The sequence below is a fragment of the Saccharopolyspora erythraea NRRL 2338 genome, assembly GCF_000062885.1.
GTDB classification, from domain to species: Bacteria; Actinomycetota; Actinomycetes; order Mycobacteriales; family Pseudonocardiaceae; genus Saccharopolyspora_D; species Saccharopolyspora_D erythraea.
Genome location: NC_009142.1, coordinates 2,061,691 through 2,174,416, shown reverse-complemented (window position 1 = coordinate 2,174,416; position 112,726 = coordinate 2,061,691). Strand labels below are relative to the sequence as shown.

The window sequence follows — 112,726 nt, the reverse complement described above, 5'->3', positions numbered from 1 at the left end:
TCCGGGTCCATCGGGTACAGCGGCCAGCCCTTCCGGTCGCGCAGGCGCACCGGGCACAGCCAGACCGGGCTGATCCCGGTTTCGGCGTGGAAGAACTCCAGGAACTCCGCCAGCCGCCCGACCGGGATCTCCACGTCCTGGATCACCGGCTCGTTGCCGCCACCGCCGCGCAGCCTGGAAAGCCGGTCGGTGAGGCCGAACCTGCGGTCCCACGACACGATCCGGCGGTAGACGTCGGAACGGCGGTAGCGCCGCGGCCAGAACCGCCGCACCAGCGGGTGCTGGACGCCGAAGGCGCGCGAGCACCAGAACCAGTCGGTGTCCCAGCGCCACAGGTAGTCGCGGATGGACAGGTGGTCGGTCTGCCGCGTGCGCAGCGAGCGGTAGTAGACCTGCTGGCCGGTGTAGTCGCTGGTGGGCGGGGCGTCCGACCGGTACTCCCCCAGCGTCAGGTACTGCTCGTCGGCGGAGAACACGGTGCCGTCGAGGAAGTCGACCGGGTGGCCGTCGTGGGCGCGGTCGCGGCAGATGCTCGCGATGGCCTCGGCGCACTCGCCGGCCGAACCGAAGCGCAGGTGGCGCAACCGCACGTAGGACTGCACCGGCTCCAGCTCGATCTCCAGGCGCAGCGCGTAGCCCAGCGTGCCGTAGGAGTTGGGGAACCCGCGGAACAGCTCGGCGTGCTCGTTGTCCGGGCGGGCGACCACGACCCGGCCGTCGCCGGTGAGGATCTCCATCTCCCGCACCGACTCGTGCGGCAGGCCGTTGCGGAAGGAGGTCGACTCGATGCCCAGCCCCGCGATGGCGCCGCCCAGCGTGATCGTCTTCAGCTGCGGCACGACCAGCGGGATGTGCCCGGAAGGCAGGTGCGCGTCGACGATGCTCTCGTAGGTGGCCATGCCCTGGACCTGGGCGGTGCGGGTCGACGGGTCCACGGCCAGCACCCGGTTGAGGCGGCCGACGTCGAGCCCTGGTCCGGCGGCGGGGTCGCGGAACCGGAACAGGTTCGAGGTCGCCTTGGCCAGGCGCACCGGTTCGCCCGCGGGCAGTCTCGCGTAGTTCTCGGCCAGCGCGGCGACCTCGTCGGTGTGACTTGCCGGAATGACCGTTCCCCGCTCGGTTCCCATGAGTCGACCTTATGACCGCTGATGTCGGTGGGCATCCCACGCGCGGATGCCGCTGTCCAGCCGCTCGGGTGATCAAGCAGCCGAATACGCGTACGAAGGACATTGACGCGCGGTCGGCGGCGAAGCGGCTGAACGCCCTCGGCCGAGCGAACCCGCAGGCAGGAGAGCTGACAGGCCGTCCGGAGCCATCGGGAGTACGGTCTGCCGCACATCGTTCGCAACAGCCGGGCGGCGGCGAGCGATCTGGATCACACTAACGGGGTTGCCATGGCTGAGCGGCGAATCCGCACCGTCGGCGACTACACGGCGCGCACGGCGGGCCCCGCCGACGCCGACGGGGCCCGGATCTCACCGCCGGGAGCCTCGGCGACGAACAGCTCCTGCCCCGGGGCGGCGAAGTAGGCGCCGTCCATGTCGATCACGCCGGCGTGCCAGCGCGGGATGCAGCCGGTGCCCAGCACGCGGTAGAACGTGTCGAGCATGACCGAGGCGCGGTCAGCGCGCCGGCGGCCAGCCTGCGGCGGTCAGCGGGCGCGGCGCAGCGCCCAGGCGCGCAGACCGCGGAAGCCCTGGACCTTCGTCGGGCCGACCGAGACCAGGTGGTAGTCCGGGTGGTCGCGCAGCGAGCCCGACACCTCCCGGTCGACCAGCACCGACGCGGGCCGGGCGACCGAGGTGAGCCTGCTGGCGATGTTGACCGTCGAGCCGTAGACGTCGCCGAAGCGGGCGAGCACCACACCCTTGGCCAGCCCGATGCGCAGCGGTGGCAGCCGCGTCGACTCGGCGATCTGCTCGTTGAGGCTGAGCGCGACCTCGGCGGCGTCGGCGGCGGTGTCGGTGACGAACAGGACCTCGTCGCCCACGGTCTTGATGATGCGGCCGCGGTTCTCGGCGACCACACCGGTGGCCAGCTCCTCGAAGTCGTCGATCAGGCTGGCCAGCTCCAGCTCGGTGAAGTCCCGGATCAGCCGGGTGTAGCCGACGATGTCGGCGAAGCCGATGACCAGGGTCCGCTCGTCCTCACCGGTGTCCCGGCCGCCGAGCTCGCGCATCGCGGTGGCGGTGAGGTGCCGCCGCCACACGTAGCCCTGCAACTGCTCCATCACCGGCATGATCGCCCCGGCGAACTGCGCGGTCGTGGCCAGGTCGCCGGAGAAGTCGTCACCGAGGACCGTCCGGAAGATGCCGACCTGCCACTCCGCCAGCCGCGACATCGCCTGCCCCAGCGAGCGCGCGACCGCCGTCTCCGCCTCGGGCGTCAGGACCTGGGCCGAGACGAGCTGCACCAGCCTGCGCAGCGCGGCCACGTCGGCGTCGGTGAACACCACGGCGTCGTCGTCGACGTGGGCGAAGCCCATGGCCTGCCAGAGCCGCTCGGCGCGCCGCAGCTCGACGCCCGCCTCCCGCGCCACGTCGGCCTTGGTGTGGCGCGCGGGGCCGCCGAGCAGGACCGTCTCCAGCTCGGGGCGCCCGGCCACCGCCTCATCGCGAGGTTCGGACAACGAGCACATCGCAGTCGGCGCGGCGCGACACCTCGGAGGGCACCGAGCCCAGGATCCGGCCCTTCACCGTGTTCAGCCCCCGGCTGCCCACCACCAGCAGGTCGGCCGAGTGCTTCTCGGCGGCCTCGACCAGCGACGCCACCGGCGCGCCGAGCACCGAGACGGTCTCGACCTCGGCGGCGCCCGCGGCACGGGCGCGGTCGGTGGCCTCCCGCAGGGTGTCCTCGGCGGGCGCGGAGCCGATCACCTGGAACGCCTCCTCGCCGAGCTCCTGCTTGGCCTGCTCGACATCGCGCTCGCTGTTCGGGTAGTACGCGCAGACGATCACCAGCGTGGCGGAGGAGTCCCGCGCGACCTCGGCGGCGCGGGCCACCGCCCGCAGCGACGGCCGCGAGCCATCCGTTCCGACGACGACCTTGCGGTAACTGGGCATCCGATCTCTCACTTCCGGCAGCGGGCTGCGTTGCACGCGGACGTGAACACTAACGATCCAGACCGCTCGCCGTCACGCATGGCGCACAGATGGTGCCCGGTGTGCTGCGGGCGGCACCACAATCCATCCTGGATAGTGCGATCGAACAACCAAATGCACGATATGTCGTCCGAAACGACAACCTGGCCGGACGGCGCCCCGGCGTAGGTTTCGCCGCAACGTGCTGCAGGCCACGTCCGGGTTACCAGCGCGGAAAGCGCTCCGGGCAGGTCGGTGACGAACACGGCTTCGCAGGTCACGCGAGCACACGTACGCTTTTCGCACCAAATGCAGGAAACAGGGAGCAACCCGTGGCAACCAACCTCCACCCCGGACGGGGGATATTCCGCCGCAAGCCTGTCGCGGACATCTCCGAGGACGGCGAGACCGGCCTGCAGCGTTCGCTGGGGCTCTGGCAGCTCACCGCGATCGGGATCGGCGGCATCATCGGGGCCGGGATCTTCTCCCTGGCCGGCGCGGTGGCCAACGAGAAGGCCGGACCGGGCGTGCTGCTGTCGTTCCTCATCGCGGGCATCGCCAGCGCCGCGGCGGCGTTCTCCTACGCCGAGTTCGCGGGCATGATCCCCAAGGCGGGCTCGGCCTACACCTACGGCTACGTCGTGCTGGGCGAGGTGGTCGGCTGGCTGATCGGCTGGGACCTGCTGCTGGAGTACACCGCGATCGTGGCGGTGGTCGCGATCGGCATCTCCGGCTACTTCAACGACCTGCTCGGGTTCCTCCACATCGACCTCCCGCTGTGGATGTCCGGGGCACCCGGCACCGAGGCCGAAGCCGGCGCACCCCCAGGCAGCTACAAGATCAACCTGTTCGCGGCGCTGCTGTGCCTGTTCATCGCTTTCATGCTCAACCAGGGCATGAAGAGCGCGGCGCGCTTCGAGACGCTGCTGGTCTACCTCAAGGTGGCCGTCGTCCTGCTGGTCATCGTGGTGGGCGCGTTCCACATCAACGCGGGCAACTACCAGCCGTTCCTGCCATACGGCATCGGCGGCGCGTTCACCGGCGCCGCGACGGTCTTCTTCGCGGTGTTCGGCTACGACGCGATGAGCACGGCGGCCGAGGAGTCCAAGGACGCCCAGAAGCACATGCCCAAGGCGATCATGTACTCGCTGGCCATCTCGATGGTGCTCTACGTGCTGGCCTGCCTGGTGCTCACCGGCATGATCCCCTACACCCAGATCAGCTCCGAGAGCGCGTTCTCCAGCGCCTTCGCCGACGTGGGCCTGCCAGCGGTGGGCGCGGTGATCGCCATCGGCGCGATCCTGGGCATCCTGACCGTGCTGTTCACCTTCATGCTCGGCGTCACCCGGGTCGGCTTCGCCATGAGCCGCGACGGGCTGCTACCGCGCTGGTTCGCCAAGACCCACCCCACGCGCAAGGTGCCGTCCCGGTTCACCTGGCTGATCGGCATCGCCTCGGCGCTCATCGCCGGTCTGCTGCCGATCGGCGAGGCCGCCGAGCTGACCAACATCGGCATCCTGCTGGCGTTCGTCATCGTGTGCGCCGCGGTGGTCGTGCTGCGCTACCGCCGTCCCGACCTGCCGCGCGGGTTCAAGTGCCCGGGCATGCCGATCGTGCCGATCATCGGCATCATCTTCTCGATCTGGCTGGTCACCTTCCTGGCACCGGAGACGTGGCTGCGCTTCGGGGCGTGGTTCGCCATCGGCCTGGTGATCTACTTCGCCTACGGCTACCGCAACTCGAAGCTGAACCCGGCCCGCAAGGGCGCTCAGATCGATCAAGGCGAATAACGTCGATCTCATCGTGCACTGCGTCACAGCGCGGTGAGGTGCGGGCGACCTAGAGTGCGCGGTGCCGCCGATGACCATCGGCGGCACCGCAGCCGCTCTGCGGAGCGTCCTCACTGCCGAGGGGTGCCTGTGACGCGCGTTCGCGAACTGAGCCCGTACGTCGAGTTGCACCGGGACCAGTGGCGGGAGTTGCGCAACTCCATGCCGCTTCCCCTGTCGGAGACCGAGCTCGACGCGCTGCGCGGCCTCGGCGAGCAGGTCGACCTCGCCGAGGTCGCCGACGTGTACCTGCCGCTGTCGCGGCTGATCAACCTCCAGGTCGCCACGCGGCAGCGGCTGCACGAGACCACCACGACGTTCCTGGGCGAGCAGTCGCGCCGCTCCAAGACCCCGTTCGTCATCGGGATCGCGGGCAGCGTCGCGGTCGGCAAGTCCACCACCGCCAGGATCCTGCGCACCCTGCTCGCGCGCTGGCCCGACCACCCCAGGGTCGACCTGGTCACCACCGACGGCTTCCTCCACCCGCGCGCCGAGCTGGTGCGGCGCGGGATCATGCACCGCAAGGGCTTCCCGGAGAGCTACGACCGACGCGCCCTGCTGCGGTTCGTCACCGAGGTGAAGTCCGGCGCGCCCGAGGTGAGCGCCCCGGTCTACTCCCACGTCGCCTACGACATCGTGCCCGGCGAGGAGAACGTCGTGCGCAGCCCCGACATCCTGATCGTGGAGGGGCTCAACGTCCTGCAGCCCGGCCCGAGCCTGGCGGTGTCGGACCTGTTCGACTTCTCCATCTACGTCGACGCCCACACCGAGCACATCGAGCAGTGGTACGTCGAGCGGTTCCTGGCGCTGCGCCACACCGCCTTCGCCGACCCGGGCTCGCACTTCCACCACTTCGCCGGCCTCTCCGACGAGGACGCGCGGGCCGAGGCCCGCCACCTCTGGCGCACCATCAACGAGCCGAACCTGGTGGACAACATCCTGCCGACGCGGCCGCGGGCGACGCTGGTGCTGCGCAAGGACATCGACCACTCCATCAACCGGGTGCGGCTGCGCAAGCTCTAGCCGGGCACCGCTCACTCGCCGACGATGGTGGCGCCCGGGATGCGCAGGGTGCCGCCGGAGAGGTCGGTGTTGCGGGCGACGACGTCGGTGAAGGTGATCTCCGGCAGCCGCAGGAAGCCCAGGTCGAGGTTCGGCGCCGGCAGCGACTCCGGCGACAGGGTGACCGGCACGAGCGGGAGCCCCGCGACGGCGAGGGTGCCCGAGAGCTGGAGGGTGTAGAGCTCGACCGGTCCCTCGGTCACCGTCGAGGTGCCGCCGGGTCTGCCCGCGGCCTTCTGCACCTTGCCGTTGCCGAGCAGACCGCGCTGGACCAGGTCGGTGATCTCCAGGCCGTCCACGGTGAAGTGCAGCGTCCGCATCGGTCTGCCCTGCACGTCCCGGTCGGCCGGACCGCGGTAGCGCACGCCGCTCAGCTTGAGCCTGGTGCCGGTCATGGTCCAGATCCGGCCCGGTCCGGGTGCGGTGCCCGTCGGCTGCGCCGACGGCAGGCCCGGCTTCGCCGCCGGCGCGGGGGCAGGCGGCGCCGTGGCGGAGCCGCTCGGCGGCGCGGACGCCGTGGTCGAAGGCGGCGGGGTCGAGGCCGATGGGGTTGGTGTTCCCGACGGACGCGGCGTCACCGAAGGACTCGGCGTAGTCGAAGGGCTGGGTGTCGCCGAAGGGCTGGACGTAGTCGACGGGCTCGGTGCGGTCGACGGGCTCGGTGCGGTCGTCGACGGGGGTGCCGTCGAGGACGACGGTGCGGCCGAGGACGACGGAGTCTCCGAGGGGCTGGCCGACTTCGAGGGCCGGCTCGTCGGCGCCGGTGTCGACGTGGTTCCCGGGCTCTGGCACGGGACGAGCACCTGCACCAGCGGGCACAGCACCCCGCCCTGCGCGGAGGCGGCGGGCGCGGCGAGACCGCCCAGCACCACCGCCAGCGACGCGGCCGCCGCGAGGTGAACGCGCGGCAAGTCCCTCACGCACCCGTCCGGTCGGTTGAGCCGGCCGGACGGGACGACCGGGACCGCACCGCCGCAACTCCGGAGGCGACGATCCCGGTCGGCTCCGCGGACGCCGTATCGCCGACCTGGTCATCGCCGCCCCGGCGGCGAGCGCCGGGCGACCACGCCAGCGCGAGCGCCGCGCCGGTGATCCCGAGCAGCGTGCCCAGCAGGAACGACCCGAGGTTCGAGGTCACGATCGCCACCAGCGACAGCAGCAGCGCGACGACCCCGGCGCCGACCCGCAGCTCCGGCCGGGCCCAGAACGAGATACCGCAGCTCACCAGCACGACCCCGATCACCAGCGACGAGATGCCGCCCATCGTGTTGAGCGAGATCATCGCGTCGCCGAACCGCAGGGACGCGTACGGCGGGAACAGCACGACCAGGCCGGACGCGGTGGTGAACAGCCCCGCCCAGAACGGCCGTCCCCGCCGGAACTTCCGGAAGCGCCCGGTGTCGCGGGAGTCGCGGGAGCGCCCCGTATCGCGGAAGCGCCCGGTGCCACGGGCACGACCGATGTCGCGGAAGCGCCCGGGTTCGCGGGCGCGCCCGGCGTCGCGGGAGCGCCCGGGTTCGCGGGAATCGCGGGAGTCCGGGATGCCCTTGCGTGCGGTCCTCGCGTCGCTGCCATGCACCACTGGGGTCACCACCCGTTCGTTCGAGGAGTCGGGGTCAGGAAGGCGATCGGGTCAGAAGCACTCGTCGTGGCCCGCGCTCGCGGCGATGCGGACCTGGTTGAGCTTGAGAGTGGAGGCCGTCGTGGACCACGCCACCTGGCGCAGCCGGTCGATCTGCGCCCCGTCGGCCTGGATGCCGAAAGCACCGGACGGCCCCTGCGCGCCACCGGGCCCCTTGTCGAAGGTCGCGGCGTCCCGTCCGATCTCGACGTTGCTCAGCGTCATGTCGCCGCTGACCTGCTCGACGCCGAGCACCATGTTGTCGGCCGACATGCCCGCCTGGCCGGGCGCGGCGATCTTCACCGTGACGTCGCCGACCACGGGCAGCGCGGGCACGACGAACGACTGGCAGAAGTTGTCGATCCGGGCCTTGCGGAAGCCGTTGACCAGCACCGGGTGCGCGCCCGACGAACCATGGTCGACCGACCCGTACTGCACCACTCCCTCGCTGACGAGCTTGTCCCCGGAGGCCTTGTAGCTCATGCCCGACACCGAGAACGACGCCGCGAGCGCACCCCGGGTCAGGCCCGTGAACATCAGTCCGACGCCCGCGAGCCCGACCACGAAGACGAGCGCGAAGACCTTCCATCGCGTGCGTCCGACCACCGTGCTCATCGCCATTGATCCACCTCCGCCACCACCACCGCCGAGGGCCCGGCCGGATCGTCCGGCCCGTCGGAGGGAGGGCCGGACGCCCCGGCCGACCCTGCCCGGCGGCAGGACCGGCTTCGTCGCCGTACACCGGCGGCCCGGTGATTCAGCACCCGCGGCCCCGGCTGTTCGTTTCCTACTCCCGAGTACAGGAGCGGGGTGACGAGACTGGCGCATCGGCGCTGGGGGTTGTACCCGTGCAAATACCTGGTTCGATACGCATACCGACCGTCCGGTCAACCTGCTGTGCCCGGACAGTCACGCGACGTCGGCGCAAGCCGGACGTTGCGGACAGCCCGCCCGCGACCGGGTGCCCGACCGCGGGGAAGCACGGACGGCCGGAGCCGACCGCCGGACCGCAGAGCAGCGCGGAAGGCCGGACCGGGGTGAGGGCCGACGTCTGATCACGCGGTCTACACCTCGTGATGCCCCGTACTAGTCTGTTCGCGTGGCACGGACCACCACCGAACGGCGCAGTGCGGGCAACCTGCCCGCGGGAACGACCAGCTTCGTCGGACGGCGGCACGAGCTCACCGAGGTCAAACGACTGCTGTCGGTCTACCGGCTGGTCACGCTGACCGGTCCGGGCGGGGTGGGCAAGACCCGGCTGTCGATGCGGGTCGCCGCGGACGTGCGCCGGGCCTTCCACGACCAGGCGTGGTTCGTCGACCTGGGCGAGCTGCGCGAGCCGAACCTGGTGCCGCAGACCGTCGCCGAGCAGCTGGAGATCCACGAGCAGTCCTCCCGGCCGGTGCAGGACGCCGTCGTCGAGCGGCTGGGCGCGGGCCCGACGCTGCTGGTGCTCGACAGCTGCGAGCACCTGGTCGACGCGTGCGCCGCGCTGGTCAACACGCTCATCCAGGTGTGCCCCGAGCTGCGGGTGGTGGCCACCAGCAGGCAGTCGCTGGGCCTGGTCGGCGAGTGCACCTACACCGTGCCGCCGTTCGAGGTGCCCGATCCCGAGCACGCCGGCTCGCCGAACGCGGTCGCGCACTTCGACTCGGTGCGGCTGTTCGTCGCCCGCGCGGCGGCGGTGCTGCCCAGCTTCGAGGTCGACCAGAGCAACTACCAGGCGCTGGCCCGCATCTGCCACGACCTCGACGGGATACCGCTGGCGATCGAGCTGACCGCGGTGCGCCTGCGCTCGTTGTCTCTGGAGCAGATCGCCGACCGGCTGACCGAGCAGCACCGGCTGCTCGGCGAGGCCACCCGCGGCCTGCCGCCCCGGCAGCGGACGCTGCGCGCGCTGATCGACTGGAGCTACGAGCTGTGCTCGGCGCCCGAACGGCTGGTGTGGGCGCGGGCATCGGTGTTCTCCGGCAGCTTCGACCTCGACGCGGTCGAGCACGTCGCCAGCGGCGACGGGGTGGCCGAGGCCGACGTGCTGGGACTGGTGGACGCGCTGGTGGACAAGTCGATCTTCCTGCGCGACTCCGGGCAGGCCGTCGCGCGCTACCGGATGCTGGACACCACCCGCGCCTACGGCGTCGAGAAGCTGGCCGCCGGGGGCGGGCACGAGGCGGCGCGGCGCCGCCACCGCGACTACTTCGCCGGGCTGACGCGGCGCTTCGCAGCCGAGTGGCTGGGCCCCGACGAGCCCGCCTGGATCAACCGGCTGTGGCTGGAGCACCCGAACCTGCGGGTGGCCTTCGACTACTGCGCCCGCCAGGAGGGCGAGGCCGAGGCCGGGCTGCGGATGGTGGTCCAGCTCGCCGACTTCCTGTCCCTGCGCGGCTACCACACCGAGACCCGGATGTGGCTGGACCGGCTGCTGGCCTCGGCGACCGAACCGTCCCACGAGCGCCTTTCCAGCCTGATGCTCGACGCCTGGTTCGCCTTGCAGCAGGGCGACGCGGGCACCGCCCGCTCGTCGCTGGGCGAGTCGGAGGACCTGGCCGCCCGGATCGGCAGCTCGGAGGAGCTGGCCTACCTGGCGCACCTGCGCGGGATGGAGGCGCTGGTCGAGGCCGATGTGGACCGCGCGGACCCGCTGTTCGGCGAGGCCTACGAGCGCTTCCGGACGGCGGGGTCGCTGCGCGGGGAGATGCTCACGCTGTTCCTGTACGGGCTGACCGTCGGCCACCGCGGCCAGGCGGAGAAGGGCCGGATGCTGCTGGACGCCTGCATCGACAAGTCCGTGCGGCTCGGTGACACCTTCTGGCGTTCGCACGCGCTGTGGGCGCACGCCTACGTCGACGTCGCCGCGGGCGAGCCGGAGCGGGCGGAGCGCTCGTGCAAGGAGTCGCTGCGGCTCGGCAGGCTGCTGGCCGACCGGACCGCGATGGCGTTCTCGCTGGAGACCCTGGCGTGGGTGGAGGCGACTCTGGGGCGGCACGGCCGCGCCGCCACTCTCTTCGGCCTCGCGGCGTCGGTGTGGGAGTCGCTGGGCGGCTCGCCGGAGTTCTACTCCAGCTTCGCCCACGCCCACCACGCGCACGTGGCCGGCGTGCGCGAGGCCCTGGGAGACAGCGCCTACGAGCAGGCGTTCGAGCAGGGGCACCGGTTGTCCGCCGCGCAGGCCGTGGACTTCGCGCTGGAGACCGAGCGGCCGCGGGACGCCCGGCAGCCCACCGGGGAGCAGCCGCTGCTGACCAGGCGGGAGTTCCAGATCGCCGAGCTGGTCGCCGAGGGTTTGACGAACCGGGACATCGCGGCGCGGCTGGTGATCTCCACGCGGACCGCGGAGGGGCACGTGGAGAACATCCTGACCAAGCTCGGCTTCAGCTCCCGCACTCAGATCGCCGCTTGGGTCACCGCCCGCCAGGAGTCCGCCCAGCGCTGACCGTCGAGCGCCGGGCTTGCGCGTCCGCACCGTGCCCGTCTGCACATCGATTGCTGACCAGAAAAGCACAATTTTTGCAGGTCGATCATCACCGCGCTTGCGATGTGATATACAACACATGCAGTCGTGCTGGAATTCCTGAACGGGCGAAGAGCCGTAATTCCAGCCAGCTGCATTTCCAAGGAAACCAGAACCGAAAGAGAAGAAACGCGATCCACGAAAAGAAGAAGCAAAACCGGGAACCGCATCCCGCATTTGGAAGGAACCGCGATGCCCCTCTCCGCATCATCCCCTATTGTCGTAGCTCCCCAGCAGGCCGAGGACGCCTGCTGGGAGCCGGCGGAACTGACCAATCCCGATCGCCGCAGGACAACAGACGCTCTGAACGTTGCCGAGACCGACGAGAGCCACCTCATCCGAGGCTACGACTGACCCGGCCACGGATTTGCCCGGGAATGCCGTGCGACGCCCTCGGAAGGCAGAGCTGAACATGGCGACAGCGATGGCCACCCGGGTTACGACACCATCTGCGGCCGGCACCTCATCGAATCACTGCCCGCGGTGCACCGAACGGCTTGTATTGCATCTGATGCGACATCGGGCCAGCGTGCGAGTCGGTTCGCCCGAACATGTTCAGAAGCGGCTTTGACCTCAGCTGACAACCGGCTTTCCTCGTGGGTCCCGCACCGCCCCCATGCCGGAGGAGAGCAACTCCTCCTGGCGCCGAAGACGTGGCACACCCGCGTCAACGGCGACCGGTTCCCGTGCGCCGCGCCAGCAGCAGTTGCAGGTGCGCGCTCAGCCGCTCGGCCGGGTCGCCCAGGTCGATGCCGCTGATCTCACCGGCCCGCCGGACCCGGTAGCGCAACGTGTTGGGGTGCACGTGCATGCGCTCGCTGGCGGCCCGCACGTCACCGAACTCCTCCAGGTAGGCCAGCAGCGACCGCGCCAGCTCGGTGCCGTGCTCGGCGTCGTGTTCGGCGAGCACGGCCAGCCGCGCGTCCCGGAACCGCTCGTTGCCCTGCAGCAGCGTGAGGACCTCGCTGAGCACGACCTTCGCGCGCACGTCGGAGATGGTGGCGATCGAGGTCCGCAGGTCGTGGGACAGCGCGTCGAGCACCCGGTCGGCCTCGGTGCGCGACTCGGCGACCTCGTCCAGGGTCGGCACCGCCGAGCCGACGCCCGCCTGCACCCGCGCCCGCAGGTGCTGTCGCGAAGCCGCGGCGATCTCGCGGGTGAGGCTCAGCGCCGCGGAGGCCGCCGAGCGCTCCGGCAGGTCCGGCAGCAGCACGTACACCCGCGAGCCGATGGTGGTGACCAGGGCGCTGCGGCGGTAGGCCGAGGCGTGCACGGAGATCAGGCTGGTCATCTCGGAGCGCTGGAGCTCCAGGTCGGACCGATCCTGGCCCGCGGCGTCGGCGGGCCGCAGGGTGAAGACCACGACCACGGCCGGCTTGTCCGCGTCGGCGCCGATGTTGTCGGCGACCGAGCGGGCGTCGACCCGGCCGTCGAGCAGCCCGGCGAGCAGGTTCTCGCGGAAGCGCGGCCCGGCGGTGGCCTCGGTGCGCTGGCGGATGAGCTGCAGCGCCGCCACGCGGGCCGCGCCCAGCAGCGCCTTCTCCGAGCGCTCCGACAGCGACCGCTCGCCCTCCTGCACCCAGATGGTGCCCAGCGGCTGGTTGCCCGCGTGGATGCCGACCGCCATCCGCTGCCGGATGCCCAGCTCGGGGCGCTCGTCGATGCGCACGACCTCCTCGCCCGCGCGCAGCCGCTGGTAGACGCCCCACTCGCGCAGCATCGCCAGGTACGGCTCCGGGCCCTGCCTGCCGAGGATGGACAGCCTGCGCAGCTCGTCGACCTCGTCGTCGGAGCGGGAGTAGGCCAGCACGCGGTTGGCGGTGTCCTCGATGCTGACGATCCCGTCGGTCATCGCCGCGACGGTCTGCGCCAGCGAGAACAGGTCGCCCAGCGCCTCCCCCACGTCGGCGTCGGTGGTCAGCCGGGCGTTGTCCACCGCCGATCGGGCGAAGGACTCAAGCTGCTCCCACCGCACCTCCGGGCGCACGCCCAGCAGGGCCACCCCGCCGTCGATCGCGGTGTCGCGCAGCGCGCGGGCGTCGCTCTCGGCGTGGACCTTCACCGCGACCGCGGCGGCACCGTCGCGGGCGGCGGCCCGGACCAGGCGCATCGCCGCGCGCCCGCGGGCGCCGATGACCAGGACGAGGTCCCCGCGGCGGGTGCCGGAGTCCTCCTCCGGGTCGACAATGACGACATCGCGGACGTCGACGTCGAAGCCGCTCGGCGCCGCGAGGACGTCGACCAGCGGCTCGCCCACCGCGATGAGGAGCTGACGCAACGGCACGCCTGCCGAGTCGACGCCGATTTCCCGCACTTCCCGTTCCTTTGTTCAACCGAACAACCCGATCGGGTCAACGATAGCCGATCGGACAACTCCGCAAGCCCGCCGAACTCCTAATCTCCGAGGTAACAGAACTCTGGGGCACTCTGCGCCGGCGCAGTGCTCCCCGAATGCACGCAGCGACTTCTCGCAAGGAGGCGAAATGGCCATGGATGCCATCACTTCGGTCCCGGTCCCGTCCAACGAGCCGGTCAAGACCTACGCTCCGGGCTCGCCGGAACGGGAGTCGCTGCAAAAGCGCATCGCCGAGCTGGAGTCCGAGCGCATCGAGCTGACCTCGACCATCGGCGGCCAGCAGCGGATGGCCGGCGGTGAGCGCTTCGACGTGGTGCAGCCGCACAAACACGCCCACGTGCTGGGCACCTGCGCCCAGGCCACCCACACCGATGTCGCCGACGCGGTGGCCGCGGCCAAGGGCGCGGCCGCCGAGTGGGCCGCGACCCCGTTCGACGAGCGCGCCGCGGTCATCCTGCGCGCCGCCGACCTGCTCGCGGGCCCGTGGCGCGACACCATCAACGGCGCCACCATCCTGGGCCAGTCCAAGTCGGTGCAGCAGGCCGAGATCGACGCCGCCTGCGAGCTGATCGACTTCCTGCGGTTCAACGTCCACTACGCCCGCCAGATCATGGCCGAGCAGCCCAACTCGGTGCCCGGCGAGTGGAACCGGATGGAATACCGCCCCCTGGACGGGTTCGTCACCGCCATCACCCCGTTCAACTTCACCGCCATCGCAGGCAACCTGCCCACCGCCCCGGCGCTGATGGGCAACACCGTGGTGTGGAAGCCCACCCCGTCCCAGCAGTTCGCCGCGCACTTCACCATGCGCCTGTTCGAGGCCGCCGGCATGCCGCCGGGTGTGATCAACATGGTCACCGGTGACGGCCAGGCCGTCAGCGACATCGCCCTGCCCGACCCGGACATGGCCGGGCTGCACTTCACCGGCTCCACCGCCACCTTCAAAAAGCTCTGGCGCACCATCGCCGACAACCTCGACACCTACCGCAGCTACCCCCGCATCGTCGGGGAGACCGGCGGCAAGGACTTCATCGTCGTGCACCCCTCGGCCGACCCGGCCCCGCTGGCCACCGCGTTCGTGCGCGGCGCGTTCGAGTACCAGGGCCAGAAGTGCTCGGCGGCCTCCCGCGCCTACGTGCCCCGCTCCATCTGGGAGGGCGGCCTGCGCGAACAGCTGGCCGAGCTGACCCGCACCATCAGCTACGGCGACGTCACCGACTTCTCCCACTTCGGCGGAGCGGTCATCGACGCCCGCGCGTTCGCCAAGCACAAGGCCGCGCTCGACCGCGCCGCCAGCACCCCCTCCATCGAGGTCCTGGCCGGCGGCGGCTACGACGACTCCGTGGGCTACTTCGTCGAGCCCACCGTGCTGGTCGGCACCGACCCCACCGACGAGGTCTTCACCACCGAGTACTTCGGCCCCATCATCGCCGTGCACGTCTATGAGGACGCCAAGTACTCCGAAATCCTCGACGTCGTCGACACCTCCAGCCCCTACGCCCTGACCGGCGCGGTGTTCGCCACCGACCGCAGCGCGATCGACGAAGCCCACCGCACGCTGCGCCACGCCGCGGGCAACTTCTACGTCAACGACAAGCCCACCGGCTCCATCGTCTCCCGCCAGCCCTTCGGCGGCAGCCGCGCCTCCGGCACCAACGACAAGGCCGGCTCCCTGTTCAACATCCAGCGCTGGACCAGCCCCCGCGCCATCAAGGAAACCTTCAACGCCCCGACGCAGCACACCTATCCGCACATGGGGTGAAAGGCGCCCGACGGCGCTTTTCACGGCGCGCCAGCGCCGCCTGCGCGCAGCGCGGGCCCGTTCTGGACACCAGGTCGGCGCCCGCACGGGCCTCTTCGGAGGCCCTCGGCCCCGCCCCACAACGCGGGTCCGCGCTGAACGCCCACTTCCGACACGCTTCGCCGGCGTGCATCCGCGCTCCGCGCGGATGGCGCTGGCGCGCCACTCGAAGCGCCATCGGGCGCTTCCAGCCTGAACAGCCGAAGGAGAGCACGATGCTCCGGACTCCTCTGCTGGCCGCGGCCCGCTCCACCGGTGTGCGAAAGCTCGTCGAGGCCAACCCGCTGACCAGCTCGGTCGTGGATCGCTTCGTCGCGGGCACCGCGCCCGAGGACGCGGTGCGGGCCACCCGGTCGCTGAGCGACCAGGGCATGCACGTCACCCTCGACCACCTCGGTGAGGACACCCTGGACGCCGGCCAGGCCACCGCCACCGTGCGCGCCTACCAGCGGGTGCTCGCCGAGCTCGCCGAGGCGGGGCTGACCGGGCGGGCCGAGGTGTCGGTGAAGCTCTCGGCGGTCGGGCAGTTCCTGCCCAAGGACGGCGAGAAGATCGCGCTGGAGAACGCCCGGCTGATCTGCGAGGCCGCGGCCGCGGCGGGCACCACGGTCACCCTGGACATGGAGGACCACACCACCACCGACTCGACGCTGGGCATCCTGGCCGACCTGCGGGTGGACTTCCCCTGGGTCGGCGCGGTGCTGCAGTCGTACCTGCACCGCACCGAGGGCGACTGCCGCGACCTGGCCACCGCCGGGTCCCGGGTCCGGCTGTGCAAGGGCGCCTACGCCGAGCCTGCCTCGGTGGCCTTCCAGGGCAAGCAGGAGGTGGACCGCTCCTACGTGCGCTGCCTGAAGGTCCTGATGAACGGTGCCGGTTACCCGATGGTGGCCACCCACGACCCGCGCATGATCGCCATCGCGGGCGACCTGGCGGCCAGGGCCCGGCGCGCCCCCGGCAGCTTCGAGTACCAGATGCTCTACGGCATCCGCACCGAGGAGCAGCGCCGGATCGCCGCCGAGGGCGACCGGCTGCGGGTCTACGTCGCCTACGGCGACGAGTGGTACGGCTACTTCATGCGCCGTCTCGCCGAGCGCCCGGCCAACCTGGTCTTCTTCCTGCGCTCGCTGCTCAGCAACCGCTGACCCCGGTGCCCGGCCCCCGTTCGAAGCGGCCCCCCGAACGCTTCGACCGGGGGCCGTTCCACATCCGAGGAGGGGCGGACGACCACGTCGTCCGCCCCTCCCGCGCAGGCCCCCGGGTCAGTGGATCGCGATGATCCCGATGCCGAGCCCGCTGGCGATGACCACCGCGCAGACCACCAGCGCCCACTTGATGGCGAAGCGGTGGTGGTCGCCGAGGTCGACCTTGGCCAGTCCGATGAGGACGTACATCGCCGGCACCAGCGGGCTGAGCATGTGGATCGGCTGGCCGAGCAGCGAGGCCCGGGCGATCTCCATGGCGCCGATGCCGTGCTGGGCACCCGCCTCGGCCAGGATCGGCATCACGCCGAAGTAGAAGGCGTCGTTGCTCATGAAGAAGGTGAGCGGGACGCTGAGCACCGCGACGATGACGCTGAAGAACGGGAACAGCGCGTCCGGCATGGCCACCAGCAGGTACTGCGCCATCTGCTCGATCATCCCGGTGCCCGAGAGCACGCCGGTGAACACCGCCGCGGCGAACACCATCGCGACGACGGCCACCACGCTGTCGGCGTGCGAGGCGATGCGGGCGCGCTGCTGCTCCAGCCGCGGGTAGTTGACGATCAGCGCGAGGCCGGTGCCGATCATGAACAGCACCGCGATCGGCAGCACCCCGATGATGAGCGCGGTCAGCAGCACCACCGTCAGCCCGGCGTTGAACCAGATCAGCTTCGGGCGCAGGGACTCGCGGTCGGGGGCCAGGACGTCGAAGTCCGCCGAACCGCCGCGGGTGGTCTCGTCCGAACCGCCGCGGATGTCGTCGCCGCCACCGGTGACGGACGGGCCGCCCGCGCCGGCCAGCACCGGGGCACCGGTGCGGGTGCGGAGGCGGGCCCGCTCGCGCAGGCCGAGCGCGTAGGCGATCGCGAACACGGTGACCAGTCCGGCGGCCAGCGCCGGGATCATCGGCACGAACAGCTCCTGGGGGTCCAGCCGCAGCGCGCTGGCCGCGCGCGCCGCCGGGCCGCCCCACGGCACGACGTTGAGGACCGCGTTGGTCATGCACGCCAGGCCGGTCATCAGCACCGGGCTCACCCCGAGCTTGCGGTAGATCGGCAGCAGCGCGGAGACGGTGATCATGAACGTCGTCGTGCCGTCGCCGTCCAGCGACACCAGGGCCACCAGCGCGACCGTGCCCATGATGAGCCGCAGGGGGTCGTTTCGGGTCAGCCGGACCACGCCGCGCGCGATCGGGTCGAACAGGCCCGCGTCGATCATGATGCCGAAGTAGATGATCGCGAACAGCAGCATCGCCGCCGTGGGCGCCACGTCGGTGATGCCCTCGGTGATCATGTCGCCGAGGTCGGGGGCGAAGCCGCCCAGCACCGCGAAGACCGCGGGCACCACGATGAGCGACACCATCGGTGAGAGCCGTTTGCTCATCACCAGGTAGAGGAAAACGGTCACCATGCACAAGCCGAGCAGCGCGATCAACGCCTTCCTCCCTCCTTCGAGGACCGAGCGGTCCTCGTGACGACTACCGAGTGGCCCCGGTTACATCGGTGTTTCGTTTCGCGGAACCGTAGGTGACCCGGTTCACCTCGGGGAATGTTGTTCGCGTTGTTCTTCTATCCCGCGTTCGACGCGTTCTGCGCGTTTTGCTCGACGGGTATGGTCGAGGCATGTCACGCCGCCCGATGCGGTTCGCGCGGCAGGCGTTGCTCCTCCAGATCGGGTTAATCACCCTGGTCACCGCAATCGGGTTCCTGCTCGTGGCGTCGCTGCTCGACCGCAACCTCACCGACCAGTACGGCGAGCGCGCACTGGGCGTCGCCCGCGCGGTCGCCGCCGACACCGGCCTGGCCGACGCGGTCGCGGGCGGGTCGCAGCAGGCCGTGCGCGACGAGGCCGAGCGCGCCCGCGCGGCCACCGGTGCGCTGTTCGTCGTGGTGACCGACCGCGGCGGGGTCCGGCTGTCGCACCCGAACCCCGACGAGATCGGCGAGCACGTGAGCACCGACCCGAGCTGGGTGCTGGCCGGGCACGAGGTGGTCAACGTCCAGCGCGGCACCCTCGGGCTCTCGGCCCGGGGCAAGGTGCCGCTGCGCACCGCCGACGGCACCGTCGTCGGGCAGGTCAGCGTCGGGTTCGACGCCCAGCACATCGAGACCGCGCTGCTGCGGCTCATCGCCACCTCGGCGGCGTTCGCGGGCGGGGCGCTGCTGGTCGGGGTGGCCGGGGCGGCGTGGCTGACCCGCGTGCTCAAGCGGCGCACCCTCGGGCTGGAACCGCACGAGCTGGCGGAGCTGGTGCGCCAGCGCGAGGCGGTGCTCTACGGCATCGGGGAGGGCGTGCTGGCCGTGGACGCCGCCGGCCGGGTGTCGGTGTGCAACCGGGAGGCCGAGCGGCTGCTGGACACCCGGATCGAGACCGGTTCCCGGGCGGCCGACCTGGACATCCCGCCTCGGCTGCGCGAGGTGCTGCTGGCCGGGCGGCCGGTGAGCAACCTGATCACCGTCTCCGGCGACCGGGTGCTGGTGGCCGGGCACCGGCCGGTCCGCCGCGACGGCACGGACCTGGGAGGGGTGCTCAGCCTGCGCGACCGCACCGACCTGGAAGCGCTCAGCCAGGAGCTGGAGTCGGTGCGCGGCATGACCGACACGCTGCGCGCGCAGCGCCACGAGTTCACCAACCGGCTGCACACGCTGTCCGGGCTGCTCCAGACCGAGCGCCACCAGGAGGCCGTCGAGTACGTGCAGGCGCTGTCGACCGGTTCGGTCGCCGGGCTCGGCCCGGCCGCCGACGCGGTGCGCGACCCGTACCTGGTGGCGTTCCTGTCGGCGAAGAAGGCCGGGGCGCTGGAGCGGGGCGTGGAGCTGGAGCTGGGCGAGACGAGCTGGGTGCCCTCGGCGGTCGCCGCGCCGGTGGAGGTGGTGACCGTGGTCGGCAACCTGGTGGACAACGCCATCGACGCCGCCCGCACCGGCTCGCGACGGCCCGCCCGGGTGGAGGTCGACCTGCTGGCCGACGGCACCACGCTGCACGTGTCCGTCGTGGACAACGGGGACGGCGTGTCCGAGGCGCTGCGGGAGCGGATCTTCACCGAGGGCGTGTCGTCGAAGGGCGGCGGCAACCAGGGGCTCGGGTTGGCGCTGTGCCGCCAGGCGGCTCGCAGCCTCGGTGGTGACGTGCGGCTCGCGGAGCCCGACGGTGCGGGCGGGGCGGTGTTCGTCGCCGTGCTGCCGGGTGTGCTGGAATCCGCGACCGGTCCGGTCGACGAGCGGGAGGCGGAGCTGTGATCAGGGTGGCCGTGGTGGACGACGACTTCCGGGTGGCCCAGGTGCACGCCGAGTTCACCGAGCGGGTGCCGGACTTCAAGGTGGTCGGCGTCGCCCACAGCGCCGAGCAGGCCCGCGAGCTGGTCGACACGCGGAACCCGGACCTCGTGCTGCTCGACAACTACCTCCCCGACCGGTCGGGCATCGCACTGCTGGCCGAGCTCGACGTCGACGCCATCATGCTCACCGCAGCCACAGACCCGGCATCGGTGCGCGCGGCCCTGGCGGCCGGCGCGCTGAACTACCTGGTGAAGCCGTTCACCGCCGAGCAGCTCGGGAGCAGGCTCACCGCCTACGCCCGTTACCGGGGCCGCCTGCCGGTGACCGGCGGCGCGGTCGACCAGGACGAGATCGACCGCGCGATGCGGCTGCTGCACGAGGGCGACCGGCCCGCCGCGCCGAAGGGCCAGTCGCCGCTGACCTCCCAGCTCGTGCTGGATGCGTTGCAGCGCGGGGAAAGCGCGCGTTCGGCTGCCGAGATCGCCGAGGAGCTGGGCATCGCGCGGGCGACCGCGCAGCGCTACCTCGCCGCCCTGGCGCAGGACGGCAAGGCGCGCATGACCTTGCGCTACGGGGCCAGCGGCCGCCCCGAGCACCAGTACGAACCGCTGTCCTCGCCGCGTTAGCCGGGCCGCCGCCGCGGGGCGGTGTTGACCGCGAACCGTCTTGCGTTGTCTACTTCGAACGGCCGGAGGCACCTCCGGCCACGACCGCCCGCCGCCCGGTCGACGTTCGTGAGTGGGTGCGGTGTGCCTGCCTCAACGCCGGTTCGCCCGCTCACGTCCAGCAGATTCCGACGCCTCAAGAGGAGAGCGACGTGAGAAGACGACGTGGAGTCCGGCGGGTTCGCCGGGCGAGCGGGTTCGCGGGCATGTCCCTGGCCTTGCTGATGGCCCTGTGCGCGGCCCCGGCCGGTGCCAGACCGGAGGTCGCGGCCGCACCGTGGACCGGCGGTTTCGCCGATTTCCCAGTCAGTTCGTGGAAGCAGCACTGGGGAGTGGTCGGCGAGGCCGGCTTCGGCTACGGATGAAGGCCCGGGGAGAAGAACTGGACGTGTTCTACGGCAAGGGATCCTCCCCGCCGTCGTGCGACAACTGCCCCAGCGAGGGCGGTGGCCAGTTCTACACCGACTTCCGCTCCATCGGGCGCGACGACCTCGCCGACGCCCGGACCCTGCACCTGAGCTACCGGGTCAGGTTCCCGTCGGACTGGGACTTCGGCGCCAAGGGCGGGAAGCTGCCCGGCCTCTACGGCGGCCCGCCAGGGCACTCCAGCGGCGGCGAGCACGGCGACGCCTGGTCGACCCGGTACATGTGGCGCGTCCGCGGCGGTGAATCCCAGGCCACCGTCTACGTCTACGACCCGTCGCAGGGCGGCGGCTACGGCGAGGACGTCGGCCTGGGCGCGTGGTCGTGGCAGGCCGACGGCGGCTGGCACACCGTCGAGCAGGCGGTCGACCGCGACAGCGGCACGATCACCGTCTTCTACGACGACCGGGAAGTGATGCGGGAGCAGGGAATCCACCAGATATCGGGGATTCCGTTCTCCGGCATCTTCTTCTCGACGTTCTTCGGCGGCCACGACACCTCGTGGGGCCCGGGCCGGGACGTGCACGCCCAGTTCCGCGACTTCCGGGTGAGCGAGGACGAACTCCACTGAGCCCGGGGACGCCAGGGCCGGTGCGGTGCCGCGCACCGGTCCTTCCTCGTGGGTGAGGGCCCGCTCCCGCCGCCGTTGTAGCGAGCGGACCCCCGTCCGCGGGGCGGCGGCCCGATGCCGCCACCGGTCCCGCCTGGACAGTCCTCAACAGGACGGTCACCTGCGCGACGGGAGGTTCACGCCGGTTCCGCCGCGTGGGCTCGGCTGACCGCCGCGCGCAGGTCGGACCACCTCGCGGGACCCGCAAGACCCAGGTGGTAGAGGTGCAGCTCAGACGCACCCGCGCTGCCCAGTCCGCGCACGTGGTCGCTCATGTCCACCGGCTGGGCGGCCACCGCCGTGACGTAGGCGCCGACGTCCACTTCGGACGGAAATTCCGTCCGAGCCGCGGCCACGGCGTTGACCGACTTCTCACCCGGCTTCCAGCACTGCAACACCACGGAGTCGACCTCGCTCGCGGCCTCGGGCGTCAGCCCCGGCAGTGCGCCGGTCGCCCACGGGTCGGCCGAACCGTGCAGGACGACCCGGCGGCCCGGACCGACCTCGGCCAGAACCGAGCGCCGGCCGGCCAGACCCTCCGCCGTGAGCCGGGCGGCGTAGTCGCGGACGTCCTCGTGCGCCGGGCACAGCGCCCACGGGTACCGCTCGTCGAAGCAGTTGCGCACCGCGAGGTCCGGAAACCGCGTGCCCAGCAGGGAGTTGTGCGTGAGCACGAGCCAGGCGGCCACCTCGACGCCCCCGGCGCGCAGGGCCGCGACGGCCTCCCCCGCGCTGTCCTCGGAGCCGGTCCAGTCCGGCGCGGCGGGACGCAGCCGGCCCCACACCTCGCCGCGCACCGGCCGGTACAGCGCGGCGTGCCTGGCCACCACCGCCGATCGCCGGGCCGACCACGGCGTGGCCGCCCGCGCGCCGTGGTAGGAGACCGCGACCGCGACCTCGTCCACGCCGAGACCGGCCACGCGCTCGGCGAACCCGTCCTCGACGTCCCACGGATAGCAGTAGCCGGTCACCCGCATCGTCATCCGGTCTCCCGCACCAGTGCCAGGCCGTCGGCGACGACCCGCTCCAGCCTGCCGAGCTGGTCGGCGGTCGGCTCGCCCAGCGGCGGCCGGACGCCGCCGACCTTCTGCCCGCGCAGCCGCGCACCCGCCTTGACCAGCGACACCGCGAACCCGGGAGTCTCGTCGCGCAACGCCACCAGCGGCAGGTGGAAACCCGCGAGCAGCCGGTCCACCACTTCGTCCTCTCCCGCGGCGAGCGCGCGGTGGAAGCGGCCCGCGATCTCGGGGCGAAGCAGTGCACGGCCGAGGAGTAGCGGGCGACCCCGATCACGCGGTAGGCCCGCGCGGAGACCTCGGCGGTCGGAAGTCCGTTGAAGAACAGGAACTCCTCGCCGCCGCGGGCGCGGACGGCGGTGACGATCCGGCTCATCAGCTCGACGTCGCCGAAGCCGTCCTTGACGCCGACCACCGAGGGGATCTCCAGTAGCGCGGTCGCGGGGGCCGCGGTGAGGATCCCTGAGGCCCGGTGGTGAACGATCACCGGCACGTCGCTGCCGCGCACCGCGAACCGCACGTGGTCGACCAGTCCGGCCGGTGTCCCGGACACCAGGTACGGCGGGAAGAGGAGCACGCCGTCGGCGCCGCCCGCCTCGGCCAGTGCCACCCCTGCCACGGCGTGCTTCGGGCCACCGCCCGCGCCCACCCACACCGGAACCCGCCCGTCGGCGACCTCGCGGGCGCGGCGCAGCACCGCTCGCACCTCCTCCGGCGCGAGAGCGCTGAACTCGCCGGTGCCGCACGCCACGAACAGCGCACCGGCACCGGCGGCCAGATGGCCCTCGACGTGCTCGGCGAACGCGTCGAGGTCCACCTCTCCCAGGTCGTCGGTGAACGAGGTCAGCGGGACGGCGAGCAGGCCGTCCAGCGCCATCGTGCGATCCCTGGACGCGGCCGGCCGGGTCACGCGGTCACCGCCCGCTCGGGCTGCGTGGCCGCCGTCGTGCCGTACCGCATCCCGGCGACCGACGCGATGAGCTGCTCGATGCCGGCGGCCGATGTCACCGACGACGACGCCTACCGGGCCGGGGAACTGCTCGCCGGCACCACCGCCGAGCTCGGCCGGCGTCTGCGCCGGGCCGGGATCCGCTGACCGCTCTCCCCCGTTCGCTTTCCTTTTGCTCGAGAGGAATTCCATGATCGACCAGCGAATCCTGATCACCGGCGCGTCGGGCATCGTCGGCAGGCTGATGCGGCCGCGCCTGCGCCGCGACGGACGCGTCCTGCGGCTGCTCGACATCACCGCCCCCGCACCGGCGGAGCCGGGCGAACCGGTCGAGACCATCACCGGCTCGGTGACCGACCCGGACGTGATGGCGCGAGCTTGCGAGGGGTCGACGCGGTCATCCACCTCGGCGGGCACAGCAGGGAGACGTCCTGGCGGGAGACGCTGGAGGTCAACGTGGACGGCACCCAGTGCGTTCGTCGAACCACGGGAAAGCCGTGGGCATCAGTCGAGTGGCTTCATCCGCCATCGCCTGCTTTTTCCAGCACCCGTCGCTGGACCGCGTGCGCGAGAGCGAAGGTCTTTCCGGACCCGGTTGTGGCTCGGTGCTCCATCGCCGGAGCACGCCGCTTGCCGTCGACAGCCTGCAGAGCCTGCTGGTAGGAGCAGCCGTGCTGGGCCTGCCAAGCCTTGGCGGCACGTTTGCGGGTTGTTCGGTCACGGGCCCATGGCCACCAGGCGTCGGCCCCTCCCATCCGTCACGACTGCGACGAGGGCCGTGTCCGGCCGCATCCGCGAGTGCAGCGGTCGTCTCGTCACGAGCGGGACAGGTACCGGACCTCCTTGAAGGGCCAGTCCGACGCGAGCCAGTCGGCCACGGCCGTGTGCAGCGGACCGTCGAGTTCCGTGCGGTCCGCCCGAACCCAGGAGCGCACCTCGGCGACTTCCGCGTCCGTGCGCGACGGGTAGATGTAGACGCAGCCGACCACCTCGTCCCCGTTGCCGAGCACGGTGTAGGTGAAGCCCCTGCGCGCTTGGAAGTCGCGGGCGTGGCGCTCCAGGTCCAGCAGGTTCGCCAGGCGTGTCATGCCGTCCGCGGGCGGCCAGCCGCGTTCGGCGAATCCCGGTGTGGCGCGGATGTGCTCGATGCTCGACATCCAGGCACGGTGGTCGGCTTCGTTGTGCTGCGGGCCGAGGGGTTCCAGCCGGAAACCGTCGCCGGACAGGGATTCGGGCACGGTGAACTCGTCCGGGACGAAGGAGCGCGTGGTCATTCGGCAAGATTATCGGGACCACGGGCACGTTTTCGCCTACCCGGCAACGAGTCCGGTCGGCTCTCACCCCGTCACGACGGCGACGACGGTGGTGCCCGGGGCGAACTCGCCGCGCTCGGCCAGCGCGAAGACGCCGAAGAGCATCTTGGCCACGTAGACGAAGTCCAGCTCGATGGCGTGGCGGCGGTGGAAGTCCCGGATGAACTCGTCGAGTTCCGCGGTCCTCCTCGCGAAACCGCCGAAGTGGAAGTCCAGGGCGAGCGCCCAGTTGCCGGTGACCTCGCCGAGGCCGTCGCGCTGCAAGCGGGCAACCTCGTCGTGCAGGAAGACGGCTCCTCTGAGGGCGGGGAACCCGATGGCGCGCCTGCCGGGTGCGAGGCCGCCGGCGATCCCGGCCAGCGTGCCCCCGGTTCCGCAGGCGCAGCAGACGACGTCGAAGCCGGTCTGGATCTCCGCCGGGACCTCGGCGCAGCCCCGCACGGCGAGCGCGTTGCTGCCGCCCTCCGGCAGGAGGTAGAACCGTCCGAACCGATCGCGCAGCGCCGCTTCGACCTCAGGTGTGTGCTTGTCCCGGTACGTCGCGCGGTCGAGGTAAGTCAGCGTCATGCCGCAGGAGCGCGCGAAGGCCAGCGAGTCGTTGAGCGGGCGGTGCTCCTCCCCGCGGATCACGCCGATGGTCCGGAACCCGAAGTGCCGCCCGGCCGCGGCCACCGCGCGGATGTGGTTCGAGTACGCCCCGCCGAAGGTCAGCAGGGTGTCGTGGCCTGTGCGCCGTGCTTCCCGCAGGTTGTACTTGAGCTTGCGCCACTTGTTGCCCGGCAGTTCGGGATGGATCAGGTCCTCGCGCTTGAGGACGAGCCGCACGCCGCGGTCGGCCAACCGCTCGTCGGCCACCTCGGTCTCCGGCGACGGGAGGAGCAGCCGGAGCCCGGGTTCCGCAGACGTCACGGCGGTGATTGTTCCGCACGCGCACACCGCCCTGATGTCGAACCGGCGCCTTACCGGCCGTCCTTGTCCGAGTCGGCGGAGAACACGATGACGCCGAGGTACCCGTCGCCCTCCTCGGTGACCTTCAGCAGCATGCTCTCCTCGAAGATGTCGTCGTTGTCGTTGAACGTGTCCCGGCCGGTGTGCGCCGCGTACGGCTGCCCGGCGAACACCCGCGCGTTCAGCGCCTCGTCGAACATCACCTGGGTCGTCAGCACCCGGGAGTTGCTGACGTGCACCATCGCGTGGATGTGCACCGTGCGCCCGCGGTACCAGCCCGGCCAGATCGTGGTGAACTCGACGATGCCGTCGGCGTTGGTGACCTGCGCGCCGCGCAGGTAGCGCTTGTCGTCGGTGGGCACCAGGTCGGCCATGTCACCGCCGCCCGCTCCGGGCGGCATGGCGCCGCTGGGCGGTGCGCTGCCCTCCGGCGGCGGACCGCCCGGTTGCCCACCGCCGCCCGGTTGCCCACCGCCGGTCGACTGCGCTTCGGCGCCTGAGTAGAGGCCCGCCGCGTCGCAGTGCCAGATCTCGACGACGGCGTTGCTCAACGGCCGGCAGGTTTCGCTGTCCTGCACCTTGATCGCCAGCCGCAGCCGGCTGCCCCGACGGTCCTCGCGGATGTCACTGCGAATCTTGTCGGCGTCGAAGTAGTACGGCCCCTGGGTGGTGTCCGCGGTCAGGGTGCAGGTGTTCGCCCCCTCGAACAGACCGGCCATGTCCGAGCTCGTGGTCGCCTGCGGGGTGACGGACTCGCCGGTGGACGTGGTGACGGTCGTACTGCCACCACCGCCGCACGCCGCCAGCAGCGTTCCCAGCCCCACCGAACCGATCCCGGCGAAGACCGTCCTGCGGCTGACCCGCTGCCCCTCGTGGTCGTGTCCCATCTGCGTCCTTTCCTCGTGCGACGTCCGGGAAAGACGCTAGGACCGCGAGTTCGGGAAACGCTGGGAGTCGTGTGTGAAGTCGCCGGGAACCGGGCTCAGACCGCGTCGTCGCCGGGTCGTCTGCGTTCCAGGATCACGGTGTCGCGCCACACGCCGTGGTGCCGCGCGATCCGCTCCCGGACGCCGACCGTGCGGAATCCCGCCGCGCGGTGCAGCGCGAGACTGGCCACGTTCTCCGGGAAGATCGCGGTCTGCAGCGTCCACAACCCGTCGGCGTCCGCGGCCTCGATCTGCTTGCGCAGCAGGGCGTTGCCCACACCCCGGCCGCGAGCGTCGGCACCCACGTAGACGGAGGTCTCCACGACGCCGGAGTAGCACGGCCGCGAGGACACCGCCGTCGCCGCGCCCCAGCCGGCGATCCGTCCGCCCGCCTCGGCGACCCAGCGGTGCCCGGGCAGCCACTTGGCCTCCAGCGTCCCGTGGTCGGGGACCTCGGTCTCGAAGGTTGCGTTGCCGGTCTCGATGCCCTCGGCGTAGATCCGCCGCACGCCGGGCCAGTCGGAGGGGCGCAACGCCCGGACCACGACGTCGTCGTCCACCCGAGGCGACCAGCCGCGAGGCTTCTCGGGCACCAGGGCAGCCCAGAGGACGTGCGGGTCCTTCACGGCGGCGCACGCGGCGTCCAGCAGCACGAACCCGCCTTCGGCGAGGCCGCGCAGGTGCTCGGAGCAGGTGGACTCGCTGATGCCCAACTCCTGGGCCAGCTCGCCGACTGCGACGGGGCTGCCCGCGACGGCCACGCGGTGCAGCAGGCGGACCCGGGTGGGGTCGGCCAGGCACGCGAACCGCTCCGCACAGGCGGCGGCGGTGTCCTCGCCCAGCGGTGCGGGATCGGAAGTTCTCGGCATGGCGGCAGTATCGGCGCCTTCCGCACTCCGGTCACGAACCCCGATGAAACGAGCGTGTTAATCATCGACCACCGTCGACCCGTGCTCGGCAAGCTCCGCCCAGACCGGCGCGCTCGTCCGCCGAGTTCGTCCTGTCGTCTTCTTGCGGCAACCTCTGCCCGCCGGGCCCACGCTGTAGGATCCCGGTCGTCGTGCCGGGGCACGACGCAGTCGCGGTGTGCGGGTCCAGGTAGAGGTGAAGCGGTGCAGACCGGCAGGGTGGTGCGGTTCGACGAGGTCCGCGGCTACGGGTTCGTGGCTCCCGACCAGGGCGGTGAGGACGTGTTCGTCCACGCCAACGACATCCGCGCCGACAAGCACCTCTTCCGGCCCGGCCTCCGGGTCGCCTTCGAGGTGGAGGACGGCGAGCGCGGGCTGAAGGCCTCCGACGTCCACATCGTCGAGCAGCCCGGTGCTGCCGACGCGCCCCAGCCCCCGCGCGCTGAGCACGACGACGACGCCCTGTGCGACGTGCTGTCGGCCGCGCGCTTCCGCACCGAGCTGACCGAGGCGCTCATCGAGGCGGCCCCCACCCTGACCGGCGCCCAGATCACGCAGGTCCGGGAACGCGTGATCGAGCTCGGCCGCGCCCACAACTGGATCGAGGCGTGAAGCACGCGCGCCGCGCTGCCATCGACGCGACGAGGAACCTCTACGGTCCGCGCGGGTGCTGGCCGAACGGATCGGCGGGTGGCTGTCCTCCCCCTCGGCCGTGGCGGTCGCGGCCAACCACACCGAGAGCCGGCTGCGGTTCGCGTTCGACTCCCGGGACGTGATCGCCGGCCCATTCACGGTCCGGTCGTGATGGCCACGCGCGGGGCCGCGTGGCCGCGCGCGTCGGCGATGGCGCGCTCGTAGTCGGCGAGCGGGTAGCTCACCGGCACCAGCCCCGCGAAGGGCCGCCGGCCGGCGACCCGGTCCAGGAACGCGACCGCCTCGGCGAGGTCGCCGACGCCGTAGTTGTGGCTGCCGACCAACGTGGACAGGTTGCGCACGAAGCCGCTCGGTTCGAAGTGGACCTCGGGAGACGGCGACACCGAACCCACCAGGGCGATGCGTCCGTCGATGCCGACGAGCCCGAAGGCCGACCGCACCGCCGAGGCGTTGCCGGAGACCTCGAACACCACGTCCGCACCACCGCCCGCCGACACGTCGTCGAGCACCTCGGCAAGCTCGGCCGGGGCGCACACCGCGTCCGCGCCGAACTCCCGCGCCGCCTCCCGGCGCGCCTCGTCGAGGTCGCAGGCGACGACCGCGACCGCGCCGCGGTCCCTGGCATACGCCACCGCGGTCAGACCGAGCATCCCGCAGCCGAGCACGACCACGACGTCCCCCGCCGCCAGCCGGGCCCGCCGGGCCGCGCACACGACGGTGGCGGTGGCGCAGTTCGCGGGCGTGGCCACCTCGTCGGGCATCGCCTCGGGCACCCGCACGATCCCGGTGCCCGCCAGCAGGTGGCAGTGCGTGGCGAAACCGCCGTTGAGCGCCCACCGGTCGGTCACGGCCTCATGGCCGTACTTGCGGACCGCGACGCACTTCTGCGGCACGCCCCCGCGGCAGCGCGCGCACGTCCCGCAGGCCGTGCCGATCGTCCACGTCACCCGGTCGCCGGGCGCCAGCACCTCACCGGCGTGCGAACGGACCTCCCCGCCGGTCTCGACCACGGTCCCGACCACCTCGTGTCCGAGGACCGTCGGCACGGGCGTGCTCCGGTGGCCCGCGATCGTGTGCAGGTCGCTCCCGCAGATGGTCGCCATCCGCACCCGCACGAGGACCTCACCGCCGGACAGCCGCGGCAGGGGCCGGCTGGATAGGGCGAACCCCTCGTCGGCCCCATGCCACAGCAGGCCCGTAGCGGTGCCGGACGCGTCGTTCGCGGCGGTGCCTCCACGACGAACCGTCGCCTGCCCGTCGGGAGTGCGTTGGGAGCGCAGCGTGGCCAGCGACGTACGCACGGCCTCCACCGCCGCAGCGCCGGTCGAGGCGTGCGGTGAGAGCCGTACGTGGTCGCCGCGCACGGTGGCGGTCACACCGCCCGCGGCCAGCGCGGCACCGACCTGTTCGGACGGCACGCCCGGCACCGCGAACGCCAGGATGCCGCCCCGGCGGGCGGTGGCCGAGACGACTTCGGCGCCGCTGGAGCGCACCGCCTCCTCCAGCTCCGCGAGGCGTTCGGCGATCCTGGCTTCGATGGCACCCACCCCGGCGTCCTCGACGAGTTCGAGCGCGGCGGCGAACGCACCCGCGGTCACCGGGCTGAGGTTGCTGATGGACCAGTTCGCGGCCGTGCCGGCCGCCGGGTGGATCCGGTCGTCGAAGATGCCCGGGGCACGGGCGCCCGTCCAGCCGGAGAGCACCGGCTCCAGCCGTTCCAGCGCCCGGTCCGAAAGCGCCGCGAACCCGGTTCCCCACCCGGCTCGCAGCCATTTCTGCCCACCCGCGACCAGCACGTCAGCGGCCTCCCACGGCTCCCGCACCGCACCGAAGCCCTGGATGCCGTCGACCACGAGCAGCCGGTCGCCGACGACGTCGCGCAGCGCCGCGAGGTCCGCCCGGTGACCGGTGCGGAAGTCCACCGCGCTCACCGACACGACGGTGGTGTCCGGGGTCAGCGCCGCGGCAACCGCCTCGGGGGTGACCAGGCCATCCGGAGGCCGCATCCACCGCACCCGGATCCGGCCGGCCTGCTCGGCGCGCGCCCACGGATAGGTGTTGGCCGGGAACTCCGCCTCCGGGACGAGCACCTCACCGCGCGCGTCGAACGCCGCCTGGAACAGGCCCAGACTGGTGTTCGGGAGCAGGACGACGTTGTCGAGGCCGGCGCCGCTGAGGCGTGCCACCGCCGCTTTCGCCCGCCCCTCGCCCCGCATCAGACCGTCCACAGTGGCCATATCAGCGCGGGCGGACCTGGCCAGTAGCTCCGCGGTGGTGTCCACCACGGCCTTCGAGGGAGGACCGAACCGCGCGAAGTCGAGGTAGCCCGGCGACTCGTCGAACTGGTCGAGGTAGGCCGCGACACCGCGGCACGACGCGCCCGCGTCGCGCGGATCGCTCTGGCGCAGACGCTCGCCGGTGTACGTCACGCGCCGATCCTCGCAGCGCCGGGTGAACTCCAGGTGGACGCTCCCCCGTCCGGAACGAGTGGTCCACGGGCGCGGCAAGCGGTCCCGCGGACCGGACCGCGCCGACTGCGCCTCCGACTCCCGAGTCCGCTCGAACTGCCTCCGCCGGACGCGCGTGGTTACGCTCGGGGAGGACGCATCCGGACGTGGGGAGGTTGATCGGTGACCAGCATCGCGACCCGCGCGCTCAACGACGGCCGGAAGATCCCGGTCATGGGGCTCGGGACCTACCCGATGGACGACGCCGAGGCCGAACGGGGCGTGAGCGGCGCGCTCGAGATCGGGTACCGCCTGATCGACACCGCCGCCAACTACGGCAACGAGACCGGCACCGGGCGCGGCGTGACCGGCAGCGGCGTGCCCCGGGAGGAGGTCGTCGTCACGACCAAGCTGCCGGGCCGCCACCACGGCCACGACGAGACCCTCGCCTCCTTCGAGGAGTCGCGGCGCCGGCTGGGCCTGGACCACGTGGACCTCTACCTCATCCACTGGCCGCTGCCCCGCGTCGACAAGTACGTGGACTCGTGGAAGGCCATGATCGAGCTGCGCGAGAAGGGCGTGGTCGGCTCGATCGGCGTCTCCAACTTCACGCCCGAGCACGTCGAGCGCCTGGAGCGGGAGACGGGCGTGCTGCCCGCGATCAACCAGGTCGAGCTGCACCCTGCCTTCCCGCAGGACGAGCTGCGCGCCTACCACGCGGACAAGGGCATCGTCACCGAGAGCTGGAGCCCGCTGGGCCGCGGCGCCCTGCTCGACGACCCCGCCATCACCGAGATCGCCCGCGCGCACGACGTCACGCCCGCGCAGGTGGTGCTGCGCTGGCACCTCCAGCTCGGCGCCCTGCCCATCGCGAAGTCGGCGGACCCGCGTCGCCGGCGGCTGAACCTGGACGTCTTCGGCTTCGAGCTCGGCGAGGACGAGATGACCGCTGTCGCCGACCGCCCGCACCGGCGCATCGGAGGCGACCCGGACAGCCACGAGGAGTTCTGACCCGCCCGCTGCCGAACGCGGCCTCTGGATCATCGAAACCGGTCACATGCCAGACGATGGCCGCGGGCCAGAACGAGAGCCGCAGGCCTTGAGGGCCGCAGGGCAGGACGACGGCGGGGCAGACCGGCCGCAGGGCAGACGACGAACAGGCGCCGAATATCACTGGTGCGCGATACTGGGATTGAACCAGTGACCTCTACCGTGTCAAGGTAGCGCTCTCCCACTGAGCTAATCGCGCGAGGCGGAGGCGGGAATCGAACCCGCGTACAGGGCTTTGCAGGCCCTTGCCTAAGCCACTCGGCCACTCCGCCGTGTCTCGGATCCAATCCGAAACGGGCTGGACCTGACTCATCCAGAGCGGACGACGGGACTCGAACCCGCGACCCTCACCTTGGCAAGGTGATGCGCTACCAGCTGCGCTACGTCCGCCTGCCTGCGGCTTGCCGACTTCGATCTCCGAGCCCGGCTGGGCTCTTGATCTCCGGCCGTCCGCCGCGTTGCACGAGAAACTTTAGACCACGCCGCCAACGGCGATCGAACCGGGGTCCCGCTACCCGGTTCCGAGCAGCGTTCGGCCTGGCCAGACCCGGTGCGGGCCGGTCAGGACAGGTCGTGCGGCAACAGGCGGGTGAGCGCGTCGTCGACGTTGACCCACAGGTTCTCGTTGCCGGGGACCACCACGTCGTAGGTGCGGTCCAGGAAGTCGGCCAGCTCCTGCGCCGAAGCCTCGAACACGGCGTGCCCGGAGGGGGAGCTCAGCTCGATCACCACGACCTCGGGGTCGTCGACCGCGGGGCGGATGGTCACATCGCCCACGCCCGCGTGCGCGATGAGGCCGTCGGCCAGCAGATCGCGCGCGAAGACCCATTCGACCCACCCCGCGCGGCCGGTGCGGAACGCGGCCACCACGGCGTAGGGGTCACGAGTGTCGTAGCGCAGCTCGACCTGCACCGGCACGGCCGGCGTCTGCGGGGCCAGCAGATCGAACACCGCCGTTGAACGGAGTGTCACGTGATCGTTACGCATTGTCCTCGCCTTCCTACTACCTTCCGGTCCGCTTATCGACCGAGCAACACAGTTGTGACGCCTTCCTGGGCCCGATGGCTCGCAACTCGCGGATAGATCACCCGTACGGGGCAGGCCCCAATTCGCTGGGCAACCAAGGCAATGCGCAGCGTGTTCACCCGCTCTTTTCCGACCGGACCCGGCAACGGGTCCGCCGCCCCCGGCAAGCCCTGCCGATCCCCTAGCGCCGAATGGGCCGTCCGCACCTCCGGCGGACGCCGACCGGAGCCCGCGCCCCGTCGCCACCCGGCGATCGGCCACTGGCAGTTCCCACACGCCACCGCCTGCGCGGTCGCGCCCGGGTCGAACCCATCGCGTTCGTCGGACAACGCCGCCCGGCGAGATCGAATTCCCGCTCGCCGACCCTGTTCCGGCGACCCTTCCAGGATAAGCGATGAACCGCCCGTCCCCCCTGTTCCGCGGGCGTCCGCTGAGACGCTCGCCACGCACGTTCCCCGAGTCGGACCAACCGCTCCGCCCGGCCGCCTCCACCGCCACGCGTGACCGCCGAAGCGCCGTCGAGACAGGCGTCACAGTGTGACCAGGATCGAAGCCGGCCGACAGGGCCGAACGACTCCGGGCGCCGGCGAAAACGCATGATTCACGTCACAACCCGTCGCGCTGCCGCCCGCGGCGCACCGGCGGATGTGTCCGCGACCTCCGGACCGGAGCCGTATTCTGGCCGACAGCGGGCGCCGCAGAGGCTCAGCCGTCACGACGCCGAACCGCCGCCCGGTACGTGTCCAGCAAACCAGGCAACCGGCAGGTGGGTCCCCTGAGCAACAGAGCCGAGTCGCGGCCGCGTTCCGCGGAGGCGACCGACGAGAAGCGATCACCGTGGCGAGCCCGTGTGCACGCCTTGCGGGAGCGGCTGCACCACCGCCGCGAGTCGATCCGGGAACGGCCCACGCTCAACGCGACCTACCGGATCACCCTCGGGGCCTTCGGCGCCGTCGTGCTCCTGGCGGGCATCGCGATGATCCCCTACCCCGGTCCCGGCTGGCTGGTGGTGTTCGCGGGACTGGGCATCCTGGCCACCGAGTTCCACTGGGCGCACCGGGTCAACCTCTTCGCCAAGCGCCACTACCACCGCTGGGCGGACTGGCTGTCGCGCCAGCACCTGGCGACCAAGCTCGTGGTCATGGGCGCCACCGGACTCATCGTGCTGGCCACCCTGTGGCTGCTCGGCCTGTTCGGCACCGTCGGCGGGTGGTTCGACCTGCACTGGCCTTGGTTGCGCTCCCCCCTGTTCGGCGGCTGAAAACGATCGTGTATTGTTCTTCTCGTCGCCGGGAACGGCGGCGGAAGACGGGCGATTAGCTCAGCGGGAGAGCGCTTCGTTCACACCGAAGAGGTCACTGGTTCGATCCCAGTATCGCCCACAGGCAAAGGGCCTGGTCGTGACTCCGAATGGAGATCGCGACCAGGCCCTTTTTCGTTGTTCCGCGAACGTTGCCGAAGGCCGTCGCGCTCCCTCCCGCCTTCAGGCTCTTGCGCGACGGAAAGGCGGGGGGAGATGTGAGCCGGCCGGGGAATCACCTACCGCGTTGGCGGGCAAGCTCCGGTGGAGCCTCACCGACCCTGACCCTGTCGCCATGCCCCGCACTGCGCGCACGCGGCCGATCCGGAAGCAAGGGTCGGCCGCGGAGGCGCAGAGCCCCGCTGGAGCCTCGGACGCGCGACCTCGCCCGCGACAACACGACTGCCGACATCCCGCGGAGGCTCCTCGCCCAGGCCTCGGCCCGGCGGAGCGGCTGCCGCGGTGGAAGTCCGGACTGGACTTCGCAGCGTCCATCCGGTAAGGACGGCCCCGGCCGGAGGCGGGCTCATCCACATCGGAGCCACATCGGACCCCGGCCCGGCAAGAGCCCGGCATGATCTATTCGGTCACCGGGAGATAACTCCCCGATAAACCCTCAATTCGCGACCGCCGCGACTCCCCGGCATCCGTCGGCCAACCATGGCATACACTGCGCGTGACATTGAAGTCGGACTTTGAGTGCAAGATCACCCCTACGGCGGGTATCACCTCCCAGGTTAGCCCATTAGAGTGACCGGTTGTAGTTGCCGATTAAACCGGACGCACCCCCCGGTTCAGCACCACAGATCGGAGCCGCCATGCGCGCTGCCGGTGTCCCGCTTGGCGAATACATAGCACACCAGGTCAAAAACCTCTGCGACGTGCTCGAGATCGACGAAAACGGTCCGCTCGAAACCATCGACATGCTACTCGGACCAGCCTACTTCAGGCCCATTTCGGAACCGCCGTTATGGCCGAGCGACGTCGCCGACGACGAAACGCCGGTCGAATTGTCGTTCACCCTCGACGACGATGCCGGTCCGCGAATGCGAATTCTCGGTGAACCGCTCGCGACCAACCCCGGCCCCACCAGCAACCTGCACGCCGCCCTGCAACTGCTGGGCGCGCTGAGCGAGCGCTACGCGCCCTCGCTCAACCGTTTCGACGCCGTATCCGACCTGTTTCTCCCCGGCGAACCGCAGGGCAAGTTCTCCCTGTGGTTCTCCTTCATCTTCGCGCCCGACTCGCGGGAGCCGACGCTGAAGATCTACTTCAACCCGAACGCGCGGGGGGCGTCCCAGGCGCACCGGCTGGTCGCCGAGGCACTGGAGCGGCTCGGGTTCCCCGGAGCGTTCGACTGCGTCTCCGAATACGGCCTCACCCGCGGAAACCTGGACCGGCTCCCGTTCTTCTCGCTCGACCTCGAACCCGGCCCGCGAGCCAGGGTGAAGGTCTACATCATGCACGACGACGCCCAGGCGCTGGACGCGCAACGGGCCGCCGAAGCCGTCGAGGGAATCGACTCCGAGCACATCCGGCGATTCTGCGAATCGCTTGCCGGTGACGTTTCCACTTTCTCGAACCGGCCGCTCACCACTGCGTACGACTTCGTCGAAGGCGACGGCGCACGCCCCAGCTTCCACACCCTGCACCTGCCGATCCGGGACTACGTGGCAAACGATTCGATCGCCCGCCAGCGACTTCTGCAACTCCTGCGGGACCGCGGGGAGGACTCGACGCTCGCGGCTCGCGCGATCGAATCCGTTTCCACCCGGCCCCTGGACGCCGGACCGGGACTGATCTCCTACATCTCCCTGCGCTCGGGACCTCAGCAAAGCGGCACCACGATCTATTTGTCATCGGAAGCCTACAGCTACAAACCGGCACTGGCCGAATTCGCCCGCTGACACCCGGAGCGTTTCGAACCACTACCAGGAGAAGCTCAATGCGAGAACTCAGGCCTTACGTTTCGGCGGTCGTGCGCCCCATTCCGATCACCACCAGGGAAGAACGCGAGCGAGAACTGTCCCGCGCCGGGTACAACCCGTTCAACATCCAGGCCGACAAGGTCTCGATCGACTTCATGTCGGATTCCGGTACGGGCGCGCTTTCGATCGACCAGCAGGCCTGGGCGCAACGTGCCGACGAGAGGTACGCGGGCGCGGAGTCATTCTACCGTTTCCGGGATTCGGTGGCCGACCTGGTGCCCTACCCGCACATCCTGCCGGTCCACCAGGGACGCGCCGGTGAACGAATACTCTTCGGTGCACTGCTCAAGTCCGGCCAGATCAGCGTCAGCAACACGCATTTCGACACCACTCGGGCCAATGTGGAGCTGCTCGGCTGCCAGGCGCTGGACCTGCCGTGCCCGCAAGCCGCCGACCTGGACAGCGATGACCCGTTCAAGGGCGACATCGACCTGGAGGCGCTCGAGCGGCTGCTGACCGGCTACGCCGGCGGCCGGGTCGGCCAGATCCTGATGACCATCACCAACAACGGCGGCGGCGGTCAGCCGGTGTCGATGGCCAACCTGCGCGCGGTCAGCGAGCTCGCCCGCCGCCACGGCGTGCCGTTCATGCTCGACGCGGCGCGGTTCGCCGAGAACGCGTGGCTGGTGACCCGCCGGGAGGAGGGGTACGAGAACTGGACCCCGCGCGAGGTCGCCCGCGCAGCCTTCGAGCTCGCCGACGGGTGCGTGGCGAGCCTGAAGAAGGACGGGCTCTCCCACGTCGGCGGCTTCATCGGGTTGCACGACACCGAGCTGGCGACCCGCTGCGAGGCCCACGTCATCGCCGGGGAGGGCTTCCGGACCTACGGCGGGATGACCGGGCACACCATGGAAACCCTCGCCCAGGGCCTGCGGGAGGTGGTGGAGCCCAGCTACCTGGCCGACCGCGAGCGCGAGGCGGCCTTCCTCGCCGAGCAGGCCCACAGCGCGGGGGTCGACACCGTGCGGCCGTCCGGTCTGCACGCGATCTACCTCAACGCGGGCCGGCTGCTGCCGCACCTGCGGCCGGGCGACTTCCCGGGCCACGCGCTGGGCTGCCAGCTCTACCTGGAAGGCGGCATCCGGGCCGTCGAGCTCGGCTCGCTCTACCTCGGCGGGCTCGACGACGACCACGCCCTGGTCTCGCCCGCGCCCTACGAGCTGGTCCGGCTGGCCATCCCGCGCCGGGTCTACGACCACAGCCACCTGGAGTACGTCGGCGACGTGCTGGCATCGATCGCCAAGGAGCCGGAGCGGGTCCCGGGCTACCGGATCACCCACGCACCGGAGCTCCTGCGCCACTTCCACCTGCGCCTGGAGCCGGCCGCGCGCCGCTGACGGCCGCGCACGACGAGGAGCGGGTGGTGGTCACCGGTGACCCCGGTGACCACCACCCGCTCCTGTGCGTCTCGCTACTGGGCGGCCGGTACCTCGCTGTCGACCGGCTCGCCGTCACCGGCGCCGGCCTCGCCCTCGGCCTCGTCGAGCCGCCGGATCGAGTACTCGATCAGCTCGACCAGCGCGTTCTTGGCCGCCTCCCGGTTGCGGGCGTCGGAGACCACCACCGGCACCTCGTCGTCGATGTCGAGGGCGTGGCGGACCTCCTCGGCCCCGTAGGGGATCGACCCGTCGAACTGGTTCACCGTGACGATGAACGGGATCCCGCGGTTCTCGAAGAAGTCGATCGCCGGGAAGCTGGCCTCGATGCGCCGGGTGTCCACGATCACCACCGCGCCGATCGCGCCGCGGGCGAGCTCGTTCCACATGAACCAGAACCGGTCCTGCCCGGGCGTGCCGAACAGGTAGAGCACGAGCTGCGGGTTGATCGTGATGCGGCCGAAGTCGAGCGCGACGGTGGTGGTGCTCTTCTGCTCGATGCCCGCCAGGTCGTCGACCCCGGCGCTGGCCTCGGTGAGCACCTCCTCGGTCCGCAGCGGCACGATCTCGCTCACCGATCCGACCATCGTCGTCTTGCCCGCACCGAACCCGCCGGCGATGACGATCTTCACCGCTGTCGGTGCGGTGAGCGTCTCGGACATCGAATCCCCCTTGGGCGCTTGGTCAGAGCCTGCGGACACCATCGAGCACCGCCTGGAGTAGTTTTCGGTTCGGCATCTCGGCGGTCCTGGACGACGCCGAGCCCGCGATGAGGTCGCCGCGCTCGATGAGGTCGCCCACCAGCACCTTCCCCACCACGAGGGGTACGTCGAGGAAGGAGGCCACTTCGGCGATCGACAGCGGCCGCTTGCAGAACTCGAGGATGTCCAGGTGTTCCACCGACAGGCCGGAGCGGTCGGAGCTGCCGCGCCGGGCGGTCACGACCTGCGTGACCATGTCCAGTTCGGGGCTTGTCGGACGGGTCCGCCCCCGCGTCATCGCATAGGGCCGGACCAGCGGACCCGCCGCCTCGTCCAGCCACACGTCGTCCTCGCGAGCCATCATCGTCGGGCCTCAGCCCTGCTTGAGGTCGACCGGCTCGCCACCGCGAGGCGCGGAGCTGAGGTAGTTGCCCACGCGTACCACGAGCAGGTTCATCTCGTAGGCGATCATGCCCACGTCGGCCTCCTCCTCGCCGAGCACCGCCAGGCAGGCGCCGCTACCGGCGGCGGTGACGAACAGGAACGCGTGGTCCATCTCGACGATGGTCTGGCGGACCTTGCCGCCCTTGAAGTGCCTGCCGGTCTCCTTGGCCAGGCTCTGGAAGGCCGAGGCCATCGCGGAGAGGTGCTCGGAGTCCTCGACCGACAGTTCAGCGGACTTGGCCAGCAGCAGTCCGTCGGAGGAGAGCACGACGGCGTACTGCGCCCCGACGACCCGCTGGACCAGGTCGTCCAACAGCCAGTTCAACTCGGCGTCTGAGCCGACCTTCTCGCTCATGCACACACTGCCCCTTCGGTCACTGGAGGGAATCACGGTCGGAACCGTCGTCGCTTCGACGTGCCTTGCGGGTACCGCGCTGGAAGGCTGTCATGTTGCCTCGGGTCCGCTCAGGCGAATGGTCGACCTGGTACTCGCGCTCCTCCTGCTGCTCCAGTGGTTCGTCTCGCAGCTGGGGAACGAGGTTCTGCTGCCGTCGCCGTCTGGGCAACGGCGGCCTGCCGTCCGGGTCCACGGAGGGGAACTCCGGCTTGTCGTTCTGGGTTTCGGCGGGCACCGAAGGTTTGCGCCCGTTCCTGACCACCGGCTCGACCTCCCTGCGGGGTGCCGGAAGATCGCGCTCGGTCGCGGGGGTGCTGTCCTCCCGGTTGCGGGGAACCATGGGCGACAGCTGGTTGGCCGCGGCCACTCGCATCGTCTCCGGCGGATCCTCGTGCCCCTTCTCGGACACCACGATTTCGGAGGGCAGCAGCACGAAGGCCACGATCCCACCCTCGGCGGACTCTCGGAGATCCACTTCGATGCCGCGCCGTGCGGCGAGCCTGGCGACCACGAACAGGCCGAGCCGGGAGTCACCGCGCAGGGTGATGTCCTCGAACCTCGGCGGGTTCACCAGTAGTTCGTTGGCGTCGTCCCTGGCGGCGGGACGCATGCCCAGGCCCTGGTCCTCGATCTGCACGAGCACGCCGCGCGGGGTGTCGCTGCTGTGCACCTGGACCTGGGACCGCGGGGACGAGAACGCGGTGGCGTTCTCCATCAGCTCCGCGCACAGGTGGATGACGTCGCCGACGGCGGTGCCGTGCACGGCGACCTCGGGCACCTGGTTGACCCGAACCCGGTGGTACTGCTCGGTCTCGGCGACCGCGGCGCGCAGGACGTCGACCAGGCGGACCGGCTTGCGCCACTGCCGTCCCGGCTGCTCGCCGGCGAGGATGATCAGGTTCTCGGCGTTGCGGCGGGCCCGGGTGGCGAGGTGGTCGAGCTGGAACAGGGTGTCCAGCCGCTCGGGGTTCTCCTCCTCGCGCTCCATCTTGTCCAGCACCTTGAGCTGGCGGTGCACCAAGCCCTGGTTGCGGTGGGCGATGCCGAGGAAGACCTTGTTGACGCCCTCGCGGGCCTGGCTCTCCTTGACCGCCGCCGAGACCGCGGTGAACTGCGCGGTGTTGAAGGCGTCGGCCACCTGCCCGATCTCGTCGCCGCCGTAGTCCAGGGCGGGCAGCTCGGACTCGATGTCGACCTTCTCGCCCCGCTCCAGGCGGGTCATGATGTCGGGCAGCCGTTCCTGGGCCAGGGTCAGGGAGTCGGTGCGCAGGTTCGCCAGCCGGGTGACCAGCGCGCGGTCGACCAGCCTGCGGGAGTTGCGGATCGCCAGCACGATTCCCAGCACCACTGCGAGCAGTGCGACCGCGCTTCCGATGATGACCTCGAAGTAGCGCGCGTTGCCGTTGGCCAGCACCAGCTCGACCGCCTGGGTCGAGTGCGAGGTGACGATCTTGACCAGCTCGTCGGCGACCTGGTTGCTGGCGTCGAGCCACTGCTGCTCGCTGACGCCGAGCTCGCCGTCCTGCCGCGGGGAGGAGATGAGCCGGTTCTCGAGCTGCTGCAGGTTGCGCCACGCGTCGCTGTTGAGCAGCTGCTCGTACTCGGCCTTGGCCTGCGGCTGCAGGTTCGGCGCGTTGGTGATCAGCTTGGAGCGGTAGGACCCGACCAGGCTGACGAACGTCGTGTGCTGCTCGGGGGTGAACCGCCCGGCGGCGACCGCGTTGCCGCCCAGGGAGGCGACCCTGGACATCTGGTCGGCGGCCCGGAACAGGTCGGTGGCCGTCAGCGCGCCCTGGATCGACTCGCCGTCGGGCACCAGCCGCGACTGGGTCTCGAACAGGTTGCCGCCGGCGTCGAGCACGCTGTTGTAGTAGTCGAAGATCTCTTCGGGGCTCGCGGTGTGCCCGTCGATGCGACCGCGCTCCTGCGGGAGCTGGTCGAGCAGTGACACGAGCTTGTCGGCGCCCTGCACGATGTTCTCCGGCGCACCGGAGAGCAGGCCCTGCATCTTGGACTTCATCTGGTCGACGGCGCGGTCGGTCTCGGCCCGCTGCGCGGGCAGCGTCGCCGTGGCGGCCGGGCTGTGGCCCAGGCTGAGCATCGTCAGCTGGCGCTCCTTCTGCAGCGCCACCAGGCTGTTGACCGCGGGGATCGAGGCTTCCTTCACGCCGAGACCGACCGTGCGCAGGTAGAAGCCCTCGAAGATGGTGTAGGAGGAGAAGACCGCCCACATGACCAGCAGCACCACGCTGGGCAGGATGACCACCCTGGTCAGGCGTGACCGGATGGTCCTGTAGTCACTACTCTCGGAACTGCTTGTTCGACTCACAGCGCTCCAGAACTATTGAACCGCCCGAGGGCATGCCGACCGGGATTGACTCGCGGTGGGCGAGGACGACCGCGTATCACATCGGGAAGGGTCCGTGGGCGATCCCGGTGCGGAGCGAGTGAGCTGCCGGGTCGCCGACGCCTCGGACGAGGGATGCCCGTCGGCGTGGCCATTGAGTCGCACCTTCGTTTCGCAGCCGGACCACTACCAGTTCCCGCCTCAACGCCGCTGTTGCGGCACCACCCAGCAGGATGATTCGGACCTTAGCACAATGTGATCATGGTGCCCTTCGGAGGATCTTATCCGATCACCTGAAGGCTTTTCGGGTGAGCCCCTTGGTCCGAACTACCTATTTCGGGTGCGTCGTCTGACCGCGGGTAGCCCGCGGCGCGAACGGGGAACCGTCGCTCACCCGACGTCGTAGCGCGGCCGTTCGCCCATCAGGCGGGAGAGATCCGCGCCGGCGGTCAGCTCGCGGGGTCCGGTTCCCCTGGTGAACAGGCGGGCGCCCGCGGCACCGCCGAGCTCGGCGCGCTCGCCGCGCACCCGCACCCACGCGCCCTCGCGCACGCCGAGGACCGGGACGTCGTTCTCCTCCAGGAACTCCGCGATGCGTTCCTCGCGCGTCTCCCCCATGTGCGTGCCCGCCGGGTCCGGGTCCATGTAGTGCGGGTTGATCTGGAAGGGCACCAGCCCGAGCGCGTCGAACGACGGCGGCTGCACGATCGGCATGTCGTTGCTGGTCCGCAACGTCGGGCAGGCCATGTTGGTCCCGGCGCTGGAGCCCATGTAGCGGGTTCCAGCGCCGACTGCCTCGCGCAGCGCCGTCACCAGGTCGTGCGCGTAGAGGGCCGAGAGCAGGCGGAAGGTGTTGCCACCGCCGACGAACACGGCGTCGGACTCGCGCACCGCCGCGACGGGGTCGCCGGCCCGGTGCAGGCCCTCCACCCGGACGCCGAGCGGGCGGAGCGCATCCCGGACCACATCGGTGTAGGCGTCGTGCTCCCGCTTGGCGTAGGGCACGAAGACCAGCCGGTCGCGGCCGTCCAGCCACCGCGCCACCGCATCCAGCGCGTAGCCGAGGAAGGTGCTGGTGTGCGTCGTCGAGCTGGAGAGCAGCAGCAGTTCCACGTCCTCGCCCTTCCGCGAGAGTCCGGCGGTCGGTTCCAAGCTATCCCCGCTCCCGCGCCACGCGCCCGCGGCGGCACTGGAACCGGCCGGTCGCGGCGGCGAGGATGGCGGCCATGACGGCGACCAACGACGTGACCATCATCGGCGGCGGCATCGTCGGGCTGGCGACCGCGTACGCGCTCGCGCGGGACGGGCGCGACCGGCGGATCGCGGTGATCGACAAGGAACCGGCCTGGGGCGCGCACCAGACCGGCCACAACTCCGGCGTGATCCACAGTGGACTGTACTACCCGCCTGGCAGCGGCAAGGCCCGCCTGGCCAGAGCGGGCGGCGAGGCGATGTACGCCTTCTGCGCCGAGCACGGGATTCCCGTCGAGCGGACCGGGAAGGTGGTCGTGGCGACCTCGGCCGACGAGCTGCCGCGGCTGGCCGAGCTGGCCAGGCGGGGCAGCGCCAACGGCGTGCGGGTCACCGAGCTCGACCCCGCCGCCCTGCGTGAACGGGAACCGCGCGTGCGCGGCATCCGGGCCCTTCTGGTGCCCGACGCCGGGATCACCGACTTCGGGGCGGTCGCCCGGCGGTTGGCCGGGCTGCTCACCGAGAGCGGGGTCGAGCTGCACCGCGGCACCGAGCTCGTCGGGGTCCGCACCGACGGGGCGGAACTGGTGCTGGCGACCACGACCGGTGAGATCCGCAGCCGGCGCGCGGTCAACTGCGCCGGCCTGCACAGCGACGTCGTCGCCGAGCTCGCCGGGGCCGAGCCGCCCGCGCGCGTCCTGCCGTTCCGAGGCGAGTACTTCGAGACCACCGGTGCCGCCCGCGACCTGGTGCGCGCGCTGGTCTACCCGGTGCCCGACCCGGCCTTCCCGTTCCTCGGCGTGCACCTCACGCGGATGGTCGACGGCAGCCTGCACGTCGGCCCCAACGCGGTGCCCGCGCTCTCGCGCGAGGGCTACGACTGGCGCTCGTGGTCCGGGCCTCACCTGCGCAGGCTGGCGACCGATCCGGGACTGCGGGCGCTGGCCAGGAAGTACTGGCGGACCGGCGCGGGTGAGATCGCGCGGTCGGCGTTCAAGCCGCTGTTCGTGCGCGCGGCCCAGCGGCTGCTGCCCGACCTGCAGGGCAGCGACCTGCGCCGGGCCGAGGCGGGCGTGCGCGCGCAGGCCGTGCGGCCCGACGGCACCCTCGTCGACGACTTCCTGGTGGTCGAGGACCGGCACTGGGTGCACGTGCTCAACGCCCCGTCCCCCGCGGCCACCGCGTCGCTGCTGATCGGGTCCGACATCGCCGAGCGCACGCGGCGGTCGCTGGACGCGGCGTAGGTTCCGTCCGGAGCCAGAGAGCGCCTGGGTTCCGCCACCGGAACCGCCACGCGAGCTGAGTTCGAAGACAGCTTCTCAGGCCGGCCGGTCGATTTCCTCCGCCTGCTCCCACAGCACCTCGGTGTAGTGCTGCAACGCCCTTCCCAGGGCGAAGCTGCTCGCGGGGGTGACCATCGCGTAGGTGTCGTCGGGGACCTCCGGGACCACGGCGACCCGGCCGGTCGGCGAGTGCAGCACCTCGATCTCCGACGGCGCGCGCAGCAGCGTGCCGTCGGACCGGCACAGCGCGATCCCGATCCGCGCGGTCACCTGGTCGGACTGGCGCAGCAGCGCTCCCACCGCCCTGGCGTCGTCCGGCGGGACCTCGCGCAGGCGGAGCTCGTAGGCCAGCCAGTCGACCTGGTCGTCACCGCGCCCGGCGGCTTCGGCACGCGCCTCGGCCAGGATCCGGCTCGGCAGCGTGACCTCGCTGCCCTCGGCCGCCTGCGCCTCCGGCAGCGCGCCCGTCAGCGCAGGCCACGGCGCGTCGGGGCGGACCTGGTCGGCCGCCACCTCCTCGCCGCGCACCACGATCCGCACGGCGGTGCCGCGCTCGACGGCCACCAGCACGCGCGTCTCGTCCGCGCCGGGGTCGATGATCCGCAGGAACCCGTACACCGAACCGCCCGCCAGCGCGGTCAGCACGTCCTGCCAGCGGGCCTCGAGCCGGTAGGGCATGCTCGGCGGTCCGGAGCCCGGCCTGCCGGTCAGGAACGCGACGGCCTCCGAGGCACCGGCGCGCGTGACGCCCGAGCCGGCGAGGGCCTGGAACTCCCGGAAAGTGCAGCGCATCCCGACTCCGACGACTGGTTTCGAGCACGTGGAGGATAGTCGGCCGATCACCGCGGCGTCCGCGCCCGCGCCGGCGGACCACTCCAACGGCCGCTCCGGCCGGCCGCTTCCGGCCGCGGGAGTGGTCGCGATCAGGCCCTCTTCGGCATTTGAAGCAGCGTCAGCCGCTTGGACCACCCCCGCGCACCACGCCGGGCGAGTCCCGAGCGCCGCTCAGGCCCTCGGCCGCTCCTCCCCGGGTGTGCGCGTCCGCCGGACGACGCCGTGCAGCGCGCTGCTGACGATCGTGATGATCAACGCGCCCCAGAACGCCGGCCAGAAGCCGTCGACGTGGAACGGCAGGCCGAGCTCGCCCGCCAGGTAGCTGGTCAGCCAGAGCAGCAACGCGTTGACCACGAGTCCGAACAGGCCCAGCGTCAGCACGTAGAGCAGGCAGCCCAGCGTCTTGGCGATCGGCTTGAGCACCACGTTGACCAGCCCGAACACGACCGCCACCGCGAGCACCGTGAGGATCTGCGCCGGGGTGTCCCGCCCGCCGAGCGTGATCCCGGGCAGCAGCGTGGTCAGCCACACCGCGACCATGGTGATCAGGATGTGCACCAGAACGGCCACGTCGCGACCTTCCTGACTAGACGGCGGTTGACGCTTCCGACGCTACTTGTTCCGGGGATCTTGCGCCGGTCCTCACCGGTACCCGGTGCGCGGTGCGCGCCGAAGGAGCTTTGAAGCGCCGTCAGCCGCTCGGGATCTCAGGTGAAGATCTCCGCCGACGCCGCGTGCAGCGCCTCTCCGGAGACCCCGCCCGCCCGCTCGCACGCCTCGGCGAAGCGGAAGACCATGCCTTCGCGCAGTCCCCATGGGCAGATCTCGAGCTGCTCGATCCCGATCGCGTCGAGGATGACCTCGGCGACGACGGCACCGGCGAGGATGCGTCGCGCGCGGGTGCGCGACACGCCGGGCAGCTTGGCGCGTTCGGCCTGGCTCAGCGAGGCCAGCTTCGGGATCCAGCTCTCCAGGCTCGCCCGCGCCAGCCGGTCGGGGTGGCGCACGGCGCGGGCTCCGGAGCTCTCGGTCAGCACCGCGAGCTGGCGCAGCACCTTCGACAGCGCCACCGGGTGCCCGAGCTCGGTGCCCGCCAGGTGGCGCAGCGACCGCCGCACGGCGCCGCGGATCGCCGACACCAGCTCCTCGACCTGCTCCGGGCCCGGCGGGTCGTCGGGCAGGTACTGGCGGGTCAGGCGCGCCGCGCCGAACGGCAGCGAAACCACGTCGTCGGGGTAGGGACCGTCCCCGGTGGCGACGTCGCTGGTGCCGCCGCCGATGTCGACGGTGGTCATCGTCGCGCCCGCACGACCGTGCCAGCGCCACGCGGCGTGGTAGGTCAGGGCGGCCTCGTCGCGCGGGGTGAGCACGCCGATCCGCACGCCCGCCACGTCTCCGAGGCGCTTCCTCAGCTCGACGCCGTTGACCGCGTCGCGCACCGCGGAAGTGCCGTAGGCGACCAGCACGTCCGGCACCTCGGCCCGCGCTGCCCGGACGCACTCACGAACGGCGCACTCGGCCTGCTCGAAGCCGCGGGCGGTGACCACCCCATCAGGTGCGGTGTTCTCGGCGAGCCGGGTCCGCGCCTTGTGGCTCCAGGACGCGCGCGGAAGCCGGCTCCTGTCGAGGTCGACCACCTCCAGGTGCGCGGCGGCCGATCCGACGTCCAGCAGTCCCAGCCTCATCCGATACCCGTTCCCGATGCGGCACCTGGGCAAACGCGACGCACCGCGTTCGTGCGCGCACAGCAGGTGACGGGCCGGGAGCAAGGCATCGATAGGTACATGTGTCCCATTATTCCGGATCGGTTCTCCCGGACTCCCGGACACGTGTCCGCGTTCACCCCGGGCTTCACACCGAAGAGGGGCGCGACGGAGGCGCGCGGGGACTCCCGGAACCCGTCTACCCGGCGGTAACCTCTGGGCACCTCGGCGGCGGAGCCGGAACGCGTCGCCGCGGGCCGCAACGGAGAGGACCACCATGCGCATCGGTATGCCGCTCAACTACAGCGGTGGGTTCAGGGAGACCGTCGACGAGCTCGCCGGCTACGAGAAGGCCGGGCTGGACATCGTCTACGTCCCTGAGGCGTACTCCTTCGACGCGGTGAGCCAGATGGGCTTCATCGCCGCCCGCACCGAGCGGCTGGAGATCGCCTCCGGGATCCTGCAGATCTACACCCGCACACCCACCCTGACGGCGATGACCGCCGCCGGGATGGACTACGTCTCCGGGGGCCGCTTCACCCTCGGCATCGGCGCGTCCGGGCCGCAGGTCATCGAGGGCTTCCACGGCGTGCCCTACCACGCGCCGCTGGGGCGCACCCGCGAGATCGTCGACATCTGCCGCCAGGTGTGGCGGCGGGAGAAGGTGGTGCACGAGGGCAAGCACTTCCAGATCCCGCTGCCCGAGGGCCAGGGCACCGGCCTGGGCAAGCCGCTGAAGCTGATCAACCACCCGGTGCGGGAGCGGATCCCGATCATGATCGCCGCGATCGGCCCGAAGAACGTCGCGATGGTCGCCGAGATCGCCGAGGCGTGGGAGCCGATCTTCTACGTGCCGGAGAAGGCGGGCGAGGTCTGGGGCGACTCGCTGTCGGCGGGCAAGGCCAAGCGCGACGCGTCCCTGCCCGATCTCGACGTCGTGGCGCAGGCGCCCCTGGCCATCGGCGAGGGCCTGGACGACTACCTCGACGGCATGCGCCCGATGCTCGCGCTCTACATCGGGGGCATGGGCGCCAAGGGCCGCAACTTCTACAACGACCTGGCCCGGCGCTACGGCTACGAGGCCGAGGCCGAGGAGATCCAGGACCTCTACCTGGCGGGCAAGAAGGACGAGGCCGCCGCGGCGGTGCCGAAGGAGCTGCTGGTCAAGACCTCGCTGATCGGCCCTGAGGGCCACGTCAAGGAGCGGCTGGCCGCACTGCGGGAGTCCGGCGTGACGACCCTCAACGTCACCCCGCTGGCCGGCACCGCGCAGGGCCGCACCAACCTCATCGAACGCGTCCGCCGGCTCGCCGACGAGCTCTGACCCACCGCGTCCCAGCCCCTGTCCGGCGCGCGGCGGCCCGCCGTCGGGGCACTCCCTACCGAAGGAGAGCATTGATGACAGCCGCACAGGCAGCGGTGCTGCGGGAGATCGGCGGCGAGCTGCGGGTGGAGGACGTCGAGCTGCCCGCACCCGGACCCGGCCGGGTCCGGGTGAAGCTGGCCGCGACGGGGGTGTGCCACTCCGACCTGTCGCTGGCGACCGGCGTGCTGGCGCACCCGGCGCCGGTGGTGCTGGGCCACGAGGGCGCGGGCCGGGTGGTCGAGGTCGGCGAGGGCGTCGAGGGGCTGCGCCCCGGCGACCCGGTGGTGCTCAACTGGACTCCGCCGTGCCGGGAATGCTGGTTCTGCACGCACGACCAGCCTTACCTCTGCCCGCGCGCGAGCGACGCGATGGGCCAGCCCTACGGCGCGCTCGCCGACACCACCCCGGTGTACCCGGGCCTGGGCACCGCGGCCTTCGCCACCGAGACGCTGGTCGGCGCCAACGCCTGCATCCCGCTGCCGGAGGACGTGCCGCTGGAGCAGGCGGCGCTGCTCGGGTGCGCGGTGCTGACGGGCGCCGGAGCGGTGTTCAACGCCGCGCGCGTGCGTCCCGGTGAGAGCGTGGTCGTCTTCGGGCTCGGCGGCATCGGGCTGTGCGCGGTGCAGGCCGCGCGGATCGCCGGGGCAGGGCCGGTCATCGCGGTCGACCCGGCGGTGGAGAAGTTCGACCTTGCCCGGCGGCTCGGCGCCACCCACGCGCTGGAGCCGTCGGCCGACCTGAGCAAGCGGATCCGCAAGCTCACCGAGGGCCGCGGCGCCGACCACGCCTTCGAGTGCGTGGGCCGGGCCGAGACCATCCGGGGCGCTTGGTCGGCGACCCGGCGCGGCGGGCAGGCCACGATCGTCGGGCTGGGCGCGGTCTCCGACGAGGTGACCTTCAACGCGCTGGAGATCGGCCACTTCGCCCGCACGCTGCGGGGCTGCATGTACGGCAGCACCGACCCGCGGGTCGACGTCCCGGTGCTGCTCCAGCACTACCGGGACGGGACGCTGGACCTGGACTCGCTGGTGTCGCAGCGGATCGCGCTGGACGACATCGGTGAGTCCTTCGCGCAGATGAAGGCCGGGCACGGCGCCCGGAGCGTGATCGTGTTCGAGTGACCGGCGTACGAGGACGGGGCGGTGCGGAGTGATCCGCACCGCCCCCGTTCTCGTACCGGCTGAGCGCTACGCCTGCGCGACCTGGGCAGCCGCCGGGTCGGCCGCCGCGGTGGGCCGCGTCTCGCGCAGCCCCCACGCCGACAGCAGGGTCACCAGCGCCATGGCGAACAGGAACGCCGCCACCGACGCCGAGGTCCCCGTCGCGGCCAGCAGCGCGGTCATGATGAACGGCGTGCCGCCGCTGACGAGGATCGCGGCGAGCTGGTAGGCCAGCGACGCGCCCGAGTAGCGGACGCGCGGCTCGAACAGCTCGCTGAGGTAGGCCGCCAGCGGGCCGTAGGTCAGGCTCGACCCGACGCTGCCCACGGTCGTGGCGACGGCGACGCCGAGCAAGGTCGCGGTGTCGACCAGCCAGAAGAACGGGAAAGCCCAGACCAGCAGCAGCGCCGCGCCTGCGAAGATCAGCGGCCGCCTGCCCCACCGGTCCGACAGCGCGCCGCTGAGGAAGATCGTCGCGACGCCGACCGCGGAGGATCCCAGCGCCAGCAGCAGCAACGCGTTTCGGTCCATGCCCAGCTCGGTGGTCGCGTAGGCCAGCAGGCCCGAGATGCTGATGTAGAACACCGCGTTGGTGGCGAACAGCAGCCCCGCACCCAGGAGCACGGTCCGCTTGTGGGAGCGCAGGACCTCCATCAGCGGCGCCTGCTCGACCCGCGCGGCCTCCTGCTGCTTGCGCTGCTTGAGCTCCTGGAACACCGGGGTGTCCTCGACCTTGAGCTGGATGAACAGCACCACCGGCGCAAGCGCCGCGCTGGCCAGGAACGGGATCCGCCAGCCCCACGACAGGAACGCCTCGTGCGGGAGGGTCGCGCCGACCAGCAGGAACGCCGCGTTGCCGAGGATCACGCCGAGCGGGACGCCCATCTGGCCGAAGGTGCCCGCCCGGCCGCGGCGCGAGCCCGCGGAGTTCTCGGTGAGCAGCAGGATGATGCCGCCCCACTGCCCGCCGACGGCGATGCCCTGCAGGAACCGCAGCGTCACCAGCAGCACGGGCGCGAGCACGCCGATGGTGGCCGCGCCGGGCAGGACGCCGATCAGGAAGGTCGCCCCGCCCATCATGACCAGGCACGTCACGACCGCGGGCTTGCGGCCGATGCGGTCGCCGAGGTGGCCGAAGACCAGCCCGCCCAGCGGCCGGGACACGAAGCCCGCCCAGAAGGTGGCGAAGGAGAGCAGGATGCCGATCAGCGGCGTCGAGTCGGGGAAGAACAGCGGCCCGAAGACCAGTGCGGCGGCGGTGGCGTAGATGAAGAAGTCGTACCACTCGATGGACGACGCGATCAGCGCGGCGATCATCAGCTTGCGGGAGGCGCGGTCACGGGTGCCCGCCTGCTCGCTCGAGGTCATCGGCTGTCTCCTCGGTTCGGCAACAGATCCAGACCGACTGGTTGGTATGACGACTGTGAGCTACGTCTCTCCGGCCGTCAAGGACGCTTTCTCTGAGCGGTAGCGGGGCGCGCGGCGCCGACGCCGCGCGTCGGCCGGTCGGCGCGCGAGCCGACCGACCGGACGGATGCTGGTCAGCCCGCGTTGAGGACGCGGACCGGCGCTCCCTCCAGGAACGCGCCGATGGACTCCACCGTGTCGGCGTAGAAGGCCCGGTAGGTCCCCTCGGTCACGTACCCGAGATGCGGGGTCAGGACCGTGCGCGGCACACCGCGCCACGGGTCGTCGGCGGGCAGCGGCTCGCGCTCGAAGACGTCGATGCCCGCGCCGGCGATGCGCCCCGCGTGCAGCGCCTCCCGCAGCGCCGCCTCGTCGACGATGGGCCCGCGCGAGGTGTTGATCAGATAGGCCGTCGGCCGCATCAGCGCCAGCTCGGCGGCGCCGACCAGCCCGCGCGTCCGGCGGCTGAGCACCGTGTGGATGCTCAGGACGTCGGAGGAGGCGAACAGCTCCTCCTTGTCCACCCGCCGGGCACCGGCGGCCTCGGCCGCCTCGTCGGTGAGGTTCTGGCTCCAGGCGATCACCGGCATCCCGAACGCCCGCCCGATCGCCGCCACCTGCGTTCCCAGCCTGCCCAGCCCGAGCAGGCCCAGCGTCCGCCCGCCGATCTCGACCCCGACGGTGCGCTGCCAGCCGCCCTCGCGCAGCGTCCGGTCCTCCAGCGGGATGTTGCGGGTGACCGCGAAGATCAGGCCCCAGGTCAGCTCCGCGGTGGGCTGCCACGACCGGTCCGCCGAACCGCTGCCGCCGGTACCGGAGACGGTGACCCCGAGCTCGGAAGCCGCGGCCAGGTCGATCGACGCGTTGCGCATCCCGGTGGTGACCAGCAGCTTCAGGTTCGGCAGCGCTTCGAGGACCTCCCGCGGGAAGGGCGTGCGCTCCCGCATCGCGGCGATCACCTCGAACGGCTGGAGCCGTCGCACGAGCTCGTCGCGGTCGGCGACGTGGTCGTGGAAGAACTCCACCGACGCGGGCAACGAGTCCCAGTCGGCGTAGTCGCGCGCCACCCGCTGGTAGTCGTCAAGCACGGCCACCCGAACTGCCATCGCTCCTCCTCACCTGGACTTCGCGGCAAGGCGATCCTATGCGGCGCGAACGATCGCGCGGTGGGCCGCCGACAGCCGGCCGGCCGCCGCTGATCTCGGCCTCTCGGGGGACGCCGCCGGGCACCGCCCGTCAGGGACACTGTCGTGGTGACTGGATCGACGCTGCTGCACCTCATGCCGTTGAGCGCGTTCCGCGCCGACCCGACCGAGCCGATCACGGCCCCCAGCCTGGCGGACGAGGGGTTCGTGCACTGCTCGCCGGACGTGCCGACCACGCTCGCGGTCGCCAACGCGCTCTACCGCGCGTGCGACGAGCCGATGGTCGCCGTCGAGCTGGACCCGTCGCGGTTGTCGGCGCCGGTGCGGTGGGAGGCCGCCGACCCCGCGCCGCCCCCGGGCGTCTCGTCCGACGTGCTTTTCCCGCACGTCTACGGGCCCATCGAGCGGGCTGCGGTCATCGGCCTGCGGTACGCGCGCCGCGACGTCGCCGGAACCTACCTGTCGCTGGAGACCCGCAGCCGCACCGCCGAGGAGTTCGACCTGCTCCCCCACCCGGAGGGCGGCTGGTTCCGGCGCACCTGGGCCAGCGGCGTCGAGGTCTCCCGGTCCGCCGAGGTCCGGCCCACGGCCACCTCGATCTACTTCCTGCTGGCTCCCGGGCGCACCTCGGAGTGGCACACCGTGGCCTCCGACGAGCTGTGGTTCTGGCACCGCGGCGGACCGCTGACGCTGTCGCTCGGCGGTACCGGTGAGCGGCCGGGCGAGGAGCCCGGGACCGTCGTGCTGGGCGGAGGCGCGGGGCAGGTGCCCCAGGCGGTGGTGCCCGGCGGGACCTGGCAGCGCGCGACGGCCTCGGCGACGGCGGAGACGCTGGTCAGCTGCGTCGTCTCGCCCGGGTTCGACTTCGCCGACTTCCGGACCCTCTGACCTGCGCGGACCCGACCCCGGGCGAGGCCGTGACGCCGGCATCGCCCGGTCGGGAGGCCCGCCGCCTCCGGGCGGTCGCGACGTGGCGGTTCGGGCGAGCCGGCGTGCGCACCACCGGACCCGGTCCCGACGCGCCGAGCCCGGCCGAAACGGTGCTGGCGAACAGCGCCACCAGGACCAGCAGTCCGGAGAACGCGGGCACGCCCAGCCGGGCGATGCGGGGCCTGGCCGGCTCGGCCCGCCGATGCCGGGGCGCCGCCCCGCGGGCCGGTGCGGCGGCCGGGACACGCTCGGCGGTCGGGACAGGTCTGGCGCTCGGGACAGGCCCGGCAGGCGAGGCAGGTCTGGCGCTCGGGGCGGTTGCCCTGGCCTGATCCGGTACGGCCGCCGCGGGGCCGGCCGGGACCTCGCCGGCTCGATCCGGTGCGGAGGCCCCGGCGAGCACGGCGGCGGAGACCGCGGGCACGCGCGGTCTCCTGCCGACGAGTTTCCGCTCCACCCAGCACATGCCCAGCAGCGATCCCATGATCACCGCTGTCCCCGTCGTCGCCGCGACCCCGAACACGGCCAGCGTGTTGACCACCGGCACCACCCCCCGCGCTTGAGCAGCCCGCCGTGATCCGCGCGTTCCCCTGAGCGCGAGCCGTCGACGCACGATTCGCGGCTCCTGACGCGGGCTTCGTTGTCCCAACCGTAGGACCGGCGCGGAAGAACCGCTGGCAGAGGATTCGACACGCCCCCGAACAGGTGATGAACGACCCACGTCGCCGACACGTGCGAAAACCCCTCGCGCCGAATCCGCCCAACCCGCCTTGATCGGGCAAACCGCGCGCATCGCGGGCTACCATCGGGGCCGGGATTTCCGCGCCGCACCGGCGGCCTTTGCTTCGTTGGTGTGACGTGGCCCGCTCCCGGACAACCCGCCGGCCCCGCTCAGGCGTCTTCGGAGTAACCCGGGTTGTCCTGGGCGAATCGGGGCTCGCCGGGCACGCGCGGCGTGCGCGCCGCGTCGGCGGTCCCGCCGACCACGTCGGGGACCGGGCACGACGAAGCGGTCAGGAGGTGTCGATGACGTGAAGGGCTACGGCGTGCACCTGCTCTTCCACCTGCTGGCCGTCGTCTCGGGCGGCGCGGCGGGAGTCGCGGCGGGCCTGTGGTGGTTCGCGGCGAACGCGGTCGCGATGTGGATCGCCACCGCCGCGCTGGTGGTGGGCATCATCGTGCTGATCCTCGAGGGGCTCTACATATCCGGCGTGCAGAACCAGGGCAGACCGCCACGGCCGGCACGCCGCCCGCGCCGGACCGACCCACCCACCTACGGGCGCCCGCCTGCCCACCCCTCCGTCGCGGCGCACGAGCCCTCGTACCCCCGGCAGCACCACTACCCGGGCTCCCACCCGCGGGTCCTCCCAGACCCGTTGCCGGAGAACGAGCCGCCACCGGCACCGGAGCCCGACGAGGGGCGCTACCGCGGCGGGTCCCGGGCCGACTTCGATCCGGCCCAGCCGCCCTCCGTCGGTGGCGACACGAGAGTGCAGCCCTCGCCGCAGGACGTCGACCAGGAGACCCGCAAGTCGGCGGCCGAGGCCCTCAAGGAGTGGAGCGCCAACCACCGCTCGTGAGTCCCGCCGCCGGCGCATCCGGGTCCTGGCCTGCCGCCAGTGGCGAGGCGCGGCCTTTTCACGGACGCGGTGGTCTACCGGAGGGGCAAGCTGGTCGGCCCGCACCGCACGGGATACGCGCATCTGCTCCAGCAGGGCGAACATCGGCGCCGGTCCTGGCTCCGCGGCGCCCGGCGTGCTCGAATCGACCTCTCCCCTTCTCGCGGATCGCGGCCACCGACAACCGTGCTCGGAGAGGACGGCTGCCATGTCCAGTTCCCCTTTCCCGGCGAGGTTCTCGCGGCGCGTCCTGCACCGCGCCGCTGTCGCGGCGGTCGCGGTGCTCTCGCTGCACGGCCCGGCGGCGGGGGCCGCGACCGGCCCGGCGCGGCGGCGGACCCCGCTGTCGCGCGACTGGCTGTTCGGACCGTCCGGCGAGGGCGGCGCACCGGACGGCGCGCTGTCCTCAGTGGACCTCCCGCACACCGCTGCCGAACTCTCCTGGCGGCAGTGGGACCCGGCGTCGTGGGAGCGCCGGTGGCTGTACCGCAAGCACTTCGAGTCGACGACCGAGCCGGGACTGCGGCACTACCTGCGCTTCGCGGGCGCGCTGACCGCCGCGCGGCCGGTGCTCAACGGCCACGTCCTGCCCGAGCACGCCGGTGGCTACCTCCCGTTCCAGTACGAGGTCGGCGACCTGCTGCGCAGGCACAACACGCTCGACGTGGTGGTCGACGGCTCCTTCCGGCCCGACGTGCCGCCGAACCACGGCCTGGACCGCCCGAGCAGCGCCGTGGACTTCTGGCAGCCCGCCGGCCTCTACCGCGAGGTCGAGCTGGTCAGCGTGCCGGTGGTGCACATCGCCGACGTGTTCGCCAGGCCCTACGACGTGCTCGCGGGTCCCGGACTCCGGGTGCGCTGCGAGCTCGACCTCGGGCGGGCCGCCACCGGTCTGCGCGTGGACGCCGAGCTCCGGCGCGACGGCACGGCGATCGGCTCGGCCACCACCCGGCTCCCTCCCCTTCCGGCGGGGAGGCACGAGGTGGCGCTGGACATGCCGGGCCTGACCGGGGTCGAGCTCTGGTCCGTCGACGCTCCCGCGCTCCACGACGTGGTGGTCACGCTTTGCGAGCAGGAACGGCCGGTCCACGACCACTCGGTGCGCACGGGTTTCCGGGAGGCCCGTTTCGAGCGGTCGGGCTTCTACCTCAACGGGGAGCGGCTGCAGCTGTTCGGTCTCAACCGGCACCAGTTCCACCCGTTCGCCGGCGGCGCGATGCCCGCGCGGGTGCAGCGCAGGGATGCCGAGATCCTGCGCGACGAGCTGAACTGCAACATGGTCCGCTGCTCGCACTACCCGCAGCACGAGGAGTTCCTGGACGCCTGCGACGAGCTCGGGCTGCTGGTGTGGGACGAGCCGCCGGGCTGGCAGTACCTGGGCGGCCCGGACTGGCTGGAGCGCGCCTACCGCGACGTGCACGACATGATCGTGCGCGACCGCAACCACCCGTCGGTGGTGCTGTGGGGCGTCCGGCTCAACGAGACGCCGGGCAACGCCGAGTTCTACACCCGCACGCAACTGCTCGCGAGGTCGCTCGACGACTCCCGGCAGACCACGGGCGCGATGCACGGAGCCGACCACGGCACGAGCGACTTCCAGCACGACGTGTTCGGCTACAACGACTATTCGGCGAGCACGGCCCGCGACGGCACGCTCCGCCCCGAGCTGGCGCCGCCGCGCGACGACCTGCCGTACCTGGTGAGCGAGGCGATCGGCACGCTGTCCGGACCTTCCAGGTTCTACCGCCGCACCGACCCGCAGGACGTGCAGCAGGGCCAGGCTCTCGCGCACGCGCGGGTGCACGACCGCGGCCGGTCCGACCAGCGCTACGCCGGAGTGCTGGCGTGGGCGGGCATCGACTACCCGTCCGGCAACGGCAACGTCTTCCTGGGCGTGAAGTGGCCCGGCGTGGTCGACCTGTTCCGGATTCCCAAGCCGGGGGCGGCGATGTACCGCGCGCAGGTCGATCCGAGGCGGCGCCCGGTGATCGAGCCGTCGTTCTACTGGGACCTGGGACCGCCGAGCCCGGTGACGGAACTCGGCGCGCGGGCGGCGATCTGGTCGAACCTCGAACGGCTCGAGCTGTACCTGGACGGGGCCCACCACGCGACGCTGGCACCCGCGCGCGAGGAGTTCCCGCACCTGCCGCATCCGCCGTTCTTCGCCGACCTGTCCACCGCGGGTGACGCTGTCGAGCTGCGGGTGGACGGCGCGCTCGGCGGTCGCGTCGTGCTCAGCCGCAGGTTCTCCGCCGACCGCAGCCGCGACCGGCTCTCGCTGCGGCTCGACGGCGAAGCCCTGCGCAGCGGCGGCATCGACGCGACCCGCGCAGAACTGCGGGCCGTCGACGAACACGGCGCTCCCCGCGCGTACGTTTCCGGCGCCGTGACCCTGGAACTCGACGGCCCGGCGGTGCTGGTCGGCAGCAACCCGTTTCCCCTGGCGGACACGGGCGGCGCGGGGGCGGTGTGGCTGCGCAGCACCGACGGCACCGGCACCGTGCGGCTGCGGGCCCGCCACCCCACCCTTGGCGCGGCCGAAGCGACGCTGGTGGTGGGGACGGGCGCTGGTTGAGCGAGGGCTCTACGGCCTCATCACCGGATGGTCGCGAAAGCCCGCACGGGGAAGGTCGCGAGCCCGCGCACGGCCGGAGGTACCGCGGTGAACCGGGCTCCTGTCGCGGGGAGGGCGCCCAGGCCGGTGAGATGCTCGACAACCGGCACGTCGGCGCCCAGCAGGACGGTGTGCGCGGGCCGGTCGCCGGTGCGGGTGTCGTCGATGTTGACCGAGTCGATGCCCACGAGCGCGACGCCGCGATCGACCAGGTACCGAGCGCCGGCTTCGGTGAGATGCGGATGCTCCGGAGCGCCGTAGCGGTCGGTGCCCCAGTACCGGTCCCAGCCGGTCCGGAGCAGCACGGCGCACCCGCCGACATCGACACCCTCGAACGCGTCGGCACCGATGGCGCTGTCACCGCCGTCGACGACGGCGGCGGGCAGCATCGCGCAGCGTTCCAGCGGCAGCCGGCACAGGTCGTCTCCCTCGCGGAAGCGGTGAGCGGGGGTGTCGAGGTAGGTACCGGTGTTGGAGACCATGCTGATCCGCCCGATGGTGAACTCCGTGCCCGCCGAGTAGTGCGAACGCGAGTCGTCGAAGCTCAGGTGGCTGGAGATCTCCGGCCCCGGCAAACCCGGGTAGGTGGCCATCCCCGGTTCGATGACATGACTGAGATCGACCAGACGCATCGGCTCATCATCGCAGCCGGTGCGGGCTGTCGCCCGTGTGCGGAGACAGAGCCGCCCGCCGCGGCGGTGCGCGGCGGGCGGTCACGGCAGGGATCGACCTCGGAGCCCGGTCAGAAGTTCGTGCCCGCAGGTACCCGGAGCGTGACGTTGATCCGGTTGAACAGGTTTGTCACGCCGATCCAGAGGACCAGGGCGGCCAGTTCCTCCTCGTCGTAGTGCTCGGCGGCCGCGTCCCAGATCTCGTCGGGCACCGCGCCGGGGTGGTCGGCGAGGCGGGTGGCCGACTCGGCCAGCGCCAGCGCGGCCCGCTCGGCGTCGGTGAAGTAGGGCGACTCCCGCCAGACCGCCGTCGTGGCCAGGCGCTCGTCGGTCTCCCCCGACTTCTTCGCGGTGCGCACGCCGAAGTCGACGCACGCCGCGCAGCCGTTGATCTGGCTCGCGCGCAGGTGGACCAGCTCCAGCGTCCGCTCCGGGACCCCGCCCTGGTGCGCCGCCTTGATGAGGGCCTGGATGGCCTCCATGACCCCCGGGAGCAGCGTCGCGGGGTTGTTCATCCGTGCCTGCATGGTCTCTCCTCGTTCCGGTGGAATCCGTCCTTCACCTCCATGACGAACCGCCGGGAGAGGACGTGACAGCGACGGCCGAAGTGCGTGTCAGGCCTTGGTCGTGGCGTCGTCGCCCGGCGCCTGCTGAGCCGGGATGCTCTCGGTCGCGACGACCGGCGTTCCCGCGCCGCGCTCCGCATCGCCGGCCATGGCGGGGACGCGCTCACCGGACTGCTCACCGGACTGCTCACCGGACTCGTCCTCGGACTGCAGCTCCTTGGAAGACGCCTCCGGCGTGGAGAGGACCTGCCGCGCCTGGTTCTGGTCCAGCGCGTTGTCCCACTTGGACACGATGAAGGTCGCGACGCAGTTGCCGAGCAGGTTGGTCACCACCCGCATCGTGTCCATGATCCGGTCGGCGCCGAGCATCAGGGCGACCGCGGCCACCGGGATCACGCCGACCGCGGAGGCGGTGGCCGACAGCGCGATGAAGGCCGATCCGGGCACGCCCGCCATCCCCTTGGAGGTCAGGATGAGCACGAGGACGACGGTGACCTGCTGCCCGATCGTTAGGTCGACGCCCACGGCCTGCGCCATGAACAGCGTCGCCAGCGACAGGTAGATGGACGCGCCGTCGAGGTTGAACGAGTAGCCGGTGGGCACGACCAGGCCGACGGCCTCCTTGCGGCACCCGGCCCGCTCCAGCTTCTCCATCATGCGCGGCATCACGCACTCGCTGGACGCGGTACCGACGGCCAGCGCGAACTCCTCGCGCGTGTAGCGCAGGAACCGCACGAGGCTCAGCCCGGTGAGCACCCGCATGAGGATGCCGAGCAGGACGATGAACAGCAGCGCGGACCCGTAGCACGCGCCGATCAGCTTGGCGTAGGTCGACAGGGACGAGAGCCCGTACTGGCCGATCAGGTAGGCCATCGAACCGAACACCGCGATCGGCGCCAGCCGCATGACGTAGCCGATGACCTTGAAGATGATCTCGCCGGCCTGCTCGATGAAGTTGAAGACCTGGGGCGCGCGGTCGATGCCGACGTGCAGCAGGCCCGACGCGAACAGCACCGCGAACAGCAGGACCTGCAGCAGCTCGTTCTCCGCGAAGGCGCCCACCGCGCTGTCGGGGATCATGTGCAGCACGAACTCGGCGGGGCCGGGCATCTGCCCGCCCTGGGTCTTTTCCTCCACGCCCGAGGTGTCGAGCGTGCTGGGGTCGACGTTGAGCCCCGCGCCCGGCTGGAACACGTTGCCCGCGACGAGACCGAGCGCGAGCGCGGCGGTGGTGACGATCTCGAAGTAGATCAGCGCCTTGAGGCCGATCCGGCCGACGGAACGCATGTCGCCGGCCTTGGCGATGCCGACGACGACCACGCAGAAGATGAGCGGGGCGATCACCATCTTGATGAGGCGGATGAACCCGTCTCCGACCGGTTTCAGGGCTTCGCCGAAGTCGGGCCAGAAGTGCCCGGCGATGATGCCGATGACCGCGGCGATCAGGACCTGGACGAACAGCGAGGAGAGGACGTTCTTCAGCCGTCTTTTGCTCGGGGGAGCGCTAACTTGGGACACGAGTAGCTTCTTTCGCGATGCGGAAGTACACTTTCGTTATGTGGGACCTGAGTGTGAGTCGGGGCACCCATCCCGTCAAGCAAGTGCTCGCGAGCGGAATTCGCGAATGGTCTCGCAATTGTTTCCGACCAGGAAACTCAACAAATTGTTGAGAACAAAACTGGAACGGATCCATCTTCTCCGGCCCGATCGCGGAATCGCGAATCGGGCCACCGGGGCGCGTCGCGCGGCGACGGCTCGCCGGAGGACTCTACTCCAATCGGCAGCACACCAAATGGGTCGCGAACCGACGGACTGACATCGCAAGCCGGCGGGACTGGCGACGAGAGACGGTGCACCAGGCGGTTCACGACGCGGCGGACTGGCGACGAGGAGCCGCCTCCGCGCAGCCTGAACACGCCGGGCTTGACGCGACGCAGGGCGTCAGCTTAGCGTCTGTTTTCACCACACAGAAGTATTCTTCCGCAATGTGAAACCGTGCGGGCGCTGCGCAAGCGACCAGGGAGAGATTTCCATGACCACTGTTGCGTTCCTGGGGCTGGGCATCATGGGCGGGCCGATGGCCCGCAACCTCGTGCGAGCCGGGTTCGACGTGATCGGCTTCAACCGCAGCCGTCCTCCGGTCGACAGGCTCGTCGAGCAGGGCGGCCGGGCGGCGGACTCGATCGCCGAGGCCGTGCGCGCGGCGGACGTCGTCGTGACGATGCTGCCGGACTCCTCGGACGTCGAGGAGGTCGTGCTCGGCGAGGGCGGTGTCCTGGCCAGTGCGAAGGAAGGCGTGCTGCTGATCGACTGCAGCACGATCCGCCCGGAGACGTCGAAATCCGTCGCCGCCACGGCCGAGCGGTTCGGCGTGCGCGTGCTCGACGCTCCGGTCAGCGGCGGCGAGCAGGGCGCCATCGACGGCGCGCTGTCCATCATGGTCGGCGGTGCGCCCGAGGACTTCGAGGCGGCCCGGCCGGTGCTCGACGCGGTCGGCAAGACGATCGTGCGCGTGGGCCCCGCGGGCGCGGGGCAGACGGTCAAGGCGGCCAACCAGCTCATCGTCGCCGGGAACCTCGAGCTCGTCGCCGAGGCGATCGTGTTCCTGGAGGCCCAGGACGTCGACACCGATGCCGCGACGAAGGTCCTTGCCGGTGGCCTCGCGGGCAGCGCCGTCCTCGACCGCAAGTCCGCGGGCATGTTCGCCCGCGAGTTCACGCCTGGGTTCCGCCTCGCCCTGCACCACAAGGACCTCGGCATCGTCGAGTCGACCGCCCGCGAGTCGGGCGTGGTGCTGCCGCTGGGTGCGGTGGTGTCGCAGCTCGTCGCCGCCCTGGTCGCGCGCGGCGACGGCGGCCTCGACCACTCGGCCCTGCTGAAGCTGGCCGAAGAACTCTCCGGTCGCGGCCGGAAATCCTGAGGAGAGAAGAACCGAACATGCCCAAGATGACCGCCGCCGCCGCGGCCGTGGAAATCCTCAAGCGCGAGGGGGTGGACCACGCGTTCGGCGTCCCCGGCGCCGCGATCAACCCCTTCTACGCCGCGTTGCGCGCCCGCGGGGGGATCGGGCACACGCTGGCCCGCCACGTCGAAGGCGCCTCGCACATGGCCGAGGGCTACACCCGGACCGCGCCGGGCAACATCGGCGTGTGCGTCGGCACGTCCGGCCCCGCCGGAACCGACATGATCACCGGCCTGTACTCGGCCTCGGCCGACTCGGTCCCGATCCTGTGCATCACCGGACAGGCTCCGGTGGCCCGGTTGCACAAGGAGGACTTCCAGGCCGTCGACATCTCCTCGATCGCGCAGCCGGTGACCAAGATGGCGGTCACCGTCCTGGAACCCGCGCAGGTGCCCGGCGCCTTCCAGCGGGCCTTCCACCTCATGCGCTCCGGCAGGCCGGGTCCGGTGCTGATCGACCTGCCCGTCGACGTCCAGCTCGCCGAGATCGAGTTCGACCCCGACACCTACGAACCGATGCCGCTGGCCAGGCCGGCGGCGACCCGGGCCCAGGCCGAGAAGGCGCTGGCGATGCTGGCTGCCGCCGAGCGCCCGCTGATCGTCGCCGGCGGCGGGATCGTCAACGCCGATGCCGCCGGTCTCCTGGTCGAGTTCGCCGAGCTGGTCGACGTCCCGGTCGTGCCCACGCTGATGGGCTGGGGCACCATCGCCGACGACCACCCGCTGATGGCGGGCATGGTGGGGCTGCAGGCCGCCCACCGCTACGGCAACGCCACGATGCTCGAGGCCGACTTCGTGCTGGGCATCGGCAACCGCTGGGCGAACCGGCACACCGGCGGCCTCGACACCTACACGCGGGGCCGCACGTTCGTCCACGTCGACATCGAACCCACCCAGATCGGCCGGGTGTTCGCGCCCGGCTACGGGATCGTCTCCGATGCCGGAGCCGCGCTGGAACGGTTCGTCGAGGTGGCCCGCGCGCGCAAGGCCGCAGGGACGCTCCCCGACCGCAGCGAGTGGGTGGCGCAGTGCCGGAGGCGCAAGCAGACCCTCCAGCGGCGCACCCACTTCGACGATGTCCCGATCAAGCCCCAGCGCGTCTACGAGGAGATGAACCGGGCGTTCGGACCCGAGACCCGCTACGTCAGCGCGATCGGGCTGTCCCAGATCGCAGCGGCCCAGTTCCTGCACGTGCAACAGGCCCGGCACTGGATCAACTGCGGCCAGGCCGGTCCGCTCGGCTGGACGGTGCCCGCCGCGCTCGGGGTGCGGGTGGCCGACCCGGAAGCCCCGGTCGTCGCGATCTCCGGCGACTACGACTTCCAGTTCATGCTCGAAGAGCTCGCGGTCGGCGCGCAGTTCAACCTGCCCTACGTGCACGTCGTGGTCAACAACTCCTACCTCGGGCTGATCCGGCAGGCCCAGCGCGGGTTCGACATGGACTACTGCGTGCAGCTGTCGTTCGAGAACATCAACGCCCCCGAGCTCGGCGCTTACGGCGTCGACCACGTCAAGGTCGCCGAAGGGCTGGGCTGCAAGGCGATCCGGGTGCACGAGCCCGGCGACCTGCTGCCCGCGTTCGAGAAGGCCGGGAACCTCGCCGCGGAGCACCAGGTGCCGGTGGTCGTGGAGGTCATCCTCGAACGCGTCACCAACATCTCCATGGGCACCGAGATCGACGGCGTCGCCGAGTTCGAGGCACTCGCGGAGGTCGCGGCGGACGCCCCCACCGCCACCGCGCCGCTCCTCTGAGCCGCCGTCCCGCCCGGCGCGCCCCCGTTCACCCCGGGCGGGACGGCATCCCACTCCTGGTCGTCCACGGCTGTGGGGTCGCATCTCGTCACAGCCGCGCGGTCCCTCCTCGTCACATCCGATGCGCGTCGTCCGTCAACACCTGTGACGGACCGTCCCGAGAGAATGTGACCGCAGCGATGGACGAGAACGAGTTCCTGGCCGACCGGTTCGAGGCGCACCGCGCTCACCTGCGCGCGGTGGCCTACCGGATGCTCGGCTCGCACGCCGAGGCCGAGGACGCGGTGCAGGAGGCCTGGCTGCGCCTCAGCCGCTCCGACACCTCCGAGGTGGCCAACCTGGGCGGCTGGCTGACCACCGTCGTGGGCCGGGTCTGCCTGGACGTGCTGCGCTCGCGGAAGTCGCGGCGCGAGGACCCGCGGGGCGTGCACCTGCCCGACGAGGTCGCGGGCGGGCGGGACCCCGCCACGCCCGAGCAGCAGGCCGTCCTGGCCGACTCGGTCGGGCAGGCGCTGCTGGTCGTGCTGGACACGCTCGAGCCCGCCGAACGGCTGGCGTTCGTACTGCACGACATGTTCGCGGTGCCCTACGACGAGATCGCCCCCGTCGTCGGCCGCAGCACCGCGGCCGCGCGCCAGCTGGCCAGCCGGGCCCGCCGCCGGGTGCAGGGCACCTCCCCCGCCGGCGGAGCCGGCACCACCGAAGGCGACGCGGCCCGCAGGCGCGAGGTCGTCGACGCCTTCCTGACCGCCGCCCGCGGCGGCGACCTCGACGCCCTGCTGGCGGTGCTCGACCCGGACGTCGTGCTGCGTGCCGACCCCGCGGCGGTGGAGACGGCCGGGGCGAGCCGGGCGCACGGCGCTCCGCTGCTGGCCGGCGAGATCCGCGGGGCCTCGGCGGTGGCCGACACCTTCTCCGGTCGCGCGCGCGGGGCGCAGCCCGCGCTCGTCGACGGCGTCCTGGCGGCCACCTACGCACCGGGCGGGACGCCGCGCGTGGTGTTCGGCTTCGCCGTCGAGGACGGCCGGATCGTCGGCATCGACGTCATCGCCGACCCCGCCCGCCTGGCCGAGCTCGACGTCGAACCCCTCGAGCCCTGACCTGTCGGTGTGAGTTCTTCGGGCCGCCATGAGCCTGGAACTCAGCGGTGGCAACCCGGAAGCCGCGGCTACGACGCCGGGCTGAACGGCGTGCGCGGGCGCTGCTGGGGTTCGCCGTCGACCGTGATGTCCACGCGTTCGTCGTAGAAGCACGCCAGCCCGGCGATCTTCTGGCTCTCCGGCAGCGGCACGGGGTAGGACCACACGATGCCCGCGTGCTCGGTGTCGCCGATGACGACGTCCCAGTAGCTCGCGGTGCCCTTGTAGGGGCACTGGGTCCGGTGGTCCGACGGGCGCAGCAGGTCGATGCGGACATCGGTGATCGGCAGGTAGTACCGCGGCGGCAGGCCCGTCTCGAACAGGATGTGCGGGCGGTGGGAGTCGGCCACGACGACGTCGCCGATGCGCACGACGACGTGGCGCGAGCTGGCCAGCACGTCGACGCGCTTGTGCGGGTCGCGCGGGTGCACGTAGACCGGTTCGTCCTCCTCGAACCAGTGGTCCATGGCCTCCCACGCGATCCGCACGAGCCCGCGCAGCTCGGGCACCGGCGACTCCGGGTAGCCGATGGCGGCCGCTTCGGCGACGGCCTCGCCCGCCCGCACGTCGTAGACCGTGCCGTCGCCCAAGCGACCGGAGCGCCGCGTGGCTCCGGTCGGTTCGAGCCGGGCCAGCACGTCCTCGGCCGGCAGGTAGTAGGTCGGGTAGTGCTGGTGCTCCCACACCAGGACCGGACGCCGGGTGTCGGCCACGAGTCCGCCGCGCAGGTATGCGCGCACCCGCTTGTGCGAGACCTCGGTCGGTACGTCCTGGCTCTGGCCGCTGCTCATGCTGACCTCCGAAACGTCGAGTTCCAGGGTCAACGCCGGGCGGCCCCACCTGCTTCCCGCGGGTGGCCCCGCCTCGGCGGGCGGGGCCACCCGGCGGTCAGGACGTCACCGCGCACTGGCCGCGGTCCTCCCTGGCCGGGCCCGCCGCGCTCGGCCGCACGTCGAAGTCGAAGATCGCCGTGGGCACATACAGCGAGCAGCACGCGTTGGGGATGTCCACCACGCCGCTGATCCGGCCCTCGACCGGAGCCGACCCGAGCAGCAGGTACGCCTGCTCACCGCTGTAGCCGAACTTCTTGAGGTACTCGACGCCGTTCAGGCACGCGCGGCGGTAGGCCACCGAGGCGTCCAGGTAGTAGTTCGTGTCGGTGTCGTGGTCCACCGAGATCCCGATGAAGGTCATGAACTCCGAGTAGCGCGGCTCGACGTTGCCCGGCATGAACACCGGGTTGGTGCTGATCCCGTAGGTCTCCATGCCGCCCTTGATGAGGTCGACGTGGAAGTCGATGAACCCGCCCATCTCGATCGCACCGCAGAAGGTGATCTCCCCGTCGCCCTGGCTGAAGTGCAGGTCGCCGCCGGAGAGCTTGGCGTCCTTGACGTGCACGGGGTAGAACACCCGGGAACCGCGGGTGAAGTTCTTGATGTCGTGGTTGCCTCCGTTCTCCCTGGCGGGCACCGTTCGGGCGCCCTCGGCGGCGATCCGCTCCGCGTCGGAACCGGTCGCCTGCCCGGCCAGCGCTCCCGCCGCCGACGGCGGCAGCCCGAGCGGCGGCACCCGGTTCGGGTCGGTGTCGATGAGCGCCTGCTCCCGCCGGTTCCACCGCTGCAGCAGCTCCGCGGAGGGGGCCGTGCCGAACAGGCCGGGGTGGGTGATGCCGGTGTAGCGGACCCCTGGCAGGTGCCGGGAGGTCGCCACCTGGCCGTGGAAGTCCCAGATCGCCTTGTAGGCGTCCGGGAAGTAGTCGGTCAGGAAGCCGCCGCCGTTGACCTTGGCGAACACCCCGGTGTAGCCCCAGCCCTGGCCGGGGGCGTCGCCCACCTCCTGCGGCACCGGGCCGAGGTCGAGGATGTCGACCACCAGGAGGTCGCCGGGCTCGGCGCCCTCCACGCCGATGGGGCCGGAGAGCATGTGCGTGACGTCAAGGTCGACGTCGCGCACGTCGTTGGCGGAGTCGTTGTTGCCGAGCTGCGCGTCGGTCCACTCCCGGCACTCGACACGGAACTCCTGGCCCGGCCGGACCATCACGGCCACCGGGACGTCCGGGTGCCACCGGTTGTGGCCCGGTACCGCCTGCTCCCGCATCGACTTCGACTGGTCGACGCTGAACACCACTTCTGGCATGGAAATCATCTCCCGCTGATGCGTGTGCTCCGGCTGGGCCGGATCCCGGCCTCAGTGCGCCGGGGAGGGCGGCGGGGCCGCCCGGGGTCCGCGCGCCGCGCGGCGCGGCATCGCGCCGCTGGTGAACAGCCAGATGCCGGCGAACACCACGACTCCGAACACGGCGAGGGCGACGGCGATCCGGTCCGGGTAAACCCAGTAGCCGGTGAGGGTGAGGAAGGCCGGGATCGCCGCGGTGACCCACCCCTCGATGGCCGCGACCCAGCCGGTGTAGATGGTCAGTCGTTCCATCTTCAGCCCGAGGAGGAGGAAGAACAGCAGCCACAGGAACGACCAGTAGAGCCAGATGACGCCGAACGGGGCGTCTCCCAGCAGCCGGAAGTTCGCGAACGAGTAGCCCAGCGCCATGATCGCGACGAACAGCGAGAACCACCCGACGCCGGTGCTGTCGAACTCCCCGATCAGGCCGATGCCGACGTAGAGGTAGGTGAAGCCGAACAGGTAGATGCCCGACGCGTTGAGGATGGTCACGGGGTCGTCGAGGTTGGCGGTGATCAGGATGGTCGGCGTGACCACCTGGAGCGCGCCGACGAAGATGTTGAAAACCCCGATCGACTTGGGGTCGGCCTTGCCCAGCAGCATCACGCCGTTGAGGAAGAGCACCGCTCCCACGTACAGCAGTCCCACGAATGCCACCGATGACACCTCCTATGCCGCGACGGTGGTGACGAGCCGGGCGAGCACCGGTCTCACGGCCGGGGAAGGCGGCTCAGCGCCGGGTGCGGGGCGGGCGCGGGCGCCCGCCTGCCCGGTATCTCCGAGACCACCGCGGGATCGTCGGCGCTGCGCTCCTCGAGCGCTCGCGCCCGCCGCATCGGCGCGTTCGTGGCGACCAGGTGCGGCGCCGAGAAGACCCGGCGCGCCTGCCCCCGGCATCCCGGGCACTCGTGCGTGTCGGCTGCCGTGCCGATCGGCTCGTGCGCCTCGAAGCGACCGCAGTCGGGGCAGTCGTACTCGTATGTGGCCATCGGCGCCCCCTCCGACCTACCAGTCGGCCATCGGCCGTGGTCAATGGCCCCGTCACCCAGGACACCCCGTGCCGAGGGCGGTGTCCAGGGACTCCGGTCCCGGTCGGGCGTTGACCTGGCGGGCGGCGTTTGTTTTCGTGGGCATCCGTGAGCCGGCCCCCGAACCCGTCGGTTCTTCCCCCGTCGACGATTCCCCGGTGATCTCATGAGCGGCCCCCGACACCACTCCCCCGGTCACGTGGTCGTGACCGCTTGGACGTGCCCGGACTGCGACGTCGCAGGGCGCACCCTGCCCGAAGCCTCCCCCGAGTGCTGGAACTGCGGTGGCCCCGTCGTGGTCACCGCCCGGCCGACGGTGCCGCAGGCCGAGACGCCGCTGCGCTGAAACGCCACCGCCCCGGCGGACGGAGCGCGATGTCGTCGCGTCCGTACCCGCCTGCAACCTCCTGCCGTCCCGGCACGTCCTACGGGGACGAGATCAACGGCAGAGGAGTACCGGATGGTGGAAGAAGATGCCGGAATCCTGGCGAGGGAGGTCCGCAGGCGCTTCGGCTCGGTGGAAGCCGTGCGCGGGATGGACCTCACCGTGCCGCACGGGGAGGTGACCGCGCTCGTCGGCCCCAACGGGGCGGGCAAGACGACGTTGCTGCTCATGCTGGCGACGCTGCTGGCCCCCGACTCCGGGGAGCTGCGCATCGCCGGCCTGGACCCGGTGGCCGACCCCGACGCGGTGCGCTCCCGCATCGGCTGGATGCCCGACACCTTCGGCGTCTACGACCAGCTGATGACCCACGAGTACCTCGGCTTCTTCTGCGAGGCCTACCGCGTTCCGGCCTCGGCCGCGCGGGAGCGCGTCGCGGAGCTGCTCGACCTGGTGCACCTGGCCGAGTTCGCCTCACAGCCGGTGCACGTGCTCTCGCGCGGGCAGAAGCAGCGGCTCGGCGTCGCCAGGGCGCTGGTGCACCGGCCGAGCGTGCTGCTGCTGGACGAGCCGGCCTCCGGGCTCGACCCGAGGTCGCGGGTCGAGCTGCGCGACCTGCTGCGCGCGCAGGCGCGCGAGGGCACCGCCGTGCTGGTGTCCAGCCACATCCTGACCGAGCTGGAGGAGATCGCCGACCGGGTCGTGTTCGTCGACCGCGGCACGACCGTCAGCGAGCACCGGATGGCCGACCTCGGCAGCCACCGCTCGACCTGGCGGATCCGCGCGCTCGATGGCGATCTCACCGGCGCGCTGCGCAGCCGTGGTCTTTCGCCCGGCGAGGCCACGCCCGCCGGGGTCGACGTCGAGCTGGAGTCCGAGCAGGCCGCGGCCGACCTGCTGCGGGACCTGCTGGCCGACGAGGTGCGCGTCGTGGGCTTCGGCCCGGCGGGCAACCACCTGGAATCCGCTTACCTCGCATTCACGGAGGACCGACGATGACGCTGGGCGGGATCACCACCGTTGCCAAGCAGGAGTTCCGCGTGCGGCTGCGCACGGGCCGCTGGCGCTGGTTGCTGGCGTCCTGGTTCGCCGTGATCGCGGCGTTCGCGGTGCTGCTGCGCATCGGGCTTCTGGTGCTCGACGAGGAGCACGTGCGTCCGGGCGTGCCGCTGTTCGGCGGCGTCATGCTTTTCGTGCTCGGGTTGTCGCTGCTTGTCGCGCCGGCGCTCACCGCGCAGTCGATCAACGGCGACCGCGAACGCGGCACGCTGGCGACCGTGCAGGTCACCCGCCTCTCGGCGGGCGAGATCGCGGTCGGCAAGCTCGCCGCGGCGTGGGGCACCGCGCTGGTTTTCCTGGCGCTGACGCTGCCGTTCGTGGTGTGGGCGATCATCGAGGGCGGCGTCGGCCTGCTGCGCGCAGGCGCGGTCGTGCTCATCGTCGCGCTGCTGATGGGCGTGGTGTGCGCGGTCGCGCAGGCACTGTCGGCGCTGTTCGCTCGGGGGATCACCGCGACGCTGATGTCCTACCTGCTGGTCTTCGCGCTCACCGTGGGCACGCTGATCTCCTTCGGCCTGGCCGCGTCGCTGACCGTGACCGAGGAGCAGCGGACCTACCAGATCGAGCGGACCGACGAGAACGGCAACGTGCTGCCCGGACCGCCGGTGACCGAGACCTACCAGGAGCAGGTGCCCCACCCGGAGCTGGTCTGGTGGCTGCTGGCGCCGAACCCGTTCGTGATCCTCGCCGACTCCGCGCCCGAACCGCCGGTCCGCTACAACCGGATCACCGAGCGGATGGAGCCCGAGACGTCGATGGACCCGCTGAGCTCGATCGGGTACCTGGTGCGCGAAAGCCGCCAGCCGACCCGCGACTACGCCAGTTTCGGCCCGGTGCCCGAGGCGCCCGCGGCGCGCGCGGTGTGGCCGTGGGGGCTGGGGTTCCAGGTGTTGCTCGGTGCGGGTTCGGTGTGGATCAGCGCCCGGCGGCTGCGGACCCCGGTGCGCGGCCTCACCAAGGGCGTTCGGATAGCTTGACCGAGGCGGTCGGCGTGCCTCCCACGCCGGCTGCCCGATCCGGGCAGGAGGTCGGGACCATCGAGACGCCGGTGCAAGCGGAGGCGGCGCGGCCGTCGGCCGCGGTGCTGCGAGGCCGGGTGCGCGAGTGCGACCGGCTGCTCCCCCGCCCGGGGACGGTTCCGCCCTCGGACGTGCCCACCGTCGGATGGCCGGAGTTCTGCGACCCGGCCGGTCCGTGGCTGGGCCGCTGCGTCGAGGAGTGGCAGGAACGCGGCGGGTTCCGCCACCGGCGCGCCGGGATCGTGCTGGTGGCCTTCAGGTTCGGCTGGCTCGCCTGCTGCGCCACGGTGCCCGAGTACCACCTCGGCGTCGAGATCCCGAGGCTGGACGGACTGCGGGTCGTCGTGTCCGGCGAGGGCCGGTTGTCGGCGCTGCGGACCACCGGCGCGCTGCCCGCCGACGCGGGCCCGGCCGACTGGTGGCGGCAGCTCAGCGACGCGTTCACGCCGCTGGCCGAGGCTCTGCACGCGCTGGGCGGACCCGAGCCCGGCAGCCACGAGTACTGGGGCAACCCGGTCGGGTCGATCGCGACGGTGCTGTGGCGGCTGCAACGCGGCGGGATGCCCGGCGACGTGGTGCGCTCCGCGCGGGAGCTGCGCGCCGCCACCGGCCGGGCGGAGCTGCTCGACATCGATCGCGGCCGTGACGGGCCGTGGATGCGGCGGCGCACCTGCTGCCAGTGGTGGCGCGGCACGGGCGGTTAGGAGGTTGTGGTCGGCTCGTACCTCGCCGGGTCGGTCGGCGGAGCACCGATCTCGGTACTACGTCAGTACATAGAACGGCAGGACCGCCCCGTCGAGGTCCCTGTCTCAGCTCTTGCCGGGCTTCGCCGCGTGGTCTACACATCGCCTTCAAGACGGCGACCAGCCCAATCCGCCTTGCGCCACCTCCCGTTCGCCCGGCAGCCGATGAACACGCTGCGGAAAGCCTCGATTACGCACGGTATATGATCACGATGTGCAGCTTCGGTACAGCTTCCGCCTGTACCCGACCTCGGGACAGCAGGCCGCATTGGCCAAAGCGTTCGGGTGTGCCCGTGTGGTGTTCAACGACGCCGTGCGGGCACGCCACGATGCGTACCAGGCAGGATCGCCTGTTCCGAAGGCAGCCGAGCTGTCGAGGCTGCTGATAACCCGGGCGAAGAAGACCGCCGAACGCTGGTGGCTGGCTGAGGTATCGGCAGTGGTGCTGCAACAGGCGCTTCGGGACGCCGAACAAGCCTTCCGGAACTTCTTCGACTCGCTGGCAGGCAAGCGCAAGGGCCGACGTATGGGGGCACCCCGGTTCAAGACACGGCGCGATGTTCGCCAGTCGATCCGGTTCACCGCCAACGCCCGATGGTCAACCACCAGTGGTGGAAAACTGCGTCTGCCGAAGATCGGCGACGTGGCCGTCAAGTGGTCACGTGTGCTTGTCGGCAAGCCGTCGAGCGTGACTGTGATCAAGGATGTGGCCGGACGGTATTTCGCGTCGTTCGTCGTTGACACCGATCCAGAAGCAATCACCGACGCCGCACCGGAGATCGGCGTCGACCTGGGACTGAAGCACTTCGTGGTCCTCTCCGACGGCACGAAGGTCACCGCGCCGAAGTTCCTGCGCCGTGCCGAGAAGAAACTCAAGCGGGCCCAACAGGCCCTGTCTCGCAAGGAAAAGGGCTCCAAGAACCGGGACAAAGCCAGACAGCGGCTCGCCCGGGCACACGCTCGGGTCGCGGACGCGCGCCGGGATTTCCACCACCAGCTCTCCACCCGTCTGATCCGCGAGAACCAAGCGGTCGCGGTGGAGGATCTGGCGGTGTCGGGACTCGCGCGCACGCGGCTGGCGAAGTCCGTCCACGACGCGGGGTGGTCCGGGTTCGTGGCGATGCTGGAATACAAAGCCGTCCTGTACGGGCGCAAGGTGGTCCGGATCGGCCGGTTCGAGCCCACCAGCCAGGTGTGCTCGCACTGTGGCGTGAAAGACGGCCCGAAGCCGCTGCACGTACGCGTCTGGCAGTGCGAGGCATGCGGGGTGTGGCTGGATCGCGACATCAACGCGGCGGTCAACATCGCCAAGGCCGCTGGACTGGCGGTCACAGCCTGTGGAGCGCACGTAAGACCACCCGAGTTCGGGGGCTGAGCGCTGTGAAGCAGGAACCCACCGAGGCGCCTGTCGACGCGAAACTCGCGCCGACAGGCGCGGTAGGAATCCCCATCCTTTCGATGGAAAGGAGGTCAATGCGAGGAGTGCGTGCTCTGGGACTCCTCAGCGCGCAAGCGCTGAAGCGGCGAGGAAATCCAGCACGAGTTCCGCGACCGCCTCGGGTCGTTCGACCACCATGCCGTGACTTGCCTCGACCTCGGTGACGCGCACGTTCGGCCTGCGTTCGCCGAGCGCGGCCAGGTCGCGCCGCAGCCCGGCGCGGTACCCGGCCATCAGCTCGGCGAACTCCGCGGGCAGGCCGGGCACCTCGCGCCCGGCGAGCACGACCAGGAACGGGCACCCGACCTGCTCGAAGACCGGAAGGCAGTCGGCGAACTCCGGGGCCTCCCGCAGCGCCGATGCGACCTCCGGGCCGGGCCGGCGCAACGACGAGAGCCGGGCCGAGAACAGGGAGTTGAGGCGTTCGAGCTGCTGGTGCACCTTTTCCTCGGGCAGTCCGAGGTAGTGCCGCGGCTCGGTGGCGCTGGAGCGGTGGCCGTCAAGGCTCACCACCGCCGGGCAGCCGGGACGGCGGCGTCCCCACATCCCGGCCAGCATGCCGCCGAGCGAGTGCCCGACCACCCGCGGGTTCTCCAGGCCGAGACCGTCCACCGCGGCGGCGATGTCGTCCAGCACGGCGTCCCACGTCCACGGCCCGTCGCCGGACTCGCCGTGGCCGCGCAGGTCCATCGCCACGACGCGGTGGGCGTGGGTGAGCAGCGGGGCGAAGGCGTCCCACGCGGTGAGGTCGCCGCCCGCGCCGTGCAGGAGCAGCACCGGCGGACCCTCGCCGTCGTGGTCGCGGACCCGGATCGGAACCGCACCGCCGCGCATCACCAGGTCGGCAACCATGTCTCTCCCGTCTTCGGACCGGATTTCCGGGCGCTCATGCCGCGAGTGCGCACAGGCGTTCCCGCACCGACTCCGAGTCGATGCCGCCGTCGGGGTGCCTCCGGAGCTTGCCCCGGCCGACCAGGTCGTGCACGCCCTGGCGGGTGATGCCGAGCATCGCCCCGGCCGTCGCGAACGACACGTGGTGCCGGGCCGGGTGGCCGACGCGCCGCGCGGTGACCCGCCCGAGCGGCGTGCGCCACCAGCTCTCCGGCGGGTCGAACGGCTCGTCGCCCGGGTAGAGCGCGGCGAGCAGGCGGGCGACGAGCGCGACCGCGGGCTCGTCGGCGGACCCCGGCGACTGCGCCGCCCACATCTCGGCGTCGGCCCGGACCCGCTCGCGCAGCGGACCGGTACCGGCCCCGTCGAGCAGGATCTCCAGCGGGTCGAGCAACCTGCCGCCCACCAGCCGCACCAGTTCCCCGGCGAGCTCGGCGTGCACGGCGGTCGAGTCCTGCGCCACGGGCCACCTCCCTGCTACTTGACACGAAGTAGCAAGTACTTGACGACTGCCGTCAAGCAGCAAGTGCTGCCCGGGTCTGCCGCGCGATCTCCAGGTCCTCCCGGGCCGAGACCACGACCGTGCGCGCTTCCGCGTCCGCGCCGCTGATGTCGGCGTCGGCCGAGACCTCGTCGTTGCGCGCCCGGTCGAGCGTGACGCCGAGGAAACCCAGCGCCTCGCACAGCGACGACCGCACCGGGGCCTGGTGCTCGCCGACACCGCCGGTGAACACCAGCAGGTCCAGCCCGCCCAGCACCGCGACCATGGCGCCCGCGTGCCGCACGAGGCTGTGCGTGAAGACGTCGAAGGCCAGCGCCGCGTCCCGGTCGCCCCGGCCGCTCGCGGCGAGAACGTCGCGCAGGTCCGCCGAGACCCCGGACAGGCCCTCGATCCCGGAGCGCTTCTGCAACGTCTCGAACACCTCGCCGGGCTCGACGCCCGCGACGTCGATCAGCCACTCCACCAAGCCGGGGTCGGTGGACCCGCAGCGCGTGGCCATCACCAGTCCCTCGGCCGGGGTGAAGCCCATCGTCGTGTCCACGCACCTGCCGTCGCGCACCGCCGCGAGCGAGGCCCCGGCACCGAGGTGGCAGCTCAGCACCCGGCCCTTCCCGGGCTCCAGCCCGGCGAGCTCGGCACCCCGCAGGACGGCGAAGCCGTGCGAGAGACCGTGGAACCCGTAGCGGCGGATTCCCCACTCGCGGTTCCACTCGCGCGGCAGCGCGTAGGTCGCGGCGGCTTCGGGCAGCGTGGTGTGGAACGCGGTGTCGACGCACACCACCGACGGCGTGTCCGGCGCTTCCTCCAGCGCCGCGCGGACGCCGGAGAGCGCCCGCGGCTGGTGCAGCGGCGCGAGGTCGGTCAGCGAGTCCAGGTATTCCAGGACCTTGTCGTCGACCACGACCGGCTCGGTCACCTCGGTCCCGCCGTGTACGACCCGGTGGCCCACGGCGTCGGCCCCGTGCTCGTCGATGAACTCGGCGATCGGTTCGCGTTCGCCGTCCCACCGCTGGACGTCGTGGCTCGCGACCACCGAGTCCCCGTCGAGCACGCGCAGCTTCAGGCTGCTGGATCCGGCGTTGACGGTCAGCACCCGCATCACGACGGCCACTCCCAGTCGCGAACCTCGGGCATGTCCTCGCCGTGGGTTCTCACGTGGTGGCGGTGCTCGATGAGCTTTCCCTTGAGGTGCTCGCGCGCGTAGGCGGCGCGCGGCCCGAGCCGCGGCACCCGGTCGATGACGTCGATGGCCAGGTGGAAGCGGTCGATCTCGTTGAGCACGCACATGTCGAACGGCGTCGTGGTGGTGCCCTCCTCCTTGTAGCCGCGCACGTGCATGCCTTCGTGGTTGTGCCTGCGGTAGGTCAGCCGGTGGATCAGCCACGGGTAGCCGTGGTAGTTGAAGATCACCGGGGTGTCGCGCGTGAAGAGGCTGTCGAACTCCGCGTCCGACAACCCGTGCGGATGTTCTCGCTCGTCCTGCAACCGCATCAGGTCCACCACGTTGATCACGCGCATGCGCAGGTCCGGGAAGTGGCCGCGCAGGATGTCCACGGCCGCCAGCGTCTCCATCGTCGGCACGTCACCCGCGCAGGCCATCACCACGTCCGGGTCGCCGCCGGAGTCGGTGCTCGCCCAGTCCCAGATCCCGATCCCCTTCTCGCAGTGCACGATCGCCGACTCCATGTCGAGGTACTGCGGTTCGGGCTGCTTGCCCGCGACGACCAGGTTGATGTAGTCGCGGCTGCGCAGGCAGTGGTCGGACACCGACAGCAGGGTGTTGGTGTCCGGCGGCAGGTAGACCCGGACGATCTCTGCCTTCTTGTTCACCACGTGGTCGATGAAACCCGGGTCCTGGTGGGAGAAACCGTTGTGGTCCTGGCGCCACACGTGCGAGGTCAGCAGGTAGTTCAGCGACGCGACGGGCCTGCGCCACGGCAGGTGCCTGCTGACCTTCAGCCACTTGGCGTGCTGGTTGACCATCGAGTCGACGATGTGGGCGAACGCCTCGTAGCAGGAGAAGAAGCCGTGCCTGCCGGTCAGCAGATAGCCCTCCAGCCAGCCCTGGCAGGTGTGCTCGGACAGGATCTCCATCACCTGCCCGCCCGGGGCCAGCGACTCGTCGTCCGGCTCGGTCTCGGCGACCCAGGCCCGCGGGGACGCCTCCAGGACGGCGTCGAGCCGGTTGGAGTTGTTCTCGTCCGGCGCGAACACGCGGAAGTTGCGCTGCGCGGAGTTGAGCCGCAGGACGTCGCGCAGGAACCGGCCCAGAACCCGGGTCCCCTCCGCCTTGTCCGCGCCCGGCGCCTGCACGGGAACCGCGTAGTCGCGGAAGTCCGGCAGCCGCAAGCCGCGCAGCAGATGACCGCCGTTGGCGTGCGGGCTCGCGCTCATCCTGCGCTCCCCCACGGGATTGCCTTCCCGGATCGTCTCGACCGGACGGCCACCGGCGTCGAACAGCTCCTCCGGCCGGTAGCTGCGCAACCATTCCTCCAGCAGGCGCAGGTGTTCCGGGTTGTTGCGGGGGTCGCTGACCGGCACCTGGTGCGAACGCCACGAACCTTCCAGCGGCTTGCCGTCGACGGTCGCCGGACAGGTCCAGCCCTTGGGCGTGCGCAGCACGATCATCGGCCACTTAGGACGGTACGGGTGACCGTCGCCGCGGGCGCGGCGCTGGATCGCGGCGATCTCGTCGAGGCAACGGTCCAAAGTGGCCGCGAACAGGTGGTGCATCGGCAGCGGCGACGAGCCCTCGACGACGTAGGGCTCGTAGCCGAACCCGCGCAGCATCGACAGCAGCTCGTCCTCCGGGATGCGCGCCCACACCGCCGGGTTGGCGATCTTGTAGCCGTTGAGGTGCAGGATCGGCAGCACCGCGCCGTCGGTGGCCGGGTCGAGGAACTTGTTGGAGTGCCAGCTCGTCGCCAGCGGCCCGGTCTCGGCCTCGCCGTCACCGACCACGCAGGGCACTATCAGGCCGGGGTTGTCGAAGGCCGCGCCGAAGGCGTGCGAGAGCGAGTAGCCGAGCTCACCGCCCTCGTGGATCGACCCCGGCGTCTCCGGGGCCACGTGGCTGGGCACTCCGCCGGGGAAGGAGAACTGGGTCACCAGCCTTCGCAGACCCTCGTGGTCCTGGGCCACGTCGGGGTAGATCTCGCTGTAGGTGCCCTCCAGCCACGCCGCCGCGACCAGCGCGGGGCCGCCGTGGCCGGGACCGATCACGTACATCATGTCCAGCGAGCGCAGCCGGATCGCCCGGTTCAGGTGCGCGTAGACGAAGTTCAGCCCCGGTGTGGTCCCCCAGTGCCCGAGCAGCCGGGGCTTGACGTGCTCGGGTCGCAGCGGCTCTTCCAGCAGCGGGTTGTCCATCAGGTAGATCTGCCCGGCCGACAGGTAGTTCGCCGCCCGCCACCAGAGCTGCAGCCGCTCCAGCTCGTCCCGGCCGAGGTGCTCGGCCACGTCGGTCGAGGTGCTCCAGGTGTCGGTGGTCGTCATCGGCGAACTCCTCAGGCCGCGTCGGCGTACTCCTCACCACGCCGTTACCCAGCACGTCGCGATCCCACGCCCACCTCCCAGCGTGGGAGGCGGGCGCGGGATCGCAACTCGGGCACGGGGTTCGCAGCAGCGCTCGGCTGCGCCGGCAGCGCAGGCGGCCATGCCGGAATCCGGCCGGATTGTCCTGTTCGAACAGGGAGAACCGGCCTGAGTCCCACGCGCGTGGAGCGTTCAGCCGTTCTGCTCCAGCCGTTCGACGGTGCCGTTCTCGGCCGAACGGCGGGCGGCCTCGATGATCTCGATGCCCGCGACCGAGTCCCGCGGATCCACCGGCAGCGGCCCGCCGTCGCGCAGCGCGGACACCACCGCGTCGTAGAACGCCTGGTACCGCCCAGGCTCGGTGGGCACCGTCCGGCTCTCGCCGATCGTGCCGAGCTGTCCCCAGAGCTCCCGCGGCTCCTCGCCCCAGCCCGGGTCGGCCGGGCTGCCGCCCTCGCGCATGGCGGCCTCCTGCGGGTCGAGCCCGTACTTGGTGTAGGCGGCGCGGTCGCCGAGGACACGGAACCGGGGGCCGTGCTGGGCGGCGACCTTGCTCATCCACAGGTGCGAGCGGACCCCGCCGGTGTGGACCAGCGCGACGAACGAGTCGTCGTCGACCTCCACCCCGGCCCTGCGCCGGTCGACCTGGGCGTAGACCGACTCGACGGGACCGAACAGCAGCAGTGCCTGGTCGACCAGGTGGCTGCCGAGGTCGTAGAGCACCCCGCCGGCCTCCTCGGCACCACCGGACTCCCGCCAGCCCGGCTTGGGCGTGGGCACCCAGCGCTCGAAGCGCGACTCGAAGCGGAGCACCGCGCCCAGCTCGCCCGACTCGATCAGCGTCCGCGCCGTCAGCAGGTCGTTGTCCCACCGCCGGTTCTGGAACACCGTCAGCGGCACGTCCTTGCTCGCGGCGTGCTCGATCAGCTCGCGCCCCTGCTGCGCCGTCGGCACGAACGGTTTGTCCACGACCACCGGGACTCCGGCGTCGACGAGCGCCCGGGTCAGCTCGTAGTGCGTGCGGTTGGGGCTGGCGACGACCACGAGGTCAGGCCTGCGCTCCAGCAGCGCGTCGAGGTCGTCGACGACCGCCGTGCCGGGGTGGTCCTGCTCGACCGCCGCACGCCGTTGCGGGTTGGCGGTCACCACCGCGTCGAGCCGCAGGTTCTGGTTCGCCGCGACCAGCGGCGCGTGGAAAACGGCTCCCGCGATGCCGTAGCCGATCAGGCCGACCTTCAGTGCACTCATGCCCTCATTACATCAACCGGGTCAGCCCGCCGACTCGCGCCTGCACTGCGCCGGCGGCATCGCCCGCTGACCCGGGTGGACCAGGCCAGTCTCGTAGGCGGTGATGACGAGCTGGGTGCGGGAGTTCAGGTGCAGCTTCTGCATGACGTGGTAGAGGTGCGACTTCACGGTCAGCTCGGCCAGCCCGAGGTTGCGGGCGATCTCGGCGTTGGAGCCGCCCTTGGCGACCTCCAGCAGCACGTCGCGCTCCCGGTCGGTCAGGCCGCTGAGCTCGGTGCCCGCGTCGCGCACGCCCAGCGACGCGAAGCGCTGGAGCAGCCGCCTGGTCACCCGCGGCGCCAGCAGCGCGTCGCCCGCGGCGACCGTGTGGACCGCGCGGACCAGCTCCTCCGGCGGGGCGTCCTTGAGCAGGAAGCCGCTCGCGCCCGCGCGCAGGGCGGCGTAGACGTACTCGTCCAGGTCGTGGACGGTCAGCATGATCACCGAGGTCTGGCCGTCGGTGATGTCGACGATCTCGCGGGCGGCGGTGATGCCGTCCACCCCCGGCATCCGGACGTCCATCAGAACGACGTCGGGCCTGCGGCGCTGCACGGCGGCGACCGCCGCCTGCCCGTCGGCGGCCTCGGCCAGCACCCGCAGGTCCGGCTCCGCCGACAGCAGGGCCACCAGGCCGGCGCGGATCATCGCCTGATCATCCGCGACCACGATCGTCGTGTCCGAAGGCTGCATCGGCGGACCCCCTCCGATCAGGCCCGGTGCCGGCTGGAGTTCCGGCTCAGACCAGGTCCGAATTTTCCGCGCACGGTAGCACGGCCTCCAGGTGGAACCCGCCTTGTACCGGATGGGCGGTGAACGTTCCGCCGACCAGCGCGACGCGTTCGCGCAGGCCGATCAACCCGTGCCCGGACGACGGCCCGCGCGCGCCGTTGCCGCGCCTGCGGCCGCCGGTGACGTGGTTGGTGATCTCGATGCGCAGCGCGGCCGTGCCGTATTCCAGCAGCACCCGGGCGTACCCGGGACCGGCGTGCTTGAGCACGTTGGTCACCGCCTCCTGCACGACGCGGAACGCCGTGAGCTCCAGCCCGGACCCCAGTTCGCGGATGCTGCCCCTGCGTTCCAGCCGCCACGACACACCCGCCTCGCGCAGCGACCCGATCAGGTCCTCGACCTTGTCCAGGCGCGGCATCGGCTGCAGGTCGGCCTCGTCGGTGACGGCGCCGGCGCTGGTGTCGGCGCGCAGCGCGCCCAGCATCGTGCGCATCTCGCTCAGCGCGGCGCTGGAGGTCACCTCCAGGTCGCGCAGCGTCTCGCGGGCGTGCCCGGGGTCGCGGTCGACCAGCGCGCGGGCGACCCCGGCGCGAAGGGCGACCACCGAGAGGTTGTGCGAGACGATGTCGTGGAACTCCCGCGCGATGCGGGCCCGTTCCGATGCCGCGGCCTCGACCGCGAGCTGGTCGCGGGCCTGGTCGAGCAGCGCGACGGTGCGTTCGAGCTGGGCGGCGCGCAGGCTGCCGACCCGGGCCGCGTAGCCCCAGCCGACGACCATGAACAGGTCCACACCCGCGTAGACCACGCTGGCCACGCCCTCGATCATGGTCGGCGCGGGGAACGAGTAGAAGAACGGCCAGACCATCGCCACCATCGCCGCGACCGTCGAGCCGAGCGGCCCGCTCGTGCGGCAGACCGAGTAGACCGAGAACAGGATCGGGAAGCTGGTCGGGCCCCAGCTGAGGTCGAGCAGGGTGAGCACGATGGCCGCCGACGTCGTGGTGACCAGCGGGATCCACGGCCACCGCCTGCGCAGCATCAGCGTGCAGATCGCCGGGAAGCTGAACAGCAGCGTCCACCACCCCGACATGCCGGGAGGCCCGGGCTCGACGAGGACCGCGAGCACGTACAGGCAGCTGAACAGCACGACCACCGCAAGGTCGAAAAGGAAGGCCCGCCTCGTCTTCGCCATCAGCACCCGCCCTCTTGTGTCCCTCGACCGGGGGATCGTAGACCAGCGCCCACGGCGGCTGATCCCGCCGATGCCGCCGGTCGGCGGCGTTGTCGGCCGGCCGCCGTCGGCCTGGTCATCCCCCGGCTCCTCTTCGCCCACCGGCCGACGGCGCCGGTCGCGCGGGTTCGCCGACTCCGGTCAGCCCGTCGCCGGGTCGTCGCTCGTCCCGCCGGACTCCACCGCCCGCGTCCGCCCGCCGCGTCCCGCCGCGTGGTTCGGCTCCTGCCCCCGGCCTGCGTCCCACCGGGTGAACACACTCTGTCATTGGTTGATTACGGTACGATTACACGAGGAGTAGTGAGCAGCGGCATGCCGGGGGTCCGCCATGGTCGACACGCAGCGCCTGATGTCCCGCAAGATGGACATCGACCGCCCCTGCGCCGCGCGGATCTACGACGCGTTCCTCGGCGGCAGCCACAACTTCGGCGTCGAGCGCCGGTTCGTCGAGCGCGCGGAGGCCGAGCTTCCCGGGATCACCGAGGTGTACCGGGACAACCGGGCGTTCGTCCGCCGCGCCGTCGAGTACCTGCTGGCCCACGGCGTGCACCAGTTCCTCGACCTGGGCTCGGGCATCCCCACCATCGGCCACGTGCACGAGGTGGCCCGCAGGCGCACCTCGGAGTTCCGGGTGCTCTACGTCGACAACGAGCCGCTGACCGTCGCCCACAGCCGGTCGCTGCTCGACGACGAACCGCGCGCGGCGATCATCGAGGCCGACTGCCGCGACCCGGAGTCGGTGCTGCGGTCGCCGGAGGCGGAGGCGCTGATCGACTTCGACCGCCCGGTGGCGCTGCTGATGTCGGCGGTGCTGCACTTCGTGCCCGACCGCGACTCCCCGGCGGCGCTGGTCGAGACCTACCGCAAGGCGCTGGCGCCGGACTCGCACCTGGCGATCACCCACCTCACCGCCGACCACGACCCGGCGACCGCGGGCACCATGGAGCGCTTCTACGCCGAAACCGCCGACCCGCTGGTCGCCCGGTCCGCGAGGTGGATCGACGCCCTCTTCGGCGACTTCGAGGTGGTGCCGCAGGGCACCAGCCACGTCACCGACTGGCGGCCCGATCCCGACCAGGCCTCGGCGGTCCCCCGCTACCGCGTCGTCCACGGCGGCCTGGCCCGCAAGCCGGGCTAGGAGTCCCTACCTCTTGACGAACAGCAGCAGGACGGCCGCGACGATCGCCGCCGAGCCGGCGGCCAGCCAGGCTGCGGTGAGGCCGGCCTGTTCGGCGATGAAGCCGAAGAGCAGCGGTCCCGCGCTGCCCCCGAAGTAGACGCCGGACTGGCTGAACGACGTAGCGCGGGCTACGCGGTCCGGGGCGATCCTGGCGACCGCGAAGTTGAGCAGTCCCGGCCAGGCCCAGCCCGCGCCGAAACCGAACGCCACACCTGCCAGGAGGAGCGGCGGCGTACCCAGCGCCATGAGCCCGTAGCCGACCGAGCCGACCAGCAGCATCGCGGTGACCACGCGCAGCAGGTCGGGGTTCCAGCGGTCGGCCGCGACACCGGCGAGCAGCCGGATCGTCAGCCCCGCCACCGAACCCAGTGCGAGCACCAGGCCGGCCGCCGCGGGGCTGAACCCGACGTGCACGGCGGTGGTGGTCACGAAGGCCCCGAGCGCGTTGGCGGCGGCCGAGCCCAGCCCTCCGCTGATCGCGATCAGCAGCAGCGCGCCGAAGCGACCGACGGGCGCCCGGCTCGTGCCTTGCCCTGCGGGCGCCCGGGCCGCGCCGGGCACCGCCGGGACGGTGAGCGCCGCGAGGACGCCGAGCACCGCGGCGAACACGAACACTCAGCGCCAGCCGATGGTCAGCGCCACCAGCGGCACGGTGATGCCCGCCAGCAGGGTGGCGATCGGGATGGCCGACTGCTTGACGCCGAAGCCCAGGCCCCGCCTGCGCACCGGGACGCCTTCGGTGATCATCACGTTCGCCGCGGGCTGCCCGAGCGCGTTGGGCAGGCCCGCGACCCACAGCACCGCCAGCATCCAGCCGGTACAGGGCGCGACCGCGAGGCCGAGCAGGCACAGGGAGCTCGACGCCGCGGCAAGCCGCATGCCGCGCCGGTACCCGATGCGCTCGACGACCGAGCCCATCACCCGGGAGGAAACCGCGGCCACGGCGAAGAAACCCGCCGCCGCGACGCCGAGGGTCGCCGCACCGAAGCGCAGTTCCTGCTGCAACTGCACGCCGAGGCCGCCGACCAGGAACACGGGCGAGACGCAGACACCCACCACCACCACCGCCACCGAACCGAGCACCCGCGTCGTCGCGAGCCGGCCGGTCACCGGACGGCCGTCGACGGACGCTGCGGGCATCGGCGCTCCTCAGCGGGCTCGGGGGCAGCACCACCCCGGGCCGCCAGGACGACCAGGATTGGTCCTACCAGGAAAGTCCAGCCTGCGCGCCCCGTCGGCGGCGGACAACGGCAACGTGACCAACGCCTCCCGATGCCGCCGAGGCGCGGGACCGATCACGAACAGCGACCGCACGGACTCCCCGAATGCCGGTTGACGCGGGTGACCGGCCGGTCCAATGTGTGCCGACGTGGGCATCGCACCCGGGGCAGGCCTGCCCTCCTCCCGCATCTCGGACCTGGTGTTGCTGGACGCCGTCGAGCTGTCCTGGCTGATCCGCCGCCGCGAGGTCTCCTGTGCCGAGGTGATGCGGACCTACCTGGACCACATCGACCGCTTCAACCCGCTGGTGAACGCGATCGTGTCGCGCGCCGACGACGAGAAGCTGCTCGAGCAGGCCGCGAAGCGCGACGAGGAGCTGGCGCGCGGCGAGTACAAGGGCTGGATGCACGGCTTCCCGATCGCGGTGAAGGACCTCGCCGACGCCGAGGGATTCCCCACCAGCAAGGGTTCTCCGATCCTGGCCGGGCAGACCGCCGACGACGACGAGATCGCCGTGCGCCGGATGCGCGATGCGGGTGCCATCGTGATCGGCAAGACCAACGTGCCCGAGTTCGGCCTGGGTTCGCACACCTTCAACCGCGTCTTCGGCACCACGGTCAACCCGTTCGACCCGTCCCGGTCCGCGGGCGGCAGCAGCGGCGGTGCCGCGGCGGCCCTGTCGCTGCGGATGCTGCCGGTCGCCGACGGCAGCGACTTCATGGGGTCGTTGCGCAATCCCGCCGCGTTCTGCCACGTGCTCGGGCTGCGCCCGAGCTTCGGCCGCGTCCCGAAACCCGGCTTCCTCAGCGAACCCTCCGTGGCCGGCCCGATGGCCCGCACCGTGCGCGACCTGGCGATGCTGCTGTCCACTATGGCCGGACCCGATCCGCGCGCCCCGCTGGGCGTCGAGCAGGACCCCGCGGTGTTCGCCGAACCGCTGGAGCACCGCGTCGACGGCCTGCGGATCGGCTGGCTCGGCGACTTCGGCGGCTACCTGCCGACCGAACCCGGCGTGCTGGCGGTGTGCGCCTCGGCGCTGGGCACATTCGAGGAGATCGGCTGCGTCGTCGAGCCGGTGGAGCGCGAGCTGCCCGTCGAGCAGGCCTGGGAGACGTTCCTGCTGTGGCGGCACTGGATGACCGGCCAGACGCTGCACGAGCTGCACGCCGACGAAAGCACCCGCGCGTCGCTCAAACCGGAGGCGGTCTTCGAGGTGGAGGGCTACTTGCGGATGGGGGTGCGCGAGATCGCCGCGGCGCTCACCGGCCGCGACGAGTGGCACGCGCACGTCGCGGCGCTCTTCGACGACTACGACTTCCTGGTCGCGCCGACCGCGCAGATCTTCCCGTTCGACGCCGCGCTGCGCTGGCCCAGCGAGGTCGGCGGCCGGACCATGGACACCTACCACCGGTGGATGGAGACCGTGGCGCCGTGGACGTTGTCCGGCCACCCGGTGATCAACCTGCCCGCCGGTTTCGGCGCCGCCGACCTGCCGATGGGCGTGCAGCTGATCGGCCCGAACCACGGCGAGCTGGACCTGCTGCGACTCGCCCATGCGTATGAACGCGCCAGCGACTGGGTGCACCGGGTGCTGCCGCCACCGCTACGTTGATCGGGTTCGGCACCGGGCGGCGCTCGCGGGAGGTTGGCATTCGATGGGAACCGAGGTCTTCTCGTTGCGGGACAAGGTCGCGCTGGTCACCGGCGGCGGCCAGGGCATCGGCCTGGAGATCGCCAGAGCGCTTCGGTCGGCGGGCGCCCGGCTCGTGATCGGCGAGATCAACCAGGAGACCGGCGAGAAGGCCGCCGCCGAGCTGGAAGGCGAGTTCCTGCCACTGGACGTCACCGACTCCGGCGCGGTCGCCGACGGTGTCGCGCGGATCGTGGCCGATCACGGGCGCATCGACGTCTCCGTGCACAACGCAGGGATGGTCCGCAACGAGCCCGCGGAGTCGATGCCGGACGAGTCGTGGCGCGCGGTGCTCGGGCTCAACCTCGACGCGGTCTTCTGGTGCTGCCGCGAGGCAGGCAGGGCGATGCTCGCGCAGGGCTCGGGCTCGATCATCAACATCGCGTCGATGTCGGGGCTGATCTCCAACCACCCGCAGCCGCAGGCGTCCTACAACACGTCCAAGGCCGGGGTCATCATGCTCACCAAGTCGCTGGCGGGGGAATGGGCGGGGCGCGGCGTGCGGGTCAACTCGATCTCCCCCGGCTACACCGGCACCGAGCTGCTCAGGCAGGTCGAGACGTCCCAGCCGGACTGGTTCCGCACGTGGGTCGCGCAGACCCCGATGGGCCGGGTCGCCGAACCGCGCGAGCTCGGGCCGATCGCGGTGTTCCTGGCCTCGGAGGCCAGCAGCTTCGTCACCGGCAGCAACCTCGTCGCCGACGGCGGGTTCACGGTGTGGTGAACCCCTCCCGGCGGCCGCCGGGAGGGGCTGGTCGCGGTACCGCCGTCAGCTGCCGGTGTAGAGCAGCTTGTTCGGCGAGCCGGGGCGCGGGTCCTTGACCACGTCGCTGGTCGCCGCACCGGTGAGGCCGCTCGCGACCGCGGACGGCGCCGCCGACGGGTTCGCCGACAGGTACAGCGCCGCGGCACCCGCCACGTGCGGCGTCGCCATCGACGTGCCGCTGATGGTGTTGGAGGCGGTGTCGTTGGTGTGCCACGACGAGGTGATGTTCACGCCGGGCGCGAACAGGTCGAGGCACTTGCCGTAGTTGGAGAACTTCGCCCGGTTGTCCCCGTTGTCGGTGGCACCGACGGTGATGGCCTCGGGGGTCCGCGCCGGCGAGTAGCCGCAGGCGTCGATCGGGTTGCCGGAGGAGTCGCCGTTGCCCGCCGCGACGGCGTAGGTGACGCCGGAGCCGACCGAGTTGCGCACCGCCTGGTCCAGCGCGTTGCTGGCGCCGCCGCCGAGGCTCATGTTGGCCACCGCGGGCTTCTTGGCGTTCTTGGTGACCCAGTCGATGCCTGCGATCACGCCGTCGGTGGTGCCGCTGCCGCGGCAGTCCAGCACCCGCACGGCCACGATGTTGACCGCCTTGGCCACGCCGTACTCGGCACCGCCGATGGTGCCCGCGACGTGGGTGCCGTGGCCGTTGCAGTCGCTGGCGTCGTTGTCGTTGTCGACCGAGTCGAAGCCGTGCTTGGCGCGGCCGCCGAAGGTCCGGTGGCTGATGCGCACCCCGGTGTCGATGACGTAGGCCGACACGTTGGACGCGTTCGGCCCGTAGGTGTAGGCGTTGTTCAGCGGCAGGTTCCGCTGGTCGATGCGGTCCAGACCCCACGAAGGCGGGTTCTGCTGGGTCTCGATGGCCCGCACCTGCTTGTTGGGCTCGACGAAGGCCACCGCCGGGTCCTGCGCCAGCCGCGTGGCGTTGGGCTCCTGCATGGAGACCGAGAAGCCGCGCAACGCGGTGTCGAAAGTGCGGGTCAGTTCGCCGGGGTACTTGGCCAGCAGGTTCTCGGCGATGGCCTCCACCCCCGACTGGGTGTCCGGAGTGTCGGCGAGCACCACCAGATAACTGTTGGGAATGATCGTTTCGGCACCGGCCGCGGGGACACCGCGGTCTGCCTGGGCCGGAGTCGCGACCGCGGTGGCCAGCGCCACCCCGACCGCGGTGACCAGCACCGCGCCGGTCCGACGTCGGCGCCAAGCAGCTCGAACTCGTTTCATGAAGCTCTCCCTCATGTGGGGGTGCTCGGCTCCCTGGCGGAACCGGAACAACCGGGAAACATGAAGACCGCTTACCTGATCGGGAGGAATTGACACTCTGCCGGGCGGAGGCACAACCGCCTGCGCAGTCGCAATACTCTTCCGCCATCGAGATTTTTCTCGGCACCACGGAGAATCGCCGATCAGAATGGTTGTCGTTATCCAAACGAGATCGAATCTTGGCGCAATCTTCTCCAAGAACAACACTTAAGCGGGAACGAGAGAAATGAGATCCACTCGTTCCCGCCCAAATGTCAGCGCGGTTCGTTTTCTGTTCGAACCACCCGTTTCTCAGCCCCGGAAGGCGGACAGCCCGGTCAGCGCCTGGCCGATGCTCAGCGCGTGCATCTCGCTGGTGCCCTCGTAGGTCAGCACCGACTCCAGGTTGGTCATGTGCCGGATCACCGGGTACTCCAGCGAGATGCCGTTGGCCCCGAGGATCGTGCGCGCGGTCCGCGCCACCTCCAGCGCCCCGCGCACGTTGTCCAGCTTGCCGAAGCTGACCTGCTGCGGGAGCAGCGTGCCGGCGTCCTTGCGCTTGCCCAGGTGCATCGCGAGCAACCGGCCGTTCTGCACCCGCACCGCCATGTCGGCGAGCTTGCCCTGGGTGAGCTGGAAACCGGCGATCGGGCGGCCGAACTGCTCGCGGCTGCCCGCGTAGTCCAGCGCCGCCTCCAGGCACGCCCGCCCGGCGCCGGTGGCGCCCCACACGATGCCGTAGCGGGCCTCGTTGAGGCAGCTCAGCGGCCCGCGCAGACCCTCGGCCCCGGGCAGTTGCGCCTCGGCGGGCAGCCGCACGTCGTCGAGGACCAGCTCGCTGGTGACCGACGCGCGCAGCGAAAGCTTCTGCTTGATCTCCGGCGCCGAGAAGCCCGCGGTGTCGGTCGGCACGACGAAACCGCGCACGCCGTCCTCGGTCCGCGCCCAGACCACCGCGACGTCGGCGATGGTGCCGTTGGTGATCCACATCTTGCGGCCGTTTAGCACCCAGTCCGAGCCGTCCCGTCGGGCCGAGGTGCGCATCGACGCCGGGTCGGAGCCGTGGTCGGGCTCGGTCAGGCCGAAGCAGCCGATCGCCTCGCCCGCCGCCATCCGGGGCAGCCACTGCTGCTTCTGCTCCTCCGAGCCCCAGCGCCAGATCGCGAACATGGCCAGCGACCCCTGCACCGACACCAGCGAGCGCAGGCCGGAGTCGCACGCCTCCAGCTCCTCGCAGGCCAGGCCGTAGTCCACGGCGGACATCCCGGCGCAGCCGTAGCCCTCCAGGTGCATGCCGAGCACGCCGAGCTTGCCGAGCTCCCTGGCCAGCTCCCTGGCCTGCGGGAACTCGCCGCGCTCGAACCACTCGCCGACGTGCGGCAGCACGTGGTCGCGGCACAGCGCGCGGACGCTGTCGCGGATGGCGAGCTGCTCGGTGGTGAGCTCGTCGTCGATGCCGAGCGGGTCGCGGGGATCGAAAGCGGGGCGGGCACCGCTGCTGCTCATGGCGGGATTCCTTCCTGGAGGAACGGTTGTGCGGCTCGGCCGGTCCGGTGGCCGGGCAGCCGTCAGGCCGGCGGTGGACCGGCGGCGGGATCGGCCAGCCAGGCCCGGATCTGCTCGCCGTGCTCGCCGAGGCGGGGCGGGGCGAGCGGCTTGACGCCGGCGGAGTCGGAGAAGTCGATGGGCATGCGCACCTGCGCCGTCGCACCCTGGCCCGGATCGACCAGCGGGTTCAGCCCGAGCGACTCGGCGTAGTGCACCGCGCGGGAGAGGTCGTTGACCTGACCGCAGGCGATGCCCGCGCGCTGCAGCCGCTCCTGCCAGTCCGCGGCGGGGCGGGCGCCGAGCACGTTCTCCAGCAGCTCGACCAGCGCGGGCCGGTTGGCGACCCGCTGCGCGTTGGTGGCGAAGCGCTCGTCCTCGGCCAGCCCGACCAGGCCGAGCGCGTCGGCGAGCCTGCGGAACTGCCCGTCGTTGCCGATGGCCACCGCCAGGTAGGCGTCCTCGCAGCGCAGCGTCTCGTAAGGCGCGATGCTCGGGTGCTGGTTGCCCATCCGCCCAGGCGGCGCTCCGGTGGCCAGCATCCCGCTCATCTGGTTGACCAGGGACGCCAGCAGGCTCGACAGCAGGTTGACCTCGACGTGCTGGCCGCGTCCGGTGGCCTCCCGCTGGCGCAGCGCGGCCATGATCCCCAGCGCGGCGTCCTTGCCGGTGAGCACGTCGACCAGTGCGACGCCGACCTTGGTGGGCGGTCCCTCCGGGCTGCCGGTGATGCTCATCAGCCCGCCGAGCGCCTGCACCACGAAGTCGTAGCCGGGCAGGTCGGCACCGGCGCCGCTGCCGAAGCCGGAGATCGAGGCGTAGACCAGCCGCGGGTTCAGCTCGGCGGCGCTGTCGAAGTCCAGCCCGTAGCGGGCGAGCGACCCGGGGCGGAAGTTCTCCACCAGCACGTCGCTGCGGCGGACCAGCTCGCGGGCGGTCTCCTGGTCGGAGGGGTCGGCGAGGTCGAGGGTGATGCTGCGCTTGCCGCGGTTGACCGACTCGAAGTAGGACGAGGCGTGCTCTGTCCACGGTGGACCCCAGCTCCGGGTGTCGTCGCCGGTGCCGGGCCGCTCCACCTTGATGACCGTGGCGCCGAGGTCGGCCATCAGCATGGTCGCATACGGTCCGGCGAGCACCCGGCTGAAGTCCGCGACGACCACGCCGTCCATCGGCAGGGCACGCTCCATGCTCGGACCCACCTCTTCTCCGCGCCGACGCCGTCGGCTTGCATCCGGGGGAAAGTTGGATCCAATATACAGTTGCCAGACGGCGGGTCAACCGTTCGAAGAACGCGAACCGCCCTCGCTCACCCATAGGATCGACATACCCACGCCGAGGCACTGGAGTGCGATGCGACGCCCACCCACCACCCAGGAGTTCGTGCTCGACGAGCTCCGGAAGTCGATCGTGGCCGGCGAGCTCGCACCGGGGCAGCCGATCCGCCAGGACGCGATCGCCCAGCACCTCGGGGTGAGCCGGGTGCCGTTGCGGGAAGCCCTCAAGACGCTGGAGGCCGAGGGCCAGGTCGTCTACCAGCCGCACCGGGGCTACTCCGTCGCCGAGCTCTCGCTCGACGACCTGCTCGAGGTCTACCGGATGCGGGAGCTGCTGGAGTCGGAGGCGGCGACGGTGGCCGCGGGGCGGTTCGACGAGTCCGACCTCGCGGTCATCACCGAGGCGCAGCGCGAGGTCGAGTCCGCGTCGCGCGACGGCGACCTGGTGGGCATGATCGCGGCGAACCGGCGCTTCCACTTCGCACTCCTGGAACCGGCGCGGATGCCGCGGCTGCTGCGGGTGGTGCGGACGCTGTGGGACGCCACCGACGCGTACCGGGCGGTGTACTACAACTCCGACGCCAACCGGGCGCGGGTGCACGAGGAGCACGCCGCGATCGTCGACGCGGCCAAGCGGCACGACGCCGCCGAGCTGGTCGTCCTGCTGACCGAGCACCGCGACCACGCCGTCGAAACCCTGCGGGCCACCATCCCGGCCGACGCGGCGAAGCGGGACTGAGCCGGGTCAGGCCGACGCGGTCCGCGACGGGCGGCGACGGGTGATACGCGAGAAGAAGCCCGAGGTTCCGCGACCGGAACCGCTGCGCAAGGCGAGTTCAAAACCAGGCAGTCAGGTTCCGGTACGCGAGATGAGTGTGGGGACGGCCCTCAGACCGCCGTGGGTTCCAGGGTTTCCAGCGCGCGGACCAGCGGAGCCAGCTCGGGCACCTCGCCGGCCTCGTCCATCGCCTCGCGCAGCGCGGTGTCGTGCGTGGGCCGGGCGGCGGCCAGCAGCTTCTGGCCGGACTCGCTGACCTCGGTGTAGATCCCCCTGCGGTCGTCCTCGCAGAGGTAGCGGCGCAGCAGTCCGAGCTTCTCCAGCCTGGTCACCAGCCTGGTCGTCGCGCTCTGGCTGAGCACGACGGCGTTGGCGAGCTGCTGCATGCGCATGTGCCAGCCGTCCTGCCGGGACAGCACGTCGAGCACGGTGAACTCGCTCACGCTGAGGTCGTGCTCGTGCTGGAGCGAGCGCTCGATCCGGGTCTCGATCCGGGCGTGCAGAGCGGCCAGGGCGCGCCAGCCCTGGGCGCGGGCTTCTGCCGCGTCATCGGACAGGGACATCGTCGAACCTCCCGAAGTGCTGACGGATCGACTCCCAGCCTACCCCAGCCCCGCAGCTAAGCCGCGTTTGCAACATGATGCGTGTGCAATTATTGTCGACGCCGCTAACAGACGCACGCCAAGCAAGGAGTAGCTCGATGCCCCTCGCGCTCTGGGCGCTGACGATCAGCGCCTTCGGCATCGGAACGACCGAATTCGTGATCATGGGGCTGCTGCCCGAGGTCGCCGCCGACTTCGCGGTGTCCATCCCCACCGCCGGATACCTGATCTCCGGCTACGCGCTCGGGGTCGTGGTCGGCGCACCCCTGCTGACCGCACTGGGCACCCGCGTCCCCCGCAAGCGGATGCTGCTCGGGCTGATGGTGCTGTTCATCGCGGGCAACCTGCTCTCGGCGCTGGCGACCAGCTACGGGCTGCTGCTCACCGGCCGGGTCGTCGCCTCGTTCGCGCACGGCGCGTTCTTCGGCATCGGTGCGGTGGTGGCCGCCGACCTGGTCGCCCCGCACAAGCGGGCCGGCGCCATCGCGATCATGTTCACCGGGCTCACCGCCGCCAACGTGCTCGGCGTGCCGATGGGCACCTGGCTCGGCCAGTCCTACGGCTGGCGCTCGACGTTCGTGGTCGTCTCGGCGCTCGGTGTCATCGGCTTCGCCGGCGTCGCCGCCCTGGTGCCGCGGCAACCGCGCCCGGCTGCCGCCGGCGTCAGCCGGGAGCTGGCGTCGCTGCGCAGCGTCCAGGTGTGGCTGGCCGTGGCGATGACCGTGCTCGGCTTCGGCGGCGTGTTCGCCGCGTTCACCTACGTCGCACCGATGATGACCGAGGTCGCCGGCTACACCCCGGCGGCGGTCACCTGGCTGCTGGTGCTGTTCGGGGTCGGGCTGTTCTCGGGCAACCTGGTCGGCGGGCGCCTGGCCGACCGGGCGCTGATGCCGTCGCTGTACGGAATCCTCGCGGCGCTGGCCGTCGTCCTCGGGCTGTTCACCTTCACCGCGGCGGGCAAGGTGAGCGCCGCGATCACGCTCGCGCTGGTCGGCGCCGCCGGGTTCGCCACCGTGCCCGCGCTGCAGAAGCGCGTGATGGACAAGGCCGAAGGCGCTCCGACGCTGGCCTCGGCGGTCAACATCGCCGCGTTCAACCTCGGCAACGCGCTGGCGGCCTGGCTGGGCGGGCTCGTCATCGAGGCCGGGCTCGGCTACACCGCGCCGAACTGGGTCGGCGCCCTGATGGCGGCCGCCGCGCTGGGCGTCGCCCTGTTCTCGGGCGCGCTCGACCGCCGTCCGGCGCGGACGGGCGCCGCGGAGCCGGCGCCGGAACCGGCCGCGGTGCGCTGACAGCCCGGACCGCAGTCGCGCCAGGCCGCCGTCCTGTGCACACGCGCGAGGCGGCGGTCTCTTTCGGCGATCCGGCTTCAGACCGCCGCGCGCAGCAGCGCGGCGGCCACCTTCTTCGCCTGGTCCGTCGTGCCGCCGATGCCTGCCGACTCCGCCACCGTGACCCCTTCGTAGAGCAGCAACGCGCTCTTGGCGAAGCCATCGGGGTCCGCGGCACCTGCCTTGGCGGCCAGTTCGGCGAAGTAGTCGCGCATCCACCGCTTCTGCCCCACGATCACCTCGTGCGCCGGGTGGTCGGGCGAGGGCAGCTCCGCGAGGGCGTTGACGAAGGCGCAGCCCCGGAAGTCCTCCCGCATCCAGGCGGCCAGCGCGTCGTAGGCACCGAGCACCTTCTCCTCAGCCGAGTCCGCGTGCCGCTCGACCCACCCGGTCAGCCACTCCCGCCAGCGCTGGTCGCGCTCGGTCAGGTAGGCGGTGACGAGGTTGTCCTTGGAGCCGAAGCACGCGTAGAGCGTCTTCTTGGTCACCCCCGCCTTCGCCGCGATGGCCTCGACGCCGACGGCGTGGATGCCCTGCCGGTAGAACAGCTCGGCCGCCACGTCGAGCACCCGGCGGCCGGCCGGGGTCAGCTTCGCCAACGAGTCCTGCACGCATTCGACTATACCGACCGGTGGGTTGACATGGCGACCGGCGAGTGCTCGACTGAAGTAACCACACCGGTCGGTATACCTGAAGGAGGCAGCGATGCGTGCAGTGCGGCTCACCGGTTTCGGCGGCCCGGAGAAGCTGGAGTACCGCGAGGACGTGCCCGACCCGCACGCCGGTCCCGGCGAGGTGCGGGTCAGGGTCGCCGCGACGGCCATCAACAACACCGACATCTGGACCCGCGAAGGCGCCTACGGCTCCGCGGAGGACCCCGGGTCGAGCGCGGGATGGCGGCGCGAGCCGCTGAGCTTCCCCCGCATCCAGGGCGCCGACGTCGTCGGACACGTCGACGAGGTCGGCGAAGGCGTGCCGGACTCGCGGATCGGCGAGCGGGTCGTCGTCGACCCCATGCTCTACACCGGCGGCGAACGCGAGCTGGTGACCACCGAGTACCTCGGCAGCGAACGCGACGGCGGCTTCGCCGAGTACGTCACCGTGCCCGCCGGGAACGCGCACCCGGTGCGCAGCTCCCTCACCGACGCCGAGCTGGCCACCTTCCCCACCGCCTACACCACGGCGATGCGCATGCTCAACCGCGCGGCCGTCCGCGACGGCGAGAGAGTTGTGGTGACCGGGGCGTCGGGCGGCGTCGGCTCGGCGCTGATCCAGCTCGCCGCCCTGCGCGGCGCGCACGTCGTGGCGGTCACCAGCGCCGCCAAGCGGCAGCGCGCCCTGGACCTCGGCGCGGAGACGACCGTGGACCGCGCGTCGGACGATCTCGCCGGCGAGATCAGCGCGCACGGGCCGGTCGACGTCGTGGCCGACGTCGTGGCCGGACCGCACTTCAGCGCGCTGCTGCGGGTGCTGGGACCGCTGGGCCGCTACGTCGTGGCCGGGGCGATCGCGGGTCCGCTGGTGGAGACCGACCTGCGCACCGTCTACCTGAACCAGGTGCAGCTCATCGGCTCGTCGTTCGGCACCCACGAGGACTTCGAGCAACTGCTGGGCCACGTCGCGGCAGGTGAGCTGAAGCCGCTTCTGGCGGGCACCTACCCGTTGCGCGAGCTGAACCGCGCCCAGAAGGACTTCGTCGGCAAGGACTTCTTCGGCAAGCTGGTCGTCATCCCGGGGGCCGAGACGGCATGAGCGACACCCGGCCTTCTCACGCTCATGACGGCCGACCGGGTGCGGGTGTCCCGCATCGACACCGAGGCGGCATGACCCCGTTGGACCGCAACGTGATCGTCGACGGGGTCCGGATCGCCTACCGCTGTCGCGGCGGAGACGGCCTGCCCCTGGTGCTGCTGCACGGAACGCCGTCGCACTCGGCCATCTGGCGCCACGTGATCCCGGAGCTGGAAGCCGGCGGCCACTCCGTGCTCGCCTACGACCTGCTGGGTTTCGGCGCGTCGGAACGTCCGGTGGACCGGGACACCTCGGTCACCGCGCAGGCCCGGCTGCTCGGCGAGCTGCTGACGACGCTGGGGATCGGCCGGTGCGTGCTGGTCGCGCACGACATCGGCGGCGCGATCGGGCAGATCTTCGCCACCGCACGGCCGGACCGGGTCGACGGGCTGGTGCTCGTCGACCCGGTCAGCTACGACTCGTGGCCCTCGCGAACCTGGCAGCACATCATCCGCGACCACCTCGACGACTACGCCGCCATGCCGCCGCGGGACTTCGAGGAAATGCTGACCAGGCAGTTGCGCATGACCGTCACCGGCGAAATGGCCGACGAGGTGCTGGAGACCTACCTCGCGCCGCACCGCGGTCCGGTCGGGCGGGTTTCGTTCTTCGAGCACCAGGTGCGCCATTACGACTCGGCGCCGACCGAACGGGTCGCACCGCTGCTGGGAGAGCTGCCGATGCCGGTGCGCATCCTCTGGGGCGAGGACGACCGCTGGCAGCCCGTCGCCTACGGCGAACGCCTCGCGAGCGACATCCCGCACGCCGAGCTGGTCACGGTGCCCGGGGCGGGCCACTTCCTCATGGAGGACCGGCCGCACCGCGTCGCCGAGGAGATCCTGCGCTTCGCATCGCGTCCGTCCTAGTCGCTCATCGAGTCCGGTCTGGTCGCGCTCCGCGTCGGACCGGTTTCGTGTTGCTCACCCGTATTGCCCCGAGTCACTCCTCGGTCCATGTGGTCAAAATAGGACCGGAGCGCGGATCGTGCTGCGCCCGGCGCGGCGCGGACCCGAGCGGACGCCGCCCGCCGGCGGGCGGCCGGACCTGCGCCCGGCGACCACCCGAGGAACGGACCACCGGAGCGAGCAGCATGACCAACTTCACCGAACCGCGCACCACCGGCCGAGGCCGCGATGGCGAGGGTCCGGACTGGGAGGAGCTGGTCGCGCAGTGCACCGAGCTCGCGGCGTCGCTCTCCAGCGAGGGCACCGTGTACGGGGTGCTGCGCAAGATCGTCGACACCGCCGTGGTCATGGTTCCGGGCGCCGACCTCGCCAGCGTCACCCTGCGAACGTCCACCGGCGAGTTCACCACTCCCGTGCACACCGGCGAGCCGGCGGCGCACCTCGACGAGCTCCAGTACCGCTTCGACGAGGGGCCGTGCGTGCACGCCAGCCGCGACAACGGTCCGGGCCTCGCGGCCAGCGGTGATCTCGCGGCCGACGCGGAGTGGCCGCGGTGGGGTCCGGCGGCGGCGGACGCGGGTGTGCGCAGCGTGCTGGCGATCGGGCTGTTCCCCACCGAGGGCGCCGACCGGATCGGCGCGCTGAACCTGTACTCCGAACGCCGCCGCGGCCTGCACGACGCCGACCGCACCAGCGCCCTGCTCCTGGCCTCGCACGCCTCGATCGCGCTGGACGCCACGAAGGCCGTGAGCACCGCCGAGCTCCAGGCCGCGCACCTGCGCCGGGCGCTGGAGAGCAGGGACGTGATCGGTCAGGCCAAGGGAATCCTGATGCACCGGCAGGGCATCTCCGCGGCCGAGGCCTTCGACCTGCTGCGGCGGACCTCCCAGCAGCTCAACGTCAAGCTCGCCCGGGTCGCCGAGACCCTGGTGGAGCGCCGGGGCGAGCTGTGAGCGCGGTGCCCCGGGCCTGGCGTCGGCCCGGGGCACCGCGGTCGCTCAGCTGTAGTCGTAGAAGCCCTTGCCGGACTTCTTGCCCTTCAGGCCCGCGTCGACCATGCGCTGCAGCAGCGGCGGCGCGGCGTAGAGCGGTTCCTTGTACTCCTCGTGCATGGAGTCGGCGATCGCCTTGAGGGTGTCCAGGCCGACCAGGTCCGACAGCGCCAGCGGACCCATCGGGTGGGCGCAGCCCAGCACCATGCCGTTGTCGATGTCCTCGGCGGTGGCGTGGCCGCCCTCCAGCATCCGGATCGCCGAGAGCAGGTAGGGCACCAGCAGGGCGTTGACCACGAAACCGGAGCGGTCGGTGGCGCGGATGGTCTGCTTGCCGAGCTGCTCGGTGGCGAAGTCCGACGCGCGCCGGACGGTCTCCTCGGAGGTCAGCAGCGACGGCACCAGCTCGACCAGCTTGAGCACCGGGACCGGGTTGAAGAAGTGGATGCCCATCACCTGGGCGGGGCGCTCGGTGGCGGCGGCCAGCTTGGCGATCGGGATCGAGGAGGTGTTGGAGGCCAGGATCGCGTCCGGGTCGCCGACGATCTTGTCGAGGTCTTCGAAGAGCTTGGTCTTGAGCTCGGCGTCCTCGGCGATGGCCTCGATCACCAGCTGGCGGTCGTCGAGGTCGTGCAGCGTGGTGGTGAAGTGCAGCCGGGACTGGGCGGCGTCGCGCTCCTGCTCGGTGATCTTGCCCTTGTCCACCGCGCGGTTCAGCGACTTCCACAGCCGCGACCGGCCCGCCCTGGCGGCGTCGTCGGTGACCTCCACGACGATCACGTCGAGTCCGGCCAGCGCGCTGACCTCGGCGATGCCCGAACCCATCAGACCGGCACCGACCACACCGAGGCGTTCGATCTTCGTCACGACACCCGATCCTTTCCGCTCACGACTCCATCGTCCGAGCGCCGCTCGCCCGGTGCCGCCAGATCATGCCAGGGACTGGGGTTACTGACCGGTAAGCGTGCGCTACACCACCGTAGGTCACGCGATGGAACAGCCCGAACCGGGCGAGGCGGCGCCGCGCGAGTTCGCCCGGTCGCCGTCTGTCGCTGCGTTGCGCGACGCGCAACGCTTGGACGACCTGCGGCCTGGGGAGGCGCGATGCGGCGGTGGCACGAGGGCGTGCTCGCCGAACTGGTCGTCGCGGCGGGCGTGCCGCTGCTGGCGATGGGCCTGATGGCCTGGGGCGCCTACCTCGACGCCTACGGCTCCGGCGGGGCGGCCGGGTTCGGGTTGCAGATCCTGGCGATGCTCGTCTGGCTGTCCTCGCTGGCCCTGCACCCGGAAGACGCCATGGGGGCGAACTTCGTCGCTCTCCTCGCGCTGATGTTCGCGCTGGGCCTTGCCAAGGTGGGCATCGACGACGCAGCGCTGCACGAACGCGGCCTGCGCACGGTCTGCACCGTGCTCGACGTCGTCGAACGCGAGGAGACGACATCGCACTACACGCCGTCATCCGACCCGGACATGCCGGGCTCGTGGAGCACGACCACGACCTACTACTACGACCACGGCCTCCGTTGCGACAGCGGGCCGGTCGAAGACCTGACGACCGAAGGCTCCGCGGCCGCGAAGAAGGGCGAACGACTGGAGATCGCCTACGACCCGCACGGCTGGCTCGCGCCCGTGCCCGCGGACGCGCTCACCGACGGCACCGCCGCGAAGCGGACCGCCGCCGCCCTGCTGGCAGTGGCCGTCGTCGCCAGGACGGGCGGCGTGATCTGGCTGCAGAGCAGTTCCTGGCGATACCGGCGTCGCAGCCGGAGCGGCCGGTGGTGATCAGCCCCTCAGGCCCGGGTTCAGGGATGCCGAACCGGGGCCAGGCATTCACCCCCGCCTGACCCCTCGGCATCCCCCGACCACACCTGACCCCGAAGTATTTTCATGTTACCCCAACAGCGGCATCGGCGACTACGCGCGAAGGCGGACGCCCGGATGCGCGCACCGGACGGCGGGACGCCCCGCAACGGGCCACAATTCGACGACGTCGCCGCAGGTCAGCCGAGCGAGCCGGAGTAGGTGAGCCGAAGTGGCCGAAGTCCCGCCGCTGCGCACGCGGATGCTCGCGCGCGATCCGAGCGCGCAGCACCGCGCCGCCACCCCGCTGGAGCTGCTGTTCGACCTGTGCTTCGTCGCCGCCGTGGGCCAGGCCGCGGCGCAGTTGCACCACGGCGTCTCCGAGGGCCACACCGCGGGCACCCTGCTCGGATACCTCATGGTGTTCTTCGCGATCTGGTGGGCGTGGATGAACTTCACCTGGTTCGCCTCCGCCTACGACACCGACGACGTGCCGTACCGGGCGCTGACGCTGGTGCAGATGGCCGGGGTGCTCGTGCTGGCCGCCGGGGTGCCCGCCGCGTTCCGGGACTACGACTTCACGATCGCGACCATCGGCTACGTCGTCATGCGCGTCGCCCTGGTCGCGCAATGGCTGCGCGCGGCCCGCGAACACCCCGAGGGTCGGCCCTGCACGCTGCGCTACGCCGTCGGGATCGGGCTGTGCCAGGTCGCCTGGATCGGGCGGTTGTGGCTGCCGCACCCGTGGGGCGAGATCGGCTTCGCGGTGCTCGCCGTCGCCGAGATGCTGGTCCCGGTGATCGCCGAGCGCAGGATGCAGACCGCGTGGCACCCGCGGCACATCGCCGAGCGCTACGGCCTGTTCACGATCATCGTGCTCGGCGAGGTGGTCCTGGCCGTCACCGCCGGCATCCAGGAGGACGTCGCCGACGGCGGCTGGTCTGCGGGCCTGCTGGAGATCGGCACCGGCGGCCTGCTGATGATCTTCGCGATGTGGTGGATCTACTTCAAGCACACGGTGAGCGACCACCTGCGCGACTCCCTGACCAGGGCGATCGCCTGGGGCTACGGGCACTACCTGGTCTTCGGCGGGATCGCGGCCGTCGGCGCGGGGCTGGAGGTGGTCATCGACAGCCACGCGCACAAGGCCCACCTCGGCGCGGCCGGGGCGGCGCTGTCGGTCGCGGTGCCGTTGCTGGTCTACCTGGTCGTGCTGAGCGTCCTGCACGTGCAGCTCGTGCACGCCGGCGGGCTCATGGTGCTCGCGACGATCGTCGGCGGCGCGCTGCTGCTGTCGACGGCGGGCATGGCCGACACCCTCACCGTCGAGTTCGCCACGCTGCTCATGGGCGTGGAGATGATGCTGGTCCTCGTCGCCGGCCTGGTCATCCAGCACACCGAACCCAGGGCTCGCGAGCTGGCCGACCGGCGGCTGTGACGGCGCAACCACGTGGTCCTCGATGCGACCGTGCGAGTCGGCTGTCAGATCCGCCTCCTTCCAACTCGTGACTGTGGTTGAATTCTGGTCATGAGTTTCGCGGCCCGGAGAGACGATCGTGGCTAGGAGCCAGCGGACGGACCTGCACCAACGAGCCGACGCGCTCCTCGACGCGGCGGCGGCCCTGCTGGTCGGTGCGGGTCCGCGCCGGATCCGCATCGAGGACGTCGCCGAACGCACCGGCGTGGGCAAGGGCACGGTGTACCTGCACTGGCCCAGTCGTGAGCACCTGCTGGTGGCGGTCGGCGCCCGCGAGGCCGCCGCGGTGCTCGACGCGGCCATCGGCTCGATGCGGAACGACCCCACCGAGGTGGCGCTGCACCGCTACCTCCGGCGGCATTTCCTGGAAGCGATGCGACGTCCGGCCCTGGGCGCCATCTTCATCGCGGGCAACACCGATCTCGAAGTTCTCGCCGCCCATCCGGCGCGAGCCCGGCTGGCAGCGTCGAAACGCATCGCCGCCCGTGACCACCTCGCCGCATTGCGCGCTCAGCGACTCCTGCGGCCCGGCCTGGACCTGGCCGACGTCGACTACGAGGTGGAGGCGATCGCCTACGGCTTCTTCGCCGCCGCGCCGCTGCTGCCCGATGATCCCCGTTTCACGGTCGAGCACCGGGCGGATCGGCTCGCCGACGTCGTCCGGTGCTCCTTCGAACCGGCCAGAACGCCCGCCCCCGAACGCTATTCCGTGGCCGCACCGCAAGTCATCGACGCGCTCCAGCGCCTTGCCGACGAGTTCCGACGCGCCGCTTACGGCACCGCGGCCGACTGACAGCCGCCGCCCCGACCGGACAGGACCAGCACATGGCGATCCGCGACATCACCGGCCTCCACCACATCGGGCTCGTCGTCCGCGACATGAAGACCGCACTCGACACCTTCCAACGGCTCGGCTTCCGCGTCGGCCCGCCGACCTATCCGGCTCTGCCGCCGGCCCCGGGCGCGGCGCCCGAGCCGATCGGCGCGGGCAACACCCACGCCGACTTCCCGCGCAGCTTCATCGAAATTCTCGGCTTCGCCCCTGAACAGCGGGAACACACGCCCGCGGGTGCCGAACTCATCCCGCTGCAAATCCCGGACGACCAGCTCGCCGCGACCAGGGCGGCGATGACGCGCACCGTCGCGGGCCTCGCCGCGCGACTGGACCGCTACGAGGGCGCGCACATCCTCGTCTTCACCACCGATGACGCCGAGCAGACCGTCGCCCGCCTCGATCGAGCCGGCGTCGGCCACGGCGGCGCGCACGCCGCGCAGCGCCCCATAACCACCGCCGACGGCACCCGGCTCGAAGCGATCAAGTACCTCGAGATCAACGGCGACGAGCCGACCGGCATGCCCGCCGAGGGCCGCGTCGGCGCCGCCCAGGACGCTCCCGCCCACGTCCTCGACGCCCAGGTCGGGCTCGACCACCCCAACGGCGCCGTCGGCCTGGCCGAATGCGTGCTCTGCGTCGGCGACGACGAACTGGACGCCACCGCCGACCGCTACGAACGCTGTTTGGGCATCGCACCCGAACACGACGGCCCTTCCCGAGGCTTCGGCTTCGCATCCAGCCGCCTGACGCTGACCACCGCATCCGGACTCGCGGACCGCCTGCCCGGCGAGCAACCGCCCAGCGCTCCGGCCCTGTGCGCATACACCATCGCGGTCACCGACCTGGCCGCAGCCGAACGGCTGCTGCACAGCCATGGCGTCGAGACCGGGCGAGCCGCCACCGGCGAGCCGTTCGTTCCCGCGGCGAGCGCCCACGGCGCCGCCATCCTGCTCCGACAGGCGATGCCGGCCACCTGACATCGGCTCGCCGGCCGCCCGGGCGCCCTGACCGGTGGCAACCGACTCGCTCAGCTCATCACCGCGGTCAGCATCCGGCGGATCGTGGCGCGCAGCGCCGCGTCGTCGAGCTCCCTGCCACCCGAGCCGGTGATCTGCTCGAGGAGCAGGCCGTCGAGGAACGCGACGAAGTCGCGGGCGCGGTCGGCGGAGTCGGTGACCCCCGCGGCCCCCAGCCGGTCGGCGGCCATCTCGCGGATCGTCGCGCTCGCGGGTGTGAGCAGCTCGCGCAGCTCCGGCCGCCGGGTCGCTTCCAGCATGCCTGAGCGGGCCTGGTCATGATTCCGCGGCGTCGAGCGCGTCGAGGTGTTCGCGGACGTTCTCGGCGTCCGGATGCCCGAGCCCGTCGAGGATGGCGAGTGCCTGCTGCCAGGCGTCCCGTGCCTTCTCCACGCGACCCGAGGCTCGCAGGGCTTCGCCGAGCTTGGTGAGGCATACGGCTTCGCCGACTCGTGGCCGATGTCGCGACGGTGCTGCACCGCCTGGTGGTAGGTCCGCACTGCGTTTTCCATGTCGCCGGCGAGGAAATGCGCGGAACCGAGGTTCGTCAGGGCATAGCCCTGCCCGAACTGGTCGGCTACGGCGAAAGCGCGGTGCAGAGGCGGGAAGGCCTCGCTGAACTCACCCAAGTGCGCCAAGGCAAGTCCGAGGACCGCATCTGCTCCTCCCGGGTCGATGACCTTGCCATGCGCGCTTCCCTGCATTCGCAATGCCTCTCGCGCGGAGGCCGCCGCGTCCGCGTACCGCTCCATCTCGAGGAACGTCTCTCCGAGCACTGCGTGCATCAGAGCTTCCCATTGGTGTTCGCCAAGCTCGGCGAACAGCTCGGCAGCGGACTGCCGACAGCGGATGGACGCATCGAACTCCCCGCGGAAGAGGTATGCCGTGCTGAGATCGCTGAGCAACCGTGCCTGCAACGGGCGATCTCCGCTCCCCTGCGCGCCCGCGACCCCATCGGCACTGCTCACCTCCATCTCCTCGACAAGACCGCGCAGCTTGAACGGGAAGGTGGCGGCGTGTGCCAGCCATGGGCCTCGGGGCAGCCGGAGGGCCACCGCCTGGCGGATGACGGACAGGACATTGGCGTGCTCGGCGTCCCACCAGCCCAGGGCCTGTTCGTAGGTGGCGAAGTCTCGCCACAGGTACTCGTCGACGTGATCCAGCTCGGGCAGGGGACGCGTCGGTTCCAGTCGATGGTTGGCCGCGTAGGTCGTGTAGAGGTAGTGGTCCAGCAGACGTTGGAACGCGGCAGTGCGTTCCTGCGCCGAGTCGTCCGCATGCGCGCGCTCGCGCGCGTAGGCGCGGAGCAGGTCGTGGAAGACGTAGCGGTCTCCCGCTCGACGGGTGAGCAGGTGTGCGCGGCACAGCTCGGCCAGAAGCCTGCGGACGCCGCGGTGGTCCGTCCCGGCCACCGCCGCTGCCGCGCCGGCGCTGATGTCCGGCGAGTTGGGCAGCCCGAGCAGGCGGAACAGCCGGGCGGCTTGCGGGGAGAGGGAGCGGTAGGACCAGGAGAACACCGCCCGGATGCCGGTCTCGCCACCCGCGTCGAGCGCGTCCAGCCGGTCGCGCTCGCTTCGGAGGTCGATCGCGAGGTCCTCCAGCGGCACGTCCGGTTCGGCGTCGGCCTGGACCGCGACCAGGGTCAGCGCCAGCGGCAGCCCGGCGCAGTGGTGCAGCAACGCCTCCACGGCCTCCGGCTCGTGCTCCAGGCGTTCACCACCGAGGTAACGCGCCAGGAGCCGACGACCTTCGTCACGGGTGAGGGTCTCGAGGGCGAGGCGCTGGGCTCCGTGGTGGGCCACGAGCCCGTCGAGCCGCTGGCGACTGGTCACCACGACCAGGCACCCGGGCGAAGCAGGCAGCAGCGGCAGCACCTGCTCGGCGTTGCGGGCGTTGTCCAGCACGACGAGCATCCGCCTGCCGTGCAGCAGTGTGCGGAACTGCGCGGCTCTGGCGTCTTCCGCGAGGGGCACGGCCTCCGGCGCCACTCCCAGCGCGGTGATGAAACCGCCCAACGCCTCCCCCGGGGTCATCGGCTCCGCGGCCGGGTCGAAACCCCGGAGGTTGACGTACAGCTCCCCGTCGGGGAACCGCTCCCGGACCTGGTGCGCCCACTGCACGACCAGCGTCGACTTGCCCACGCCCGCGAGCCCGTCGATGGTCGACACCAGGACGGTGTGGTCGCTTCCCGTGCCGTTCAGCAACGTGGTCAACGCCTCCTGCTCGACCGTGCGGTTGATGAAATGCCGTGAAGCAGGAGGAAGCTGACGGGGCACCTCCCGCGGACCGGTCGTGCTGTCGTGCGCGTTTCCGTGTGGCGATCCCAAACTGCCCCCAGCCTGCGTTGTCGAACGCTTGGTGTGTCCGGCGCAGTGGCGGTATGCGGATTGGACCGCACGAAGGGTCGCCGGGCGTCTTTTGGGTTGCGCGGGGCAACCCAAAAGACCCAGCGGTGTTCACCCGTCGAAGCGGCCGTCCCGAATTCCAGAGACGAAACCGGCCCAGCAGTCCGCCGACAGGACCAGGGTGCCGCCCGCACGGTCCTTGGTGTCGCGGACTCCGACGGTCGTCGAGGTCACCGCGACCTCGACGCACGCGCCACCGTTTCCTCCACTACGGGAGGACTTGCGCCATTCGGCGCGGGATAAGTCGCTCACCTCCCGCGCTCCTTTCCCTAGGGGTCACATGGACTGCCCCAGGGTAACGAGAAAGTCCTTCGTTTTCTTCGGCGTCAAAGCCGCTTTCCGGACCCGCTCGAAGGTGTTGGCGTAGAGCCGGACATCGTCCGGACGCTCCAGGTAGAGCGCGCCCTGGTGGTTCTCCAGGTAGACCGCACCCATGTCCGGGTCCTCCTCGAAACCGAGCAGGATGAACGGCGAGACCATCGCCGGGTGCGCGCCCGCCTCGAACGGCAGCACCTGGAAGGTCACATGCGGGAGCTTGCTCAGCTCGATCAGGTGCTGGATCTGCGCCCGCATCACCTCGGGGCCGCCGACCATCCGCCGTAGCGCGCCTTCGCTCACCACGGCCGAGAAGAGGGGTGGATTGCTGCTGGTCAGCCGGTCCTGCCGGGCCTGGCGCTGGTCGATGTAGCACTCGACGTCGAAGTCCGCCGACTCCTCGTTGCAGGCGGCGGTCACCGCGCGGATGTAGTCGGGTGTCTGGAGCAGGCCGTGGATCAGCTCCGCGTCGTAGGTCCACAGCTCCGTCGCGTCGGTCTCCAGGCCGACGTAGTCGCGGAACCAGTCCGGGACGGTGTCGCCGTAGGCCGTCCACCACCCGCGCTGGTTGGCCTCGCGGGCCAGCCGCAGGATCGCCTCCGACCGCGGCGACTCGACTCCGTAGAGCTGCAGGAGCAGCCGAACGTGCGCGATCTTCGGCGCCTGCTTGCCGTTCTCCACTTTGGACACGGTCGCCTGCGACACGTCGAGCCATTCCGCGGCGGCCCGCGAGGACTTGCCCGCCGCATCGCGCAACTGGCGGAGCTGCCTGCCGAGCTGGCGCCGTCGGATCGTCGGTCCGGACATCCCAAGATCTCCAATCTCGATGTTGGCGCCAGTCTGCACCGGGAATTCGGCGGAGCAAACGAAGATCACCCTTTCGGTGAGCGACACAGTAATATTCGTCCTGATACGTTCGCACTGTCGGTCGCCCCCTTCCCCGACATCGCGGCCGACAGTCCGCCCCGGTCCCCGATCTCCAGCAGCCGGGGCGGACGCGGGGGGATTCGGCGAAACCTTTCCGCGAGGAAATCCATGCGCTCTCAGCAAGAACTCGCCCTGCTGCCGCTCTACGCGATCACGGTGTGGGCGTTGACGTTGTGCGCGGCCGCCATCTGGTGCGATGTGCGGCGCAAGACCAAAACAAAACCGATTCGCAATTGGCGCGCGAAACGACGGACGCAGGCGACGACGAAAGAGATCTGGGACCGCCACCCCGAATCCCGTCCACGCGGACAGGACCCCGACGCATGACCGGTCGAATCGCCTTCGCCCGGCTGCTGGCGAATCCCGGCACACCGGAACGCAATCGGGTTTGCCACGCGGTTCCGATCCCTGACGACCTGGACGGCGTGCCGGTCGAGCTGCCCGCCTACTGCGGTGCGGTCGTGGTCGCGCGGGACTGCGAGTGGTCGCTGTACCCCGCGGGTATGCCCTGCATGGCGTGCATGATCTCGGCGCCGGCCGCGATCAACGACGTCCTTCAGGGACGCCCGGGGGACGGTCGCAGTTCGAGCACCCGCACGCCGTAGGGCAGCAGCTCGATCTCGGGCACTTCGGCGCCGGTGATCAGGTCGTGCAGCGAGCCTTCGACGTGCGGTGTCACCGCGACCGGTTCGGCGTTCTGCCCGACCAGCCACGCGAAGCGGCGACCGTCCTCGTGCTCGAGGACGTCGGCGAGGACATCCGGCCGGTCCACCACGACCGGTCGCCGCACCCCCGCGACGGCGGCCAACGCCGCGTAGATCCGGTACGTGGGCTCGGGATTGACCCGCGCGTTGCTCGCCGCGAAGTGCTCCAGCGGATAGGTGCAGAGCACCGCCTGCCCGTCACCGGTCGCGTGGCGCAGCAGCGCGGGACGGCCGTGGGCGTCTGTCGCGACGACCTTCGCCCCGTGCGGCACCACCGGGAGGAAGGTGCGGCTGTGCTGGTTGCCGCCGACCCGGAACCGCAGCACCTCACCGGCCTCGATCCCGCCGAAGTCCTCGGTGAAGGTGAACTCGACGTGCTCGTCCTCGACGGCGTCCACCAGCCCGTAGGCGAGCTGCTTCTCGACGCCGAAGGTCTCGTCCAGGTAGGGCAGCCACGCTCCCCTGTGGTGCTCGACCTCGCCCGCGCAGTACGACAGGTACAGCACCGACCCGGCCGCCACGCGCTCGCGCAGTGCGAGCCAGGTCGGGCCCTGGATCTGCTTCACGCACGGCAGCAGGTACAGCGCGCAGTCCTCGACTCCGTCGCGCTCCCGGACGAAGCCGACCGGCAGGTCGGCCTCCCGCGCCGCGACGTAGCCCTGCCGCAGCGTCGTGAAGATGAGCGGCCGGTCGTCGGCCTGCGCGTACGGGTAGCCGTGTTCGAGGTACTCGCTGACCAGCAGCGCGACGTCGGTGTCGGTCCTGGAGCACCGCGGGAAGTCGACCGCGTCGAGTGTGCGGGCGAAGGAGTCCAGCTCCAGCAGCGGGGTCTTCGGCGTCCCGGTGTGGTCGGTGATGCCGAAGTGCATCTCGAACGGGTGGTGCGAGTAGGGCTCCTGGGCCACCAGGCCGTCGTAGTCGGTGTTGTTCCACGCGAGCCAGCCGGTCGCCCCGGCCAGCAGCGACGTGTGCAGCGTCTGCCGGTAGTAGTGCCCCGCGTTCTGCGCCGAGACGTGGTCGCTGGAGAGCCCGAACTCCTCCAGCACCACGGGCTTTCCCGCCACCGCCGACAGTTCGCAGACGAACGCGGCGTTGAGGTGGTGGCGCACCGGGTCGCTGTCCATCCGGTAGACGTGCGGCCCGACGAAGTCGACGAGCGCGCCGGTGTCGCGCACCGAGAACCCGTTGTCCACGCCGGTCACCTCGATGCCCCAGGCACCGTCGCCGAGCGACACCGGCTGGCGCGCACCGCCCGCGCGGACGGCCTGCACCATCAGTTGCGCCCAGCTCAGCACGTGCTCGGCGGGCGCGACCGGCTCGTGGCGCAACCGCCCGTAGATGGGCATCTCGTTGCTGATCAGCCACCCCGCCACCGCGGGGTGCTCGGCGAAGCGCTCGCTCATCCGCTCCACGAACCACGCCTGCCGCGCCACCAGCCACACGTCGGCGTAGAGGTCGCGGCCGCCGCGCCACGCCGGGTCCCAGTTGTCGCCGGACATGTGGCCGACGATGAACGTCGGGATGGACGTCATGCCGGTTTCGGTGTGGGCGTCGAGGAAGTCGGCGAAGTGCGCGGCCTTCTCCTCGTCGATGCGATCGGGTGCGGGCATGAAGTCGGGCCAGTAGAAGAACGAGCGGGTCTGGCGCAGGCCGTTCTCGACCAGCACCTCCAGCTCGGAGCGCACCACCACTGGGTCGTAGTTGCGCCACATCAGCGGCCCGCCGGTGCGGGACCAGAAGTTGGCGCCCAGCCAGACGGCGGGCTCGCCGTCGACCCGCACCTTGGCGGAGTTGCGTCGCATGGCACGCCCCTTCACTTCACGGCTCCGGCGGTCAGGCCCTGGACCAGGTACCGCTGGAGCAGCAGGAAACCGACGACGACCGGGATGCTGACGACCAGCGAGGCCGCCATCACCTCGTTCCAGTACACCGAGGACTCGTTGGAGTACTCGCGCAGCCCGACCGCCAGCGTGCGGGAGTCGGAAGTGGTCATGATCGAGGCGAACAGCGTTTCGCCCCACGCCGTCATGAAGGCGTAGATGCCGACCGCGGCGATGCCCGGCTTGGCGGCGGGCAGCACGACCCGCAGCAGCGTCCCGAGCGGACCGGCGCCGTCGATCAGCGCGGCCTCGTCGAGGTCGGCGGGGATCGAGTCGAAGTAGCCGACCAGCATCCAGATCGAGAACGGCAGCGAGAACGTCAGGTAGGTGATGACCAGACCGACGTGGCTGCCCTGCAACATCACCCCCGTCACCTGCCCGATGGTTGCGTAGATCAGGTACAGCGGCAGCAGGAACAGGATGCCGGGGAACATCTGCGTGGACAGCACCGTGATGCGGAACAGGTCCCGGCCGCGGAAGCGGTACCGGCTGATGGCGTAGGCGGCGAAGACCGCGATGAGCACCGACGCGCAAGCCGCGCTCAGCGCCACCACCGCGCTGTTGACGAAGTAGTCCGCCAGCGACACCGTCGACCACATGTCCACGAAGGGCTGGAAGGTGATCTCCGACGGCAGCCACTGGAAGGTGTCCTGCACGTCGTCGAGCGGTTTGACCGCCGAGGTGACCATCACGTACAGCGGCAGCACGGTGAACAGCACGAGCGCGCTCAGTCCGGCCACCCGCAGCACCCGGAACCACGTGGGCTCACGCATGGCGGGCCCTCCTCGACGTCACGAGCAGGTAGAGCGCGGTGACGGCCAGCAGGAACAGCAGCAGCAGCGTCGACATCGCCGAGCCGAGGCCGAAGTTCCAGGTCAGGAACGAGTTCTGGTAGACGTGGATGGACACCAGGTTCGCCGCCGACGGCACCGACTGGTCGAACAGGATGTAGGGCACGTTGAAGTCGTTGAACGTCCACAGGAACAGCACCAGCACCAGGACCTGGCTGACCGGGCGCAGCATCGGCAGCGTGATCGAGGTGAAGCGCTGCCCGATCCCGGCGCCGTCGACCGCGGCGGCGTCGTAGACCTCGGACGGGATCGACTGCATCCCCGCCATCAGAGCGAGGAACGCGAACGGCCACAACCGCCACACGGCTGTGACCACCAGGCTGGCGAACGCGTTGTCACCGAGCAGCCAGAAGCTCTCCCCTCCCACGCCCAGGCCGGACAGCGCGGCGTTGACCACGCCGTCGCCCCGGTCGAGCATGAACTTCCAGATCATCGCCGCGGTGTAGACCGGCAGCGCGTACGGGACCAGCAGCAACGCGCGCAGCAGGGTCCGGCCCGGGAACGCGCGCTGCAACAGCGTCGCGGCGAACATCCCCAGCGTCCACGACAACGCGACCGTGATCAGTGAGAACGCCGCGGTGGTGGCGAACGAGCGCAGCAGCTCGGCACCGACCGCGCTGTCGAAGTCCACCGCGAAGCGGTAGTTGTCCAGACCCGCCCACGGCGCGGTGAGCCAGTGGCGGAGGAAGAACTGGTTGAGCTGGAGGAAACTCATCCACAGCCCGCCGAGCATCGGGACGACGTGCACCAGCAGCTCGAAGAACATCGCGGGCGCCAGCAGCAGGTAGGGCACCGCGCGGCGGCTCGGTGTCCACCTCCGCCGGCCCGTCCACTGAGGACGCTCGATGTCGCGCTGCTCGACCGCCGCCATCACCCGCCCCCGCTGCCGTTCATCTTCTGCTCGGCGTCGGCCAGCGCCTCGCGCACGTCCTCGCGGCGCACCGGCTGCCCGGTGGCGGCCCTGGCGAACAGGTCGCGGATGGCGGCGCCGATCGTCGTCTCGAACCGGCTCTCGGCGGGGATCATCGGCATCGGCTCGGAATTCCGCGCCAGCACACCGGCGAAGGTCTCGTTGGTGGGGCTGCGGAACGCGGGGTCGTCGTAGGCGTCCCGCACCACCGGCAGCGTGCCGTAGGCCCCGTTGAGGACGCGCTGCTCCTCGGCGCTGGTCAGGAACTCCACCAGGCGCAACGCCTGCTCCCGCTTGGGGCTGTCGGCGAACACGGCGATGTTGCTGCCCGCGACGTGGCTGCGCACCGCCTGCCCTCCGGACGGCAGCGGGTCGGGAACCGGCATCGGCGCCACGCCGTAGGCGTCGTCGGGCATGCCGTTGGAGCGCATCGCGGCGATGGCGCTGTTCTGCGCGATCAGCATCGCGGCGCGGCCGTTGGTGAACTCCGAGACCGCCTCGGAGGTGGTGCCGATCTCGGCGTCGTCGGCCTCGACCACGCCGTGCTCGCTCATCAGCCCGACGTAGCGCTGCACCGCGTCGATGGCCGGCGGCGAGGTGAACGTCGCCCGGCCCTGTTCGTCGATGAAGTGCGTTCCGTGCTGCCTGCCGAAGATGAACGCGAAGTGCGCGTTCTCGGTGTAGCTGGCCCCTGCGAGCACCAGGCCGCGGCGGTCGCGGGCCGGATCGGTGAGTCTGCGGGCAGCGTCCAGGAACTCCGCCCAGGTGCGCGGCGGCGTGGTGATCCCGGCCTCGGCGAAGAGGCGCTTGTTGTAGAAAAGCCCGTAGGACAGGCCGTAGAGCGGTACCGACGACGGTTCCCGGCCCGCCATCCCGGTGGACGTCATGCTGCTGGCGACGAACCGGTCGCGACCGCCGAGGCGGCGCATCACCTCGTCGTCGAAGGTCACGAACGCACCGGTGGCCTGCAGGGACGCCGACCAGGTGTTGCCGAGGTTGACCACGTCCGGGCCCACGCCGGAGGTCGCGGCGCCGAGGATGCGGTTGAGCAGGTCGGACCAGGCGATCACCTCGACGTCGACCTCGATACCGGTGCGCGCGGTGAACTTGTCCAGCTCTGGGCGCAGGATCTCCAGGTCCTGCGCGGCGCTGGCGCCCTGGTTGCTCGCCCAGTAGGTCAGCGTCTGGTCGTCCCGCGGTGCGGTGCAGGCGGTGAGCGCGCCGGCGAGGAGCACCGCGGCCATCGCGAGCGCGGCGAGCACGCGAGCCCGGACGACCATCCGGACTCCTGTGACTCGGCTCACTCGGTTCAAGCTAGGATCTCCAAGCCGTCAAGCCAAAGGACCGTTACCCGGCCGTGATGAAACCTGTCCGGTTGTCATGATTCGGACCCGGTCGCCCGGAATCCGGATCGGGCGGCGTTCCGCCCGCTCGTCGGTCATCCACAGTGGACAGGAACGTGCGCGCAAGCACCCGAACGGGCGTTGCCGCGGTAAGGAAACTCTCAACACCGGCACGGGCGGCGGCCAGGTGTGGTGGAGTTGGGTATGTCCGAAGCCGAACGCGTGCCGGGCCCGGAGACGATCGCGGCGTTCTGGCGGTGGTGGGAGCGCACCCGCGACCCGATCGCCGAAGCCATCGGCGACCTGCGCATCCAGGACTTCGTCGAACCGCTGCGCGACCGCCTCGGCACGCTGCACCCGGACCTGCGCTTCTCGCTGCGGCCGGGACTGGAGTCGGCGCACGCCTTCGGCCTCACCGGCACGACACCGCAGGCGCGGCGGATCGCGACCACGGTGCTCGCCGCCGCGCCCGCGCGCGACGCGGTGTGGGAGTACACCGGCCTCGGCGAGCAGACCCCCGCCCCTGCCACCGGATGCGGTGATCTCGAGATCGAGCTGACGGGCCTGCGGGTGGCGGTGGAGCACCACCCCGACCTCGACACCGCCGTTCTGCACTTCTTCCACCCCATGCTCGCCGCGGTCGGCGAGGAGGCGGCCGAGGAGCTGCTCGCCGGCACCCTGGCGGCGGTCATGGGCGACGACGTCGCGACGCGCCGGACGAAGCTGATCCTCACCCGGGCACCGGTCAAACCCGCGGGCGCCGTGGAACTCAGCGCCCTGCGACCGCTCCTGGAGGCGCTGGACTGAGTCGCGCCTCCACGTCCCGGTCACTCCTCGAGTCCCGCCCGCAGGACATCCGTCGCCTCCGAAATCCTGCGCTTGGCCCCGTCGTATCCCCCGGAGACGGGCTGGGACGACAGCAGCGCGACGACGTAGCGCCGCGATGTGTCGGTCACCCCCGCGCTGTGCATGTTGGTCTGGTTCCGCACGCAGCACATCCAGGCGGACTTCACCTCCGCCGACGGCAGCTCCTCGAGCCCGTAGTGCTGGTCGAACCCGCCGGCGGCGACGTCCGGGGCGTCGCGCAGCGCCGCCATGACGAAGTCGCGGTCCTCCGGCGGGAGGTCGGTGAGCACGTGCTCGAACACCCGCACCACGTCCTCGGCGGAGACGATCGTCTCGCCCCACCTGGCGAGGTCGTCCGGTGGCCGCGTCGCGGTGAGGTCGAGCCGTTCGGCCACCCGGCGAACCGCGCCCGGACCGTCGAAGCGTTCCCACAGCGCGTTCATGGCGTTGTCGTCGCTCGGGCCGAGCGCCTGGCGGATCCAGGCCCGCGCCTGGTCGTCGACCGGCACCACGTGGCGCCGGTCCAGCACGTCGATGGCCACGACCAGCTTCGCCAGCGACGCCGAGTACACCGGCGCGTCCGCCCGGCCGCCCTTGGCGAACTCACCGGTGCGCCGGTCTAGCACCGCCACCTCCATCAGGCCGTCGACCCGGCCCGCCGCCCAGGCGTCGACGGCGTGGACCGCCGCCCCGGCGCGTCCCTCCGGCGCCGCCTTGGGCGTCACCTCCGGCGTCGTCACCTCGACGTCCGGTATCGGCGGTCGCGTCACCGCCCTGACTTCGGCCAAGCCCATCACCAGCGCCGCGGCACCGACGGGCAGGCACAACCCGATGGCGACCCGCCGCCGCAACGACGAGCCTTCCCCCCGACCCCCGACTCCCATAGGGCCCCCCGACCCCCGGCTCCCGACTCCCGTCCGGACTCTTCCGTACCCTCCCCCGAAGGCCGCAAACCGGGATTCCTATCACCCACACGGGCATTCCGAATACGATCCGGCCAAACGCCGCGAATGGAGAACACCGATGCGACCAGGCGACACCGCCGAGGACTTCGTCCTGCCGGACCAGCACGGGGCCGAGCGCAAGCTCTCCGAACTGGCGACCGACTGCCCGGTGGTGCTGTTCTTCTACCCCGCGGCCATGACACCGGGCTGCACCGCGGAATCGTGCCACTTCCGGGACCTGTCCGCAGAGTTCGCGGCGGTCGGGGCCGCGCCGGTGGGCGTGAGCACCGACCCGGTCGCCAAGCAGCGCCGGTTCGCCGAGGCCAACTCCTTCGGCTTCCCCCTGCTGTCGGACTTCGACGGCCAGGTCGCACGCGCGTTCGGCGTCAAGCGGCGCTTCGGACCGCTGCCGGTCAAGCGCCACACCTTCGTCATAGGCACGGACCGCACCGTGCTGGAAGTCATCCGCAGCGAGTTCCGGATGACCGCCCACGCCGACCAGGCCCTGGCCTTCCTGCGCGCCCGCGGGCAGGGATGAGCGGCGGGCGGGACAGGCAGTCTGCCGGGATCGCTTGACGGTCGGCGGGAGGACTCCTGGGGTCGAAGGCGGCTGGGACGCGTCGCGCGGAGAGGTGGAGCAGGAACGCGATCAGGGCTGGGCGGCCGCCGACGGGCTCTCAGGCCCGCGCCGGCCGGATGAGGGCTGTTGCGGTCGCGGTCGCGACGACCGTGCCGGTGTTGTCGACCAGCTCGCCCGCGAGGAACGCGATCTGCCCGCCACGCCGGACGATCCGGCCCCGTCCGACGAGACGGCCTGGTCGAGCCGGGGCAAGGAACTGCACGTGCAGGTCGGTGGTCGGGGCGAACCGACCCGCCTCCAGGGTGGCCACCAGAGCCGGGCCGAGCGTGTCGTCCAGCATCGCGGCCAGGAACCCGCCCTGCACCACGCCGACCGGGTTGAGGAAGCGTTCACCGGCCGTGAAGGAAACCTCGATGGTCCCCTCCTCCGGGTTCGCCTCGACGAGCTCGAACCCGAGGGTCTTCGCCGCGGGCGGAGGGTCCGCCCTCCCCTCCAGCACGTCCCAGAACGGTCCCTCACGAGTCATGGCGCCGCACGGTACGCACCAACCCCGACAACACTCGCCGGCGACCGCGCGCGGATGCGTGGCCGATCCCGTTCAGCCCTCCCCGTCCCCGCTGCCGACACCCCGGGCCAGCGGGGCGCGCCAGCCGAAGCGCAGGGCGAGCAGGCGGACGGTCACGGCGATCAGGGCCGCGAGGCCGCTGGTGACGGGGTTGAGCAGGTGCAGGGCGGCGAGGCCGGCGACCAGGGCGCTGCCGAGCAGCGCGGGCACCGCGTAGATCTCGCTCTCCGGGTGCAGCAGGGCGGGGACCTCGCCTGCGAGCACGTCGCGCAGCGCGCCGCCGCCGATCGCCGTCATCACGCCCAGCGCGGCGGCGGGCAGCGGGTGCATGCCGTAGTTGAGCGCCTTGATCGTCCCCGCCACGCAGAAGACGCCCAGCCCGAAGGCGTCGAAGATCAGCACGAAGCGGTTGATGCGCGCCAGC

The 112,726-nt window shown here is 71.3% G+C and carries 107 protein-coding genes, 4 tRNA genes and 2 pseudogenes (2 of these 113 running past the window's edge); 50 read left to right on the top strand and 63 right to left on the bottom strand.

What is annotated here, in order from left to right:
* From SACE_RS09755 to SACE_RS09740, 4 genes are all read right to left on the bottom strand, one after another.
* Positions 1-1,127, bottom strand: the 5' portion of a protein-coding gene (locus SACE_RS09755) for an FAD-binding oxidoreductase (protein WP_009942511.1). Its footprint begins 256 nt before the window's first position; only the first 1,127 of its 1,383 coding nucleotides appear in the window; its start codon is at positions 1,125-1,127; its stop codon lies beyond the left edge, outside the window.
* 299 nt (positions 1,128-1,426) lie between these two features.
* Complete coding sequence (locus SACE_RS09750) at positions 1,427-1,609, bottom strand: hypothetical protein (RefSeq protein ID WP_009942512.1); 183 nt, start codon at positions 1,607-1,609, stop codon at positions 1,427-1,429.
* A gap of 42 nt (positions 1,610-1,651) precedes the next feature.
* Positions 1,652-2,638 carry an adenylate/guanylate cyclase domain-containing protein gene (locus SACE_RS39690; RefSeq protein ID WP_031334466.1) on the bottom strand — a complete coding sequence of 329 codons (987 nt, stop codon included), beginning with the start codon at positions 2,636-2,638 and terminating at the stop codon, positions 1,652-1,654.
* Entirely contained in the window at positions 2,610-3,062 is a 453-nt protein-coding gene (locus tag SACE_RS09740) for a universal stress protein (protein ID WP_009942514.1), read from the bottom strand. The genes SACE_RS39690 and SACE_RS09740 overlap by 29 nt, the downstream gene beginning before the upstream one ends.
* 350 nt (positions 3,063-3,412) lie before the next feature.
* On the opposite strand from SACE_RS09740, the gene SACE_RS09735 reads away from it, so the two are divergent.
* Together SACE_RS09735 and coaA are read left to right on the top strand one after the other, a co-directional pair.
* Complete coding sequence (locus SACE_RS09735) at positions 3,413-4,870, top strand: amino acid permease (protein WP_009942515.1); 1,458 nt, start codon at positions 3,413-3,415, stop codon at positions 4,868-4,870.
* A gap of 129 nt (positions 4,871-4,999) precedes the next feature.
* Entirely contained in the window at positions 5,000-5,932 is a 933-nt protein-coding gene (gene coaA, locus SACE_RS09730) for a type I pantothenate kinase (RefSeq protein WP_009942516.1), read from the top strand.
* A gap of 11 nt (positions 5,933-5,943) precedes the next feature.
* On the opposite strand, the gene SACE_RS09725 is transcribed toward coaA, so the two are convergent.
* Positions 5,944-6,366 carry a hypothetical protein gene (locus SACE_RS09725; protein WP_009942517.1) on the bottom strand — a complete coding sequence of 141 codons (423 nt, stop codon included), beginning with the start codon at positions 6,364-6,366 and terminating at the stop codon, positions 5,944-5,946.
* Here SACE_RS09725 and SACE_RS09720 point away from each other — a divergent pair.
* Positions 6,365-6,871: a hypothetical protein gene (locus SACE_RS09720; protein ID WP_152538733.1), complete on the top strand. Its 507-nt coding sequence runs from the start codon at positions 6,365-6,367 to the stop codon at positions 6,869-6,871. The genes SACE_RS09725 and SACE_RS09720 overlap by 2 nt on opposite strands.
* Positions 6,872-6,887: 16 nt before the next feature.
* Here SACE_RS09720 and SACE_RS09715 read toward each other — a convergent pair whose 3' ends face one another.
* Together SACE_RS09715 and SACE_RS09710 are read right to left on the bottom strand one after the other, a co-directional pair.
* Positions 6,888-7,562, bottom strand: a complete 675-nt coding sequence (locus tag SACE_RS09715) for a DUF6114 domain-containing protein (RefSeq protein ID WP_231849958.1) — start codon at positions 7,560-7,562, stop codon at positions 6,888-6,890.
* A 42-nt stretch (positions 7,563-7,604) separates the two neighbouring features.
* Positions 7,605-8,207, bottom strand: coding sequence for a DUF6230 family protein (locus SACE_RS09710; protein WP_231849957.1), 603 nt, complete (start codon positions 8,205-8,207; stop codon positions 7,605-7,607).
* Positions 8,208-8,691: 484 nt separating this feature from the next.
* On the opposite strand from SACE_RS09710, the gene SACE_RS09705 reads away from it, so the two are divergent.
* Positions 8,692-11,025 carry an ATP-binding protein gene (locus SACE_RS09705; protein WP_009942522.1) on the top strand — a complete coding sequence of 778 codons (2,334 nt, stop codon included), beginning with the start codon at positions 8,692-8,694 and terminating at the stop codon, positions 11,023-11,025.
* 126 nt (positions 11,026-11,151) lie between these two features.
* Positions 11,152-11,457: a hypothetical protein gene (locus SACE_RS38145; protein WP_152538732.1), complete on the top strand. Its 306-nt coding sequence runs from the start codon at positions 11,152-11,154 to the stop codon at positions 11,455-11,457.
* Positions 11,458-11,770: 313 nt separating this feature from the next.
* Here SACE_RS38145 and SACE_RS09700 read toward each other — a convergent pair whose 3' ends face one another.
* A complete protein-coding gene (locus SACE_RS09700) occupies positions 11,771-13,417 on the bottom strand; it encodes a PucR family transcriptional regulator (protein WP_009942524.1) in 1,647 nt (548 codons plus the stop codon).
* Between the two features lie 175 nt (positions 13,418-13,592).
* Here SACE_RS09700 and pruA point away from each other — a divergent pair, with 175 nt between their 5' ends.
* Both pruA and SACE_RS09690 read left to right on the top strand, forming a co-directional pair.
* Positions 13,593-15,221: an L-glutamate gamma-semialdehyde dehydrogenase gene (gene pruA / locus SACE_RS09695; protein WP_009942526.1), complete on the top strand. Its 1,629-nt coding sequence runs from the start codon at positions 13,593-13,595 to the stop codon at positions 15,219-15,221.
* A gap of 254 nt (positions 15,222-15,475) precedes the next feature.
* Entirely contained in the window at positions 15,476-16,405 is a 930-nt protein-coding gene (locus SACE_RS09690; RefSeq protein WP_009942527.1) for a proline dehydrogenase family protein, read from the top strand.
* A 117-nt stretch (positions 16,406-16,522) separates the two neighbouring features.
* Here SACE_RS09690 and SACE_RS09685 read toward each other — a convergent pair whose 3' ends face one another.
* Positions 16,523-17,896 carry a CitMHS family transporter gene (locus tag SACE_RS09685; protein ID WP_009942528.1) on the bottom strand — a complete coding sequence of 458 codons (1,374 nt, stop codon included), beginning with the start codon at positions 17,894-17,896 and terminating at the stop codon, positions 16,523-16,525.
* A 188-nt stretch (positions 17,897-18,084) separates the two neighbouring features.
* On the opposite strand from SACE_RS09685, the gene SACE_RS09680 reads away from it, so the two are divergent.
* The 4 genes from SACE_RS09680 to SACE_RS09670 all read left to right on the top strand — a co-directional run bounded on the left by SACE_RS09680 (position 18,085) and on the right by SACE_RS09670 (position 21,399).
* Positions 18,085-19,701 (top strand): ATP-binding protein, encoded by a 1,617-nt coding sequence (locus SACE_RS09680; protein ID WP_011873521.1) that lies wholly within the window; start codon positions 18,085-18,087, stop codon positions 19,699-19,701.
* Positions 19,698-20,366 carry a response regulator gene (locus tag SACE_RS09675; RefSeq protein ID WP_009942530.1) on the top strand — a complete coding sequence of 223 codons (669 nt, stop codon included), beginning with the start codon at positions 19,698-19,700 and terminating at the stop codon, positions 20,364-20,366. The genes SACE_RS09680 and SACE_RS09675 overlap by 4 nt, the downstream gene beginning before the upstream one ends.
* Before the next feature lie 191 nt (positions 20,367-20,557).
* Entirely contained in the window at positions 20,558-20,770 is a 213-nt protein-coding gene (locus SACE_RS37515) for a hypothetical protein (protein WP_143538103.1), read from the top strand.
* A complete protein-coding gene (locus SACE_RS09670; protein ID WP_021342062.1) occupies positions 20,767-21,399 on the top strand; it encodes a polysaccharide lyase in 633 nt (210 codons plus the stop codon). The genes SACE_RS37515 and SACE_RS09670 overlap by 4 nt, the downstream gene beginning before the upstream one ends.
* Positions 21,400-21,575: 176 nt before the next feature.
* On the opposite strand, the gene SACE_RS09665 is transcribed toward SACE_RS09670, so the two are convergent.
* Positions 21,576-22,415, bottom strand: coding sequence for a hypothetical protein (locus tag SACE_RS09665; protein WP_009942533.1), 840 nt, complete (start codon positions 22,413-22,415; stop codon positions 21,576-21,578).
* A gap of 2 nt (positions 22,416-22,417) precedes the next feature.
* A pseudogene (locus SACE_RS40375) lies at positions 22,418-23,331 on the bottom strand (5-dehydro-4-deoxyglucarate dehydratase).
* A 57-nt stretch (positions 23,332-23,388) separates the two neighbouring features.
* On the opposite strand from SACE_RS40375, the gene SACE_RS40370 reads away from it, so the two are divergent.
* Positions 23,389-23,550 carry a hypothetical protein gene (locus SACE_RS40370; RefSeq protein ID WP_021342061.1) on the top strand — a complete coding sequence of 54 codons (162 nt, stop codon included), beginning with the start codon at positions 23,389-23,391 and terminating at the stop codon, positions 23,548-23,550.
* A gap of 668 nt (positions 23,551-24,218) precedes the next feature.
* Here SACE_RS40370 and SACE_RS09650 read toward each other — a convergent pair.
* From SACE_RS09650 to SACE_RS09635, 4 genes are all read right to left on the bottom strand, one after another.
* Complete coding sequence (locus SACE_RS09650) at positions 24,219-24,677, bottom strand: GNAT family N-acetyltransferase (protein ID WP_009942537.1); 459 nt, start codon at positions 24,675-24,677, stop codon at positions 24,219-24,221.
* 63 nt (positions 24,678-24,740) lie between these two features.
* Positions 24,741-25,625: a 1-aminocyclopropane-1-carboxylate deaminase/D-cysteine desulfhydrase gene (locus SACE_RS09645; protein ID WP_009942538.1), complete on the bottom strand. Its 885-nt coding sequence runs from the start codon at positions 25,623-25,625 to the stop codon at positions 24,741-24,743.
* A 50-nt stretch (positions 25,626-25,675) separates the two neighbouring features.
* On the bottom strand, positions 25,676-26,551 hold the full coding sequence (locus SACE_RS09640; RefSeq protein ID WP_009942539.1) for an intradiol ring-cleavage dioxygenase: 876 nt from the start codon (positions 26,549-26,551) through the stop codon (positions 25,676-25,678).
* A gap of 95 nt (positions 26,552-26,646) precedes the next feature.
* A complete protein-coding gene (locus SACE_RS09635; RefSeq protein WP_009942540.1) occupies positions 26,647-27,459 on the bottom strand; it encodes a helix-turn-helix domain-containing GNAT family N-acetyltransferase in 813 nt (270 codons plus the stop codon).
* A gap of 243 nt (positions 27,460-27,702) precedes the next feature.
* Here SACE_RS09635 and SACE_RS09630 point away from each other — a divergent pair, with 243 nt between their 5' ends.
* Positions 27,703-28,110, top strand: coding sequence for a cold-shock protein (locus SACE_RS09630; RefSeq protein ID WP_009942541.1), 408 nt, complete (start codon positions 27,703-27,705; stop codon positions 28,108-28,110).
* A gap of 55 nt (positions 28,111-28,165) precedes the next feature.
* Positions 28,166-28,303, top strand: coding sequence for a hypothetical protein (locus tag SACE_RS38275; RefSeq protein ID WP_009942542.1), 138 nt, complete (start codon positions 28,166-28,168; stop codon positions 28,301-28,303).
* Here the strand turns inward: SACE_RS38275 and SACE_RS40055 are convergent.
* Entirely contained in the window at positions 28,287-29,288 is a 1,002-nt protein-coding gene (locus SACE_RS40055) for a zinc-binding dehydrogenase (RefSeq protein WP_372491175.1), read from the bottom strand. The genes SACE_RS38275 and SACE_RS40055 overlap by 17 nt on opposite strands.
* A gap of 123 nt (positions 29,289-29,411) precedes the next feature.
* Positions 29,412-30,560 (bottom strand): annotated as a pseudogene (locus SACE_RS40050) (aminotransferase class V-fold PLP-dependent enzyme); the annotation flags it as partial.
* Between the two features lie 222 nt (positions 30,561-30,782).
* On the opposite strand from SACE_RS40050, the gene SACE_RS09620 reads away from it, so the two are divergent.
* Positions 30,783-31,610, top strand: coding sequence for an aldo/keto reductase (locus SACE_RS09620; RefSeq protein ID WP_009942545.1), 828 nt, complete (start codon positions 30,783-30,785; stop codon positions 31,608-31,610).
* 163 nt (positions 31,611-31,773) lie between these two features.
* Here SACE_RS09620 and SACE_RS09615 read toward each other — a convergent pair.
* From SACE_RS09615 to SACE_RS09600, 4 genes are all read right to left on the bottom strand, one after another.
* A tRNA-Val gene (locus SACE_RS09615) sits at positions 31,774-31,848 on the bottom strand.
* Position 31,849: 1 nt separating this feature from the next.
* Positions 31,850-31,921: transfer RNA gene (locus SACE_RS09610), tRNA-Cys, on the bottom strand.
* A gap of 45 nt (positions 31,922-31,966) precedes the next feature.
* Positions 31,967-32,039 (bottom strand) — tRNA-Gly (locus SACE_RS09605).
* Positions 32,040-32,210: 171 nt separating this feature from the next.
* Positions 32,211-32,636 (bottom strand): SsgA family sporulation/cell division regulator, encoded by a 426-nt coding sequence (locus SACE_RS09600; RefSeq protein WP_011873518.1) that lies wholly within the window; start codon positions 32,634-32,636, stop codon positions 32,211-32,213.
* A gap of 889 nt (positions 32,637-33,525) precedes the next feature.
* Here SACE_RS09600 and SACE_RS09595 point away from each other — a divergent pair.
* The 4 genes from SACE_RS09595 (at position 33,526) to SACE_RS09580 (ending at position 37,300) form a co-directional block, all read left to right on the top strand.
* Positions 33,526-33,936: a TIGR02611 family protein gene (locus SACE_RS09595; RefSeq protein WP_009942547.1), complete on the top strand. Its 411-nt coding sequence runs from the start codon at positions 33,526-33,528 to the stop codon at positions 33,934-33,936.
* 49 nt (positions 33,937-33,985) lie between these two features.
* Positions 33,986-34,057: transfer RNA gene (locus tag SACE_RS09590), tRNA-Val, on the top strand.
* A 799-nt stretch (positions 34,058-34,856) separates the two neighbouring features.
* Positions 34,857-35,882 carry a tryptophan dimethylallyltransferase family protein gene (locus SACE_RS09585; protein ID WP_009942549.1) on the top strand — a complete coding sequence of 342 codons (1,026 nt, stop codon included), beginning with the start codon at positions 34,857-34,859 and terminating at the stop codon, positions 35,880-35,882.
* Positions 35,883-35,920: 38 nt separating this feature from the next.
* Positions 35,921-37,300 (top strand): tryptophanase, encoded by a 1,380-nt coding sequence (locus SACE_RS09580; protein WP_011873515.1) that lies wholly within the window; start codon positions 35,921-35,923, stop codon positions 37,298-37,300.
* 74 nt (positions 37,301-37,374) lie between these two features.
* Here the strand turns inward: SACE_RS09580 and SACE_RS09575 are convergent, their stop codons facing one another.
* From SACE_RS09575 to pepE, 5 genes are all read right to left on the bottom strand, one after another.
* Positions 37,375-38,001 (bottom strand): GTP-binding protein, encoded by a 627-nt coding sequence (locus tag SACE_RS09575; RefSeq protein ID WP_009942552.1) that lies wholly within the window; start codon positions 37,999-38,001, stop codon positions 37,375-37,377.
* Between the two features lie 22 nt (positions 38,002-38,023).
* Positions 38,024-38,401: a DUF742 domain-containing protein gene (locus SACE_RS09570; RefSeq protein WP_009942553.1), complete on the bottom strand. Its 378-nt coding sequence runs from the start codon at positions 38,399-38,401 to the stop codon at positions 38,024-38,026.
* A 12-nt stretch (positions 38,402-38,413) separates the two neighbouring features.
* Complete coding sequence (locus SACE_RS09565; RefSeq protein WP_009942554.1) at positions 38,414-38,839, bottom strand: roadblock/LC7 domain-containing protein; 426 nt, start codon at positions 38,837-38,839, stop codon at positions 38,414-38,416.
* Positions 38,840-38,858: 19 nt separating this feature from the next.
* Entirely contained in the window at positions 38,859-41,129 is a 2,271-nt protein-coding gene (locus SACE_RS09560; RefSeq protein ID WP_011873513.1) for a sensor histidine kinase, read from the bottom strand.
* A 489-nt stretch (positions 41,130-41,618) separates the two neighbouring features.
* Positions 41,619-42,380, bottom strand: coding sequence for a dipeptidase PepE (gene pepE, locus SACE_RS09555; protein ID WP_009942556.1), 762 nt, complete (start codon positions 42,378-42,380; stop codon positions 41,619-41,621).
* Positions 42,381-42,454: 74 nt separating this feature from the next.
* On the opposite strand from pepE, the gene lhgO reads away from it, so the two are divergent.
* The gene (gene lhgO, locus SACE_RS09550; RefSeq protein ID WP_009942557.1) at positions 42,455-43,663 is read left to right on the top strand and encodes an L-2-hydroxyglutarate oxidase; all 1,209 of its coding nucleotides are present in this window, start codon (positions 42,455-42,457) and stop codon (positions 43,661-43,663) included.
* 75 nt (positions 43,664-43,738) lie between these two features.
* Here lhgO and SACE_RS09545 read toward each other — a convergent pair whose 3' ends face one another.
* From SACE_RS09545 to SACE_RS09535, 3 genes are all read right to left on the bottom strand, one after another.
* A complete protein-coding gene (locus tag SACE_RS09545; protein ID WP_009942558.1) occupies positions 43,739-44,494 on the bottom strand; it encodes an ESX secretion-associated protein EspG in 756 nt (251 codons plus the stop codon).
* 213 nt (positions 44,495-44,707) lie between these two features.
* Positions 44,708-45,106, bottom strand: a complete 399-nt coding sequence (locus SACE_RS09540; RefSeq protein WP_009942560.1) for a phage holin family protein — start codon at positions 45,104-45,106, stop codon at positions 44,708-44,710.
* A 137-nt stretch (positions 45,107-45,243) separates the two neighbouring features.
* Positions 45,244-46,221, bottom strand: coding sequence for a Ppx/GppA phosphatase family protein (locus SACE_RS09535; protein ID WP_009942561.1), 978 nt, complete (start codon positions 46,219-46,221; stop codon positions 45,244-45,246).
* Between the two features lie 295 nt (positions 46,222-46,516).
* Here SACE_RS09535 and SACE_RS09530 point away from each other — a divergent pair, with 295 nt between their 5' ends.
* Together SACE_RS09530 and SACE_RS09525 are read left to right on the top strand one after the other, a co-directional pair.
* Positions 46,517-47,563, top strand: coding sequence for an LLM class F420-dependent oxidoreductase (locus SACE_RS09530; RefSeq protein ID WP_009942562.1), 1,047 nt, complete (start codon positions 46,517-46,519; stop codon positions 47,561-47,563).
* Between the two features lie 74 nt (positions 47,564-47,637).
* A complete protein-coding gene (locus SACE_RS09525; RefSeq protein WP_011873512.1) occupies positions 47,638-48,726 on the top strand; it encodes a Zn-dependent alcohol dehydrogenase in 1,089 nt (362 codons plus the stop codon).
* Between the two features lie 66 nt (positions 48,727-48,792).
* Here the strand turns inward: SACE_RS09525 and SACE_RS09520 are convergent, their stop codons facing one another.
* Positions 48,793-50,133: an MFS transporter gene (locus tag SACE_RS09520; RefSeq protein WP_009942565.1), complete on the bottom strand. Its 1,341-nt coding sequence runs from the start codon at positions 50,131-50,133 to the stop codon at positions 48,793-48,795.
* A gap of 173 nt (positions 50,134-50,306) precedes the next feature.
* On the bottom strand, positions 50,307-51,278 hold the full coding sequence (locus SACE_RS09515) for a D-2-hydroxyacid dehydrogenase family protein (RefSeq protein ID WP_011873511.1): 972 nt from the start codon (positions 51,276-51,278) through the stop codon (positions 50,307-50,309).
* Between the two features lie 147 nt (positions 51,279-51,425).
* Here SACE_RS09515 and SACE_RS09510 point away from each other — a divergent pair, with 147 nt between their 5' ends.
* The 4 genes from SACE_RS09510 to SACE_RS09500 all read left to right on the top strand — a co-directional run bounded on the left by SACE_RS09510 (position 51,426) and on the right by SACE_RS09500 (position 56,441).
* On the top strand, positions 51,426-52,205 hold the full coding sequence (locus SACE_RS09510) for a cupin domain-containing protein (protein WP_231849956.1): 780 nt from the start codon (positions 51,426-51,428) through the stop codon (positions 52,203-52,205).
* 104 nt (positions 52,206-52,309) lie between these two features.
* The gene (locus tag SACE_RS37505) at positions 52,310-52,579 is read left to right on the top strand and encodes a hypothetical protein (protein ID WP_143538101.1); all 270 of its coding nucleotides are present in this window, start codon (positions 52,310-52,312) and stop codon (positions 52,577-52,579) included.
* Positions 52,580-53,278: 699 nt separating this feature from the next.
* Positions 53,279-53,827, top strand: coding sequence for a hypothetical protein (locus tag SACE_RS09505; protein WP_009942571.1), 549 nt, complete (start codon positions 53,279-53,281; stop codon positions 53,825-53,827).
* A gap of 247 nt (positions 53,828-54,074) precedes the next feature.
* The gene (locus SACE_RS09500) at positions 54,075-56,441 is read left to right on the top strand and encodes a glycoside hydrolase family 2 protein (protein WP_009942572.1); all 2,367 of its coding nucleotides are present in this window, start codon (positions 54,075-54,077) and stop codon (positions 56,439-56,441) included.
* Positions 56,442-56,461: 20 nt separating this feature from the next.
* On the opposite strand, the gene SACE_RS09495 is transcribed toward SACE_RS09500, so the two are convergent.
* The 3 genes from SACE_RS09495 to dctA all read right to left on the bottom strand — a co-directional run bounded on the left by SACE_RS09495 (position 56,462) and on the right by dctA (position 59,235).
* Positions 56,462-57,112 carry a cyclase family protein gene (locus SACE_RS09495; RefSeq protein WP_009942573.1) on the bottom strand — a complete coding sequence of 217 codons (651 nt, stop codon included), beginning with the start codon at positions 57,110-57,112 and terminating at the stop codon, positions 56,462-56,464.
* A gap of 110 nt (positions 57,113-57,222) precedes the next feature.
* Entirely contained in the window at positions 57,223-57,678 is a 456-nt protein-coding gene (locus SACE_RS09490; protein WP_009942574.1) for a carboxymuconolactone decarboxylase family protein, read from the bottom strand.
* 87 nt (positions 57,679-57,765) lie between these two features.
* Positions 57,766-59,235 carry a C4-dicarboxylate transporter DctA gene (dctA, locus tag SACE_RS09485; RefSeq protein WP_009942575.1) on the bottom strand — a complete coding sequence of 490 codons (1,470 nt, stop codon included), beginning with the start codon at positions 59,233-59,235 and terminating at the stop codon, positions 57,766-57,768.
* A gap of 508 nt (positions 59,236-59,743) precedes the next feature.
* On the opposite strand from dctA, the gene SACE_RS09480 reads away from it, so the two are divergent.
* From SACE_RS09480 to SACE_RS09470, 3 genes are all read left to right on the top strand, one after another.
* Positions 59,744-60,637, top strand: coding sequence for a 2-hydroxy-3-oxopropionate reductase (locus tag SACE_RS09480; RefSeq protein WP_269453544.1), 894 nt, complete (start codon positions 59,744-59,746; stop codon positions 60,635-60,637).
* A gap of 17 nt (positions 60,638-60,654) precedes the next feature.
* On the top strand, positions 60,655-62,430 hold the full coding sequence (gcl, locus tag SACE_RS09475) for a glyoxylate carboligase (RefSeq protein ID WP_009942578.1): 1,776 nt from the start codon (positions 60,655-60,657) through the stop codon (positions 62,428-62,430).
* A gap of 179 nt (positions 62,431-62,609) precedes the next feature.
* On the top strand, positions 62,610-63,530 hold the full coding sequence (locus tag SACE_RS09470) for a sigma-70 family RNA polymerase sigma factor (protein ID WP_009942579.1): 921 nt from the start codon (positions 62,610-62,612) through the stop codon (positions 63,528-63,530).
* Positions 63,531-63,598: 68 nt separating this feature from the next.
* Here SACE_RS09470 and SACE_RS09465 read toward each other — a convergent pair whose 3' ends face one another.
* The 4 genes from SACE_RS09465 to SACE_RS09450 all read right to left on the bottom strand — a co-directional run bounded on the left by SACE_RS09465 (position 63,599) and on the right by SACE_RS09450 (position 66,733).
* Positions 63,599-64,360, bottom strand: coding sequence for a DUF427 domain-containing protein (locus SACE_RS09465; protein WP_031334122.1), 762 nt, complete (start codon positions 64,358-64,360; stop codon positions 63,599-63,601).
* Between the two features lie 97 nt (positions 64,361-64,457).
* Positions 64,458-65,705 carry a formamidase gene (gene fmdA, locus SACE_RS09460; protein ID WP_011873509.1) on the bottom strand — a complete coding sequence of 416 codons (1,248 nt, stop codon included), beginning with the start codon at positions 65,703-65,705 and terminating at the stop codon, positions 64,458-64,460.
* 51 nt (positions 65,706-65,756) lie between these two features.
* A complete protein-coding gene (locus SACE_RS09455) occupies positions 65,757-66,401 on the bottom strand; it encodes an AmiS/UreI family transporter (RefSeq protein ID WP_009942583.1) in 645 nt (214 codons plus the stop codon).
* Between the two features lie 53 nt (positions 66,402-66,454).
* Complete coding sequence (locus SACE_RS09450) at positions 66,455-66,733, bottom strand: FmdB family zinc ribbon protein (RefSeq protein WP_009942585.1); 279 nt, start codon at positions 66,731-66,733, stop codon at positions 66,455-66,457.
* Between the two features lie 205 nt (positions 66,734-66,938).
* Between SACE_RS09450 and SACE_RS37500 the strand changes: the two genes are divergently transcribed.
* The 5 genes from SACE_RS37500 to SACE_RS09430 all read left to right on the top strand — a co-directional run bounded on the left by SACE_RS37500 (position 66,939) and on the right by SACE_RS09430 (position 71,350).
* On the top strand, positions 66,939-67,118 hold the full coding sequence (locus tag SACE_RS37500) for a hypothetical protein (RefSeq protein WP_143538100.1): 180 nt from the start codon (positions 66,939-66,941) through the stop codon (positions 67,116-67,118).
* A 114-nt stretch (positions 67,119-67,232) separates the two neighbouring features.
* The gene (locus tag SACE_RS09445; RefSeq protein WP_009942586.1) at positions 67,233-68,153 is read left to right on the top strand and encodes an ABC transporter ATP-binding protein; all 921 of its coding nucleotides are present in this window, start codon (positions 67,233-67,235) and stop codon (positions 68,151-68,153) included.
* A complete protein-coding gene (locus tag SACE_RS09440; RefSeq protein WP_009942587.1) occupies positions 68,150-69,190 on the top strand; it encodes an ABC transporter permease in 1,041 nt (346 codons plus the stop codon). The genes SACE_RS09445 and SACE_RS09440 overlap by 4 nt, the downstream gene beginning before the upstream one ends.
* Before the next feature lie 14 nt (positions 69,191-69,204).
* Positions 69,205-69,936 carry a hypothetical protein gene (locus SACE_RS09435; protein ID WP_011873507.1) on the top strand — a complete coding sequence of 244 codons (732 nt, stop codon included), beginning with the start codon at positions 69,205-69,207 and terminating at the stop codon, positions 69,934-69,936.
* 253 nt (positions 69,937-70,189) lie between these two features.
* A complete protein-coding gene (locus tag SACE_RS09430) occupies positions 70,190-71,350 on the top strand; it encodes an RNA-guided endonuclease InsQ/TnpB family protein (RefSeq protein ID WP_011873506.1) in 1,161 nt (386 codons plus the stop codon).
* Between the two features lie 126 nt (positions 71,351-71,476).
* On the opposite strand, the gene SACE_RS09425 is transcribed toward SACE_RS09430, so the two are convergent.
* From SACE_RS09425 to SACE_RS09395, 7 genes are all read right to left on the bottom strand, one after another.
* On the bottom strand, positions 71,477-72,265 hold the full coding sequence (locus tag SACE_RS09425) for an alpha/beta fold hydrolase (protein ID WP_009942590.1): 789 nt from the start codon (positions 72,263-72,265) through the stop codon (positions 71,477-71,479).
* Positions 72,266-72,299: 34 nt separating this feature from the next.
* A complete protein-coding gene (locus SACE_RS09420; protein WP_009942592.1) occupies positions 72,300-72,767 on the bottom strand; it encodes a hypothetical protein in 468 nt (155 codons plus the stop codon).
* A gap of 52 nt (positions 72,768-72,819) precedes the next feature.
* The gene (locus tag SACE_RS09415) at positions 72,820-73,917 is read right to left on the bottom strand and encodes an acetate/propionate family kinase (protein WP_009942593.1); all 1,098 of its coding nucleotides are present in this window, start codon (positions 73,915-73,917) and stop codon (positions 72,820-72,822) included.
* Entirely contained in the window at positions 73,905-76,301 is a 2,397-nt protein-coding gene (locus tag SACE_RS09410) for a phosphoketolase family protein (RefSeq protein WP_009942594.1), read from the bottom strand. Before SACE_RS09410 ends, SACE_RS09415 begins: the two co-directional genes overlap by 13 nt.
* A gap of 231 nt (positions 76,302-76,532) precedes the next feature.
* Complete coding sequence (locus SACE_RS09405; protein ID WP_009942595.1) at positions 76,533-77,588, bottom strand: Gfo/Idh/MocA family oxidoreductase; 1,056 nt, start codon at positions 77,586-77,588, stop codon at positions 76,533-76,535.
* A gap of 21 nt (positions 77,589-77,609) precedes the next feature.
* Positions 77,610-78,317: a response regulator gene (locus SACE_RS09400; RefSeq protein ID WP_009942596.1), complete on the bottom strand. Its 708-nt coding sequence runs from the start codon at positions 78,315-78,317 to the stop codon at positions 77,610-77,612.
* 46 nt (positions 78,318-78,363) lie between these two features.
* A complete protein-coding gene (locus tag SACE_RS09395) occupies positions 78,364-79,548 on the bottom strand; it encodes a sensor histidine kinase (RefSeq protein ID WP_011873504.1) in 1,185 nt (394 codons plus the stop codon).
* 367 nt (positions 79,549-79,915) lie between these two features.
* Here SACE_RS09395 and SACE_RS09390 point away from each other — a divergent pair, with 367 nt between their 5' ends.
* Positions 79,916-80,725: an SAM-dependent methyltransferase gene (locus tag SACE_RS09390; protein ID WP_009942598.1), complete on the top strand. Its 810-nt coding sequence runs from the start codon at positions 79,916-79,918 to the stop codon at positions 80,723-80,725.
* A 6-nt stretch (positions 80,726-80,731) separates the two neighbouring features.
* Here the strand turns inward: SACE_RS09390 and SACE_RS09385 are convergent, their stop codons facing one another.
* Positions 80,732-81,382, bottom strand: coding sequence for an MFS transporter (locus SACE_RS09385; protein WP_009942599.1), 651 nt, complete (start codon positions 81,380-81,382; stop codon positions 80,732-80,734).
* The gene (locus tag SACE_RS09380; RefSeq protein ID WP_009942601.1) at positions 81,383-81,907 is read right to left on the bottom strand and encodes an MFS transporter; all 525 of its coding nucleotides are present in this window, start codon (positions 81,905-81,907) and stop codon (positions 81,383-81,385) included.
* Between the two features lie 229 nt (positions 81,908-82,136).
* On the opposite strand from SACE_RS09380, the gene SACE_RS09375 reads away from it, so the two are divergent.
* Both SACE_RS09375 and SACE_RS09370 read left to right on the top strand, forming a co-directional pair.
* Positions 82,137-83,600, top strand: a complete 1,464-nt coding sequence (locus tag SACE_RS09375) for an amidase (protein ID WP_009942604.1) — start codon at positions 82,137-82,139, stop codon at positions 83,598-83,600.
* A gap of 43 nt (positions 83,601-83,643) precedes the next feature.
* A complete protein-coding gene (locus SACE_RS09370) occupies positions 83,644-84,402 on the top strand; it encodes an SDR family NAD(P)-dependent oxidoreductase (RefSeq protein WP_009942605.1) in 759 nt (252 codons plus the stop codon).
* 45 nt (positions 84,403-84,447) lie between these two features.
* Here the strand turns inward: SACE_RS09370 and SACE_RS09365 are convergent, their stop codons facing one another.
* The 3 genes from SACE_RS09365 to SACE_RS09355 form a co-directional block, all read right to left on the bottom strand.
* Entirely contained in the window at positions 84,448-85,668 is a 1,221-nt protein-coding gene (locus SACE_RS09365) for a S8 family peptidase (RefSeq protein WP_011873501.1), read from the bottom strand.
* A gap of 330 nt (positions 85,669-85,998) precedes the next feature.
* Positions 85,999-87,192 (bottom strand): acyl-CoA dehydrogenase family protein, encoded by a 1,194-nt coding sequence (locus tag SACE_RS09360; RefSeq protein ID WP_009942608.1) that lies wholly within the window; start codon positions 87,190-87,192, stop codon positions 85,999-86,001.
* 62 nt (positions 87,193-87,254) lie between these two features.
* Positions 87,255-88,418 (bottom strand): CaiB/BaiF CoA transferase family protein, encoded by a 1,164-nt coding sequence (locus tag SACE_RS09355; protein ID WP_009942609.1) that lies wholly within the window; start codon positions 88,416-88,418, stop codon positions 87,255-87,257.
* 163 nt (positions 88,419-88,581) lie between these two features.
* Here SACE_RS09355 and SACE_RS09350 point away from each other — a divergent pair, with 163 nt between their 5' ends.
* Positions 88,582-89,244 (top strand): GntR family transcriptional regulator, encoded by a 663-nt coding sequence (locus SACE_RS09350; protein WP_009942611.1) that lies wholly within the window; start codon positions 88,582-88,584, stop codon positions 89,242-89,244.
* A 149-nt stretch (positions 89,245-89,393) separates the two neighbouring features.
* Here the strand turns inward: SACE_RS09350 and SACE_RS09345 are convergent, their stop codons facing one another.
* A complete protein-coding gene (locus SACE_RS09345) occupies positions 89,394-89,846 on the bottom strand; it encodes a MarR family winged helix-turn-helix transcriptional regulator (protein WP_009942612.1) in 453 nt (150 codons plus the stop codon).
* 137 nt (positions 89,847-89,983) lie between these two features.
* Here SACE_RS09345 and SACE_RS09340 point away from each other — a divergent pair, with 137 nt between their 5' ends.
* A complete protein-coding gene (locus SACE_RS09340; protein ID WP_011873500.1) occupies positions 89,984-91,177 on the top strand; it encodes an MFS transporter in 1,194 nt (397 codons plus the stop codon).
* Positions 91,178-91,254: 77 nt separating this feature from the next.
* Here the strand turns inward: SACE_RS09340 and SACE_RS09335 are convergent, their stop codons facing one another.
* A complete protein-coding gene (locus SACE_RS09335; RefSeq protein WP_009942615.1) occupies positions 91,255-91,827 on the bottom strand; it encodes a TetR/AcrR family transcriptional regulator in 573 nt (190 codons plus the stop codon).
* A gap of 94 nt (positions 91,828-91,921) precedes the next feature.
* On the opposite strand from SACE_RS09335, the gene SACE_RS09330 reads away from it, so the two are divergent.
* The 3 genes from SACE_RS09330 (at position 91,922) to SACE_RS09320 (ending at position 94,865) form a co-directional block, all read left to right on the top strand.
* A complete protein-coding gene (locus tag SACE_RS09330; RefSeq protein WP_011873499.1) occupies positions 91,922-92,968 on the top strand; it encodes an alcohol dehydrogenase family protein in 1,047 nt (348 codons plus the stop codon).
* Between the two features lie 71 nt (positions 92,969-93,039).
* Positions 93,040-93,873, top strand: coding sequence for an alpha/beta fold hydrolase (locus SACE_RS09325; protein ID WP_021341279.1), 834 nt, complete (start codon positions 93,040-93,042; stop codon positions 93,871-93,873).
* A 224-nt stretch (positions 93,874-94,097) separates the two neighbouring features.
* Positions 94,098-94,865, top strand: a complete 768-nt coding sequence (locus tag SACE_RS09320; RefSeq protein WP_009942617.1) for a GAF and ANTAR domain-containing protein — start codon at positions 94,098-94,100, stop codon at positions 94,863-94,865.
* Positions 94,866-94,910: 45 nt separating this feature from the next.
* Here SACE_RS09320 and SACE_RS09315 read toward each other — a convergent pair whose 3' ends face one another.
* A complete protein-coding gene (locus SACE_RS09315; protein ID WP_009942619.1) occupies positions 94,911-95,771 on the bottom strand; it encodes a 3-hydroxybutyryl-CoA dehydrogenase in 861 nt (286 codons plus the stop codon).
* 237 nt (positions 95,772-96,008) lie between these two features.
* Between SACE_RS09315 and SACE_RS09310 the strand changes: the two genes are divergently transcribed.
* The 4 genes from SACE_RS09310 (at position 96,009) to SACE_RS09295 (ending at position 99,993) form a co-directional block, all read left to right on the top strand.
* Entirely contained in the window at positions 96,009-96,686 is a 678-nt protein-coding gene (locus SACE_RS09310) for a hypothetical protein (protein ID WP_009942620.1), read from the top strand.
* A 250-nt stretch (positions 96,687-96,936) separates the two neighbouring features.
* Complete coding sequence (locus SACE_RS09305; RefSeq protein ID WP_009942621.1) at positions 96,937-98,142, top strand: low temperature requirement protein A; 1,206 nt, start codon at positions 96,937-96,939, stop codon at positions 98,140-98,142.
* Between the two features lie 118 nt (positions 98,143-98,260).
* Positions 98,261-98,974 carry a TetR/AcrR family transcriptional regulator gene (locus SACE_RS09300; RefSeq protein WP_009942623.1) on the top strand — a complete coding sequence of 238 codons (714 nt, stop codon included), beginning with the start codon at positions 98,261-98,263 and terminating at the stop codon, positions 98,972-98,974.
* 32 nt (positions 98,975-99,006) lie between these two features.
* Entirely contained in the window at positions 99,007-99,993 is a 987-nt protein-coding gene (locus SACE_RS09295) for a VOC family protein (protein ID WP_009942624.1), read from the top strand.
* 50 nt (positions 99,994-100,043) lie between these two features.
* On the opposite strand, the gene SACE_RS09290 is transcribed toward SACE_RS09295, so the two are convergent.
* The 3 genes from SACE_RS09290 to SACE_RS09280 all read right to left on the bottom strand — a co-directional run bounded on the left by SACE_RS09290 (position 100,044) and on the right by SACE_RS09280 (position 103,559).
* On the bottom strand, positions 100,044-102,245 hold the full coding sequence (locus tag SACE_RS09290; protein ID WP_009942625.1) for an ATP-binding protein: 2,202 nt from the start codon (positions 102,243-102,245) through the stop codon (positions 100,044-100,046).
* Between the two features lie 243 nt (positions 102,246-102,488).
* Positions 102,489-102,689 (bottom strand): DUF397 domain-containing protein, encoded by a 201-nt coding sequence (locus SACE_RS09285; RefSeq protein WP_011873496.1) that lies wholly within the window; start codon positions 102,687-102,689, stop codon positions 102,489-102,491.
* Between the two features lie 24 nt (positions 102,690-102,713).
* Complete coding sequence (locus tag SACE_RS09280) at positions 102,714-103,559, bottom strand: Scr1 family TA system antitoxin-like transcriptional regulator (RefSeq protein ID WP_011873495.1); 846 nt, start codon at positions 103,557-103,559, stop codon at positions 102,714-102,716.
* Positions 103,560-103,787: 228 nt separating this feature from the next.
* On the opposite strand from SACE_RS09280, the gene SACE_RS37495 reads away from it, so the two are divergent.
* On the top strand, positions 103,788-104,006 hold the full coding sequence (locus tag SACE_RS37495) for a hypothetical protein (protein ID WP_143538098.1): 219 nt from the start codon (positions 103,788-103,790) through the stop codon (positions 104,004-104,006).
* On the top strand, positions 104,003-104,284 hold the full coding sequence (locus tag SACE_RS37490; RefSeq protein ID WP_029621375.1) for a hypothetical protein: 282 nt from the start codon (positions 104,003-104,005) through the stop codon (positions 104,282-104,284). Before SACE_RS37495 ends, SACE_RS37490 begins: the two co-directional genes overlap by 4 nt.
* On the opposite strand, the gene SACE_RS09275 is transcribed toward SACE_RS37490, so the two are convergent.
* Genes SACE_RS09275 through SACE_RS09260 form a run of 4 tightly spaced genes read right to left on the bottom strand, consistent with a single transcriptional unit; the run spans position 104,236 to position 109,304 of the window.
* On the bottom strand, positions 104,236-106,185 hold the full coding sequence (locus SACE_RS09275; protein WP_009942629.1) for a beta-galactosidase trimerization domain-containing protein: 1,950 nt from the start codon (positions 106,183-106,185) through the stop codon (positions 104,236-104,238). The genes SACE_RS37490 and SACE_RS09275 overlap by 49 nt on opposite strands.
* 11 nt (positions 106,186-106,196) lie before the next feature.
* Positions 106,197-107,036, bottom strand: a complete 840-nt coding sequence (locus SACE_RS09270) for a carbohydrate ABC transporter permease (protein WP_009942631.1) — start codon at positions 107,034-107,036, stop codon at positions 106,197-106,199.
* Positions 107,029-107,985 (bottom strand): carbohydrate ABC transporter permease, encoded by a 957-nt coding sequence (locus SACE_RS09265; protein ID WP_009942632.1) that lies wholly within the window; start codon positions 107,983-107,985, stop codon positions 107,029-107,031. The genes SACE_RS09270 and SACE_RS09265 overlap by 8 nt, the downstream gene beginning before the upstream one ends.
* Positions 107,985-109,304 (bottom strand): extracellular solute-binding protein, encoded by a 1,320-nt coding sequence (locus SACE_RS09260; protein WP_009942633.1) that lies wholly within the window; start codon positions 109,302-109,304, stop codon positions 107,985-107,987. The genes SACE_RS09265 and SACE_RS09260 overlap by 1 nt, the downstream gene beginning before the upstream one ends.
* A 267-nt stretch (positions 109,305-109,571) precedes the next feature.
* Between SACE_RS09260 and SACE_RS09255 the strand changes: the two genes are divergently transcribed.
* Positions 109,572-110,174, top strand: coding sequence for a hypothetical protein (locus SACE_RS09255; protein WP_009942634.1), 603 nt, complete (start codon positions 109,572-109,574; stop codon positions 110,172-110,174).
* Positions 110,175-110,194: 20 nt separating this feature from the next.
* Here SACE_RS09255 and SACE_RS09250 read toward each other — a convergent pair whose 3' ends face one another.
* Positions 110,195-111,064 carry a serine hydrolase gene (locus SACE_RS09250; protein WP_009942635.1) on the bottom strand — a complete coding sequence of 290 codons (870 nt, stop codon included), beginning with the start codon at positions 111,062-111,064 and terminating at the stop codon, positions 110,195-110,197.
* 172 nt (positions 111,065-111,236) lie between these two features.
* Between SACE_RS09250 and SACE_RS09245 the strand changes: the two genes are divergently transcribed.
* Positions 111,237-111,695 carry a peroxiredoxin gene (locus tag SACE_RS09245; protein WP_009942636.1) on the top strand — a complete coding sequence of 153 codons (459 nt, stop codon included), beginning with the start codon at positions 111,237-111,239 and terminating at the stop codon, positions 111,693-111,695.
* 139 nt (positions 111,696-111,834) lie between these two features.
* On the opposite strand, the gene SACE_RS09240 is transcribed toward SACE_RS09245, so the two are convergent.
* Together SACE_RS09240 and SACE_RS09235 are read right to left on the bottom strand one after the other, a co-directional pair.
* The gene (locus tag SACE_RS09240; protein WP_009942638.1) at positions 111,835-112,263 is read right to left on the bottom strand and encodes a PaaI family thioesterase; all 429 of its coding nucleotides are present in this window, start codon (positions 112,261-112,263) and stop codon (positions 111,835-111,837) included.
* Positions 112,264-112,335: 72 nt separating this feature from the next.
* On the bottom strand, positions 112,336-112,726 hold the 3' portion of the coding sequence (locus SACE_RS09235; RefSeq protein ID WP_011873494.1) for a trimeric intracellular cation channel family protein. It continues 266 nt past the right edge of the window; 391 of the gene's 657 nt are visible here — the last part of the coding sequence; the start codon falls outside the window, past its right edge — the gene reads right to left on this strand; it ends in the stop codon at positions 112,336-112,338.

What these genes read in the sequence shown, in the direction of transcription:
- SACE_RS09750 (WP_009942512.1), bottom strand. Translation starts at nt 1,609, where the DNA reads ATGCTCGACACGTTCTACCGCGTGCTGGGCACCGGCTGCATCCCGCGC.
- SACE_RS39690 (WP_031334466.1), bottom strand. Translation starts at nt 2,638, where the DNA reads ATGTGCTCGTTGTCCGAACCTCGCGATGAGGCGGTGGCCGGGCGCCCC.
- SACE_RS09740 (WP_009942514.1), bottom strand. Translation starts at nt 3,062, where the DNA reads ATGCCCAGTTACCGCAAGGTCGTCGTCGGAACGGATGGCTCGCGGCCG.
- SACE_RS09720 (WP_152538733.1), top strand. Translation starts at nt 6,365, where the DNA reads ATGGTCCAGATCCGGCCCGGTCCGGGTGCGGTGCCCGTCGGCTGCGCC.
- SACE_RS09725 (WP_009942517.1), bottom strand. Translation starts at nt 6,366, where the DNA reads ATGACCGGCACCAGGCTCAAGCTGAGCGGCGTGCGCTACCGCGGTCCG.
- SACE_RS09710 (WP_231849957.1), bottom strand. Translation starts at nt 8,207, where the DNA reads ATGAGCACGGTGGTCGGACGCACGCGATGGAAGGTCTTCGCGCTCGTC.
- pruA (WP_009942526.1), top strand. Translation starts at nt 13,593, where the DNA reads ATGGATGCCATCACTTCGGTCCCGGTCCCGTCCAACGAGCCGGTCAAG.
- SACE_RS09690 (WP_009942527.1), top strand. Translation starts at nt 15,476, where the DNA reads ATGCTCCGGACTCCTCTGCTGGCCGCGGCCCGCTCCACCGGTGTGCGA.
- SACE_RS09680 (WP_011873521.1), top strand. Translation starts at nt 18,085, where the DNA reads ATGTCACGCCGCCCGATGCGGTTCGCGCGGCAGGCGTTGCTCCTCCAG.
- SACE_RS09670 (WP_021342062.1), top strand. Translation starts at nt 20,767, where the DNA reads ATGAAGGCCCGGGGAGAAGAACTGGACGTGTTCTACGGCAAGGGATCC.
- SACE_RS09665 (WP_009942533.1), bottom strand. Translation starts at nt 22,415, where the DNA reads ATGCGGGTGACCGGCTACTGCTATCCGTGGGACGTCGAGGACGGGTTC.
- SACE_RS09650 (WP_009942537.1), bottom strand. Translation starts at nt 24,677, where the DNA reads ATGACCACGCGCTCCTTCGTCCCGGACGAGTTCACCGTGCCCGAATCC.
- SACE_RS09640 (WP_009942539.1), bottom strand. Translation starts at nt 26,551, where the DNA reads ATGGGACACGACCACGAGGGGCAGCGGGTCAGCCGCAGGACGGTCTTC.
- SACE_RS09635 (WP_009942540.1), bottom strand. Translation starts at nt 27,459, where the DNA reads ATGCCGAGAACTTCCGATCCCGCACCGCTGGGCGAGGACACCGCCGCC.
- SACE_RS09600 (WP_011873518.1), bottom strand. Translation starts at nt 32,636, where the DNA reads ATGCGTAACGATCACGTGACACTCCGTTCAACGGCGGTGTTCGATCTG.
- SACE_RS09580 (WP_011873515.1), top strand. Translation starts at nt 35,921, where the DNA reads ATGCGAGAACTCAGGCCTTACGTTTCGGCGGTCGTGCGCCCCATTCCG.
- SACE_RS09575 (WP_009942552.1), bottom strand. Translation starts at nt 38,001, where the DNA reads ATGTCCGAGACGCTCACCGCACCGACAGCGGTGAAGATCGTCATCGCC.
- SACE_RS09570 (WP_009942553.1), bottom strand. Translation starts at nt 38,401, where the DNA reads ATGGCTCGCGAGGACGACGTGTGGCTGGACGAGGCGGCGGGTCCGCTG.
- SACE_RS09565 (WP_009942554.1), bottom strand. Translation starts at nt 38,839, where the DNA reads ATGAGCGAGAAGGTCGGCTCAGACGCCGAGTTGAACTGGCTGTTGGAC.
- lhgO (WP_009942557.1), top strand. Translation starts at nt 42,455, where the DNA reads ATGACGGCGACCAACGACGTGACCATCATCGGCGGCGGCATCGTCGGG.
- SACE_RS09545 (WP_009942558.1), bottom strand. Translation starts at nt 44,494, where the DNA reads ATGCGCTGCACTTTCCGGGAGTTCCAGGCCCTCGCCGGCTCGGGCGTC.
- SACE_RS09535 (WP_009942561.1), bottom strand. Translation starts at nt 46,221, where the DNA reads ATGAGGCTGGGACTGCTGGACGTCGGATCGGCCGCCGCGCACCTGGAG.
- SACE_RS09530 (WP_009942562.1), top strand. Translation starts at nt 46,517, where the DNA reads ATGCGCATCGGTATGCCGCTCAACTACAGCGGTGGGTTCAGGGAGACC.
- SACE_RS09525 (WP_011873512.1), top strand. Translation starts at nt 47,638, where the DNA reads ATGACAGCCGCACAGGCAGCGGTGCTGCGGGAGATCGGCGGCGAGCTG.
- SACE_RS09520 (WP_009942565.1), bottom strand. Translation starts at nt 50,133, where the DNA reads ATGACCTCGAGCGAGCAGGCGGGCACCCGTGACCGCGCCTCCCGCAAG.
- SACE_RS09515 (WP_011873511.1), bottom strand. Translation starts at nt 51,278, where the DNA reads ATGGCAGTTCGGGTGGCCGTGCTTGACGACTACCAGCGGGTGGCGCGC.
- SACE_RS09500 (WP_009942572.1), top strand. Translation starts at nt 54,075, where the DNA reads ATGTCCAGTTCCCCTTTCCCGGCGAGGTTCTCGCGGCGCGTCCTGCAC.
- SACE_RS09495 (WP_009942573.1), bottom strand. Translation starts at nt 57,112, where the DNA reads ATGCGTCTGGTCGATCTCAGTCATGTCATCGAACCGGGGATGGCCACC.
- SACE_RS09490 (WP_009942574.1), bottom strand. Translation starts at nt 57,678, where the DNA reads ATGCAGGCACGGATGAACAACCCCGCGACGCTGCTCCCGGGGGTCATG.
- gcl (WP_009942578.1), top strand. Translation starts at nt 60,655, where the DNA reads ATGCCCAAGATGACCGCCGCCGCCGCGGCCGTGGAAATCCTCAAGCGC.
- SACE_RS09470 (WP_009942579.1), top strand. Translation starts at nt 62,610, where the DNA reads ATGGACGAGAACGAGTTCCTGGCCGACCGGTTCGAGGCGCACCGCGCT.
- SACE_RS09465 (WP_031334122.1), bottom strand. Translation starts at nt 64,360, where the DNA reads ATGAGCAGCGGCCAGAGCCAGGACGTACCGACCGAGGTCTCGCACAAG.
- fmdA (WP_011873509.1), bottom strand. Translation starts at nt 65,705, where the DNA reads ATGCCAGAAGTGGTGTTCAGCGTCGACCAGTCGAAGTCGATGCGGGAG.
- SACE_RS09450 (WP_009942585.1), bottom strand. Translation starts at nt 66,733, where the DNA reads ATGGCCACATACGAGTACGACTGCCCCGACTGCGGTCGCTTCGAGGCG.
- SACE_RS37500 (WP_143538100.1), top strand. Translation starts at nt 66,939, where the DNA reads ATGAGCGGCCCCCGACACCACTCCCCCGGTCACGTGGTCGTGACCGCT.
- SACE_RS09445 (WP_009942586.1), top strand. Translation starts at nt 67,233, where the DNA reads ATGGTGGAAGAAGATGCCGGAATCCTGGCGAGGGAGGTCCGCAGGCGC.
- SACE_RS09440 (WP_009942587.1), top strand. Translation starts at nt 68,150, where the DNA reads ATGACGCTGGGCGGGATCACCACCGTTGCCAAGCAGGAGTTCCGCGTG.
- SACE_RS09425 (WP_009942590.1), bottom strand. Translation starts at nt 72,265, where the DNA reads ATGGTTGCCGACCTGGTGATGCGCGGCGGTGCGGTTCCGATCCGGGTC.
- SACE_RS09410 (WP_009942594.1), bottom strand. Translation starts at nt 76,301, where the DNA reads ATGACGACCACCGACACCTGGAGCACCTCGACCGACGTGGCCGAGCAC.
- SACE_RS09405 (WP_009942595.1), bottom strand. Translation starts at nt 77,588, where the DNA reads ATGAGTGCACTGAAGGTCGGCCTGATCGGCTACGGCATCGCGGGAGCC.
- SACE_RS09400 (WP_009942596.1), bottom strand. Translation starts at nt 78,317, where the DNA reads ATGCAGCCTTCGGACACGACGATCGTGGTCGCGGATGATCAGGCGATG.
- SACE_RS09395 (WP_011873504.1), bottom strand. Translation starts at nt 79,548, where the DNA reads ATGGCGAAGACGAGGCGGGCCTTCCTTTTCGACCTTGCGGTGGTCGTG.
- SACE_RS09390 (WP_009942598.1), top strand. Translation starts at nt 79,916, where the DNA reads ATGGTCGACACGCAGCGCCTGATGTCCCGCAAGATGGACATCGACCGC.
- SACE_RS09380 (WP_009942601.1), bottom strand. Translation starts at nt 81,907, where the DNA reads ATGCCCGCAGCGTCCGTCGACGGCCGTCCGGTGACCGGCCGGCTCGCG.
- SACE_RS09370 (WP_009942605.1), top strand. Translation starts at nt 83,644, where the DNA reads ATGGGAACCGAGGTCTTCTCGTTGCGGGACAAGGTCGCGCTGGTCACC.
- SACE_RS09365 (WP_011873501.1), bottom strand. Translation starts at nt 85,668, where the DNA reads ATGAAACGAGTTCGAGCTGCTTGGCGCCGACGTCGGACCGGCGCGGTG.
- SACE_RS09360 (WP_009942608.1), bottom strand. Translation starts at nt 87,192, where the DNA reads ATGAGCAGCAGCGGTGCCCGCCCCGCTTTCGATCCCCGCGACCCGCTC.
- SACE_RS09355 (WP_009942609.1), bottom strand. Translation starts at nt 88,418, where the DNA reads ATGGAGCGTGCCCTGCCGATGGACGGCGTGGTCGTCGCGGACTTCAGC.
- SACE_RS09350 (WP_009942611.1), top strand. Translation starts at nt 88,582, where the DNA reads ATGCGACGCCCACCCACCACCCAGGAGTTCGTGCTCGACGAGCTCCGG.
- SACE_RS09345 (WP_009942612.1), bottom strand. Translation starts at nt 89,846, where the DNA reads ATGTCCCTGTCCGATGACGCGGCAGAAGCCCGCGCCCAGGGCTGGCGC.
- SACE_RS09340 (WP_011873500.1), top strand. Translation starts at nt 89,984, where the DNA reads ATGCCCCTCGCGCTCTGGGCGCTGACGATCAGCGCCTTCGGCATCGGA.
- SACE_RS09330 (WP_011873499.1), top strand. Translation starts at nt 91,922, where the DNA reads ATGCGTGCAGTGCGGCTCACCGGTTTCGGCGGCCCGGAGAAGCTGGAG.
- SACE_RS09325 (WP_021341279.1), top strand. Translation starts at nt 93,040, where the DNA reads ATGACCCCGTTGGACCGCAACGTGATCGTCGACGGGGTCCGGATCGCC.
- SACE_RS09320 (WP_009942617.1), top strand. Translation starts at nt 94,098, where the DNA reads ATGACCAACTTCACCGAACCGCGCACCACCGGCCGAGGCCGCGATGGC.
- SACE_RS09310 (WP_009942620.1), top strand. Translation starts at nt 96,009, where the DNA reads ATGCGGCGGTGGCACGAGGGCGTGCTCGCCGAACTGGTCGTCGCGGCG.
- SACE_RS09295 (WP_009942624.1), top strand. Translation starts at nt 99,007, where the DNA reads ATGGCGATCCGCGACATCACCGGCCTCCACCACATCGGGCTCGTCGTC.
- SACE_RS09280 (WP_011873495.1), bottom strand. Translation starts at nt 103,559, where the DNA reads ATGTCCGGACCGACGATCCGACGGCGCCAGCTCGGCAGGCAGCTCCGC.
- SACE_RS37495 (WP_143538098.1), top strand. Translation starts at nt 103,788, where the DNA reads ATGCGCTCTCAGCAAGAACTCGCCCTGCTGCCGCTCTACGCGATCACG.
- SACE_RS37490 (WP_029621375.1), top strand. Translation starts at nt 104,003, where the DNA reads ATGACCGGTCGAATCGCCTTCGCCCGGCTGCTGGCGAATCCCGGCACA.
- SACE_RS09275 (WP_009942629.1), bottom strand. Translation starts at nt 106,185, where the DNA reads ATGCGACGCAACTCCGCCAAGGTGCGGGTCGACGGCGAGCCCGCCGTC.
- SACE_RS09270 (WP_009942631.1), bottom strand. Translation starts at nt 107,036, where the DNA reads ATGCGTGAGCCCACGTGGTTCCGGGTGCTGCGGGTGGCCGGACTGAGC.
- SACE_RS09265 (WP_009942632.1), bottom strand. Translation starts at nt 107,985, where the DNA reads ATGGCGGCGGTCGAGCAGCGCGACATCGAGCGTCCTCAGTGGACGGGC.
- SACE_RS09260 (WP_009942633.1), bottom strand. Translation starts at nt 109,304, where the DNA reads ATGGTCGTCCGGGCTCGCGTGCTCGCCGCGCTCGCGATGGCCGCGGTG.
- SACE_RS09255 (WP_009942634.1), top strand. Translation starts at nt 109,572, where the DNA reads ATGTCCGAAGCCGAACGCGTGCCGGGCCCGGAGACGATCGCGGCGTTC.
- SACE_RS09245 (WP_009942636.1), top strand. Translation starts at nt 111,237, where the DNA reads ATGCGACCAGGCGACACCGCCGAGGACTTCGTCCTGCCGGACCAGCAC.
- SACE_RS09240 (WP_009942638.1), bottom strand. Translation starts at nt 112,263, where the DNA reads ATGACTCGTGAGGGACCGTTCTGGGACGTGCTGGAGGGGAGGGCGGAC.